Here is a 115,343-nt window from a genome sequence, read left to right on the forward strand (position 1 = left end):
GTGGGTGGACCGAAATGGTCCGATCCGTCCGCGCCGGTGCGCCCCGAGCAGGGCCTGCTGGCGCTGCGCGCGGCGCTGGGCGTGTACGCCAACCTGCGCCCGCTGCAGGTGCATCCGGCGCTGGCCCAGCTGTCGCCGCTGAAGAACGACAAGCTGCGCAACGTCGACGTGCTGTTCGTGCGCGAGCTGACCGGCGGCGCCTACTTCGGCGCGAAGACCCGCACCGCCGACACGGCCACTGACGAGTGCAAATACACCGTGGCCGAAGTCGAGCGCGTCGTGCGCCGCGCCTTCGAGCTGGCGCGCGGCCGCCGCCACAAGGTCACTTCGGTGGACAAGGCCAACGTGCTGGAGACCTCGCGCCTGTGGCGCAGCACCGTGCAGCGCATCGCCGCCGAGTACCCGGACGTCAAGCTGGAACACCAGCTGGTCGACTCGATGGCGATGCTGTTGCTGACGCAGCCGTCGAACTACGACGTCGTCGTTACCGAGAACCTGTTCGGCGACATCCTCACCGACGAGGCGGCTGCGCTGGCCGGCTCGCTGGGTTTGCTGCCGTCCGCCTCGCTGGGCGAAGGCGCGCGCGGCCTGTACGAACCGATCCATGGTTCCGCGCCCGACATCGCCGGCAAGGGCGTCGCCAATCCGGTCGGCGCGATCCTGTCGGCGGCGATGCTGCTGCGCCATTCGCTGGGCCTGGAGGAAGAGGCCGGTGCGGTGGAAGCGGCGATCGAGCACGTGCTGGAGCACGGCCCGCGCAGCCGCGACATCGGCGGCGACGCCGGCACCGCAGCGATCCGCGAAGCGGTGGTGGCGGCGCTGGACGAGCACGTCGCCAACTCAGAGGCCTTTTTCAGCGGTGCCCGCGCGTGCGGCTGAGCCATGCCCCCATGGTTCAGGCCCGCGCGGCCTCCGTGCCGTCTGCTTCTCCCTGCGCGCAGCGGGATATGAGGGCGCCGCTCACTCCGCCCCGGGTGACCGCCACTCCCCGCGCCCTGTCCCGCGTGCCCCTGCGCGCAGGGGGAGCACCTTCTTTCGCCATCGAGAGTTTCAATGCGCAGTGACCTCATCAAGACCGGCGCCGACCGCGCCCCCGCGCGCGCCATGCTGCGCGCCACCGGCCTGGACGACGGCGCCATCGCCAAGCCGCTGGTCGCCGTGGTGCATACCTGGTCCAACGTCAGCCCCTGCAACCTCAACCTGCGCGAGCTGGCCGAGCACGTGGCCGAAGGCATCCGCGCCGCCGGCGGCACGCCGGTCGAGTTCAACACCATCGCCGTCACCGACGGCATCGCCATGGGCACGCCGGGCATGCGCGCCTCGCTGATCAGCCGCGAGGTGATCACCGATTCGATCGAACTGGCGGTGGACGGCCACTGCCTCGACGCCATGGTGGTGCTGTGCGGCTGCGACAAGACCATCCCCGCCGCCGCGATGGCGATGGCGCGGCTGGACATCCCGGCGGTGGCGCTCTACGGCGGCACCATCGCGCACGGCACGCACGACAACCATCCGATCACCATCCAGCAGGTGTTCGAAGCGGTGGGCGCGCACGGCGCGGGCAAGATCGACGACGCCGAGCTGACCGCGGTCGAGCGCGACGCCTGCCCGGGCGCGGGCGCCTGCGGCGGCCAGTTCACCGCCAACACCATGGCCATGGTGCTGACCACGCTGGGCCTGTCGCCGATGGGCTTCAACGACATCCCCGCCACGCATCCGGCCAAGGCCGCCGCTGCGCGCCGCTGCGGCGAGCTGGTGATGGACTGCCTGCGCGAGCAGCGCAAGCCGCGCGCGCTGATCAACCGCACCTCGCTGCGCAATGCCGCGCGCATGGTCGCCGCCACCGCCGGCTCCACCAACGCGGTGCTGCACCTGCTGGCGATCGCGCGCGAAGCCGGCGCGCCGTGGACGCTGGAGGATTTCGAACCCGCATCCAAGCACACGCCGGTGATCGCCGACCTGCTGCCGGGCGGGCGCTATACCGCGGTCGAGATGTTCGGCGCCGGCGGCAGCGCACGTGTAGCGCAGGAACTGATCGCCGCCGGCATGCTGGAGGACGTGCCCACGGTCACCGGCCGCAGCCTGTTCGCCGAGGCCGCGGCGGCGCCGCGCGCGGAGTCGCAGGACGTCATCCTGCCGGTGAGCCAGCCGCTCAAGCCGCGCGGTGGCTATTCCATCCTGTACGGCAACCTCGCGCCCGAGGGCTGCATTCTCAAACTCGCCGGCAAAGGCGCCACGCATTTCGAAGGCACCGCGCGCGTGTTCGAAAGCGAGGAAGAGGCTTTCGCCGCCGTGCAGCAGGGCCGCATCGCCAAGGGCGACGTCATCGTGATCCGCAACGAAGGCCCCGCCGGCGGCCCGGGCATGCGCGAGATGCTCGGCGTCACCGCCGCGCTGATCGGCCGTGGCCTGGGCGACGACGTGGCGCTGATCACCGATGGCCGCTTCTCCGGCGCGACGCACGGCTTCATGGTCGGCCACATGGCGCCCGAAGCGGTGCGCGGCGGCCCGATCGCGCTGCTGCGCGATGGCGACCGCATCCGCATCGATGCGGGCCTGCGCGAGATCGAGACCGATGCCGACCTGGCCGAGCGCCGCAAGCACTGGACGCCACCGGCGCCCAAGGTCACCCACGGCGCGCTGGCCAAGTACGCGCGCCTGGTCGGCTCCGCCTCGGATGGCGCGACCACCAACGCCGGTCTCGCGCCGGCCGCTTCAGACACCACCCCACGACACGTTCACGTCACCGCTACCGAAGGAGTCACCGCATGAGCAGCACCACCTCCAACCCGACGCTGGCCAATGCCCGCATCGCCGTGCTCGGCTACGGCAGCCAGGGCCGCGCGCACGCCCTCAACCTGCGCGACTCCGGCCTGGACGTCGTGGTCGGCCTGCGCAAGGGCGGCCCCTCGTGGGAGAAGGCCCGCGCCGAAGGTTTCAACGTGGCCGAACCGGGCGAAGCCGTGCGCGGCGCCGACCTGGTCGCCGTGCTGACGCCCGACATGGTGCAGCCGACGCTGTACAAGGAAGCGATCGAGCCGAACATCAAGCCCGGCGCCGCCTTGCTGTTCGCGCACGGCTTCAACGTGCACTTCAAGCAGATCGAGCCGCGCAAGGACATCGACGTGATCCTGGTGGCGCCGAAGGGCCCGGGTGCGCTGGTGCGCCGCGAGTATGAGATCGGCCGTGGCGTGCCCAGCATCTGGGCCATCCATCAGGACGTCACCGGCCAGGCCGAAGCGAAGGCCAAGGCCTATGCCGACGGCATCGGCGGCGGCCGCGCGCTGCTGATCAAGACCGACTTCAAGGAAGAGACCGAGACCGATCTGTTCGGCGAGCAGGCCGTGCTGTGCGGCGGCGCCAGCTCGCTGGTGCAGGCCGGCTTCGAGACGCTGGTGGAAGCCGGCTACCAGCCGGAGATCGCCTACTACGAAGTGCTGCACGAGCTGAAGCTGATCGTGGACCTGTTCTACGAAGGCGGCATCGCGCGCATGCTGGAGTTCGTCTCCGAGACCGCGCAGTACGGCGACTACGTGAGCGGCCCGCGCGTGATCGACGCCGGCACCAAGGAACGCATGAAGGACGTGCTGAAGGACATCCAGGACGGCACCTTCGCCCGCAACTGGATCGCCGAGTACCAGGCCGGCCTGCCGAACTACAAGCGCTTCAAGCAGGCGGACCTGGAACATCCGATCGAGCAGGTCGGCGCCAAGCTGCGCGCGCGCATGTCCTGGCTGCAGGCCGGCGCGGCCAAGGCCGCCGCCGAACCGCTGAAGAAAGCCGGCTGATCCACCCGCCCCTCGCCCTGACCGGCGAGGGGCTCTCATTTTCAAGCGAGGAACCGCGACACCATGAACGCCCTCTTGCCGGACATCGCCGCCGTCACGGCCGACGACGCCACCCATCCCCTCAATGCGCTGCGCATGAGCGGCGCGGAGGTGGTGGTGCAGGTACTCGCCGACGAGGGCGTGGACGTGCTGTTCGGCTATTCGGGCGGCGCCATCCTGCCGGTGTACGACGCGGTGTTCCGCTACAACGCCACCCATATCGGCCCCAATGGCGGCGAACCCATGCCGCTGATCGTGCCGGCCAACGAACAGGGCGCCGGCTTCATGGCCGCCGGTTACGCGCGCGCCTCGGGCAAGGTCGGCGTGGCCATCGTCACGTCCGGCCCGGGCGCCACCAACATGGTCACCCCGGTACGCGATTCGATGGCCGACTCGGTGCCGATGGTGGTGATCTGCGGCCAGGTGCCGACCACCGCGATCGGCTCCGATGCGTTCCAGGAAGCGCCGATCAGCAACATCATGAGCGCCTGCGCCAAGCACGTGTTCTTGGTCACCGACGCCGAGAAGCTGGAAGCGACCCTGCGCACGGCCTTCGAGATCGCCCGCAGCGGCCGGCCCGGCCCGGTAGTCGTGGACATCCCCAAGGACGTACAGAACACGCCGCTGCCGTTCCGTGGCGAAGGCCTGCTGCCGATGCCGGGCTACCGCGCACGCTTGCAGCGCCTGGAGCAGTCTTCGCTGGACGACGCCTCGTGCGCCGCCTTCTTCGAAGCGCTGGCGCGATCGGCGCGCCCATTGATCTATGCCGGTGGCGGCGTGATCTCTTCCGGGGCCGCGGACGCGCTGCGCGCCTTCGTCACCGATTACGGCTTGCCGGTCACCACCACGCTGATGGGCCTGGGCGCCTACGACACCACCGAGCCGCTGGCCCTGCACATGCTCGGCATGCACGGTACGGCCTATGCCAATTACGCGGTGGAGGATTGCGATTTCCTGTTCGCGCTGGGCGCGCGCTTCGACGACCGCGTGGCCGGCGTGCCGGATCGTTTCGCGCCGCAGGCGAGGTTTGTCGCCCAGATCGACATCGACCCGGCCGAGATCGGCAAGGTCAAGGCCGTGGATTGGCAGCACACCGGCGACCTCGGCCGCACGCTGGAGCAACTGCGCGCCTGGGGCGAACGCCACGGCTGGCGCGCAAAGCTGGCGGGCCGCTACGCGCCATGGCACGAGCACGTGGCGGCGCTGAAGCGCGACCACGCTTTGAATTACGACCGCGAAAGTCCGCTGATCCAGCCCTATGCGGTGATCGAGGAAATCAACCGCCACACCCACGGCCGCGCGGTGATCAGCACCGGCGTCGGCCAGCACCAGATGTGGGCGGCGCAGTATTTCGACTTTCGCGAACCGCGGCATTGGCTGAGTTCCGGTTCCATGGGCACGATGGGCTTCGGCCTGCCCGCGGCGATCGGCGCGCAGTTCGCACGACGCGACGCGGTGGTGATCGACATCGATGGCGACGCCAGCATCCGCATGAACCTGGGCGAGCTGGAAACCGTCACCACCTACGGCCTGCCGGTGAAGGTCGTGGTGCTCAACAACATCGGCGACGGCATGGTGCGGCAGTGGCAGAAGCTGTTCTTCCGCGGGCGCTTCGCCTCTTCCGACAAGAGCCTGCACCGCAAGGACTTCATCAAGGCCGCGCAGGCCGACGGCTTCGAGTGGGCGCGACGGTTGGAACGCAAGGAAGAGTTGGCATCGACCATCGCCGACTTCCTGGCCCATCCCGGCCCGGCTTTCCTGGAAGTGATGATCGACCCCGACGCGGGCGTTTACCCGATGGTGGGGCCCGGCGCCACCTACGCGCAGATGATCACCGGCGACCACATCGCCTCGCGCCAGGCCGTGAAGGCCGACGGCGCCGCCAGCGACATGTTCTGAGAAACGATATGAAACACACGCTTTCCATCCTGTTGCAGAACGAAGCCGGCGCCCTGGTGCGCGTGGCCGGGCTGTTTTCCGCGCGCGGCTTCAACATCGACTCGCTCACCGTCGCGGCCACGCAGGACCCGGCCGTGTCGCGCCTGACCCTGGTCATGCAGGGTGCGGACAGCGCGGTGGACCAGCTCATCAAGCAGACCCGCAAGCTGGTTGACGTGATCGAAGTGAGCCAAGCCGCCGGCGCGGAAGCGCTGCCGTGAATGCGGTAGCCGCCGGCCGGCCCGTCACCCGCGACGGCGACGAAGGCTGGGAACGCGACCTGCTGCGCCGCACGCTCGGCGCGCGCGTCTACGACGTGGCACGCGAAAGTCCGCTCGAACCTGCGCCGCTGCTGTCGGCCAAGCTCGGCCAGCGCGTGCTGTTCAAGCGCGAGGACCAGCAGCCGGTGTTCTCGTTCAAGCTGCGCGGCGCCTACAACAAGATGGTGGCACTGGATGCCGCGCAACGCGCGCGCGGCGTGATCGCCGCCTCTGCGGGCAACCACGCGCAGGGCGTGGCCCTGGCCGCCGCGAAGCTCGGCCTGCGCGCCACCATCGTGATGCCGGTGACCGCGCCGCAGGTGAAGATCGATGCGGTGCGGCGGCTCGGCGGCGCCTGGGTCGAGGTGGTGCTGGCCGGCGATTCGTACAGCGACGCCCAGGCCGAGGCGGCGCGCCTGCAGGAGACGCACGGCTACACCTTCGTGCATCCATTCGACGACCCGGCGGTGATCGCGGGCCAGGCCACGGTAGGCATGGAAATCCTGCGCCAGCACCCCGGACCGCTGCACGCGATCTTCGTGCCGGTGGGCGGCGGCGGCCTGCTCGCCGGCGTGGCCGCGTACGTCAAGGCGCTGCGGCCCGAGGTGAAGGTGATCGGCGTGCAGACGGTCGACTCGGATGCGATGGCGCGTTCGCTGGAAGCAGGCGAGCGCGTGACGCTCGACGAAGTGGGCCTGTTCGCCGACGGCACGGCGGTGAAGCGCGTGGGCGCGGAGACCTTCGCGCTCTGCCGGCGCCACGTCGACGCCATGGTGCGGGTGGATACAGATGCCATCTGCGCGGCGATTCGCGACGTGTTCCAGGACACGCGCTGCGTGCCCGAGCCCTCAGGCGCGCTGGCTGTCGCGGGCCTGAAGCAGTACGCGGCGGCGCACGGACTGCGCGACGAAACGCTGGTCGCCATCGTGTCCGGCGCGAATCTCAATTTCGATCGCCTGCGCTTCGTCGCCGAGCGCGCCGAGGTGGGCGAACAGCGCGAGGCCGTGTTCGCGGTGACCATCCCAGAGGAACGCGGCAGCTTCCGGCGTTTCTGCGCCGCGCTGGGCCAGCGCGCGATCACCGAGTTCAACTACCGCATCGGCGACGCCGCCAGCGCGCACATCTTCGTCGGCATCCAGATCCGCAGCCGCGACGAGCGCGAGGCCCTCACCGCTTCCTTCGCCGCGGAAGGCTTCGGCGTATTGGACCTCACCGATGACGAACTGGCCAAGCTGCACCTGCGGCACATGATCGGCGGCCGCTCGCCGCTGGCCCGCGACGAGCTGTTGTACCGCTTCGAGTTCCCGGAACGCCCCGGCGCGCTGACCCGCTTCCTGGGCCAGCTGCATCCGGACTGGAACATCAGCCTGTTCCACTACCGCAACCACGGCGCCGACTACGGCCGTATCCTGGTCGGCATCCAGGTGCCGCAGCACGAGCGTGCGCTGTTCGAGACCTTCCTGGCGACGCTGGGCTATCCGCACTGGAACGAGAGCGCGAACGCGGCATACCGCCTTCTGCTCGGCAACTGACGCCGGCCTTGCGCGCAAGCTCCATGTGCACGCGCACAATTGCGTAAGCGCGAACGCACTTCGTCGCGATCGCGTGAAGCATGTCATCGCAGGCGTTGTCTCGCGCCGCGCATTTGATGATCGCGTTCGCGCTTTGGCGATGTTCGCGCTTGACACGATTTTTTTCGCAGAGCAGCTTCGGGCCCGGGAGGCGATCGGCGCGTAAGCGTCGATCGGTCGTTGTTCGCACGACGAAACGGGAGTCACTCATGTCGCAACGCGATGCGTCGCGTCCGCAAGGACGCGTCTGGGGAAGTGCGCGCCGCTGGGGAATGGCCATGCTGGGGATTTCGATGTCGCTCGCCGCATCGGCGCAGGACAACCCGCCGGCCGACCAGCAGAAAGCCAAGACGCTGGAAGGCGTGCAAGTGGTCGGTTCGCGCGCCAAGGACCGCACGGCGGCCGAAACGCCGGCGCCGGTCGACGTGATCGGGCGCGAGCAATTGGAAAGCGCCGGCGTCGTCGAGGTCGGCCAGGCGCTGCAGATGCTGGAGCCGAGCTTCAACTTCTCGCGCACTTTCGTCAGCGACGGCACGGATACCATCCGCCCGGCGACGCTGCGCGGCCTCGGTCCCGACCAGGTGCTGGTGCTGGTCAACGGCAAGCGCCGGCACCAGCAGGCACTCGTCAACGTGCAGCAGACGATCGGACGCGGCTCGGCCGGCACGGACATCAACGCGATTCCCATCTCTGCGATCGAACGTATCGAGGTGCTGCGCGATGGCGCCGCCGCGCAGTACGGCTCGGATGCAATCTCCGGCGTGATCAACATCGTGCTGAAGAAGCAAGTGGGCGAGACCGACGTGTCGCTGACCGGCGGCCAGACCTACAAGGGCGATGGCTTCACCCGCCAGGGCGGCATCAACACGGGATTGCGCCTGGGCAAGGACGGCTATCTCAACCTGACCGCGGAGTATCGCCATCGCGATCCCACTAATCGCGCCGGCCCGGATATGCTGCGCGTGGACCCGCCGCGCGTCACGCAGAAGCTGGGCGACGCGGATACCAAGGACGCTTACTTCTGGCTCAACGGCGGCCTGCCGATCGCGCACGGCGAGCTGTACTGGTTCGGCGGCATCTCGCAGCGCAAGGGCGATTCATTCGGTTTCTTCCGTCCCGCCGGCGACAACCGCACGATTCCCGCGCTGTATCCGAATGGCTTCCTGCCGAACATTGCAACCAACGTGAAGGACGCGTCGCTCGCGGTCGGTTTCCGTGGGCCGCTGGGCGACAAGTGGGACTACGACGTCTCGCTCACCCACGGCCGCAGCCAGTTCGGCTTCGACGAGCGCCATTCGGCCAATGTGAGCTGGTGGTACGAGCCGCGCGATCCGGCCAATCCCGCGGCGGGCATCTACGGCGAGTCGCCGACCTCCGCGGACACCGGCACGCTGCGGCTCAACGAGACGACGTTCAACGCCGACGTGCGCGGTCCGATCGACTGGGGCATCGGCCATGACGCCCTGAACCTCGCCGCCGGTTTCGAGTGGCGCCGCGACAGCTATCAGATCCTGCCGGGCGACCCGGTGTCCTACACCTACGGCCGCAGCAACGATCGCGGCATTCCGATCTACGGCCAGACCGGCGACATCGCCCAGCCGGGCATGCAGGGTTTCCCCGGATTTTCGCCGAGCGAAGCGGTCAACCTGGGCCGCCACAACATCGCCTTTTACGTCGATGCGGAGTCGCAGGTGACGCAGCGGTTGCTGGTCGGCGCCGCCGTGCGCCACGAGCATTACTCGGACTTCGGCGGCACGACCACCGGCAAGGTGTCGCTGCGCTTCGACGCCAACGACAGTTTCGCCGTGCGCGGCACGCTCGCCACGGGCTTCCGTGCGCCGGGCGTGCAGCAGCTGTTCTACAGCCAGCGCTCGACCAACCTGGACCCCAGCGGCACGCTCACCGATACGTTGACGGCGCGGCAGAACAGCGCAGTGACGCGCGCCTTCGGCATCCAGCCGCTGAAGCAGGAGACCTCGCACAGCGGTACCGCGGGCATCGTGTACAAGCCGACCAATGACTTCACGCTGACGGTGGACGTGTTCCGGATCGACATCAAGAACCGCATCATTTTCTCCAGCAATATCGTGCCGGAGAGCATCGGCACCGACGGCAATCCCTGCGCGGCGAGCAATGCGAACTGCCCGATCCGCGCGATCCTCGCACCCTTCGGCGTCGGCCAGGTACTGTTCTTCACCAACGCGATCGATACGCGCACGAAGGGCATCGACGTGGTCGCGGAGAAAGGCTTCCGCTTCGACGATAGCTCCACGCTCGATCTCACCGCGCTGCTCAACTACAACAAGACCGACGTCACCAAGCGCAAGTCGCAGTCGGCCATCCTGCCGCCGGACAAGCTGTTCGACGATACGCAGGTCACGCTGATCGAGCAGGGCCAGCCGCGCGTCCACCATATCCTGCAGGGCATCTACCGCACGGGTCCGTGGGACTTCACCCTGCGCGGCAACTATTTCGGCCCGGTCAGCGGCGAAGGGTTCACCCCCGGCATCAAGCAGACCTGGAGCGGCAAGTGGCTGGCCGACGTGGCGATGGGCTACCGCTTCTCGCGCAACCTGAAACTGACGGTGGGCGCGGACAACGTGTTCGATACCTATCCGAACAAGTGGGATCCGAAGACCGGCGCGCCGTTCCCGCAGCTGGGCTTCACCTATGGATGGGAGACGCTGCCGTTCGGCGTCAACGGTGGCTATTACTACGCACGGCTGGACTTCAAGTTCTGACCGGGGCCGGTGGGTTTGGGGCGAGCCGCAGACGAACCCCAACCTGCCTATGCCGTGGCGTCCAGTTCGAACACGTGGTTGTCGTAGTCGCTGAAGTACAGCGCGCTGTCGCCGCGCGCCATCTGGTACTCGATGCCCAGCACGGCCAGGCGTTCGGCGCAGACGCGCAGTTCGGCCGCATCCACCGCGAAGGAAACGTGGTCGCCGTGCCGCGTGGAAGGCCCCATGCCCTTGACCAGTACGAAGCGGACACCGGCCAACTCCACGTGGGCTTCCTGGTGGTGGCTCCCGTCGCCGGGGCCCGGGTCCACGAGGCGGGCGTCGGGGAAGACGGCGGCGAACAGGCGTGCGGTCTGGTCCGGGTCGTGCACGATCAGGGCGATGTGGCTGATGGCCTTGGGCATGGCGGTTCCTCGCGGCGTCGCCAGAGTATGCGCGCGATGGCGCGAAACGGATGACAAGCCGGTTTCACGGCGCCGGTCACGCCAACCCCGGTATCGCCGCAGGCTAAACTTCGGCGCATGGCCCCATCTTCCCGCAAGCGCCAGCGGCGCGTCCCTTCCACTGGCACGGCGCGTCCGCGGCCCTCCGCTACCGCGCCGGTCCGTCCGGCGGACAGCTCCAACCGCGCGACCCGCGTGCTGGACGTGCTGTTGCAGCGGTTGCCGCCGCACTATCGCGAAAAGGCACGCGACTACCTGGTGTTGACCCGCATGGACCGGCCGATCGGCGCCCTGCTGCTGCTGTGGCCGACCTGGTGGGCGCTGTGGCTGGCGGCGGGCGACTTTCCGCCGGTCAAGCCGCTGGTGATCTTCACGCTCGGCGTCTTCGCCATGCGCGCGGCCGGCTGCGCCATCAACGACTATGCGGACCGCAAGCTGGACCCCCAGGTGGAACGCACCGCCGGCCGGCCGATCGCCGCCGGGCGGGTGACGCCGCGCGAGGCGCTGATCGTGTTCGGCGTGCTGCTGGCGTTTTCCTTCCTGCTGGTGCTGTTCACCAATGCGCTGACCATCAAGCTCTCGTTCGCCGGCGCCGCGCTGGCGGCGATCTATCCCTTTACCAAGCGCTATACCTACATGCCGCAAGTGGTGCTGGGCGCAGCATTCGGCTGGTCGATCCCAATGGCGTTCGCCGCGGTGAGCGGCCATGTGCCGCCGCTGGGCTGGTTGCTGCTGATCGCGAACATCCTGTGGTCGGTGATCTACGACACGCAGTACGCCATGGTGGATCGCGAGGACGACCTCAAGGCCGGCGCCAAGTCCACCGCCATCCTGTTCGGCGACGCGGACCTGCCGATCCTGGGCATTCTGATCGCCACCTTCCTGCTGGCCATGCTGTTCGTCGGCCAGCGGGCCCTGCTGGGCTGGCCATACTGGCTGAGCCTGGCCGGCGCTGCGGGGTTGTTCGGCTGGCAGCTGTGGCGCATCCGCACGCGCGACCGCGCAGCCTGCCTGTGGGCCTTCCGCAACAACAACTGGCTGGGCATGGTGCTGTGGGTGGGGATCGTGCTGGCGCTGGCGGTCAAGTGACGGCCGGCCGCTCCTCGCCGACGAGCCCGTCCCAGGCCTTCATCGCGCAATCGACCACCCCTGCCAGCTGCTTGCGCGACGCTCCGTCGCGCGCCTGCAGCGAAAGCCCGTTCAGTACGGTGCTATAGAAGGCCGCCACGGCGCTCACGTCGGCCGCTCCCGGCACGTCGCCCTCCGCGACACCCTGCTTGAGCCGGCGGCGGATCAGCGCCTGGGTTTCGCTCCGGCGCTCGGCGAGGTCGCGAAACACCGCCTCGTTGTCCGCCGTGCGGTGCGTCGCGCCCAGCACGACCAGGCAGCCGCGGCCGTTGCCGAAGCGCTTGGCCGCCTCGCGCAGCATGGCTTCGATCGCCGCGCGGGCGGTGATGCCGTGCCGGCCCAGTTCGTCCAGCGTGCGGGGGCCGGCAGCGTTCACGTAGAGATCGAGCGCCTCGCGGAACAGCGCTTCCTTGCAGCCGAACGCCGCGTACAGGCTCGGCGCGTTGATGCCCATGGCGGCGGTGAGGTCGCCGATCGAGGCGCCGTCGTAGCCGCGGTCCAGGAACACTTCCATCGCCTGCCGCAGCACCTGGTCGCGGTCGAATTTGCGCGGGCGTCCCCGCTCCTTCGCTGTGGTCGTCATCGGCGCACCTTTCTGTAGCGGTCAATACATAAAGTGCTTGACAGCCCGAGTCAAGACTGCTTCGATTTTATGTATCGACCACTACATAAATGGAGCACGAGCATGGGCAGTCTCGACGGCAAGGTGGCTTTGGTGACCGGCGGTTCGCGCGGCATCGGCGCGGCGGTCGTGCGGCGGCTGGCACGGGACGGCGCCACGGTGGCGTTCACCTACATCAGCTCCCCCGAGCGCGCCGAGGCGCTCGCGCGGGAGCTCGAATCCGCAGGCGGCAAGGCGCGAGCCTACCCGGCGGACAGCGCCGACCCGGCCGCGCTGCGGGCGGCGGTGGACCGCGTGGCCGCGGATTTCGGGCAGATCGACGTGCTGGTCAACAACGCCGGCATCTTCGTCGGCGGCGCGTTCGAGGACGTCTCGCTGGAGGACTACGAACGCACCATGGCTATCAATGTCCGCGCGGTCTTCGTCGCCTCGCAGGCAGCCGCGCGGCACATGGGCGAAGGCGGGCGCATCATCAGCATCGGCAGCAACCTTGCCGACCGGGTGCCTGCGCCGGGCATGACCCTGTATTCGATGAGCAAGTCGGCGCTGTCGGCCTTCACCCGAGGCCTGGCGCGGGACCTGGGCCCGCGCGGCATCACCGTGAACCTGGTGCAGCCCGGCTCGACCGACACCGACATGAATCCCGCCGACGGCGCCCATGCCGAAGAGCAGCGCGCGCGCATGGCGATCAAGCGCTACGGCGACGCGTCCAACATCGCCGGCATGGTGGCCTGGCTCGCCGGCGAGGAAGGCCGCTTCGCCAACGGGACGGCCTTTACGGTGGACGGTGGCGCCAATGCCTGACGACGCTTCTGCCAAGACACCTTCCGCCAAGACGCATCGCCAGACACATGGCAGGACACATGGCACGACCGATCGCCTGCTCGTGCTGGCGGCGGTGTGCCTGGCCGGCCTGGGCATGCCGTTGAGCTTCACCGGTCCGGCCATCGCGCTGCCGGCGATCGGCCGTTCGCTGGGTAGCGATCCGCTGCTGCTGTCATGGGCGGTGAATGCTTTCATCCTTGCATTCGGCGGCAGCGTGATGGCCGCCGGCGCGCTGGCCGACCAGTACGGGCGCAAGCGCGTGTTTGCCATCGGCATCGGGCTGTTCGCCGGCCTTTCGGTGTTGCTGGCGCTGTCGCCGAACCTGTGGTGGCTGGACGTCGCACGCGCCGCGCAGGGCGTGGCGGCAGCGCTCACCATGTCCGCGGGTGCCGCGTCGCTGGCGCAGGAGTTCGAGGGCCCGGCGCGCACGCGCGCCTATAGCCTGTTGGGCACGACGTTCGGCCTGGGCCTGGCCTTCGGCCCGCTGTTATGCGCCTGGCTGGTCGAAGCCTTCGGCTGGCGCGCAGTGTTCCTCTCTACCGCCGCGTTGGGCTCGCTGGTGTTCGTCGTTGGCGTGCCGCGCATGCGGGAGACACGCGATCCCGGCGCGCAAGGGCTCGACCTGCCTGGCAGCCTGAGCTTCACCGCGGCGCTGGTACTGCTCACCTTCGGCATCATCGAGGCGCCGCGGCCGGATAGCGGATTCGCGCCACCCCTGCTCGCCACCGCGGCCATCGCCATGCTGGCACTGTTCGTCTGGGTGGAATGGCGCGCACCGCGGCCGATGCTGGACCTGTCACTGTTCCGCAATCCGCGCTTCCTCGGCGCTCAGGCGCTGCCGCTGGCCACCGCGCTGTGCTACGTGGTGCTGCTGATCTTCCTCCCGCTGCGCTTGGTAGGCGTGGAGGGGCGCGGCGAAGTAGCCTCGGGACTGCTGATGGTGCCGCTGTCCGCGCCGATGCTTGCGGTACCGTTCCTGGGTGCGCTGCTCACGCGCTGGTTCTCGCCGGGCCTGCTCTCCGCTGTGGGCTTGGGCATCGCCAGCGTGGGCCTGCTGTGGCTGCGCGCGGTGGCCGCGCCGGGCGCCGCATGGTCCGCGCTGGCCTGGCCGCTGCTGCTGATCGGCGCCGGCGCGGGGCTGCCATGGGGACTGATGGACGATCTCGCCGTCAGCGTGGTGCCCAAGGAGCGGGCCGGCATGGCGACCGGTTTCTTCACCACCACGCGCGTGGCCGGCGAGGCCATCGCGATGGCCGCGGTGGGCGCCGTGCTCACGGCGTTGATCGAAGGCCGGTTGGCTCAGGTGCCGCACGACCAGGCTGTGGCCGCGGCCTCGAATCTCGCCACCGGCGACATGGCGCATGCCGCACGGGCCGCGCCGGCGATGGCGCACGAGGCGTTGCTGCACGGCTATGCGGTCGCGTTCGGCAGCCTGCTCGGCGGCCTCGCCGTGCTGACCGGCGCGCTGGCGCTGCTGTCGTTCGTTCTGTTGCGCCGCCCGCGTCGCGTGACCTCCGCTTCGCTCGCGCGCGAATCCTGTCCCGCCGCCTGAAAGCCGCCGGCCATGGGGGGCCCGGGACGCCGTGGCCCGCCGCCGATCCGCGGGCAGGCGTCCGGCTGCACGCCGCGTAGACATCGGTTCTGTCATCTAGGCGCCCGTCCTGGCCGCTTAGATGACAGTTTTTGGACGTCTAAACGTTTTCGTCGACGATTCGTCATCTGCGCTGCGCGTCGCTGTCACGCATGGCCCCTAGCCTGCGCTGGTTAAGAGCCTGTGTACGGATCGGAACGCAACGCAGGCAGGGACGCCGCTTGAAGCACGCCGTCGACCGTGGTCCCCACCACCGTCGACGTCCACGTTTTTGGTTCCGTCGCATGGCTCGGTATCTCACTACACCGGGCTTACCACACCGGACTCACTACACCGGAGCGACTCCCTTGCGTACCTCGATGATCAGCCGCGCCATCGGCCTTGCCCTGTTCGGCGGCCTGCTCGGCGCCCTCTCTCCCATGCTTCTCGCCCAGGACGCCGCCGCCTCCACGGACACGGGCAAGTCCGCCGCCGACAAGGCCAAGAACCTCGACGGCATCGTGGTGACCGCACGTTCCGGTGTGGAGACCCGCACCAAGGCCGAAACCAGCTATTCCATCACCACCATCGACGAGGACCGGTTGCGCATGCAGGCGCCGACCTCGGTGACCGAGGCGATGAAGTCCGTGCCGGGCTTCTGGGTCGAAGCCTCCGGCGGCGAGGCCAGCGGCAACATCCGCGCGCGCGGCATCCCGGTGGACGGCTTCGGCTCGGTCAACCTGCTCGAAGATGGCGTGCCGGTGCAGCACGATCCGGCGCTGGGCTATCTGAATGCCGACCAGGCTTTCCGCCTCGACGAGACGATCGAGCGCATCGAAGTGGTGCGCGGCGGCCCGTCGTCGGTGTTCTATTCCAACGCGCCGGCCGGCGCGATCAACTTCATTCCGCGCAAGGTGGGCGACAAGGCCGAAGGCCTGCTCAAGTTCACGGTGGGCGACTATGGCCTCACCCGCGGCGATTTCTGGGCCGGCACGCCGGTCGGCGACGGCTGGAAGCTGGGCGTGGGCGGCTTCTACCGCACCGACAGCGGCATCCGCGATCCGGGCTTCAACGCCAATGATGGCGGGCAGATCCGCCTGAACCTGTCGAAGGATTTCGAGCACGGCAGCTTCAGCGCCGACGTGAAGCACCTGGACGACAAGGTCGCGCTGTACCTGGGCATCCCGATGCGCACCCTCCCCAATGGCGACATCCGCGCGGTGCCGGGCTTCGACGGCAACTACGGCACGCTGGCCGGCCCCGAGACCGAGCACGTGTTGATGAAGATGGGCAACGGCGGCCTCTACAACTTCGACAACAGCGAAGGCACGCACGTCAAGCGCGACCAGGTGACGCTGAAGTTCGACTACGACCTGGGCGCCGGCTGGAAGCTGGCCGAGTCGCTGCGCTACGACGACACGCATACGCAGCGCAACGGCGTATTCCCCAACTCGCTGATGAGCGCGACCAAGTATCTCTCCCAGCAAAAGGTGCCCGCGGGCGCCGCCGGCCTGCAGCTGCGTTACGTGGATAACCCCAACGAGGTGTTCAACAACGCCAACCAGAACGGCAATGGCCTGGTGGTGGTGGGCGGCCTGCGTGGCGTGACCATGCCGGTGAAGGAGTTCATCAACGACACGCGCTTGCTGCGCAAGTTCGACCTCGGCGGCCAGACCCACGACGTCACCCTGGGCTATTACTACGCCCGCTTCGACCAGGACTTCAGCCGCTACTCCTCGGTGGCGCTGCTGGACGCCACCAATAATGCGCGCCTGCTCGACCTGGTGGCGGTGAACGCTGCCGGCCAGCCGGTCTCCACGCTGTCGGACCATGGCATCACGCGCTACGGCTACGAGTGGGAGAACGCCACTGGCACCTCCACCACGAATGCCGTGTATCTCTCCGACGAATGGCAGGTCACCGACGAGCTGCGCATCGACGGCGGCGTGCGCTGGGAACAGGTGAACACCCGGGGCAAGACCGAGACCAAGCAGACGGTGAACCTCGGCACGCCAGCCACCTCGTCGATCATCACCGGCACCGGGCAGTACGTGCCGTGGGACCACACCTTCAACAAACTGGGCTGGACCCTGGGCGCCAACTGGCAGTTCTCCCCACGCTCGGGCGTGTTCGCGCGCTGGACGCCGACGTTCCGCCTGCCGAACCTGAGCACCTACATCACCAACCCCACCGCCACGCCAGTGACCCAGACCATGAAGCTGGGCGAGATCGGCTACAAGTACACCGACCGCCAGCTGGACCTGTACGCCACCGCGTTCTATACGAAGTACAACAACGTCGGCTTCAGCAACTACGTTTTCAGCTCCAACGGCAACACGTCGACGGTGCAGCAGGGCTATGCGGACACCAAGACCAAGGGCCTGGAACTGGAGGGCACCTGGTATCCGGTGGACTGGTTCGACGTGCAGGTGACCGCCACCGTGCAGGACCCGCAGTACAAGGGCCTGCGCTATACCGAACTGGTGTCCGGCGCGCCGGTGCTGCGCGACTACGAGGGCAACCAGCTGATTCGCGTGCCCAAGCAGAGCTACCGCGTGGTGCCGGGCGTGAACCTGCTGGGCGGCAAGCTGCGCCTGCAGATCGCCTACGAGTACGAAGGCCAGCGCTACGTCGACACGGCCAACTCGGTGAAACTGCCGTCGTACGACGTGTGGAGCGCCAGCGCGCGCTATGACATCTCCCAGATGTGCTCGCTGTTCTTCTACGCAGACAACCTCACCAACTCGCTGGGCCTGACCGAAGGCAACCCGCGCGCGGGCGAGCTGGCCAGTGCGGATGCCGGCGCCAATACCTTCATCGCCCGTCCGATCCTGGGCCGTGCCTACCGCGCCGCCATCATGTACCGCTTCTGATCCGGCGGGGCCGGGCACGCGCCCGGCCCCTCTCTTCCGCATGACGAAGCGAATGCTCTTTCCCAGGTTGGCCGCGGCGACGTTGCTGCTAGGGGCCGGTGCCGCCGGCGCCTGCGACCTCGAACGCGCCAGTGCCGGCTGTGACCTGGAGGCGCTCGACCGGAGCCTGCGCCTGAACGATCTGCAGGCCGTGGGCACGCACAACAGCTACAAACAGGCGATGCCGCCGGCCGAACTGGCGGCGCATCGCGCGCGCGATCCGAAGGGCGCCGACGGCATCGACTATGCGCACCCGCCGCTGCCGGCGCAGCTCGACGAGGGAGCGCGCACGATCGAGCTGGACGTCTACTACGACCCGGAGGGCGGCCATTACGCGCACCCGCCGGGCGCATTGCGCAAGGGTTACGCCAACCCGCCGTGGCCGCCGGAGCAGGCGGCGCAGATGCGGCGGCCCGGCTTCAAGGTGATGCACCTGGCGGACATCGATTTCCGCAGCAGCTGCCAGACTTTCGTCGCCTGCCTGCGCCAGATCCGCGACTGGTCCACCGCGCATCCATGGCACGTGCCGATCATGATCCTGATCAACGCCAAAGACGGCGGCGGCGGGCCAGGCGCCGCCACGCCAATGCGCTTCGACGAACGCGCCTTCGATGCGCTGGACGCCGAGGTGCGCTCGGTCTTCGCGCCGGCCAGGCTGATCACGCCTGACAAGGTGCAGGGCAAGCACCACTCGTTACGCGAAGCCGTGCTTGCCGGCGCATGGCCCACCCTGGGCGCGACGCGGGGCAAGGTGTTCTTCGTGCTGGACGAAGACGCGGCCAAGATCGCGCTCTATCGGGGAAACCGCCATTCATTGGAAGGCCGCGTGATGTTCGTCAACACGGACGAGGCCTCGCCGGCCGCCGCGTACCTCACCCTCAATGATCCGGTACGCGAGCTTGATCGCATCCGCCGCGATGTCGCGGCCGGCTTCCTGGTCCGCACCCGCGCCGACGCCGACACGGCCGAAGCGCGACGCGGCGATACATCTCGACGTGACGCCGCTTTCGCCAGCGGCGCGCCATACATCTCCACCGACTACATGCACCCGGACCTGCGTTTCGGTGCCTACCGCGTCCGCCTTCCCGGTGACGCGATCGCACGCTGCAATCCGGTCCGCCGTCCCGAATGCCACTCTCCGCAAGGTTCCGCATCGCCATGAGCGCACGTTTCTTCCGTTCCCTTGCCTTCGCCCTCGCCTGCGCGCTGCTTCCACTCGCGGCCATCCATGCCGCGGATGCCGAGAAACCCGACGTGGTGCTGCACGGCGAGCTGAGCGGCAAGGACAACCAGACCTACCGTCCGCTGCCGTTCGACGTGCCGGCCGGGGTCACGCGCATCACGGTGCAGTTCGACTACACCGGCCGCGAGGAGAAGACCACCGTGGACCTCGGCCTGCTCGGTCCGGACGGTTTCCGCGGGCAGGACGGCTTCCGCGGCTGGAGCGGCGGGACCAAGAAGCTGTTCACCGTTTCAGCGACGGATGCCACGCCGTCCTACCTGCCGGGTGCGATCCGGCCGGGGCGCTGGCAGCTGCTGCTGGGCATTCCGAACATCCGCCCGGAAAGCCACGCCAACTACACCGCGAGCATCTGGTTCGGCCACGCCGGCGACCCGGCGTGGGAACCGGCCGTGCTCCATCCGCCGCTGCGCAAGGAGGCCGGCTGGTACCGCGGCGACCTGCACATGCATACGGCGCACAGCGACGGTGGCTGCAAGAGCCAGAGCGGCGCGCAGCGCGTGCCGTGCCCGCTGTTCTTCACCGTACAGGCGGCGGCGCAACGTGGGCTGGATTTCATCGCTATCACGGACCACAACACGGTGTCGCATGCCAATGCGATGCGCGAGCTGCAGCCTTATTTCGACACGCTGCTCCTGATTCCCGGCCGCGAGATCACCACGTTCACCGGCCACGCCAACCTGTTCGGCACTACCGCGCCGGTGGATTTCCGCGTGGGCAGCAAGGACGTGCCGGACTGGAACGCCCTGCTGAAGGCGATCGCACCGCTGCACGGCGTGATCTCCATCAACCACGCCATCCGCCCGAGCGGCGAGATCTGCATGGGCTGCGGCTGGACGGCCCAGCCGCCCGTCGATATGGCGCAGGTGCAGGCCGTAGAGGCAGTGAATGGCAGCGACGCGGGCACGCAGATTTCCGGCATTCCGTTCTGGGAATCGCAACTCGCGCGCGGCTACCGCCTCACCGCGATCGGCGGCAGCGACAACCACGAAGCGTTCCAGAACGAAGCGCGCATCGGCACCAATCCGACCGGCGTGCCGGCGACGGTGGTTTACGCGCAAGAGTTGTCGATGCCGGCGGTCCTCGATGGCATCCGCGCGGGCCATGTATTCATCGACACCGAGGGCAGCCGCGACCGCGTGCTGGAGCTGAGCGGTGAGGCCGGTGGGGCCAAGGCAATCATGGGCGACGCGTTGCGCGTGCCCGCGGGCGCAACCGCGTCGTTCGACGTCCACGTCGCCCACGCCAAGGGTGCCACGCTGGCGGTGCTGCTCGACGGCCAGCCGTTGACGCCGGCCGTCGACGCGCGGATCGAAGGGGACGACGTGCGTCGCGCGTTCGCCTGGCACAGCGACGGGAAGCCGCACTGGCTGCGCGTGGAAGTGCGCGATGCGGCAGGCAAGCCATTGCTGGTAGGCAACCCGATCTATCTCAACCCGGCGACGGGTTCACGCTAGCGCGCCGGTGCGCGCGCCAGCGCCCACACGTCCACACGTTTTGCGCCGGCCCGCCGGAGTACGCGGGTGCATTCGGCGAGCGTCGCCCCGGTGGTCATGACGTCGTCCAGCAGGACGACGTGGTTCGGCAATGCATCGGTCCGCAGGCGAAAAGCGCCGCGCACGTTGCGGCGGCGCGCGACGCGGTCCAGTTCGGTCTGCGCGGAGGTGCCGCGGATGCGCTCCAGCACGCCCTGGCGCATAGGGACGCCGAGCGCCGCGGCGAGTGGACGGGCCAGTTCCCATGCCTGGTTGTAGCCGCGGTGGCGAAGGCGGCGGCGATGCAGCGGCACGGGCACGATCAGGTCCGGACGGTCCGCGGGCGCCGGTTCGCGCTGCCATAGCTCGGCGAGTACGCGTCCGGCGGCCAGATCCGCACCGAACTTGAAGCGCGTCTCCAGCCGGTCAAGCGGCCAGCCATAGCGGAATGGCGCCCAGGCCGCGTCCCATGGCGGCGGGCGGCGCTGGCACTGGCCGCACAGGGCGGCCCCGACCGGGAGTGGCAGGGCGCAGCGTTCGCAGGCATGGCGGTTGCGCGGCATCTCGCGCGCGCAGGGCGCGCACAGGTCGGCGTCCTCGGCACCGGGCGAGCCGCACAGCAGGCAGCGCCACGGAAACAGCGCTTCGTGCAGACAGACCAGTCCGCGTCGGAAGAAACGTAGCGGCGCATCCATGCGCATGGGCGTGTCCTCAGGTCTTGGCTTTGAACATGGCCGCGTCGAGAATCGACCACAGGTGGATGATCCAGCCCAGCCATACGATCCACAGCACGCCGGCCAGCACGAACATCACGATGGCGATCAGCAGGCGGCCCTGCACGAGCTGGCCGAGTCCGGGGATGAAGAAGCTGCAGATGGCCGCGAGCACGTTGCCCGCACTGCCCTGTCCAGTGCTCATGCGATCGATGCCTCCACGAAGAGTACGGAAATGGTAGCGCAGCCGTACGCAGCCGCATCGTAAACCTCATGATCGTCTTTATAGTTGACAGGAGGCGAAGCCCTGCCAGACTGTCGCCTCCCCTGCCAGAGCCATTCCCCATGACTCAAGCTCTTCGCCACGACTGGACCCGCGACGAGGTCGCTGCGCTGTTCGCGCTGCCGTTCAACGAGCTGCTCCACCGCGCCCACACGGTGCACCGCGAGCACCACGATCCGAACGCGGTGCAGGTCTCCACCCTGCTCTCGATCAAGACCGGCGGCTGCCCCGAGGACTGCGCCTATTGCCCGCAGGCTGCGCGCTACGACACCGGCGTGCAGGCGCAGAAACTGATGAGCGTGGAGGCCGTGGTCGCGCGCGCCCAGGCCGCCAAGGAGGCCGGCGCCAGCCGCTTCTGCATGGGCGCGGCATGGCGCAGCCCGAAGGACCGCGACGTGGCCAAGGTCGCCGAGATCGTCTCGGCGGTGAAGGCGCTGGGTCTTGAGACCTGCGCCACGCTGGGCATGCTGGACGGCGACCAGGCGACGACGCTCAAGCGTGCCGGGCTGGACTACTACAACCACAACCTGGACACCGCGCCGGAGTTCTACGGCGAGATCATCCACACCCGCCAGTACCAGGACCGCCTGGACACACTCGAACACGTGCGCGCGGCCGGCCTGAAGACCTGCTGCGGCGGCATCGTCGGCATGGGCGAGACGCGCGCGCAGCGCGCCGGCCTGCTGCAGACGCTGGCCAATCTGCCGGAGCATCCGCAGTCGGTGCCGATCAACCAGCTGGTGCAGGTGGCGGGCACGCCGCTGGAGGGCACTGAGGCGCTGGATCCGTTCGAGTTCGTGCGCACGATCGCCGTGGCGCGCATCCTGATGCCGGCCTCGATGGTGCGTTTGTCGGCCGGGCGCCAGCAGATGGACGACGCCGTGCAGGCGCTGTGCTTCTTCGCGGGCGCGAATTCGATCTTCTACGGCGAGAAGCTGCTCACTACCGGCAACCCGGACGTCGAGCACGACCGCCGGCTGTTCGAACGTCTGGACCTGCATCCGCTCCAGGTGATCGAGGAAGCCGGCACGGTCCACGCCGACATCCTGGAAGACGCGCCGGCCCATGCGGCGGCGAACGCCGGCAGCTGCGGCTCCGGCTGCGGTTGCGGCATCGCGGCCTGACGATTCCGGGTCCGACCCGCGCCATGTCCCGCCCTTCGCTGATCGCGCGCCTGGCGCAGGCGACGCATGAGCGTGCGCAGGCCGGCCTGCAGCGCCGCCTGCGCACGGTCGATCACGCCGACGGGCCCTGGCTCGACCGCGGCGGGCAGCGCCTGCTGTCCTTCGCGGGTAACGATTACCTGGGCCTGGCCCAGCATCCGCTGGTGATCGCCGCCTTCAAGCGCACGGCCGACGACGAGGGCGTGGGCAGCACCGCCGCGCACCTGATCTGCGGCCACCGCGCCGAGCACGCGGCGCTGGAGGAGGCACTGGCCGAATGGACCGGGCGCGAGCGCGCCCTGCTGTTCTCCACCGGGTACATGGCCAACCTGGGTGCGATGCAGGCGCTGCTGCGCCCTGGCGACGTCTGTGTGCAGGACAAGCTCAATCACGCCTGCCTGCTCGATGGTGCGGCGCTGGCCGGCGCCGAACTGAAGCGCTACCCGCACGGCGACGTCGACGGTGCCGCGCGCCAGCTCGCCAGCCGGACGGAAGCCGGCGCCCTGCTCGCCACCGATGGCGTGTTCAGCATGGATGGCGATCTCGCGCCGCTGCGCGAACTGGCCAAGCTATGCGACCGGGAAGACGCCACGCTGATGGTCGACGACGCGCACGGACTCGGCGTGCTCGGCGAAGACGGCGCCGGCAGCCTGAGCGCGCTCGACCTGGGCCAGCGCGAGGTGCCCGTGCTGATGGCCACGCTGGGTAAGGCGCTGGGGTGCCAGGGCGCATTCGTCGCCGGCCCGGCCAGCCTCATCGAAGGCCTGGTGCAGTCGGCGCGCACCTACGTTTACACCACGGCGATGCCTCCGGCCGTCGCAGCCGCGGCGCTGGCCGCGGTGCGGGTCGCGCGGACGGAAAGCTGGCGGCGCCAGAAACTGTTCGCGCTGATCCGGCGCTTCCGCGACGGCGCGGCCGAACTCGGCCTGCCCTTGATGCCCTCGGACACCGCCATCCAGCCGCTGCTGCTGGGCGACGCCGCGCTCGCCATGGCCGCGGCCGGCGCACTGGAGGAACAGGGTTTCCTGGTCGGCGCCATCCGTCCACCCACTGTCCCGGTGGGCAAGGCGCGGCTGCGGATCACCCTGTCGGCCGCGCACGAGGAAGCGCACGTGGATCGCCTGCTGGACGCCCTGGCCGGCCTGGCGCCGGGCGGCGCTGGCGACCGGGCCGTATAATGGCGGGCTTGCCGCCGTCCCTGCCATGCCGATCGTCAATCTCTCCGCTTACAAGTTCGTCAGCCTGGAAGATCTTCCGGCGCTGCGCGAGCGCGTGCTCGAACGCTGCCTGGCGCTGTCGCTGAAGGGCACCATCCTGCTGGCGCCAGAGGGCATCAACCTGTTCCTGGCCGGCCCGCGCGAGGCGACCGACGCCTTCATGGCCTGGCTGCGCGAGGACGCGCGCTTCGCCGACCTGGCGCCGAAGGAGTCGCTGTCCGACGCTCCGCCCTTCGGCCGCATGCGCGTGCGGCTGAAGAAAGAGATCATCACCATGCGCATGCCGACGATCCGGCCCGAAGGCGGTCGCGCACCATCGGTGACACCGGCCACGCTGCGCCGCTGGCTAGCGCAGGGCCGTGACGACGAAGGCCGGGAAGTGGTGCTGCTGGACACGCGCAACGACTACGAGACCGACGTGGGGCTGTTCGAAGGCGCGGTGGACTATCGCATTCCCAGCTTCACCGCCTTCCCCGCCGCCGTCGCGGCCGACCGCCCGCGCTTCGACGGCAAGACAGTGGTGTCGTACTGCACCGGCGGCATTCGCTGCGAGAAGGCCGCGCTGCACATGCAGGATCTGGGCATCAAGCACGTGTATCAGCTGGAAGGCGGCATCCTGAAGTACTTCGAGGAAACCGACGGCGCGCACTGGCGCGGCACCTGCTTCGTGTTCGACGACCGCGGCGCGGTGGACCGTGGCCTCGCGCCGGCCTCGCCGGAGGTGGACGCGTGAGCCTCCATGTCGAGGTGCGCGGCACCGGACCGGTGCCGGTGGTGATGCTGCACGGCTGGGCCATGCACGGCGGCGTGATGGCGCCGCTGGCCGCGGCCCTGGAAGAGCGCTGCACTGTTTACGTGGTCGACCTGCCGGGCCACGGGCATTCGCGCGATTGCGGCATTCCACTGGAACCTTCCGCGTGCGCCGCGGCCATCGCCGCCGTAACGCCGCCGGCGCTGTGGCTGGGCTGGTCGCTCGGCGGGCTGATCGCGCTGACCGCGGCACTGGAGCGCCCGCATCACGCGCGCAGGCTGGCCATGGTATGCGCCACACCGAAGTTCGTGCGCGACGAAAGCTGGCCGCACGGCAGCGATGGCGCCCTGGTGCACCAGCTGGCCACCGACCTGGAAACCGATTACCACGCCACGCTGGAGCGCTTCCTCGCGCTGGAAGCGATGGGCAGCGCCGATCCGCGCGCCGAGCTGCGCCACCTGCGCGCGCTGGCCTTCGAGCGCGGCGAGCCGGATCTGCGCGTGCTGCAGGAAGGCATCCGCATCCTGGAAGACACCGACCGCCGCGCGGCGCTGCCCGACCTGGCCGTGCCCAGCGTCTGGACCGCCGGCCGGCGCGACCGGCTGGTGCACCCGCAGGCCATGCAGTGGTCTTCCACGCAGTGCGGCGGCGCGTTCGCCGAAATCGAGCGTGCCGGGCACGCGCCGTTCTTCGGCCACGCGGACGCCGTGGCGCAGGCACTGAACCCTTTGCTGGACAGCTGGCGATGAGCGACTTCCACATCGACAAGCGCCAGGTGCGCCGACATTTCGGCCGCGCCGCACGCACGTACGAGCAGCACGATGCGTTGCAGCGCGAAGTGCAGAACGTGTTGCTGGAGCGCCTGGACTTCTACCTGGAAGCGCCGGAGCGCGTGGTCGACGTCGGCGCGGGCACGGGCCGCGGCACTGCGCTGCTGAAGAAGCGCTACGGCAAGGCCCAGGTCATCGCGATGGATCTCGCGTTGCCGATGCTGCGCGCGGCGAAACAGCACGCCAGCTGGCTCAAGCCGTTCCAGCGCGTGTGCGCGGAAGCCACGGCGCTGCCGCTGCCGGACCACAGCGTGGACGTGCTGCATTCCAACCTGTGCTTCCAGTGGATCGACGACCTGCCGGCGCTGTTCGGCGAGTGCGTGCGCGTGCTCAAGCCGGGCGGACTACTGGCGTTCTCCACCTTCGGCCCGGATACGCTCAAGGAATTGCGCGCCGCCTGGGCCAGCGCCGATGGCCAGCCGCATGTAAGCCGCTTCCTGGACATGCACGACCTCGGCGACGCCATGATCGCCGCCGGACTGCGCGATCCGGTGCTGGACGTGGACCGCTACACCCTCACCTACAGCGAGCCACGGCTGCTGCTGAAGGAGCTGCAAGGCCTGGGCGCCACCAATGCCGATGCGGCGCGCGAACGCGGCCTCACCGGCAAGCGGCACTTTCGCCAGATGCTGGAGGCGTATGAAGCGATGCGCGTGGATGGCCGCATTCCGGCGACCTGGGAAGTGGTGACCGCGCATGCCTGGGGCCCCGCGCCTGGCCAGTCGCGCCGCATGAAAGGCGGCGGCGAGATCGCCAGCTTCTCGATCGACAGCTTGCGCGGTTCGCGCCGGCGCTGAGACCCGCCGTCAGTTACTGCGTCGCACGATCCACCAGCGATAACCGATACCGCCGACCAGCATGGCCGGCACGAAATAGAGCGCCTCGCGCAGACCGCCGCCGAGCGCCACCAGCGCGGGGCCCGGACAATAGCCCGCCAGACCCCAGCCGATGCCGAAGATCGCCGCACCCAGCACGAGCCTGGCGTCGATCGTGCGCGAGGTCGGCAGATGGAAGCGTTCGTCCAGCACGGGGCGACTGCGGCGCAGCACCTGTCGGAACGCGATCGCCGTGACGCCCACGGCACCGACCAGCACGAAGAGCAGGGTCGGATCGAATGCGCCCGCCACGTCCAGAAAGCCCAGCACCACGCGCGGATCGCTCATGCGCGACAGAACCAGCCCCAACCCGAACAGCAGCCCGGCCAGCCACGCCGCCGGCAAGCGAAGACTCATGGCGCGCTCCCCAGCACGTGGCGCACGACGTACACCGTGGCGAAAGCCGTCGCCATGAACACGGCTACCGCGACCAGCGACCGCCGCGAGAAGCGGGCCAGGCCGCAGACGCCATGCCCGCTCGTGCATCCACTGCCCATCGCCGTGCCGATGCCGACCAACAGGCCGGCGGCAACCAGCCACGCGCGCGGAAACCCTTCGCGTATGCCGCCGTGTGGCAGTACGTGGAAAGCCAGCGCGCCGGCCGAGAGCAGCCCCAGCACGAAAGCGATTCGCCAGCCACGGCCGGGCAGGCCGCGCTCCGCCGCGCCGAACGCGATGCCGCTGATGCCCGCTATGCGGCCGTTGAGCAACAGCAGCAACGTGCTCGCCCCGCCGATCAATACACCGCCAGCAAGCCCGGAAAGCCATGCATTCACGGCGCGCCTCCGAAACGATTCAGCGGCAGGCGCAGGTAGCGCACGCCGTCGGCTTCCACCGGCGGCAGCCGGCCGGCGCGAATGTTCACCTGCAGCGCGGGAAGTAGCAGCCGCGGCACCGCCAGGGTGGCGTCGCGCGCGGTGCGCATGGCCACGAACGAAGCCTCGCTCGCGCCATCCTTCACATGCACGTTGCCTCCGCGCTGCGCGGCAACGGACGTCAACGGCTCCGGGCCGCGCGTGGCCGGGGGATAGTCGTGGCACAGGTACAGCCGTGTATCCGTCGGCAGGGCGAGGATTTTCTGGATCGAACCGTAAAGGCGCGCGGCGTCGCCACCCGGGAAGTCGCAACGAGCCGTGCCGGTCTCCGGCGCGAAGATCGTGTCGCCGACGAAGGCGGCATCGCCGATCAGGTAGGTAAGGCTGTCGTCAGTGTGGCCCGGCGTCGCCATCACGCGGATTTCCATGGCGCCGGCGTGTAACCGGTCGCCGTCGCGCAACAGCTGGTCGAACTGGCGACCGTCCGCAACGAACTCCTCGCCCAGGCCGAACAGCTTCTTGAAGCGCGCCTGTACCTGGATGATGCCCTCGCCGATGGCGAGTTTCGCGCCGAGCGCATTGCGCAAATGGTCGCCCGCGCTCAGATGGTCGGCGTGCGCGTGGGTTTCCAGCACCCAGTCCACGGTGAGCCGCTGTTCCTGCACGTACGCGACGACGGCGTCGACCGAGGCAGTACCGACGCGCGCGGCAGCCGCGTCGTAGTCCAGTACCGGGTCGATCACGACGGCGGAGCGGCCTTCATGCACCACGTAGGTAAAGGTGTTGGTATCGGCGTGGAAGAACGCCTTGACGTCGTAGCTGGGGCGACCGGAGGACATGGCGGGAATCGGCATAGCAATTTAGATTTTTCTAAATTAGAATCCCCTAAATCCGAAGTCAAGCACGCATATCGCGCCGATGACCTTAAACGCTGACATGACCCGCATGGCCCGCCATGCCGAGGAAGCCGCCGGCCTGCTCAAATCGCTGGCGCACCCGACCCGCTTGATGGTGATGTGCCGGCTGGCCGAAGGGGAGGCTTCCGTATCCGAACTGCAGCAGGTGGCGGAGCTATCGATGTCCGCGCTATCGCAACACCTGGCCGTGCTGCGCGAGGCCTCGCTGGTCGAGACCAGGCGCCAGGCCCAGGCTGTGTATTACTCGCTGCGGCCGAGCGCCGCGCTGGGCGTGATCCAGGCCCTGCACGACGCCTATTGCAAGCCGCGCCGGCGCTGAGGTCAGGCTTTGCGGAAGCAGTCCGCCACGTGGTCGTCGACCATGCCGGTGGCCTGCATGAAGGCGTAGCAGATGGTGGTGCCGACGAAGCGGAAGCCGCGCTTCTTCAGGTCCTTGCTCATGCGGTCCGACTCCGCCGTGCTCGCCGGCACCTGGCCGCGGTCGCGCCAGCGGTTCCTGATCGGCTTGCCATCGACAAATGACCACAGGTGCGCATCCAGGCTGCCCGCTTCATCGATCAGTTTCAACGCCGCCTGCGCATTGCCGCGCGTGGCGGAAAGCTTCAGCCGGTTGCGCACGATGCCGGGATCGAGCATCAGCTTGTCCAGCTCGCGGTCCTTCATCGCCGCCACGCGCGCGATGTCGAAGCCATGGAACACTTGGCGATAGCGCTCACGCTTGACCAGTACCGTGCGCCACGACAAGCCGGCTTGCGCGCCTTCCAGGATCAGGCATTCGAACAGCAGGCGATCGTCGTGCAGCGGCACGCCCCATTCGGTGTCGTGGTAATCGCGTTCGATCTCGCTGCCATCGGCCCAGGCGCAGCGGGTGAGAGGCTTGGCCATGCGTCGTGCTCCCGAAGGGATGCGCAGCATAGCCGGAACGGGGAGCGTCGCGCTCCCCGTTCCTGTTCGCTCAGATCGTGATCGCCTCGCGGCGACGCTGGCGCAGATGGTTCATCACCAGCACCACTACCAGCAGCACCAGCGCCACGGCGAAGATGCTCACGCCGAGGTTGTCGCCGCGCAGACCGTCGGCATAGCCGGCCGGCAGCTGGCCGCCGTTGTCGTCGATGTTCACCGCGGCCATGCCGGTGTAATGCATGCCGCAGACGGCGACGCCCATCACCAGCGCGCTGCCGATCATCTGCGCCATGCCGCGGAGGTTGAAGGCCAGCCACAGGGCAGCGATCGAAGCCGCCACGGCGATCAGCACGGACAGCGCCACGACGTTCATGTCGTAGGTAATGAATGCGCCCATCAGCACCGCCTGCATGCCCAGGTAGTGCATGCCCGCCACGCCGAGCCCCATGCAGACTCCGGCGCCCACCAGCTTGGACCAGTTGAAGCTGCCGCTGCCGGCGATGGCCAGTCCCAGCGAGCAGGCCGCGAAGGCCAGCACGGCCGAGAGCGCGGTGCGCACCAGGTCGTAGGTGACCGGCATGCCCATGTCGCACGCCAGCATCGCGATGAAGTGCATGGCCCAGATGGCGCCCACGCCCATCGCGGCGCCCGCGGCGAAGATCGCGGCCGTACGCTGGCGGCCTTGCGCCAGCGGAATGCCCACCGCCAGTTGCAGCGCGGTGTAGGAACCGAGCACCGAGATCAAATACGAAAGAACGACCAGCAGCCAGTTGTAGCTCTGATGCGCAGCCATGGCACTTCTCCTGATGTCACGTGGAAAGTGAATAAAAGGCCTGCGCGGGCATCCCGTGCCCGCGTTGCCAGCCATGGACCCGGATGCGCTCCGGACCCCCTGTGTTACTCAGTGCGAGATTTCGAGCACGCAGCTGGCCGCGCCGTGGCTGCGACAGAACAGGTTGCGCACGAATACGGTCTGCGGTGCGACGGAGCCCCCCAGCACGCCTTCGAGATAGCCGCTGAAGAAGCGGCAGCCGGAATGGCCTCCCGGCGAGCACAGCGGGCTGTTCTGGATCAGCAGCTGGCCGTCGCGCCAGTCCACCGTGGCCAGTTCCCGCATCGCCGGCACGGCGATGCGCTTGATCGCGTCCACCAGGCTCAGTTTTGCGCCCATGGCGTAATCGCGCTTGTAGACCCATGCGCCGGTGCGGCGCCCCGCGAGCTGCAGCGATGCCTCACGCGCATCCGCCGTGACGGCGTGCTCGAGGTTGCGCAACCAGGGAAAGATCTTCGGATAGTCGCGCGCCAGCTGCGGCAGCGTGCTCTCCACCTGGCCCACATCGGGCCCGGCGCCATGCGGCACTGGCGCGGGTGCGCTGGGCGACGACGGTGCGGGAGCCGGCGCATGGACCGGCGGTGCGGCAGCCTGCATCGGCGCCGGCGCGGCGGCACGGCCTTCCGACAGGCTCCCTTCGAAGCTCAGCACGCGGCTATGGGTGGCTAGCTCTTCTTCGAGCGCAAGCTGCCGCTCCGCCGGGCCACGGATGATCATGGTCAGCCACGTTCCGCGACTGTCCTGAGACAAGCGTTGCCGCAGCAAGGTATAGCCGTTGGCAACCACCACGCGGCCGAGTTCCACCAGCAATCCTTCGCGACGGTCCGAAAGGACCTGCACCTCCAGCTCGATCATTCTGCCCCCTGTGGTCGATGCTGGCCTTCATTGTGAACGGCAACATGAGCCATGCGCGCTGGGCAAAGTGTGAAGCTCCTCTAGAAACGCACATCGCGTGTCGCTTTCAATGGTGGGCTCGGCGTGCGTTGTACACGCAGCCTTCACGCACGCGTCCACTGCGCTTAGCGCGCGCTGAGCTTGCATCTTTCCGACATGCCCGCGATCGTGCGCGCTCCGCGCACATCGCCCATGCCCGCTTCCCGCACATGCCTGCCGAACGCTCTCGACGCGGCGCCGTCGCCGCCATGCTGGTCACGATCCTGATCTGGGCGTACAGCTGGATCGTGATGAAGCAAGTGCTGCAGCACGCCGGGCCGTTCCAGTTTTCCGCTTTGCGCTACACGCTCGGCGCGCTGGTGCTGTTCGGTGCGCTGGCGGCAACGCGACAATCGATGCGGCCGCCGCCGGTGTTGCCCACGGCTCTGATCGGCCTGTGCCAGACGGCGGCTTTCCAGGGCCTGGGCCAATGGGCGCTGGTGGAAGGTGGCGCGGGCCGCGTCGCGCTGTTGGCGTACACCATGCCGTTCTGGGCGGTGCTGTTGGCCTGGGTGGTGCTGCGCGAGAAGCCGACGCCGCGGCATTGGGCGGGACTCGCGCTCGCGGCGGTCGGTCTCGTCTGCATCATCGAACCCTGGCGCGGCCTGGGCGGCGGCGGCAGCACCGTACTGGCGATCGCCGCCGGTGCGGCGTGGGCCATGGGCACAGTGCTGAGCAAGCGCATGTTCCTGCAGCATCGGCCGACGCCGCTCAACCTCACCGCGTGGCAGATGCTGTTCGGCGCGCTCGGGCTCTGCGTGGTGGCGTGGCTGGTGCCGCAACGCCCGATCGAGTGGACCTGGGGCCTGGTGGCCGGGCTGGCCTACAGCGTGGTGCTCGCTTCCAGCGTGGCCTGGGGCCTGTGGCTGCTGGTGCTGCAGCGGCTGCCGACCGCGGTGGCGAGCCTGTCCAGCCTCGGCGTGCCGATCGTCAGCGTGCTGCTGGCCTGGGCCGTATTACACGAGCGTCCATCCACGATGGAAGCGCTCGGCATCGCGTTCGTGCTGGCGGGCTTGCTTGCGGTGACCGGCCTGCGCCTGGGCGGACGGAGAGCGGAAGCCTGACGCGGCGAGGCACGCGCCACGCCACGTGCCCGCTCAGCGCCGCGGATTCACCAAGGCAGCGTGTCCAGATCCACATTGCCGCCACTGAGCACTAGGCCGACGCGGCGACCGGAAAAATGTTCCGGCTGCTTGAGCACTGCCGCCAGCACAGTGGCGCTGGACACTTCGACGACCTGCTTGAGCTCCTGCCACAGCAGCTTCATGGCGGCGATGGCCTCTTCGTCGGTGACCGTGACGATGTGTGTGCGATGCGCGCGCAGCGCGTCGAGGTTCGGCTCGCCGATGAGGGCGCGCAGGCCATCGCAGACCGTGTCCGGATGGAAATCCGCGACGCGCGTGCCGCGCGCCAGCGAGCGTGCGGCGTCGTCGGCGCCCGCGGGCTCGGCGCCGTACATGGCGATGTCCGGATCCAGGCCGTGCGCCGCGATCGCGCAACCGGCGCCGAGGCCGCCGCCGCCGACGGGCGTGATCAGCGCCTGGAGGCCTTCCACCTGGCGCACGAGTTCCAGCACCAGCGTGCCCTGCCCGGCCATGACGCGCGCGTCGGCGTAGGGATGCACCAGCTCGGCGCCCGTCTGCCGCTGCACCTCGGCGGCGGCCGCTTCGCGCGCGGCTTGCGTAGGCGCGCAGCGGTGCAGCACGGCGCCGGCGCGCTCGATGGCTTCCAGCTTGGCGCGCACCGCGCCTTCGGGCACGACGACATGGGCGGGAATGCCGCGCGTGGCGGCGGCCATCGCCAGCGCATTGCCGTGGTTGCCGGAGGAATGAGTGACCACGCCGCGCGCAGCCTGCGCGTCGTCCAGCGACCAGACGGCATTGCAGGCGCCGCGGAACTTGAAGGCGCCGCCACGTTGCAGGTTCTCGCACTTGAAGTGCAGCTCCGCGCCGGCCAGCGCGTCCAGCCGCGCGCTGCGCAGCACCGGCGTCACGGCGGCGTAGGGCGCGATGCGGGCCGCGGCGTCGCGGATGTGTTCGAGGTCGGGCAAGGTGCTCACGGCAGTTCGATCTCCACGCCGCAACGGAAGCGGCGCTCGGTTCCGGGTTCGAGGCGGATCGCGTCGGCGCAGTCCGCACGGTTGAAGGCGTCCGCCCAGCTTTCCATCGGCTCCAGCGCCACCGAGCGCCGCACGTCCCGCGTCACGGTATCGGCGGTGAAGACGAGCATCACGCCCGATTCCTGCCACACGGCGAGGCCCAGGCCGCTGTCCGGATCGCGCAGGCGGGTACGCGCGCGGCCGTCCTCGTCGGTGCGCAGCTGCGCGTAGGCATGGTTGATCTCGTGCGCGCCGATCAGGCGCGGCCGGCGGAAGTCCAGCGCGGGCTCTTCCACCATGGGTACGTGCGCCTGCGCGCCCGGCAGCGGGATGAAGCCGGCGTCGGTGCGCACGATGGTCTCGGCGGGCACCTGCAGTTCCCAGCTGTCGGCCGATGCGTCGCCCAGGCGGAAATAGGGGTGCCACCCGAAGAAGCACGGCGCCGCGCGGTCGCCGACATTGCGCATGCAGGCTTCGAGGGTCAGGCCGCGCTCGTCGAGCAGATAGCTCACGCTCAGGTCGATGGCGAAGGGATAGCCGGGGTGCAGCCCGGGGCGGATCGCGCTGGTGCGGAACTCGGCGCGCGCGCCGAGGGCATCGGCGCCCACGGCGGCCAGTTCGAAATCCACGCCGCGCACGAAACCATGCCGCGCCGCGCGCTGAGCGCCCTCGATGCCGGGTGCGAGATCGTGCGACTGCCCATCGAACACATACCGCGCATCGGCGATGCGGTTGGCGAACGGCACCATGACGGCGAAACGGGAACTGGGACGGCTGTCCAGCTCGGCCGCATCGCGGTAGCCGTCAGCCAGGTCGAGCGTGGTGGCGCCGAGGGTCTGCTCCAGCCCGATCAGCGTGGCGCCGCGCCGCGCGATGCGCGCGCGGCGCCCACGCACGGAGTCTTCCAGCACGGCGATCTGGTGGGGCCCCACTTGACCCTTCTCGGCGCGGTAGGCACCCATCGGCATTGTCCTGGCGGGAAAGTGCCGCATGTTAGCCTGAACTCTCTTTCCTGCCCGCTGCTTTCGCCATGACCGCACGCGACCAGCTTTCCACGCCCCTTATCCGCCTGAGCGAATACCGCGCGCCCGCCTGGCGCGTCGAGCGCATCGAACTGGAGTTCGATCTGGGCATCGACGCCACGGAAGTGTTCTCCCGCCTGCACCTGCGCCGCGACCCCATGCAGGACGCGCCGTTGCGCCTGGATGGCGAGAGGCTGGAGCTGCTGTCCGTGACGCTGGATGGCGAAGCGCTGGATGCCGCCCGCTATCGCCAGTCCAACGAGTCGCTGGAGGTGGATGGCGCGCGGGACGGCAGCGTGCTGGAGACGCGCGTGCGGCTGGCGCCGGCGGCGAATACCGCGCTGGAAGGGCTTTATCTGTCGGGCTCGCGCGACGCCGGCTTCCTGCTCACCCAGTGCGAAGCGGAAGGTTTCCGGCATATCACGTTCTTCCCGGATCGCCCGGACGTGCTGGCGAGCTACACGGTCACGCTGCGCGCGGACAAGGCGCGTTTCCCCGTGCTGCTGGCCGGCGGCAATCCCGACGGCGCGGGCGAGCTGGGGGACGGGCGCCATTGGGCGCGTTTCGTCGACCCGCATCCGAAGCCTAGCTACTTGTTCGCACTGGTGGCCGGAAGGCTGGAGAAGATCGAGCGCGGATACGTGACCGCCGATGGTCGTTCCGTGAGGCTGGTGATGTGGTCGGAAGCGAACGTGATCGACCGCTGCCACTACGCGATGGATGCGCTGGAGCGCTCCATGCGCTGGGACGAGAAGACGTACGGGCGCCAGTACGATCTCGACGTATTCCATGTCGTCGCCACGCACGACTTCAACATGGGCGCGATGGAGAACAAGGGACTGAACATCTTCAACGCCAAGTACCTGCTGGCGGATCCGGATTCCACCACCGACGACGAATACCGCGCGGTGGAAGCCGTGGTGGCGCACGAGTATTTCCATAACTGGAGCGGCAACCGTGTGACCTGCCGCGACTGGTTCCAGCTTTCGCTGAAGGAAGGGCTGACGGTGTTCCGCGAGCAGCAGTTCTCGGCGGACATGAACTCGCGCGCGCTCAAGCGCATCGAGGACGTCGCGCTGCTGCGGCGCGCGCAGTTCCCGGAGGATGCCGGGCCGCTCGCGCATCCCGTGCGTCCTGCGCAGTACAGCGAGATCAACAACTTCTATACCGCCACGGTCTATGAAAAAGGCGCCGAACTGGTGCGCATGATCGCCGGCCGGCTGGGGCAGGAAGGTTTCCGCCGCGGCATGGACTGGTATTTCGCGCGTCACGACGGCCAGGCGGCGACCATCGAGGATTTCCTGACGGCGCTGGGCGAGGCGAACGACACCGACCTCTCGCCCTATCTGGCCTGGTACGTGCAGGCAGGCACGCCGCGGCTGCGCGCCAACGGCCGGTACGATGCCGCGCGGCGGGAGTACGTCCTCACGCTTGCCCAGCACACGCCGCCGACGCCCGGACAGGCGGAGAAGCAGCCACTGCCGATCCCGGTGAAGCTGGCGTTGTTCGCCCGGGATGGTCGGATGCTGCCTTTGCACGTGGACGGCCACCCGCACTCAGGCGACGACGAACTCGTCGTAGTGGTCGACCAAGCCGAGCAGCGGATCGTGTTCCGCGAGGTCGACGCCGAGCCCGTGCCCTCCCTGCTGCGGGGCTTTTCCGCACCGGTGATGCTCGAAGGCCTCGACACGGCGGCCGATCTCGCGCTGCTGCTGCGGCACGACCCCGACGGCTTCAACCGTTGGCAGGCGGGCCAGCAGCTGGCCGTCTGCGCCTATGAGGCGTTGCGCGATCAACGCCAAGCCGAGGCCGTGGATGCCTGGTGCGACGCGCTGGCAGGCTTGTTCGGCGAGGAGGCGGTGGACGCGGCACTGCTGGCGGAGCTGATGACCCCGCCGGGCGAGGTCGAGCTGGCCGAGCGGGAGCAGGCGGCCGATCCCGATCGCATCCATGCTGCGCGCCAGGCACTGCAGAGGCGCCTCGCGGAGCGGATCGGCATCGACGCGCTGATGGCTCGCTATGACATTCTGGCCGGAACAACGAGCGGAGAGCTCGACGCCGAGAGCCAGGCGCGGCGGCGACTGAAGCGCCGCGTGCTGGACTTGCTCGCGCTGCTGGACGCGTCCCGCGCCCAGGTGCTGGCTGCGCGCCAGTACGAGACGTCGCCGGGAATGACTGACCGCCTGGCGGCGCTGTCGGTGCTGGTGCGCACGGATGCCCCCCAAGCCGCGCCGGCGCTGGCGCACTTCCGGACGCGGTACGCCGACAACCCGCTCGCCCTGGACAAATGGTTCAGCGTGCAGACCCAACGCGCTGGCGAACCCGCGCTGACAACGGTACAGGCATTGGAGCGCGACCCCGCGTTCACGCTGCGCAATCCCAACCGGGTCAATGCGCTGTTCGGCGCCTGGGCACGCAACAACCCATCCGGCTTCCATCGCGCCGACGGCGCCGGTTATCGCCTTCTGGCCGAACGCCTTGCCGAACTGGACGCGCTCAACCCGCAGATCGCCGCTCGCCTGGCCACGGTGCTGAATGGCTGGCGGCGCCTGGAGCCCGGGCGTCGTGCGCGGGCGAAGGAAGCGGTCGAGGCGCTGGCGGCTCGAGACGGGTTGTCGCGGAATCTGTCGGAGATCGTGCAGAGCATGCTGCACGACTGAGGGAGGGGCACCGGGCCTTGGGTCGGCTTGGTCGCGGCCGCGGCGTCTTGGCCGGAAAGAATGGCCCGCGGGCGGATCAGACCGCCAGATGGCCCAGTTCGTCCCGCAGCCGGTGCATGCGCGATTCGAGGCGGGGCCGCAGCGTGCGCTGTTCGTCCTCGGCACGCTCCTGGAGGTGATCCATCGCCATCTCGACGCGACCGATCTCCACCAGCAGATCATGGTGGGGGTAGAACTCGTGAAAGTCTTGCTGGCCGTTGCTGGTGTCCATGCCTTGCTCCTCGCGCCTTTCGGCTAGGGAAGCGAAGCAACGGGTGTGCCATTGTGATCCAGATCACCAACTTCTCGGATATTCATCACGAAAAGTCCGGGCATGGATCACGAAATGACGCAGCACGTCAGGTGGTGCCGTGATCCGGCACAAATCTCCGTTTTAGTCACCCCATGTTCACGCTCAAGGGGTAAATATCCATCCCACGACGAGGCGGCAAGCAGCCGTCTGCGCCCACCGCATTTTCGGTTTCTGGCGCCCGGCAACACGGTCATCCTGGATTCCCCCTGTTCCTGAGACCGCCGGGCGCCAGATCTTAATCTGGCCGCGCTTTTCCAAACGGCAAAAAAAACGACGGCGCCCCTAGGGGCGCCGTCTTGCTTCCTCTCCCCGGCACGCGATCGAACCCCTGTCCGTTCGATCTCGGCGCGCGTTTCCGCGACAACGTCTGCCCGGTGAAAGTGCAGGATTGAAAAAGCAGGAACCGTGCCAGTGTCGCGCGTCCAAGCCTTAAATCACTGATCGCGCTACCATATCGCCTTCTTTCGTCCTGCAGCCCCTCCGGGCGGACCTCGATCATGCTTCATCCGACTCACTACGACGTCATCGTGGTCGGCGGCGGCCATGCCGGCACCGAAGCCGCACTCGCCGCCGCGCGCACCGGTGCGCGCACGCTGCTGCTCAGCCACAACATCGAGACGATCGGCCAGATGAGCTGCAACCCGGCCATCGGCGGCATCGGCAAAGGGCACCTGGTCAAGGAAATCGACGCGCTTGGCGGCGCCATGGCCCGGGCCGCCGATCGTGCGGGCATCCAATGGCGCACCTTGAATGCATCCAAGGGCCCCGCCGTGCGCGCCACGCGCTGCCAGGCGGACCGTTCGCTGTATAAGGCGGCGATCCGGCGGATCGTGGAAACCCAACCCGGACTCGAGCTCTTCCAGCAGGCGGTGGACGACCTCGAGCTGGAAGGCGGCCGTGTGGTGGGCGTGGTGACCCAGATGGGCCTGCGCTTCCGCGCGCGTTCGGTCGTGCTCACCGCGGGCACCTTCCTCGCGGGGAAGATCCACATCGGACAGGCCCAGTACGCCGGCGGCCGTGCTGGCGACCCGCCGGCCACGACGCTGGCGCAGCGCCTGCGCGAACTGCCGGTCGCCGCCGACCGCCTTAAGACCGGCACGCCGCCACGCATCGACCTGCGCAGCATCGACTTCACCGGCCTGGAGGAACAGCCGGGCGACGATCCCGAACCGGTGTTTTCCTACCTGGGTTCGCGCGACGAACACCCGCGCCAGGTGAGCTGTTGGATCACCCACACCAGCGAGCGTACGCACGAGGTGATCCGTGGCGCGCTGGACCGCTCGCCCCTGTACACCGGCCAGATCGAGGGAATCGGCCCGCGCTACTGCCCTTCCATCGAGGACAAGGTGGTGCGGTTCGCCGAAAAGTCCTCACACCAAATCTTCATCGAGCCGGAAGGGCTGGAAACGTTCGAGATCTATCCGAATGGTATTTCCACGTCCCTGCCGTACGACGTACAGCTGGCGCTGGTGCGCTCGATCAAGGGCTTCGAGAACGCCCACATCACGCGGCCGGGCTATGCGATCGAGTATGACTATTTCGATCCGCGCGGCCTGCACCCGTGGCTGGAAACCAAGGGTATTCCCGGCCTCTTCTTCGCCGGGCAGATCAACGGCACCACGGGTTACGAGGAAGCCGGCGCGCAGGGGCTGATCGCCGGGCTCAACGCGGCACTGTCCGTGCAGGGCAAGGCGCCGTGGTATCCGCGCCGCGACGAGGCCTACATCGGCGTGCTGATCGACGACCTCACCAGCAACGGCACCATCGAGCCGTACCGCATGTTCACCTCGCGCGCGGAGTACCGCCTGCACCTGCGCGAAGACAATGCCGACCTGCGCCTCACCGAGACCGGCCACGCGCTGGGTGTCGTACCGCAGGAGCGCTTCGATGCGTTGTGCCGCAAGCGCGACGCAGTCGAACACGAAACGCAGCGCCTGCGCGGCCTGTGGGCGGCGCCGAACAACATCCTGGGTGCAGCGGTCGAGCGACACCTCGGCATCGCCGTGAGTCGCGAGACAAACGCGCTGGACCTGCTGCGCCGCCCTGAGCTCGATTACGCCCAGCTCGTTTCAGTGCCGGAACTGGGACCGTCCGTGCCCGACGGCGACGTGGCCGCGCAGGTGGAGGTGCAAGCCAAGTACGCCGGTTATCTCGAACGCCAGCGCGAGGAGATCGAGCGCCAGCGACGCCACGAGCAGACGGCCATCCCCGATGGTTTCGACTACGACAAGGTGCGCGGACTTTCCGCCGAGGTGCTGCTGAAACTCAAGCGCGCGCGACCGGAAACCATCGGCCAGGCATCCCGGATCAGCGGCGTCACGCCGGCGGCGATCTCACTGCTGCTGGTGCACCTGAAGCGGCGCGCCGCCTGAATTCCGAACAGGCATTGGCGATGAAGTCCCCCGCTGGTGCCTGGTCCACCGGAGCCATGGAACCGGTTCCCAGCCGTGGCATCATGCGTGCTCTACTGATGGGAGCGAAGCGATGGAAGTCTGGATTGGCCGGGATGGCGAACGACACGGTCCCTACACCGAAGCGGACGTGCGCGAGTGGCTGCGCACTGGCAGGCTGAGTCCGGGCGACCTTGGCTGGTACCAGGGCATGTCCGACTGGCAGCCGCTGTCCTCGCTGTTCCCCGAGCAGCCGCCGACGCTGGACCGCGCCTACTCGCCGCCCAAGGCCCCGCTACAGACCGCGCCGGACCGCCAGCGCTCGCTGGAGGACTATGCCGGCTTCTGGAAGCGCGTGGCCGCCTACATCATCGACTCCATCGTGCTGTGGATTCCCAATCTGCTGATCAGCCGGATGATGGGCGCCGGTGCGGCCGAGCAGGCTCTGATGCAGAACGCGCAGGGCTCCGATCCGCATGCCGCGCTGGCGGCCTATGCGGCGTTCTACAACGCCATGTTGCCGGCGATCCTGGTCCAGCTCGTGCTTACCTGGCTGTACTTCGCCTTTTGCGAGAGTTCGTCCTGGCAAGCCACCCTCGGCAAGCTCGCGCTCGGGATCCGGGTCGTGGACATGGAAGGCAACCGCATCAGCTTCCTGCGTGCGACGGGCCGGCATTTCGCCAAGCTGCTGAGCGGCTTGATCCTCATGATCGGCTACGTGATGGTGGCGTTCACCCAGCGCAAGCAGGGCCTGCACGACATCATCGCCAGTACGCTGGTGCTGAATGGGCGCGCCAGCGAACTCGGCGCCGTGAAGCCGGAGGCATCGGAAGGACAGGACAAGGGTTCCTTCAACGCCTGACGCAGGCCCTCCGTGGGATGCACCGTCCGGCGTCGTCCTCGCGACGCCCGGACGGCGAATGCGCTGGCGACCGCCGCGCGCTTGTTATCATCCTGAACTCCACCGGCGCGGCTTGCCGCGCCTTTCGTCGTTCCAAGGAATCATCGGCAACTCATGCTCAGCATCGAACAACGCATCGCCCAGGACATCGCCGCCAAACCCGCGCAGGTCACCGCGGCGGTCGAACTGCTGGATGGCGGCGCCACCGTGCCGTTCATCGCGCGCTACCGCAAGGAGGCCACCGGCGGCCTCGACGATACGCAGCTGCGCCTGCTGGAAGAACGCCTGCGCTACCTGCGCGAACTGGAGGACCGGCGTGGCGCGATCCTCGCGAGCATCGAGGAGCAGGGCAAGCTCACCGACCCGCTGAAACAGGAGATTCTGGACGCGGACACCAAGGCGCGCCTTGAAGACCTTTACCTGCCGTACAAGCCCAAGCGCCGCACCAAGGCGCAGATCGCCCGCGAAGCGGGGCTGGAACCGCTCGCCCTTGGCCTGCGCGACGATCCCTCGCAATCGCCCGAGGAATTCGCCAAAGCCTTTGTCGATGCCGAGAAGGGCGTGCCCGACGTGCGCACCGCGCTCGATGGCGCACGCGCCATCCTGATGGAAGCCATCGCGGAAGATGCCCACCTGGTCGGCGAACTCCGCGACTGGTTGTGGGAGAAAGGCCAGATCCGCGCCAAGGTGGTGGAAGGCAAGGAGAACGAAGGCGCGAAGTTCCGCGACTACTTCGATCACCTGGAAGCCATCTCGAAAATTCCCTCGCACCGCCTGCTCGCACTGATGCGCGCGCGCAACGAAGGTGTGATCGAACTGGACCTGGCACCCACCCTCGATGCGGAACAGGGCCATCTCGAAGGCGAGGGTCGTGTCGCCGCCCACGCCGGCATCCACGACCGCGGCCGTCCGGCCGATGCGTGGCTGCGCGAGACGGTGCGCCTGACCTGGCGCGTGAAGTTGCATCTGCACCTGACCCTGGACCTCTTCGGCAAGGTGCGCGAGAACGCCGAGGACGAAGCCATCCGCGTGTTCGGCGACAACCTCAAGGACCTCATGCTCGCCGCGCCGGCCGGCGCCAAGACGGTGATGGGCCTGGATCCAGGCATCCGTACCGGCGTGAAGGTCGCCGTGGTGGATCCGACCGGCAAGCTGCTGGCCACCGATACCGTCTATCCGCATGAGCCGCGCAACCAGTGGGACCAGTCCATCGCGCGGCTGGCGGTGCTTTGCAAGCAGCACGGCGTAAACCTCATCGCCATCGGCAACGGCACCGCTTCACGCGAGACCGACAAGCTGGCTGGCGAGCTGATCAAGAAGCACGCGGACCTGAAGCTGTCGAAAATCGTCGTCAGCGAAGCCGGCGCGTCGGTGTACTCGGCGTCGGAGCTGGCGGCGAAGGAATTCCCGGGCCTGGACGTGAGCCTGCGCGGCGCCGTTTCGATCGCGCGCCGCCTGCAGGATCCGCTGGCCGAACTGGTGAAGATCGAGCCCAAGGCGATTGGCGTGGGCCAGTACCAGCACGACGTGAACCAGGTGAAGCTGGCGCGCGCGCTGGACGCCAAGGTCGAAGACTGCGTGAACGCGGTGGGCGTGGACGTCAATACGGCGTCGGCGGCGCTGCTCTCGCGCGTGGCCGGCCTGACTGCCAGCGTGGCGGAGAACGTGGTCAAGCATCGCGACGCCAACGGCCCGTTCCCGAATCGCGCCGCGCTGCTGAAGGTGCCGCGCCTGGGCGAGAAGGCCTTCGAGCAATGCGCCGGCTTCCTGCGCGTTCCCAATGGGGACAATCCGCTGGATGCAAGCGCCGTGCATCCGGAAGCTTATCCGGTGGTGGAGCGGATCATCGCCCAATACGGCCGCGAGGTGAAAAGCATCATCGGCGACAGCTCCTTCCTGCGCGGTCTCAAGGCCGAGCAGTTCACCGACGAGCGTTTCGGCGTGCCGACGGTGCGCGACATCCTCAAGGAACTGGAAAAGCCCGGTCGCGACCCCCGACCGGAGTTCGTCGCTCCGAGCTTTGCCGAGGGCGTGGAAGACCTGAAAGATTTGCGGCCGGGAATGATCCTTGAAGGGCGCGTGACCAACGTGGCCGCCTTCGGTGCCTTCGTGGACATCGGCGTGCACCAGGACGGATTGGTGCACGTCTCGGCGCTGTCGCACAGCTTCGTCAAGGACCCGCGCGACGCAGTGAAAGCCGGCGATATCGTCAAGGTCAAGGTGATGGAAGTAGACCTTCCGCGCCAGCGCATCGGCCTCTCCATGCGCCTGGACGACGAGCCGGGCCAGGCCCGGGGCGGCAAACCCGGCGGCAACGAAGCGCGCGGCCAGCGTGACGGCCGCGGCCCCCGCCCGGGCGGCGGCGCGCCGAAGCCGGCCCCTGCGCCGGCCAACAGCGCCTTTGCCGATGCTTTGTCGCGGGCGATGAAGCGCTGAAATCAGTGGATTGCGCATGCTGCGCTGCGGTGCGGCGCAGCATGCGCTTACGTATGGGCATGCATTAACGTAACGCGGGAATAACAAAGGCCATCCCGGCTCAAGGAGCGTTACCGCCATGCCCCGCATCCGCCATCTCGCCGGCGCCATCGCCGCCGGCCTGCTGTTCAGCACCGCCGCCGCCGCCACCGATTTCAGCAAGGTCGTCGTGATCGGCGACAGTCTCAGCGACGCCGGCAACATCGCCAAGCTATCGGGTTCGCCAACCCCGCTGCGCTTCACCACCAATCCCGGAACGACCACGGCGGAGAACGTCGCCGCCGCGCTCGGCCTGCCGGTCACGGCCTCGCTCTCGGGCGGCACCGATTTCGCCTTCGGCGGCGCGGGCCTGCAGCACAACTCGCCCGGTACGCCGGCCGGGGTGCCGCTGCTGCCGCAGCAGTTCCAGATGTACCTGGCTGCCAACGGCGGCAGGGCCGACAGCAACGCGCTGTACCAGGTGTGGGGCGGCGCCAACGACATCTTCTATCTGACCGGCACATCGACCAACCCGAACGTGCTCGCCGCCGGCGCGGTCGCCGCCGCCCAGACGGAAGTCGCTCTGCTCGGCCAGCTGCAGGCGTCCGGCGCCAAGTACGTGGTGGTCTATAACCTGCCCGACATCGGCAAGACCCCGTCCGGCATGGCCGGCGGCCCGGCAGCCTCCGCTGGCGCGACGCAGCTTTCGCTCGCCTTCAACGGCGTGCTCAACGCGGGCATCAGCCAGCTGAGCGGCAATGGGCTGAACGTGATCCCGGTGAACACCTTCCAGCTGCTCAACGAGGTGATCGCCAACCCATCCGCCTACGGCTTCACCAACGTGACCACGCCGGCGTGCAATGGCAGCTCGATCCAGTGCGGCCCCGCCGGCTCCGGCCTGCCTTACAGCTACGCTGCCGGTGCCAACAACACCTATCTGTTCGCCGATGGCGTGCATCCGACCACGGCCGCGCACGCCATGCTGGGCCAGTACGTGGTGTCGCTGATCCGCGCGCCGGGCCAGATCTCCATGCTCGGCGAGGCTCCGCTGGCCGCGCAGGCGGCGCAGACGCGCGCCATCCGCAACGAGATGATGGCCGACGCGATGGGCAGCGACACGCGGTTCTTCGCCAATGTCGATTACGCCCACCAGCGCTTCGACGAGCAGAGCAGCTCGCCCAAGACCACCAGCAACAACGTCAACCTCACCGTGGGCGCCGATGTGCGCGCGACCGAGCACGTATCGATGGGTGTCGCGCTGGGCATTGGCCAGCACAACGCGGACTTCGCCGGCGGTGGCGGCTACAAGCTGCAGGACATCAGCGGCTTGGGCTACCTGACCTATCACAATGGCGGCGGCTACGTCGGTGGCTACCTGAACTTCGCGCAGTCGAATTTCTCGGATATCGAACGCCGCATCCAGCTCGGTGCCATGTCGCGCAGCGAAAGCGGCAAGGCCGATGGCAACCGCCTCGGCGGTGGCGTCACTGGCGGTTGGTGGTTCAACTTCAACACACTGCGCACCGGTCCGTTCGCGACCGTCGAGTGGCAGACGGTCAAGGTCAATGGCTATACCGAGAGCGGCGACGACAGCACGGCGATGTGGTTCGAGCGCCAGCAGCGCGATGCGCTGATTTCCACGCTCGGCTGGCGACTGCAGGGCCATTGGCAGGCCGGCGGCATGATGCTGGTGCCTTACGCCGAGGTGGCGTGGAACCACGACAGCAAGGCCGACCCGCGCAGCATTAAGGCCGGCGTGAACAGCATGCCAGGTGAGTTCGCCCTCACCGGCTTCGTTCCCGACAAGACCTGGGGCAGCGCCGATGTGGGCCTGTCCGCGCAATTCAGCGAGAACGTGACGGGCTGGGTGGGTTACAGCGGTCGTTTCGGCGACGACAGCCAGAAGTACAACAGCGTCAACCTCGGTGTGAAAGTCGGCTTCTAAGCCGGCTTTCCGCCCAATAAAAAGCCGTCCGCGCGAGCGGACGGCTTTTTTGTGTTCCGGTGACGGACTGGCTTACTTGTTCTTGCCGCCCGTCGCGAGGCTCAGAATGGCCTGTGCCTGCTTCTGCAGACTAGTCGCGTCGTCATCGCTCAGCGTGTCGGTTTTGCTGCCGGACTGCTGCTGCTTGAGCACCAGGGCGCCATCGCTGTTCCAGCCGGCGCGCTCGGTGGAGCTGGGCTTGGCGTCCTTGCTGGACTTCTTCTGCTGCACCACGACCCACGGCTTGCCGTCCTTGTAGGCATAGTCGGTGGTGGTGAAGCCCTTGTCGCCGTAATCGACTTGCTCGCGGATGAACTTCACTTCGCCTGCTTCGCGGAACACCTGCCAGCCGCGGGAGACCTTGTCCTCGAGCTTCGTGCCGTTGGTGATCTTCATGCCGCCGATCTGCTTCTGCACGGCGCTGAACGCAGCGAGCTCCTTCTCGCCCGGCGTCTGCTCGCCGACGAGCTGGATGGACACCTGGTTGCCGGCGCCCTTGGTCAGCACCGGCGACTGCAGCGGCGCGGTGTAGCGACGATCGCCGTCGGTGAGCACGGCCTGCACGATGTACATGCTGTTGGGGTTCACGTCAGCCGGATTGAACTCCAGCTCGAAGGACTGCGGCAGGCTCGCCACCGGATCGATGGTCTTGCTGGCCAGCGGCGTACCTTCCTGAGATGGGTCGAGCAGCTTGAGCTCGAGCTTGGCCTGCGGAGAGACCTGGGTGCCGGTGTCGCGCAGCGCCACGGTACCGCTGACCGCATTGGCTTTGACCGGTTGCTGGCCGGCCGCGGAAGCCGCTGTCGCGGATTCACCGCCAGCCTGTGCCGCGGGCTGCGACGAATCAGAAGAATTGCAACCGGCGAGAGCCAGCGCTGCTACCGACATCAGCGACCAAACCAACCTGCGCATGTGGAACCTCAATCGATCCAAGGAACGGGGCGCGAATCTCAGGCCGGCGTCGAGTGCCACCGGAAGATTTCGCGGGGGAGGGTCGAAGCATACCGGAAAAAAAAGTGAACGGAAAAGTCAATAGGAGCTTTGCCGTCCATACGGTTCCGGAGGGAGACATCTATCGCAGTACTGGCCTGAACGAGGCCGTTTGGACGTCTATAAAGGACCAGTTAAACCGATCACGTAACCTATTCTTTTGTAATACAAATGGTTGAATGGGCGCCGATCCTTGCGCCAAGGTAAAGAAAAAGGCCGCCGAAAACGGCGGCCTTTTCGCAGTGCTTAGTAAAGACTTACAGCGAGAAGTCGTACTGCACCTGGAAACGCGCATAGCGCGGCGAATTGAAGTATTTCGGCAGCTTGTAGTTGGTGTATTTCGCACCGTTGTTGAGGTTCTCGTACTGCTCGAAAAGGAGCAGCGGCTTGTCGTTGTTGAAGAGGTTGAGGACCGATAGCCGCATGGTCAGGCCCTTCGCCCCCGACGGCAGGTAAGACACGTTCGGGCTGACCGTCCAGGTTCGCGGCGTGCGTCCCTCGCCGCCTTCCGGCGCGATCTGTTGATGGAGTACGACGCCATCGGGGCGCGCAACGCAACATTGGCGGCCATCGGCAGCGAGTAGCGGCCGGCGCTGCCGAACATCTTGAAGCTCAAGTCGCCGAGCACGTCCTAGTAGAAGCTCAGACGCGGCTGCCAGATGTCGTCCTGCTTGACGAAGCTTTGCCCGTTGCCGTTCCTGTTGTCGAAGCTGTCGTTGTGGGATACCGCCATCCATCAATTCCAATCGGCCTTCACAGTACGAGCTCTTGGTCGAGCTACCGTACGCCGTCGCTTCAGTGACGTTGTTGCTGTGCTGGTCGGGCTCGAGCCGCCGTACGTGGTGCCGGTGGCCTTGGTGAACTCGCCGAGCGCAAGCTGATGAGCTTGTCCTTGATCAGCGAACCGCCCAGCCACGCCAAATAGACATTGCCGCTGTTGCTGTTCTTGTCGTAGTTACGATAGACCGTGCCGTTGGCGCGCCTCACCGTCGGCTGAGTCTCGCGAGCGCAGTTCGGCACCATTGTCCAGCTCATGCCGCTTTTCCATTCGTTGGTGTCGCGCTTGATGTAGGCGCCGGTCACGCCGCCGGGGGAGAAACGTGCTGCACGCCATGGCCGCGGGTCTGCACCTCGAGCTGGTCGATCGCCTGGAACGGCAACCGGCCGCACGACAGGTTGTTGTACAGGTTGGTGACGTTGAAGCCGTTAACGTCGTGCCTGTTTTCTGCGACCGACGAGCCGCCGAGCCGGCGCAGGTTGCCGAACACGGCATTGCCCTTCATCACGCCTGGCGCCAGGGCCGCCACATTGACGATGTCGCGGCATGGGCAAACGGATTCGGCTGCGATGCCGTGAACGTGGTGCGCGCTTCGACGGTGCTCACGTCGATCGCGGGAACGGCGTTGGCCGTCACGGTGACGCTGGCCGCCGGTGTCTCGGCAGTGGAAGCGAGCTTCACCTGATCCGTCTGGCCTGCGACCGCGGTGACGCTGGTCGTGCCGACGCCCTGCCGTCCTGCACGAGCTGCACCTCATAGCGGCCGCTGAGCAGCGCGGGTACGCGAAACTTGCCGTCGGCCGGTATGACGACGGTACGGGACGGGCCCGAGTCGAGATTCTTGATCACCTCCGTTTCGCCGGCGGCTTAGGTCGCCGACCCGGTGATGTCGCCTGAAGTGGACTGGGCCAAGGCAGCGCCTGTTCCCAAGCTAAGGCTGGCGGCGACGGCCAAGGCGGCGTAGCGCAGCCGGTATACGGTTGACGTGCGGCCGGAAAGTATTCGGCTTCTCCTCTTAGCGATGTAGGACTGCAAAGGTCAGTCCAAACACGCGGAGGCTTCGACCCACCGCAATCACAATCGCTGCGCCGCGCGAGTACTCCAGATCGGAACTCGTGCGTTTTCCCCATTTCAGAGATCGTTTTTCTTACGGATTTACCGCAAGAAATTACGGAATTAGGCCAAGATTTCACTTGGACCAACATTTCGATAACACGTTTTTTTCATGCGGCGTAAGCGTCTCGAAAGACATTTGAGTAAAAGTCAACTGCCAGACCGCCTAGGAGACCCCCATGGCTACGCAAATAACTACGACGCTGCAAAACGCGGGAACCTTCGCCGACCGCATCAAGGTGCTGATCCAACGCGTGGGCAGCGTGACTGAAATCGCCCGAATGTGCGGCTTTTCCGAAGGCGTCGTGCGTAGCTGGCGGGACGGCAACACCGATCCTTCCCGGGCGCGCTGCGTGACGCTGGCCAAGACGCTGGGGATCTCCCTGGTGTGGCTGGTCGCCGGCGAAGGCTCGATGATTCAGTCTGAGACGATCACTTCCGGGGAAGAGTTCGGTACCGAAACGTCTCTGACCAACCGCCAGCGGACCAAGCTGCGCACCGCCGCCGATACCCTGCACGCCAGCGGAGTGGCGATGGATCCCCACCGCCTGAACACGGCGCTGCGTATCCTCCAGTCGGAACTGGATCTGGCCGAAAGCCAGCTGTCCCTGGCGGACAACGCCGACTTGCTGGCCGACCTTTACGAGATCCTCGGGCCGGGCGGCAATGACGTCGACGCGGCAGCGATGGTGGCGTTCAACCATCGGCTGGCTGATCGCCTGAAGCGCGATCGCCATCTGGCCTGATCCAGGGTCCGGGGTCCCAAAGCAAAACGGCAGCCTCTAAGGCTGCCGTTTTTCATGCCTGGGGTGGGCCACTCACAGCCTGGCGATGTCGGCCACGGCCGCGAACTGTGCGTGCAGCTGCCCCAACAGCGCCAGGCGATTGGCGCGCACGTCGGGGTTCTCGGCATTGACTAGAACGCCATCGAAGAACGCGTCCACAGGCGCTTGCAGCTGAGCCAGGCGCGCCAGAACCGAGGTGTAGTCCCCGTTCGACAATGCGCCGGCCGTGTCCGACCTAGCCGCGTCGAGCGCGCTGGCCAGTTGGCGCTCGACATCCGCCTCGAAGTAGGCGGCGTCTACCGTCGAGCGTATCGGTGCCGCGCCGGCCTCCTCCGCCTGTTTGCGCAGAATGTTGGCCACGCGCTTGTTGGCGGCCGCGAGACTGAGAGCCTCGGGACGGCGGCCGAACTCCGCCACCGCACGTAGTCGTCGGTCGAAGTCGGCGAGGGATGCAGGCGACACAGCCAGCACCGCCTCGAACTGCTCCGAGGTGAAACCCTGCTCCGCGTAATAGCCGCGGAGACGCTCGATGACGAAGTCGTACAGCTCCGCGACCAACACGACGCGGCGCTTGCCCGCTTCGACTGCGGGTGCCTTGCCGTCCTTACCGGGCTTGAGACCTGCGGCGAGAGCTGCCTCGGGGATCAGTTCCAACGCCTCGGCAAAAGTAGCCTTTAGGTCGATGCCGATGCCGCCCTCTACCAGGGTACGCGCCAGGCCGAGCGCAGCGCGGCGCAGCGCGAACGGGTCCTTATTGCCGCTGGGCTTCAGGCCCACGGCGAAGATGCCGGCCAAGGTATCCAAGCGTTCGGCGACTGCCAGCACACGGCCCACGTCGCCGGCGGCGATCGCGTCGCCCGCGAAACGCGGCTGGTAGTAGCTGTCCAGCGCGTCGGCGACTTCGGGGGCTTCGCCATGGTGGCGCGCGTAGTAGCGGCCCATCACGCCTTGCAGCTCGGGGAACTCGCCGACCATGCGGGTCAGCAGATCGCACTTGCTGAGCGCCGCGGCACGCGTCGCCTGGCCGGCATCCACGCCGACGCGGTTGGCGATGATGCGGGCCAGCTCTGCGACACGCACGCTCTTGTCCCACAGGCTGCCGAGCGACTGCTGGTAGGTGACATTCTTGAGCTGGTCCTGATAGGCCGCCAGCGGGGCCTTCAGGTCCTCGTCCCAGAAGAACTTGGCATCGGCGAAACGCGGGCGGATCACGCGCTCGTAGCCCTTGCGGATCTCGGCCGGCTGCTTGCTGTCGATGTTGGCGATGCCGATGAAATGCTCAGTCAACTTGCCCGCGGCGTCGAACACCGGCACGAACTTCTGGTTGGTCTCCATGGTGGTGACCAGCGCCTCCGGCGGGACCGCCAGGAAATCGCGCTCGAAGGTGCAGGCGATCGCCGCCGGCCATTCGGTGAGGTTGGCGATCTCGTCCAGCAGGGCGTCGTGGAGTTGCGGCACGCCGCCGGTTTCCCGGGCGACTCGTGCCACTTCGTCGCGGATGCGCTGGCGGCGCTCGATCGGATCGGCCAGCACTTTGGCGGCGCGCATGGCATCCAGCCAATTGTCCGCGTCGGCGACATGGACGGGGTGGGGGTGCATGAAACGATGGCCACGCGATTTGCGGCCACTCTTCAGGCCGAGTGCCTCGCCATCGACGATATCGGCGCCATGAAGCATGACCAGCCAATGGGCCGGCCGTACGAAGCTGTAATCGTGCCCACCCCAGCGCATCGGCTTGGGAATCGGTAGACCCTTGAGCGCTTCGTCGACGATTTCCGGCAGCAGGGCGGCGAGCGGCTGGCCGGGCTTCACGGCCCGGAACACAAACCACGAGCCCTTGTCGGTCTCCAGCTTCTCCAGCTGCTCGACGGCGACGCCGCAGGATTGCGCGAACCCCTGAAGGGCCTTGCCCGGCTGGCCGTCCGCGTCCAGCGCGGCATTCACCGCCGGGCCGCGGCGTTCGATAGTCTGCTCGGGCTGGGTCGCCGCGACCTGGGGAATGTAGACGGCCAGGCGCCGCGGCGTGGCGTACCCACGGGCCAGATCCAGGCCGGCTTCCACGCCGCGCTTGGCCAGGCCGTCGCAGATGCCGCGCTGGAACGCGGCCGCTAGTTCATCAAGCGCCTTGGGCGGCAGCTCTTCCGTGCCCAGTTCGATCAGCAATGACTTGGCGGCGCTCATGCGGCCTGCTCCTTGGACAGCTTGTGGTTCTTCAGACCCGGGAAGCCGAGCTTCTCGCGCTGCGCAACGTAGGTCTCGGCCACGCTGCGGGCCAGCGTGCGTACGCGCAGGATGTAACGCTGGCGCTCGGTGACGCTGATGGCGCGGCGCGCGTCGAGCAGGTTGAAGGTATGACTGGCCTTCATGACCTGTTCGTAGGCCGGCAGCGGCAGGCCCGCGGCGACCAACTTGTTCGCCTCGCCTTCGCAGACGTCGAACCAGCGCAGCAATTCGGCGACGTTCGCGTGCTCGAAGTTGTAGGTGCTTTGCTCGACCTCGTTCTGGTGGAACACGTCGCCGTAGGTGACCGTGCCGTGCGGGCCTTCGGTCCAGACCAAGTCATAGACGTTGTCCACGTTCTGCAGATACATGGCCAGGCGCTCGAGGCCATAGGTGATTTCGCCCGTCACGGGGCGGCATTCCAGGCCACCGGCCTGCTGGAAGTAGGTGAACTGAGTGACCTCCATGCCGTTCAGCCACACCTCCCAGCCCAGTCCCCAGGCGCCGAGGGTGGGCGACTCCCAGTTATCCTCGACGAAACGCAGGTCGTGGACCAGCGGATCCAGGCCCAACTCCTTGAGCGAGCCGATATAGAGCTCGAGGATGTTGTCGGGGTTGGGCTTCATCACCACCTGGTACTGGTAGTAGTGCTGAAGGCGGTTGGGATTCTCGCCGTAGCGGCCGTCGGTCGGACGGCGGGACGGCTGCACGTAGGCGGCGGACCAGGGCTCCGGACCCAGCGAGCGCAGGAAAGTGGCGGGATGGAACGTGCCGGCGCCGACTTCGGTATCGAGCGGCTGCAGCAACACGCAACCCTGGGCCGCCCAGTAGCGGTTGAGGGTCTGGATCACATCCTGGAAGGTGCGTGCGGACATGGCTTTCCGTGACCTGGAATAAAGCGGGTTAGTATAGCGGCGCACTATGCTTGTCGCCTGATCGCGCACAGAAAACCCAGGGGAATCCAACGCATGGCCGCCTCACCGCAAATCGCGTCCCTGCTAGGCCGGCGCGGCAAGCTCACCCTCGAGGACGTGCTGGCCGCCCTGGTCGTGGACGGCTTCGTGCTTGCCGACGACGCCAAAGAGGTGCGCATGGGTGTGCGCGGTGGCCGCTCGGCGGTCGAGCTTCACCCACTGGTGCTGATCGCCAACGCCAAGTTGCCCAACCAGCGGGACCCGGGACGTCCGCTCAGTCTCGAAGTGCTGACGGAATGGCTGGCCACGCACGCTGGGCTGCCGTACCTCAAGATCGACCCGATGAAGATCAATGTGGCGGCCGTGACCCAGGTCGTCAGCAATGCGTATGCCACGCGTCATCGCATCCTGCCAGTCGCGGCTTCGCCGGGCGAGGTGACCTTCGCCACCTGCGAGCCATTCGACGCGGCGTGGGCGACTGACTTGTCGCACATGATCCGCCGCGACGTGAAGCGCGTGGTTTCCAATCCGCTGGACATCAACCGCTATCTGCTCGAGTTCTATGGCGTGCAGCGATCCATCCAGCTGGCACAGGATGCCAAGGCGAGCGGCTACGACTCGTCGGCCATCCTCAATTTCGAGCAGCTGGTGGAGCTGGGTAAGAGCGGCGAAGTCGGCGCCGACGACAGGCACGTCGTCCACATCGTCGACTGGCTATTGCAGTACGCGTTCGAACAGCGTGCGTCGGATATCCATCTAGAGCCCAGACGCGATGCGGGACAGATGCGCTTCCGTATCGATGGCATCATGCACAAGGTGTTCGAGCTGCCTCCGCCCGTAATGACGGCGGTAACGGCGCGCATCAAGATCCTTTCGCGCATGGACGTGGCCGAGAAGCGGCGCCCTCAGGACGGCCGCATCAAAACCCGTTCGGCCGGCGGGCGCGAAGTCGAACTGCGTATCTCCACCATGCCGACGGCGTTCGGCGAAAAGGTCGTGATGCGTATTTTTGACCCGGACATCGTCGCGAAGGATTTCTCGCAGCTGGGCTTTTCGCCGGAGGAGGACGTCAGCTGGCGAAGCATGGTCGAGCGTCCGCACGGCATCGTGCTGGTGACCGGCCCGACCGGATCGGGCAAGACCACCACGCTCTATTCCACGCTGAAGCATCTGGCCACGCCGGAGCTCAACGTCTGCACCGTCGAAGATCCGATCGAAATGGTGTCGCCGGAGCTGAACCAAATGCAGGTGCAGGCTTCGATCGATTTGGATTTTGCAGCGGGCGTACGCACGCTGCTGCGCCAGGATCCGGACATCATCATGGTCGGCGAAATCCGCGACCTGGAAACCGCGCAGATGGCGGTACAGGCATCGCTTACCGGCCATCTGGTGCTCTCCACGCTGCACACCAATGATGCACCGAGCGCCGTGACACGCCTGCTCGATCTAGGTGTTCCGCATTATCTGATTCAATCCACGCTGACCGGCGTGGTGGCCCAGCGCCTGGTGAGAACCTTGTGCCCGCATTGCAAACAGGCAGCGAGCCAGGATCCCCATGAGTGGACGGCGCTGACCCACGGCTGGTCGGTGCCGCTGCCGGAAACGGTGTACAAGCCAGTGGGTTGCCTGGAATGCCGGAATACCGGCTTTATGGGCCGCACGGGTATCTATGAGATGCTGCTTTTGTCGGCACGGCTCAGGGGGCTCATTTCCGCTCAGCTGGACCTGGGCCGCTTCGGCACGGCTGCCTTGGCTGAAGGCATGCGCCCCTTGCGCATTTCGGCAGCCGCACAGGTGGCTCGCGGGCTGACAACGGTGCAGGAGGTACTCACCGTGCTGCCTCCGATCGAATTGCCGGAAGGGCATTCTCACTAGAAGCGTTATCGCAGTCTCATGAAGCCAGTTCTGATTATCCGTACCGGCCGCGCACCGGATCCGATCCGCGCACGCCATGGCGATTTCCCGCACTGGTTCCGCCTCGGGGCGCAGCTATCGGTCGCGCGTCTGAGGGTTATCGACGTCGCCGCGGGCGAAACGCTGCCCGCACCCGAGGAAGTTGCAGGCGCGCTCATCACTGGATCTGCCGCGATGGTGACAGAGCGAGCGCCTTGGAGTGAACGTACCGCCGGTTGGATCCGGGACGCCATGGACGTGGAATTGCCTCTGTTCGGCGTCTGCTATGGCCATCAGCTGATGGCTCACGCCCTGGGCGGCCGGGTGGATTATTTGCCCGGTGGCAGAGAGATCGGGACGTTGCCGATTCAGGTCTCGCAAGATGCCCGGCATGATCCGGTGGCGTCGGCGCTTCCATCTTCCTTCCGCGCTCATACCACGCATGAACAGAGCGTATTGGAAGTACCTCGGGGCGTTGCGGTGCTCGCGAGTTCCGCGCGCGATCCTCATCACCTTCTGCGCTACGGCAGGAATGCGATGAGCGTGCAATTCCATCCGGAGTTCAATGCGGACGTGATGCGTGCCTACATCCACCGGAAACGGATGGATATGCATCGGGAAGGATTCGATCCGCACCATACATTCCGGCAGGTAGCGCCAACGCCGATCGCGAGGCGGCTGCTACGGCATTTCGCACGGCATCATGGCATTGCGGTCAGCCAATAGCGCTAGCGGCCGTTCCGGGGCGGCATCGGGAACGGCATGACTTTCTGGCCATCGGCCGCGTCGCGTATCGCCAGGGTGCCCCTGCGCTCGACTTCTTCAATACGGACGATCGCCTGCATGGGCAGGTGAAGTACCCGTGTGTCCTTGAACTCTTCGCGCAGCTTTTCCTCGGTGGGGTCTACCACCAATCCCTCGCCTGCCGTCTCGAAGACAAGCTCACCTACCTCGGTGAAGCCCCAGAGTGCGCTCGATGCGACGTGACGGGCGTAGAGCTCGTAACTCTTTCCCAAGTGCAGGAAGGTGACCTTGTAGAGTTTCTTTTGGCGCATGGCCGTATTTTATCCACGCATCCGGCGAAGGACCGCGCTACGGGAAAACAGCGCGAAGATCACGCCGAACAGGAACCCGGCGATGTGCGTCCACCAGACCACCGCGCCATAGCTGGGGCCGGCGTAACTGAAGAGCAGTTGTAGCAACACCCAGATGCCGATCAGCAGAAATGCCGGCACACGCACGAATTCGAGATACAGGCCCAACGGCAGAACCAGCCCTAACCGTTCGCGCGGAAACAAGGCAATGTACGCCCCAAGCACGGCCGAGACAGCGCCACTGCAACCAATGATTGGCGAATGCACGCCTGCGAGCGATAGCGCTCCAACCAGATTGGCAACTACTCCGCCCAGCAGAAACAGCAGCAAGAAGCGCGTTGCGCCCAACGTGCGTTCGGAAGGGAGCCCAAAAATTACGAGGAACAACATGTTGCCAAGGACATGCAACCAGGCAACATGGATGAAAAGCGCGGTCACCAAGCGAAGCAACGACGAATCGTGCAGCTGCGCGAGCACCGGTTCATGGGTGTCAAAGATATTCGCGGGCACCGTTCCCCATTCGAGCAGCAGGGAAAGTCGCTGTCGTGGCGGGAGTATCGCCAAACCGATGAAACTCAGGACGCAGAGCAGGACCAACAGTATGGTCACCCATGGCTGTCGCTGGCGGCGCCTCGTTTCGATTTGGACAAACACGCGGGCGTCCAATGGGTGGCCTGGAGTGAACGAATAATAGGCCAAGCTCGACTTTGGCGATGCAAAAGCGATGGTGCGCGGAAGCCTGCGAAGCTTTCGAGCCCGGAAGATTGCCGATGCCGTCGGGAGGGTGACGCTCGCGCCATGGCTGGGCGGCAGCCCGATGATCGTGCGACGGTGCAGCGGGTGCTGCGGTCGAGGCACTGGAGGTGCTTATGTGCGAAACAGCCGGAGAAGGGCTGAGGAAGAGCCATAAAAAAAACCCTCACCGTGAGGTGAGGGTTTTTCAGGATAAAGCCCCTGGCGATGACCTACTCTTGCATGGCAAGCCACACTACCATCGGCGCAGCTGCGTTTCACTTCCGAGTTCGGGATGGGATCGGGTGGGACCACAGCGCTATCGTCGCCAGGGAAAGGGTGCTGGACAGCGCTAGGGAGCGCCGGTCCGGCAGATGGAGTAAACGAGTGACAAACGTCTTGGATGAACTTTGCGAGATGCTCGCTGAGCTGCGAAGCGTCTTGGGGTTATATGGTCAAGCCGCACGGCTCATTAGTACGCGTAAGCTCAATGCATTGCTGCACTTCCACACCGCGCCTATCAACCACCTAGTCTAGATGGGGCCTTAAGGAGTCTCTAGGACTCGGGAGATCTCATCTTGGGGCGTGCTTCCCGCTTAGATGCTTTCAGCGGTTATCACTTCCGTTCGTAGCTACCGGGCAATGCCATGGGCATGACAACCCGAACACCAGCGGAACGTCCACTCCGGTCCTCTCGTACTAGGAGCAGCCCCCCTCAAATCTCCAACGCCCACGACAGATAGGGACCGAACTGTCTCACGACGTTCTGAACCCAGCTCGCGTACCACTTTAAATGGCGAACAGCCATACCCTTGGGACCGACTACAGCCCCAGGATGTGATGAGCCGACATCGAGGTGCCAAACACCGCCGTCGATATGAACTCTTGGGCGGTATCAGCCTGTTATCCCCGGAGTACCTTTTATCCGTTGAGCGATGGCCCTTCCATACAGAACCACCGGATCACTAAGACCTACTTTCGTACCTGCTTGATCCGTCGATCTCGCAGTCAAGCACGCTTATGCCTTTGCACACAGTGCGCGATGTCCGACCGCGCTGAGCGTACCTTCGTGCTCCTCCGTTACTCTTTGGGAGGAGACCGCCCCAGTCAAACTACCCACCACACACGGTCCCCGATCCGGATTACGGACCTAGGTTAGAACGTCAAGCACTTCAGGGTGGTATTTCAAGGATGGCTCCACCGAAACTAGCGTCTCGGTTTCATAGCCTCCCACCTATCCTACACAGAAGAACTCAACGTTCAGTGTGAAGCTGTAGTAAAGGTTCACGGGGTCTTTCCGTCTTGCCGCGGGAACGCTGCATCTTCACAGCGATTTCAATTTCACTGAGTCTCGGGTGGAGACAGCGCCGCTGTCGTTACGCCATTCGTGCAGGTCGGAACTTACCCGACAAGGAATTTCGCTACCTTAGGACCGTTATAGTTACGGCCGCCGTTTACTGGGGCTTCGATCAAGAGCTTCGCCTTGCGGCTGACCCCATCAATTAACCTTCCAGCACCGGGCAGGCGTCACACCCTATACGTCCACTTTCGTGTTTGCAGAGTGCTGTGTTTTTGATAAACAGTCGCAGCGGCCAGGTTACTGCGACCCTTCTCAGCTCAGCTACGCATGTAGCCACCAAAAAGGGCGCACCTTCTCCCGAAGTTACGGTGCCATTTTGCCTAGTTCCTTCACCCGAGTTCTCTCAAGCGCCTTGGGATTCTCACCCTGCCTACCAGTGTCGGTTTACGGTACGGTTTCTCTGCAGCTGAAGCTTAGTGGCTTTTCCTGGAAGCGTAGTATCAGTCACTTCGCCCAATAGGGCTCGTCTCGGTGCTCGGTGTATGTGATCCCGGATTTGCCAAAGATCACCACCTACCGCCTTTCCCCGGGACAACCAACGCCCGGTAGACCTAACTTTCTCCGTCCCCACATCGCACTGCAGACAAGTGCCGGAATATTAACCGGCTTCCCATCGACTACGCATTTCTGCCTCGCCTTAGGGGCCGACTCACCCTGCGCCGATGAACGTTGCGCGAGGAAACCTTGGGCTTTCGGCGTGCGGGCTTTTCACCCGCATTATCGTTACTCATGTCAGCATTCGCACTTCCGATACCTCCAGCAGGCTTCTCAACCCACCTTCACAGGCTTACGGAACGCTCCTCTACCGCGCACACAAAGTGTGCACCCCGAGCTTCGGTGTAGTGCTTAGCCCCGTTAAATCTTCCGCGCAGGCCGACTCGACCAGTGAGCTATTACGCTTTCTTTAAAGGGTGGCTGCTTCTAAGCCAACCTCCTGGCTGTCTATGCCTTCCCACATCGTTTTCCACTTAGCACTAACTTTGGGACCTTAGCTGCGGGTCTGGGTTGTTTCCCTTTTCACGACGGACGTTAGCACCCGCCGTGTGTCTCCCGTACAGTCTGTCCTGGTATTCGGAGTTTGCCATGGTTTGCTAAGTCGCGATGACCCGCTAGCCATAACAGTGCTCTACCCCCAGGAAGATACATACGAGGCGCTACCTAAATAGCTTTCGAGGAGAACCAGCTATCTCCGAGTTTGTTTAGCCTTTCACTCCTATCCTCAGCTCATCCCCATCTATTGCAACAGATGTGGGTTCGGTCCTCCAGTGCGTGTTACCGCACCTTCAACCTGGCCAAGGATAGATCACTCGGTTTCGGGTCTACTGCCAGAGACTATGCGCCCTATTCAGACTCGGTTTCCCTTCGCCTCCCCTAGACGGTTAAGCTCGCCACTGACAGTAAGTCGCTGACCCATTATACAAAAGGTACGCAGTCACCCTTGCGGGCTTCCACTGCTTGTACGTATACGGTTTCAGGGTCTATTTCACTCCCCTCTCCGGGGTTCTTTTCGCCTTTCCCTCACGGTACTTGTTCGCTATCGGTCGGTCAGGAGTATTTAGCCTTGGAGGATGGTCCCCCCATGTTCAGACAGGGTTTCACGTGCCCCGCCTTACTCAATTTCACACAACGTGCCTTTTCGCCTACGGGGCTATCACCCGCTATGGCCGGCCTTTCCAGACCCTTCGACTAAAACATGCTGTGCTTTTGGGCTAGTCCGCGTTCGCTCGTCGCTACTGACGGAATCTCGGTTGATTTCTTTTCCTCCGGGTACTTAGATATTTCAGTTCCCCGGGTTCGCTTCCAGCACCTATGAATTCAGTACTGGATACTGCCGAAGCAGTGGGTTTCCCCATTCGGACATTGCCGGATCAAAGCTTGTTGCCAGCTCCCCGACACTTTTCGCAGGCTGCCACGTCCTTCATCGCCTCTGACCGCCAAGGCATCCACCGTATACGCTTGGTCGCTTGACCATATAACCCCAAGTCGCCTCAGGGCTAACGCCAAACAACGCGTTCGCTTAATTGCCTCAACGACACATCTCGGTTTGGTTTCAAACCAAGACGCTTGTCACTCGTTTACATTGTCAAAGAACACGAAAGCGGCCACAGTGCCGTCTCGCTTCAAAATCTTTTCGTGTGCGCTACATATCCGCGTGAACTGGTGGAGCCAGTCGGGATCGAACCGACGACCCCCTGCTTGCAAAGCAGGTGCTCTCCCAGCTGAGCTATGGCCCCAAAGTGGTGGGTCTGGGAGGACTCGAACCACCGGCCTCACCCTTATCAGGGGTGCGCTCTAACCACCTGAGCTACAGACCCATAAAGCTATAGGCCCCCACATCGAATGGGATGGGCCAGGCATGTCTTTTACATGCGGATATGCAGGTGTCTTGTGTGGACGTCTTGCGGAGGAGGTTCTGTCGTTCTCGAAAGGAGGTGATCCAGCCGCACCTTCCGATACGGCTACCTTGTTACGACTTCACCCCAGTCATGAACCACTCCGTGGTCGTCGCCCTCCTTGCGGTTAGGCTAACGGCTTCTGGAGCAACTCACTCCCATGGTGTGACGGGCGGTGTGTACAAGGCCCGGGAACGTATTCACCGCAGCATAGCTGATCTGCGATTACTAGCGATTCCGACTTCATGGAGTCGAGTTGCAGACTCCAATCCGGACTGGGATCGGCTTTCTGGGATTGGCTCCACCTCGCGGTATTGCAACCCTCTGTACCGACCATTGTAGTACGTGTGTAGCCCTGGCCGTAAGGGCCATGATGACTTGACGTCATCCCCACCTTCCTCCGGTTTGTCACCGGCAGTCTCCTTAGAGTTCCCACCATTACGTGCTGGCAACTAAGGACAAGGGTTGCGCTCGTTGCGGGACTTAACCCAACATCTCACGACACGAGCTGACGACAGCCATGCAGCACCTGTGTTCTGATTCCCGAAGGCACTCCCGCATCTCTGCAGGATTCCAGACATGTCAAGGCCAGGTAAGGTTCTTCGCGTTGCATCGAATTAAACCACATACTCCACCGCTTGTGCGGGCCCCCGTCAATTCCTTTGAGTTTCAGTCTTGCGACCGTACTCCCCAGGCGGCGAACTTAACGCGTTAGCTTCGACACTGATCTCCGAGTTGAGACCAACATCCAGTTCGCATCGTTTAGGGCGTGGACTACCAGGGTATCTAATCCTGTTTGCTCCCCACGCTTTCGTGCCTCAGCGTCAGTGTTGATCCAGATGGCCGCCTTCGCCACTGATGTTCCTCCCGATCTCTACGCATTTCACCGCTACACCGGGAATTCCACCATCCTCTATCACACTCTAGCTTCCCAGTATCCACTGCCATTCCCAGGTTGAGCCCGGGGATTTCACAGCAGACTTAAGAAACCGCCTACGCACGCTTTACGCCCAGTAATTCCGATTAACGCTTGCACCCTTCGTATTACCGCGGCTGCTGGCACGAAGTTAGCCGGTGCTTATTCCTCAGGTACCGTCAGCCCCACCGGGTATTAGCCGGTAGTATTTCGCTCCTGATAAAAGTGCTTTACAACCCGAAGGCCTTCTTCACACACGCGGCATTGCTGGATCAGGCTTTCGCCCATTGTCCAATATTCCCCACTGCTGCCTCCCGTAGGAGTCTGGGCCGTGTCTCAGTCCCAGTGTGGCTGATCATCCTCTCAGACCAGCTATCGATCGTCGCCTTGGTGAGCCATTACCTCACCAACTAGCTAATCGAACATCGGTCCATCCAACCGCGCGAGGTCCGAAGATCCCCCGCTTTCTCCCGTAGGACGTATGCGGTATTAGCGTAAGTTTCCCTACGTTATCCCCCACGTCTGGGCAGGTCCCGATGCATTACTCACCCGTCCGCCACTCGCCACCCATGGAGCAAGCTCCACTGTGCTGCCGTTCGACTTGCATGTGTTAGGCATGCCGCCAGCGTTCAATCTGAGCCAGGATCAAACTCTTCACTTAAGTTTTCGATCAACCGAAGTCGATCTATCTTTCTGAAGCGTTGTCCTAACCGTAAAACGTCAAGCTTTGAATTGACTCTTAGGTTAGACGCTTGCATTTGTGGACAGTTGTTCCATCCACCGCAAGGCGCCCACACAAGTCACCTGCGCACACTGTCAAAGATCAATCACTTGCGACTCTTTCTTCGAATCGCTCCAGAACATTTCGTCCCGGGTGAGCCGCCCATTCTACATCGTCTTTCCTGTCCGTCAACACCTGCAGCAAAGAATTTTTGCTGCCGTTGTTGCCGTTGCGGGGAAGCCGTCGCGGCGGGGTGGCGAATACTAGGGAGGGCCTACCTGTTTGGCAAGCGATTTCGTGAATTTTTTTGAAGTTTTTTGTAAGCGCTTGTTCTGACAAGCGCAGGGACGAAAAGACCAGCGCGCGATGACCTAGAGGCCACCGCGCGTTGCCGTCAACCGAGCTTGAGCGCCACGCGCGCGAAGTTGCGCTTACCAACCTGGAGCACAGCCTCAAAGCCCGGTCCGAACGTTTGTTGCGGATCCTCCACGACTTCAGAGTCGATACGCACGGCGCGCTCCTTGAGTTTGCGGTTCGCTTCCGAGTTGCTTGCCGTCAGCCCCGCAGCCGTGAGCAGTGCGGGCAAGCGCAACCCCTCGGTCGGCACCGAAATCTCGGTAAGCGGCAGCAGACTCGTGTCGCCCTCACCCCGCACCACCGCATGCCAGCCGGCGATCGCTTGCTCAGCCGCCGCCGCGCCCTGGAACCGGGCGGCGAGCTCGCGCGCCAGGCGCAGCTTGGCGTCGCGCGGGTTCAGTGCACCGCTTTCCACTTCGCGCTTCATACGCGCGATCTCGTCCAGCGATACCTCGAAGCTCAGTAATTCGAACCATCGCCACATCAGTTCGTCGCCGATCTTCATCGTCTTGGTAACGATGTCGATGGCTGGCTCGTTGATGCCAATGTAATTGCCAAGCGACTTGGACATCTTGTGCACGCCATCCAGGCCTTCCAGCAATGGCATGGTCAGCACGATCTGCGGCGGCTGCCCATGGTGCTCCTGCAGCGCGCGCCCCATCAGCAGATTGAACTTCTGGTCCGTGCCGCCCAGCTCGACGTCACACTTGAGCGCGACCGAGTCGTAGCCCTGCACCAGCGGATAGAGAAATTCGTGGATCGCAATTGACTGCTGCACCGCATACCGCTTGGCGAAGTCGTCGCGCTCGAGCATGCGTGCCACCGTGTGCTGCGCCGCCAGGCGAATCATGTCCGCAGCCGTCATTTTGCCGAACCATTCGGAGTTGAAACGAAGTTCGGTCTTTTCGCGGTCAAGCACCTTGAAGACCTGCTCGGCGTACGTCTCGGCATTGGCTAGCACGTCCTCACGCGTAAGTGGCTTGCGAGTGACGTTCTTGCCCGTCGGGTCGCCGATCATGCCGGTGAAGTCGCCAATGAGAAAAATCACCTGATGCCCGAGGTCCTGGAATTGACGCATCTTGTTCAGCAGGACCGTGTGACCAAGGTGCAGATCCGGTGCCGTCGGATCGAAACCCGCCTTGATGCGCAGCGGCCTCCCCTTCTTGAGGCGCTCGACCAGCTCTTCCTGCTTGATAATTTCGTCGGCGCCGCGCGCGATGGTGGCCAGCGCCTGCTCAAGCTCGCTCATGTATTCCTCGGATCCCGGTTATTCGGCGGCCAAAGAAGCGACGGCCGCCACGTCGTGGCGTTAATTGTGCGTTAATCAGAAAACTCGCGCAAACCCTTGATGGGAAAGGCATTGACGCCCTTTGCACAGGGCCGCTATGGTACGCCGCATTACATAAATTTGTACCGCGGGGCACGCAGGGCATGGGAGAGGCAAGAAAGATCGCGCGCACGGCGCGCAAGCAGGCTATCCGTCGAAAGGCGCAGCGCAGGCACTCTCACTTCTACGAACGCTTCTCCCACTGGTCGTTCTGCAATCACAACGAGGCCGAGCCCATCCGTTGGCATCGTGAGCGATGGATGCTTGCCGGCACGGCGCTCCTGCTCACCGCGCTTTCCGGCTTCATCATTCCCGCCTGGGCCAGCGCGATGCGGCCCGACCCCGTTTCTTCCGCCCACGCCTTCCTCCCGCTCGCCCTGCCCAAGGCGCTGCCCACCACGGTCCGGACGCCCACGGTGGAAGACTGGCGCATCGTGCAGGTTCGCCCCGGTCAGACGCTCTCCGACATTTTCCAGGGCCAGGGGCTCAGCCTCGCCGATCTGCAGAATGTGATGGACGAAGCCGGCGACGCAGGGAAGGCACTGCACAACATTCGTCCCGGCCAGGAATTCGACTTCCTTCTCGCCAACGACGGCAGCCTGCGCGGCATCCGCTTCGACAAGGACGAAGCCAGCCGCGTCACGGTACGCTTCGACGGCGACAAGCCCACGGTCGTAGCTCAGGCCCGCGAAGTGGAGCGCCGCGAACACGTCGCACACGGCGCCATCGACAGCTCGCTGTTCGCCGCCGGCGCCAAGGCCGGCATGAGCACGGCGATGGTTCTCAAGCTGGCGGATCTCTTCAAGTACGACATCGACTTCGTGCAGGACCTGCGCGAAGGCGACACCTTCACGGTAATCTACGACGACATCTATCGCGATGGCGGCTACCTGCGCGAAGGCGACATCGTCGCCGCCGAATTCGTCAATCAGGGTCAGCGCTACACGGCCTATCGCTTCAAGAAGGACGACGGCTCCTACGGCTGGTTCAGCGAGGATGGCCGCCCGCTGCAGAAGTCGTTCCTGCGTATTCCCGTCGACTTCACTCGTATCTCTTCGCAGTTCAGCGCCGCACGCATGCACCCGGTGCTGGGCCTGATGCGTGCGCACAAGGGCGTGGACTACGCGGCGCCCACTGGCACACCCATCCACGCAGCCGGCGACGGCGTGATCAAGTACAAGGGATGGATGAACGGTTACGGCAACTTCGTGATCGTCCAGCACAACAGCTCGATCAGCACCGCCTACGGCCACATGTCCAAATTTGCCAACGTGAAAGTGGGCCAGCATGTCAGCCAGGGATCGGTGATCGGTTATGTCGGCATGACGGGCCTGGCCACCGGCCCGCATCTGCATTACGAATTCCGCGTCAATGATGTGCAGCGCGACCCGCAGAAGGTCACACTGCCCAAGCCCGAGCCGCTGCCGGCAGTGCAGCTGGCGAGGTTCAAGTCCCAGGTGGTGCAGCCGCAGCTCGCCCGCCTGAAAACCTTGGACAACAACATCAAGCTGGCCCGCGTGGACGGCTCCAAGCGCAACGACGACTGAGCCAGCACGTGGATGATGCTTCGGCGCTTTATATCGGACTGATCTCAGGAACCAGCGCGGACGGCATCGACGCCGCGCTGGTTCGCTTCGAACGCGACCGACCCCGGCTTCTCGCCGCCCTCACCCATCCCTGGCCCGACGAGCTGCGTACGCGCATCCTGGCGATGGCGCAGGACGAGACGCGGCTCGACCTGGATGCTTACGGCCGCCTCGACGTCGCCATCGGCGAATGCTTCGCCGCCGCGACCTTGCGCTTGCTGGAAGACAGCAGCACAACGTCGGCCGAGGTACGGGCGATCGGCTCGCACGGCCAGACCCTGCGCCACCGCCCCCATGGCGAACACCCTTTCACGCTGCAGGTAGGCGATCCGTCGGTGATCGCCGAGCGTTGCCGCATCGACGTCGTGGCCGATTTCCGTCGCGCGGATGTCGCCGCCGGTGGTCAGGGCGCACCACTGCTGCCGGCGGTACACGCCATGCTGCTCGGGTCACCCGGCCGCACCCGGGTGGTGCTCAACCTTGGCGGCATCGCGAACATCACGGTGCTAGCCGCGGATGGCCGCGTCTTCGGCTTCGACACCGGACCCGCCAACGGCCTGATGGACGCCTGGTGCCTTCGGCATCGCGGCGAGGCATTCGACCGGAATGGGGCGTTCGCGCGCGCTGGCTCGGTCGACAGCGAACTTCTCGCAGCCTTGCTGGCCGACCCGTACTTCGCGCTTCCTCCCCCCAAGAGCACGGGCAGGGAACATTTTCATCTGGCCTGGCTGGAGCAGCAGACACGACTGTCCCTGCTTTCACCCGCCGACGTACAAGCCACCCTGCTGGAACTCTCGGCGCGCAGCGTGGCCGACGCGGTCGACCGCCACGCCCCTGACGCCACGGAAGTCCTGGCCTGCGGCGGCGGCGTGCACAACAGCGCGCTGATGGAACGGCTGGCCACCTTGCTGAAGCCGCGCGCAGTGCGCAGCACGGCCGACGAAGGCGTCGACCCGGATTATCTGGAGGCCATGGCGTTCGCCTGGCTTGCCCGGCAACGCCTGCTGGGGCTCCCGGGTAACCTGCCCGCCGTCACGGGCGCCCGCGGACCGCGCGTCCTGGGCGCGGTCTATCCCGCCTCAGCCTAAGGTTTCGTCGGACAAGGCCAGCTGGGCCGGGGAAAGCTGCGTAGGCCGGGCCAGGGAAAGCGCCTGCACGGCCTCCTGGAACACCGCCTTCTCACGCGCGTCCCACTGGCCGCTGAGCACGGTCAGTTCGCCCGGATCGAGCATGGTTTCCGCGAACACATTGCCTTGCTGCGCCATGCCCAAGCCATGCCGCAGCGCATGGAGCACCACGTCATTGATGGACCACTGACGGTCCTTGGCCAGCGACTTGATGCGCTCGGCCATGAGGGTATCGATATGGCGAATCACGATGTCCGGCACAGGCGCTTCTCCGTTCCACGCATGAGCCCCCTGACCGGCGTCATGGTGTACAGACGCGGGCCTCCTTGCAAGTCGGCCATCCGGGCGAATTCGCGGCATGGTTGGCAATCCCGATGGCCGACCCGGAGAAACTACGCCTAGCCGGGTGCCTCAGCCTCCCTGGCCTGCTCCGTCCTCCGATGGGAAGGCCAGAGATAGGCAAACAGCGCCATAGCCGGGAGCGCAGCGAGCACGGTGATGATGAAATACCCGCCATACCCCGACACGGCCACGATGCCTCCCGCAAAGAAGCCAAGCACCTTGCCCGGCAGGTTCACCAGTGAACTGAGCAGGGCATATTGCGTCGCCGTGTGCTGGCGATTCACCAGCATCGAGAGAAAAGCGACCGTCGGCGGGCCGAGCATGCCCTCGAAGAAGTTCTGCCCGGATATGGCCAGGGTCAGCATCACCAATTGGCCCTGGTGAGCGATCAGGAACAGGTAGAGCAAGTTGCTCACCGCGCCCAGCACGATGCATGCGCCGAGCGTCCGCCATGCGCCCCAGCGGGCCACCGCGGCGCCGCCGGCAAAGGCACCGAGGATGCCGATCCAGGTGCCATAGAGCTTGGTTACGGTGCCGATCTCGGTCTTGGAGAATCCCATGTCCCGATAGAACGGCCCCATGATGCCGCCGATGATCGCCTGCTCCGGGATCTTGAACAGCAGGATGAAAAGCAGCGTCAGCAAGGCGAGATGCAGACCGTAGCGCCGGAAGAAATCGGTAAAGGGCTCAATGATCCCTTCGCGCATTGCCTCCTCCCAGGTCGAAGGCGCCGCGCGGCGCACTTCCGGCTCGCGCATCCTCAGCGTGGTGAGGATCGGCAGCGCCATCGCCGCCGCCATCAGTACATAGATCGGAGCCCATGCCATGTGATCGGCGAGAATCAGCGCCAGCGCGCTGGACACGAGCAACCCGAACCGATAACCCAGCGCATAGGTGGCTACCAGGGCGCCCTGCGCCGAAGGCGGCGCGATCTCGATGCGATAGGCATCGACTGCGATGTCCTGCGTGGCACCCATGAAGGCGACCAGCAGCGTAGCCGCCACGAAGGGCACCAGTTGCTTCGGCGTGAGCATGGCCATCAACAGCAGCCCGACCACCACGCCCAGCTGGGCCAGCAACAGCCAGCCGCGCCGCTGACCCAGCCGGGCGAACAGCGGCAGGCGCCAGTGATCCAGCAAGGGCGCCCACAAGAACTTGAGCGCGTAGGTCATGCCAGCGCTCGCGATCATCGTGATGTCCTTCAGCACGATGCCGTTCTCTTTGAGCCAGAACGACAAGGTGTAGGACACCAGCAGAAACGGCAGGCCCGAGGAAAACCCCAGCAGGCACATCGTCCATGCGGAGGGCTGCGCGAACGCCCGCCAGATGGAAGCCTTGCCTGCCGCTTCCGACCCGGCCTCAGTCGGCATAATCGACCGTATACGGCGCGTGGTCGGAGAACCGCTCGTCGCGATAGATCGAGCACGACTTCAGGCGTTCCCGCAGCGAAGGCGTCACCACCTGGTAGTCGATGCGCCACCCCACGTTGTTCTCGCGCGCCCGCCCACGATTGGACCACCATGTGTATTCCACAGCGTCGGGCTTGATCGCGCGGAAGCTGTCCACCCAGCCGCGCTCCTTGAACAGTAGATCGAGCCACGCGCGCTCTTCGGGCAGGCAGCCGGAATTTTTCTGGTTCGAGGTCCAGTTCTTGATGTCGTTCTTCGTGTGGACGATGTTCCAGTCACCGCAGATCACGTAGTCGCGCCCGCTTTCCAGCCACTGCTGGAAGATCGGGGTGATCCAGTCCATGACCTGAAACTTGAACTGCTGTCGCTCGTCGCCCGAGGAGCCGGAGGGGACGTAAAGCGACACCACGCTCAGGTTGCCGAAACGCGCCTCGATATACCGCCCCTCGTCGTCGAACGGCGCCCAGCCCAGTGATGTCAGCACCTGATCCGGTTCGCGCTTGGCGTAGATCGCCACGCCGCTGTAACCCTTCTTGGTGCTGGCGTCGCGGTAGAAGCAATGATGGCCGTCCGGCCGGAACATGGGATCGCTGAGCTGATCTTCCTGCGCCTTGGTTTCCTGCAGGCAGACCACGTCCGCCTTCTGCTTGCGTAGCCAGTCGAACACGCCCTTGTTGGCGGCCGAGCGGATGCCATTGGCGTTCAGGCTGATGATGCGCATGCGGGTTCCTCGTGTGATGCGCCATCATAGCAATCATGTCCGAACCGCCCGCCATCCGCGTCGCGCCGGTCACCCCAGGGCTCCGACCCGCGGTGCTGGCCCTGCGCGTGCACCCCGATCAATACGCCTTCGTCAGCCCGATCGAGGCTTCGCTGGCCGACGCGGAACTCAGCCACGGCAGTACGCCGATGGCGATCCTGCACGGCGACACGGCCGTGGGTTATTACCGCATCGAACACCACGCCAGCACCATCGCCGAACGCGACTACGCCATGCCCGCGGTGGGCCTGCGCTCATTCTTCATCGGCACCGATTGGCAAGGCCGCGGCTTCGGCGCCCAGGCCATCGCCGCCTTGGTCGGAGACCTGGCGGAACGCCACCCGGAAGCGCGCCTGCTGGTGCTGACGGTGAACTGCCGCAATCTGCCGGCGCTGGCGCTGTACCGCCGTGCCGGCTTCGAGGACAGCGGGGCGCTGTACCATGGCGGCCGCTCCGGGCCGCAGCATCTGATGTGGCTCCGGCTCCCGTAACATTCGCCTGACCGAGACCTCCGCCGTGCACGACTACCAGCGCGACTTCATCGAACTCACCCTGCAGCGCGACGTGCTGCGCTTCGGCGAGTTCACGCTCAAATCCGGCCGCCTGAGCCCCTACTTCTTCAACATGGGCCGCATCGATTCCGGCGCCGCGCTCGCCCGGCTGGGCCGCGCCTACGCGTCGGCCATCGTCAACTCGGGCGTGCAAATCGACATGCTGTTCGGACCCGCCTACAAGGGCATTCCCCTCGCGGCGGCGACTGCCATCGCGCTGGCGGATCAGCACGACCGCGACATCCCCTGGGCCTACAACCGCAAGGAGGCCAAGGACCACGGCGAAGGCGGCGTCCTGGTCGGTGCACCGCTCCAGGGTCGCGTGCTGATCGTGGACGACGTGATGACCGCCGGCACGGCCGTGCGCGAATCGCTGGCGCTGATCCGGGCGCAGGGCGCCACGCCGGCGGGCGTGCTGATCGCGCTGGACCGCCAGGAGCGCGGGCAGGGAACGCGGTCCGCGGCGCAGGAGCTGACCGCCGAATTCGGCATCCCCGTCATCGCCATCACCAGCCTTGCCGACGTCATGGCCTATGCCGGCGAGCGGCCGGATCTGGCGGACGAATACCAACGCCTGCAGGCCTATCGCGAACGCTACGGCGTGGCCGCGTAAGCCATGGCGCATGGAGCGAACGGCGTCACATCCGCGAAGACGCCTTCGCCGGACTATGACCATGCCAAGGCTATACTCCCGCTCTCCAGGGGGAAGTCCATGCGTCGAACCAGCCTCATCCTTGCCGGCCTCGTGGCCGTCGCCTGCGCCCACGCGCAGAACCAGAGCAACAACGGCGTGCGCTACAAGTGGCACGACGGCCAAGGCCTGCCGCACTACAGCGACAGCCTGACCAGCGAAGCGATCAAGTACGGCTACGACGTGGTGAACGATCGTGGCCTGGTCATTCAGCACGTTGGCCGCCAGCTCAACCCGGAAGAGCGGGCCGCCGCCCGCAAGGCCGCCGACGAGCAGGCCGCGCAGCAACGGGCGGCCCAGGAGCAGGCACGCAACGATTCGCAGATGCTGTCTGCCTATCCCAACGAGGCGGACTACAAGGCTTCGCTGCAGCAGGAAATCGACAATATCGATCAGCAAATCCGCACCACGCAGATCAACCTGCACAGCCAGGAAAAAGCGCTGACGGATCTACTCACCCGTGCCGGTGACCTGGAGCGCGCCAAGCAGCCGGTACCGAAGTTTCTGAACGACAGCATCGCCAAGCAGCGCAACGTCGTGGCCGGCCAGCGTACGGCTCTGGACCGCCAGCAAGCGGCCCGCGACGCGGCCAGCACCCGCATGACCCAGCAGCTGCAGCATTACCGCGACTTGAAAGCGGCCCAGGCCAAGGACAAGTAAGCCCTCCCTACCGGGCAAAGAAAAACGCCACGCATAGCGTGGCGTTTTTATGCGCGCGAGGTCGAGACTCAGAAAGGCAGCTTCAGACCCGGCTCCACCGCGTGCAGCTGCTCGCGGAACACCTGCTGGATGCGCTTGAGCGCGGCATCGTTGTCCGCATCGAAACGCAGCACCAGGATCGGCGTGGTATTGGACGGACGCACCAAGCCCCAGCCATCCGGCCAGTCGGCGCGCACGCCGTCGATGGTGGTGAGTGCCGCATCGCCGAAGGTCGCGCTCTGGCGGAACTTCTCGATGAACTTGTAGTGCTCGCCTTCCTTCATCTCGATCTTCAGTTCCGGCGTGGACACGCCCTTGGGGCAGGTCGCGAAGATCTCCTCCGGCGTACGCTCATCCAGGTCGCCGGCGAGGATCTCCAGCAGGCGCGCGCCGGCATAAATGCCGTCGTCGAACCCGTACCAGCGTTCCTTGAAGAAGAAATGGCCGCTCATCTCGCCGGCCAGCTCCGCGCCGGTCTCGCGCATCTTGCTCTTGATCAGCGAGTGGCCCGTGCGCCACATCAGCGGGCTGCCGCCGGCGTCCAGGATCTGGCCCTTGAGATGGCCGGTGCATTTCACGTCATAGATGATGGTCGCGCCCGGCTGGCGCGACAGCACGTCGCGCGCGAACAGCATCAGGGTGCGGTCCGGGAAGATGATCTCGCCTTTCTTGGTGACCACGCCCAGACGGTCGCCGTCACCGTCGAAGGCGACGCCCAGGTCCGCGCCGGTCGCTCGCACGGCCTCGATCAGGTCTTCGAGATTGTGCGGGTCGGACGGATCCGGATGGTGGTTCGGGAAGGTGCCGTCCACGTCGCAGTAGAGCTGAATCACCTCGCAGCCGATGCCCTCGAGCACCTGCGGCGCGACGGCGCCCGGGATGCCGTTGCCGCAGTCGACGACCACCTTCATGCGGCGCCCGGCCTGCACGTCGGAGGTGATGCGCTCGATGTAGTCCGGCACGACGTCGATATGGCGCAGGCTACCCTTGCCGCCGCGCTCGAGCTCGTTCGCGGCGATGCGACGGTACAGATCCTGGATCGCGCCCTCCGAAAGCGTCTCGCCGCCCACGACGATCTTGAAGCCGTTGTAGTCCGGCGGGTTGTGGCTGCCAGTAACGGCCACGCCGCTGCCCGTATTGAAGCGATAGGCGGCGTAGTAGACGACCGGGGTCGGGACGGCGCCGATGTCGATCACATCGATGCCCGCCTGGCGCAAGCCTTCGGCCAGCGCGCCTGCCAGTTCGGGACCGGAGAGGCGACCGTCGCGGCCGACCACGATCTCGTGCAGGCCCTTCTCGCGCATCAGCGTGCCGATGGACTGCCCGAGCAGCCGCGCCACCTCGGCGGTCAGCGATTTGCCGACGATGCCGCGCACGTCATATGCGCGGAAGATGCTCGGGTCCACGGTCACCGGAGCCGGCGCAGGCGGGGCCGGGGGCTTGGCGGGGCGGGCTTCCGGCTTGGCCGGTTCGGGCAGATTGTCGATCAGGTCGGACAAAATCGGTTCCTCGTTTGATGTCTTCTTCTGGCCAGGCAGGTGACCGCGCAGCCACCACAGATAAGCGCCTCCGCCCAAGCCCAGCAGCGTCAGCAACGCGCCAAATAGCACGGACTTTGGCAAGACGATGTAGGCACCGGGCAGCGCCGCCACCACGTTCAGATTGCTGCCGGCCACCGGCTTGCCATGGGCCTCGCTCGACGCGGAGGCGGAACCGTTCGCGAGCAGGCGCCGGTCGCCGCGGTCGTCGCCCTGGCGAAGTTCAAGTCTGCCGCCTTCGGGCGGAACGGCGTTGAAACGTTCCTCGATCGGGGCAAAGGGGAGTTCGAACCAGACCCAGGCGCTGGGACGCTGCCGCGCCCCCATGGGCAATACGAAGGTCAGCCAGCGCTCGCCGCTGGTGCCCTTGGGCAAGGTCTGCGCAAGCGTGTCGCCTTCGGCCGTCTGCGCCGCCATCAGCTGCGCGGCCTTGGCATAGCCGAAGTCTCGGTAGTTGGCGTGCAGTACCTCGTCCAGCGCGCCACTGTAGAACTCGACCGCCCTGGCCTGTGGAAGCTTCCCGCGCACCAGCGTCGCCATCTGGACCGGGTCCGCCTGTACGGCAACGGGATCCAACGTGTCCAGCACCTGCTGCAGGGCATGCCGCTGCCGCGCCAGCTCTTCGCCAAGCGACTGCACCAGCTGGTCCTGTGCGCGGTGCACGCGCTCGATCGCGCTGTCCTCGTCGGCGATCAGCCAGGTCTGCCACGCGCAGAACAGCCCACCCACGACCAGCAGCGTGCCGCCGGCCAGCGGCAAAAGCCGCCGCCAGTCGAATGACCGCTCGCGTAGTCCCCTCGCGAAGTCCATCGCCATGGCCCTGTCCCCTCTGCAGGCTTTCTAGTTGACGCCGGTCGATCCGAAGCCGCCCTCGCCCCTCTGCGAAGGCTTGAATTCCGCCACCACGTTCAAGCGCGCCTGCGCCACCGGCACCAGCAGCAGCTGGGCGATGCGGTCGCCCACGCCGATGGTGTAAGGCTGCGCGCCGCGGTTCCAGCAGGAAATCATCAGCGGACCCTGGTAGTCGGCGTCGATCACGCCTACCAGATTGCCCATCACGAGGCCGTGTTTATGGCCCAGGCCCGAGCGCGGCACGATCAACGCGCACCAGCCCGGATCGCCGATGTGGATGGCCATGCCGCTGGGCACGAGTGCGCTTTCGCCGGGCGCGAGCGTCAGCGGTTCGTCGATGGCCGCGCGCAAATCCATGCCGGCGCTGCCGGCGGTGGCCGCCTGCGGCAGCGGGATGGCATCGCCCAGCCGCGGGTCAAGGATCTTCAGTTCGACGTCGACCATGCCTGGCCGGACCGTCACGAGCGCACCGCCTTGTAGCGCTGCGCGATCTGCGCGACCAGCTGGCTCGCCAGTTCGTCCTTGCCACAGCGCGGCAGCTCGACGGAGCCGCCCGCCCAGTACACGTTCAATGCGTTGTCCGCGGCCTCGAACCCGAGGCCGTCCCCCACCAGGTTCGCGGCGATCATATCCAATCCCTTGCGCTGGAGTTTGTCCTGCGCGTATGCCGCCACATCATGCGTTTCCGCGGCGAATCCGACCAGGAAAGGGTGCACGGTTTGCGCAGCGAGGCTGGCCAGGATGTCCGGATTCTCCGACAGCGCCAGGGTCAGGCCCGCGCCGTCGTGCTTCTTGATCTTCCGGTCAGCCACGCTGGCCGGCCGGTAATCGCCCACGGCGGCTGCGCCGACATAGATGTCCGCACCCGCCGACGCCGCCAGCACCGCGGCATGCATGTCGGCCGCGCTGCGCACGTCCACGCGGCGAGCCACGCCGCGTGGCGTTTCCATATGGACCGGGCCGGCGACCAGGGTCACCTGGGCCCCGGCATCCGCCGCCGCCGCCGCGACGGCAAAACCCATGCGGCCGGAACTGCGGTTGCCGATGAAGCGCACCGGATCGATGTCTTCGTAGGTCGGGCCGGCGCTGACCACCACTTTCAGTCCGCGCAGCGAGCCGTCGCCGAAGGAAGCGACCAGCGCCTCGCGCAGCTCCAGCGGTTCGAGCATGCGGCCGGAACCGATGTCGCCGCAGGCCTGGTCGCCGGAAGCCGGCCCCAGCAGATGCACGCCGCGGCGGCGGAGCGTATCGACGTTCTCCTGCACGGCCGGGTGCGCCCACATCTGCTGATTCATCGCCGGCGCGACGTACAGCGGCGCGGCGCTGGCCAGGCACAGGGTGGTCAGCAGGTCGTTGGCCAGGCCATGGGCCAGGCGGGCGATGAGGTCGGCGCTCGCCGGCGCGATCAGGATGCGCTCGGCCCAGCGCGCCAGCTCGATGTGGCCCATCGCCATTTCCGCCTGCTCGTCCCACAGGCTTACCCGCACGGCCTCGCCGGACAGGGCCTGGAATGTGGTGGCGCTCACGAAATGCGTGGCGCTCTCCGTCATCACCACGCGCACCAGCGCACCCAGGTCGCGCAATCGGCGGACCAGTTCACAGGCTTTGTAGGCGGCGATGCCGCCCGACACGCCGAGCAGGATGCGACGGTTGGCAAGTTGCATGTAGGAACGGCCTGACAAACGGGCGGACGCGTAGCTTACCGGAATCGACTCCGTCCTCTGCTGCACGCGCCGGCATGGGCCGGGCAAGGTAGCGGCATGAGCATCCGCCATTGGCCGGAGGGCGAACGCCCCCGCGAAAAACTCCTGCAACGCGGTACCGAAGCCCTGTCGGACGCCGAACTGCTTGCCGTGCTGCTGGGCACCGGCGTCGCCGGCGCCGACGCGCTCACCCTGGGCCGCCAGCTGCTCACCGCGGCCGGCGGCCTGCATGCCTTGCTGGCCGATCCCGTCCGGACCACGAAGCTCACCGGCATCGGCCCGGCCAAGCGCGCCCGCCTGATCGCCGCGCTGGAGTTGGCGCGCCGCGCCCTGGGCGAGCGGCTGGTCGCCGGCACCTCGCTGCGCAATCCGCGCGACAGCGGCGAATTCCTGCGCGCGCGCCTGCGGCATCTGCCCTACGAGGTCTTCGCCTGCCTCTTCCTCGACAACCGCCATCGCGTGCTGGGCTTCGAGGAACTCTTCCGCGGCACCGTGGACAGCGCCAGCGTGCATCCGCGCGAAGTGGTGCGCGCCTGCCTCAAGCACAACGCGAGCGCCGTCATCCTCGCCCACAACCATCCATCGGGCGTAGCCGAACCCAGCGGCGCGGATCACGCCATCACCCGCAGCCTGCGCGAAGCCCTGCAGCTTATCGAGGTGCGCGTGCTGGACCACCTGATCGTGGGTGCCGACGAGCCCGTCTCGATGGCCGCACTGGGCATGCTGTAATCCGTCCCTGGTTACCCGGGACCCGAAAAAATAACGGCGCGGTGGGGACCGCGCCGTCAGGCCGTTTTTGGGGAGGGTGAGAGTCACGGCTTCTCGCATACCCGTCAGCGGGGAGGGTGCCTGGGGTACGGGCGGCATTGTCGCGGCGCGGCATGACAGGACCGTGACGTCTTGGCGCTATCTTCACGCGCGCCGCACGGCGCGACTTATGCACATTCGCGCCGGAAGGCCGCTTAGCGGTCATTTCATCGACACGCATGAAATTATCGCTTCAAGCCTTTGATTTGGCGTGCAAAATTTCGTGACAGCCGCGTTTCCGCCGCGCAAACACCGAGCACGCCCGCAGGAAGGCTCGCTTTCCCCACAGAGTTATCCACAGGCCTCGCAGACGCGGCGCAGCATGGCGCGCAACCGGCGTGACGCGTCTTGGCGCCCCTCTGAGAGCGGTGGCCCGCTCTGCTAGGATTGCCGGTTCCATCGAAGCCAGACCCAGCCCCGTGAAACAAGCGCTGCGCGAATTGCTGCTGCAGGCCATCCGGTCCCTGCAGAACGACTCCACCCTGCCCGCCGACCTCGACGTCCCGAACTTCGTGATCGAGCGCACGCGCAATCGCGACCACGGCGATTTCGCCAGCAATGCGGCGATGCTGCTGGCCAAGCCGGCGCGCGCCAAGCCGCGCGAACTGGCCGAGAAGCTGGTCGCCGCGCTGCCCCAGAATGCGCAGATCGAGAAGGTCGACATCGCCGGCCCGGGCTTCATCAACTTCTTCCTTGCCCCCGGCGCCTATCACGCCGAACTGCGCCGCATCCTCGCCGAAGGCAGCGCGTATGGCCGCAACGACAGCGGCAAGGGCATCACCGCGGGCGTGGAATTCGTGTCGGCGAACCCCACCGGCCCGCTGCACGTCGGCCACGGCCGCGCCGCGGCGATCGGCGACTGCCTCAGCCGCCTGCTCGACGCCAACGGCTGGGCGGTGAAGCGCGAGTTCTACTACAACGACGCCGGCGTGCAGATCCACAACCTGGCGATCTCGGTGCAGGCCCGCGCGCGCGGCCTCGGCCCCGGCGACACGGGCTGGCCGGAAGACGGCTACCGCGGCGACTACATCGCCGACGTGGCGCGCGCCTACATGGCCGGCGAGTCCGTCGTGGCCGACGGCCATACCGTCACCGGCGCGAAGGACGCCGACAACCTCGAGGCCATCCGCCAGTTCGCCGTGGCTAGCCTGCGCCGCGAGCAGGACCTGGACCTGAAGGCCTTCGGCGTCGGCTTCGACACCTACTTCCTGGAGTCCTCGCTGTACACCGACGGCAAGGTGGAGGAAACCGTGCGCGAACTGGTCGCCCACGGCCACACCTACGAGGAAGGCGGCGCGTTGTGGCTGCGCTCGACCGACTACGGCGACGACAAGGACCGCGTGATGCGCAAGTCCGACGGCACCTATACGTACTTCGTGCCGGACGTGGCCTACCACCGCAGCAAGTGGCAGCGCGGCTACGTGCGCGCCATCACCGAACTGGGTTCGGACCACCACGGCAGCCTGGCGCGCGTGAAGGCCGGCCTGCAGGCGCTGGACTGCGGCATCCCGCAAGGTTGGCCGGAGTACGTGCTGCACCAGATGGTCACGGTGATGCGCGGCGGCGAGGAGGTAAAGATCTCCAAGCGCGCCGGCAGCTACGTCACCCTGCGCGATCTGATCGACGAAGTGGGCAAGGACGCGACGCGCTACTTCCTGATCTCGCGCAAGGCCGATTCCCAGCTGGTGTTCGACATCGACCTGGCCCGCTCGCAGAGCAACGACAATCCGGTCTACTACATCCAGTACGCCCATGCTCGCGTGTGCAGCGTGCTCCGCCAGGCCGGCGAGAAAGGGTTCACCTTCGATCAGCAGAATGGCCTGGCGCATCTGGAGCGCCTGGACAACGAGCACGAACAGATCCTGTTCACCGAACTGTCCAAGTATCCGGAGCAAGTGGAAGCCGCCGCGGCGAACCTCGAACCGCACGTGATCGCCACCTGGCTGCGCGAACTGGCGAACGCTTTCCACACGTACTACAACTCGCACCAGTTCCTGGTCGATGACCAGGATCTGCGCGACGCCCGCCTCGCCCTCGTGGTGGCGACGCAGCAGGTTCTCAGGAACGGTCTGGATTTGCTGGGCCTCAGCGCCCCGGAGAAGATGTAAATGGCAGCACGCAAGGGCAAGGGCCGGCAGGCCGTGCGCAACAACAGCGGCGGGTTTCCGGCCTGGGGCTGGGCCATCATCGGTATCGCGGTCGGCGCCCTGCTGATGTTCGGGATGCGCGGCAAGCTACCGATGGGCGGCCGTACGGGCGACGCGCCGCAGCCCAACCCCCAGGCCACGGCCCAGCACGGCAGCGATGCCGGCGCCGTGGAACCGGCCGGCGCCGAGTCGGCCCCCAAGAAGCCCCAGTTCGACTTCTATTCCGTGCTCTCGGAGAAGGAAGTGCGCATTCCGGACGCCGAGATCAGCGCGCAGGCCCGCGCCGAGCAGCAGAAGCAGGCCGCCGCTCAGCAGGCACAGGCGCAGGCCCAGGCGGCGCAACAGGCCCAGCAGCAGGCCGCCGCCCAGCGTGCCGCCGCGGCGAACGCCCCGGCGGCCGTCACCGAGAACGTCACCGCCGCGCCTGCCGCCACGCCGCCGCCGGCTGCCGGTGGTGGCGGCTACCTGCTGCAGGTGGGCGCCTTCCCGAGCGCGGCGGACGCGGAAAGCCTCAAGGCCAAGCTGGCGCTCCAAGGCTTCGTCGCCAACGTGGCTTCGGTCAATGTCAACGGCCAGACTTACAACCGCGTGCGCCTGGGGCCGTTCAAGTCGGCCACCGAGCTGGAATCGACTAAGCAGCGCCTGACCTCGGCCGGCTTCAACGCCATCGCGCTGAAGGAAGGCCGCTGAGCTTCCGTCGCCCTACGCACGCCGCAAAGAACAAAAGCCGCGCTGACTGCGTGGCTTTTGTTTTTTGGATCTCTCTCGAATCAGTGCTTCCGCTTGAGCCGGATCAGCGCCGAAATATCGTCATCGCCATAGCCCTGGCTCATCAGTTCGGCGTAGTCGGCCAGGGACTTCTCGATCACCGTACGGTCCGTGCCCGCGCCCTTGGCGATCTCGCGCACGATGCCCAGGTCCTTGTGCAGCAACGCCAGCTTGAACCCCACGCTGAACTCGTTGCGCAGCATGGTCGCGCCGCGCTTGTCCAGGAACCAGCTGCCCGCCGCGCCGGCGCCAAGCGTCGGCAGCAGGCGTTCCGGCTCCAGACCCAGCGCCTCGCCCAGGGCCAGTCCCTCGCACACGGCCTGGGCGATGCCCGCGACCAGCACCTGGTTCACCGCCTTGGTGGCCTGGCCCGCACCGACGCCGCCCAGATGCGTCACACGTAGCGCGTAGGCTTCGAGCACCGGGCGTGCACGCTCCAGCACCTGCGCATCGCCGCCAACCATGACCGACAACTTGCCGTTCTTCGCGCCCTCCACACCGCCGGACACCGGCGCGTCGAGGAAATCCACGCCCACCGTGGCCAGCCGCGCTGCCGCACGCTTGGCGGTGTCGGGCGAGACCGTGGAATGATCGATCACGATGGCGCCACGCCGCAGATGCGGCAGCATGGCCTCGATATTGGCCAGCACGTCGGCATCGGCCGTGACGCATAACGCGATGACGTCGCACTGCGCGGCCAGCTCGGCCAGCGGGGGCGCCACGACGCCCAGCTCGCGTGCCAAGGCGTCGGCCTTGGCCTGGGTACGGTTGGCCACCGCATGGAGCAGGCCTTTGGATTTCAGGTGGCCGGCCATCGGCGCGCCCATGGCGCCGAGACCGACGAAAGCTGCCTTGAGGGTCATCGGGGATTTCCAGGAAGAGTGGGAGACGCCCTCGCGGGCGACTGTCCTTATGGTAGCCCTTCCAGGCGCGGTACTCAGGCGCGATGCACGTCGTGGGTGACGAAGGGCTTCGCCGGTGTCGGCGGCTCCAGCCACTGGGGATGCGCCAGCGTGTGCCGCATGTCCGCCAGGCCGCTCTGCCAATGCGTGCGCATGCTGGTCAGGCTGAACTCGTAGTCCTTGTAGTGCCCTTCGTAGGGTTTGTCGCGATAGATCAGATGGACCAGGTTGGTCAGCGCGCCTGAGGCATGCGCCTGCGCCCGCAGGAACGCGGGGTCCTCTCGCCGCTCCGGCGGCACCAGTTCCATCAGGTCGTGCAGCAGCCGCTGGTTCTCCTGGGTCAGCCGCATGTATTCGGTGATCAGGCGGGTGCGGCTGGAGTACTGGATCTCCTTGGCCCGCTCGGTCACGCCCGCAAGATCGCGCGGCAGCTCCCCCACCGCACGCCACAGGTCCACCTGGAAGATGAGCGCGTCGTGGCAGGGCCGCTCCGAAAGCACCTTGTACAGCGGCGTGTTGGAGACCATGCCGCCGTCCCAGTAGAACTCGCCATCGATCTCCACCGCGGGGAACCCCGGCGGCAACGCGCCGGAGGCCATGAAGTGCTCGACCCGCAGCGGCCCCTGCGTGTTGTCGAAATAGGCGAAGTTGCCGGTACGCACGTTGACGGCGCCCACGGACACGCGCATCGAACGGGGGTCGTTGATGCGGTCGAAATCGACCAGCCGCTCCAGCGTGCTGCGCAAGGGCCGAGTGTCGTACCAGCTCACTCCGGCAGGATTGGCCGCGCGCTGGAAGGACAGGAACGGCGGCGGCACGCGCGGCAGGAAAAACCCGGCCTGCCCTTCGAGCAGCGCGCGCCACGCCGCGAATCCGCTGAACCCGTTCTGCAGGGGCAACGGCCAGCCGCTGCTGTCGAACGCCGGCGTGGCCGGCAGGAACGGGGGCTTGCAGATGGTTTCCCAGAACTCGCGCAGCTTCTCCGCGCGATGCCCGACGGGGTTGCCGGCGATAATCGCCGCATTAAGCGCGCCGATCGAAATGCCAGCGATCCAGCGCGGCCGCAGGTCCGCCTCGGCCAGCGCCTCGTACACGCCCGCCTGATAGGCGCCGAGTGCGCCGCCGCCCTGCAACACCAGGGCGAGCGTGCCGTAGCTGCGCGCCACCATCTGCGCGAGCGCGGTGGCTGGCTTGTCGCCTGGCGGCTCGGTACCGGGGCGGGGGCGCGGCGTCATGGCTTACTGCATGTACCAGCCGTGGCTCACCACGATCGACTGCCCGGTGAGCGCCGCCGACGGGAACGCGGCCAGGTACAGCGCCGTCTCGGCGATGTCTTCCACCGTGGTGAAGGTGCCGTCCACCGTGTCCTTGAGCATCACGTTCTTGATCACCTGTTCCTCGGTGATGCCCAGTTCCTTGGCCTGTTCCGGAATCTGCTTTTCCACCAGGGGGGTGCGCACGAAGCCCGGGCAGATCACGTGCGAGCGCACATTGTGGGCTGCGCCTTCCTTCGCCAGCGTGCGCGCCAAGCCGAGCAGGCCGTGCTTGGCGGTGACATAAGCCGACTTGAGCTTGGACGCCTCGTGCGAATGCACCGAGCCCATGTAGATGACGATGCCGCCGCGGTCGCCCTTGTACATGTGCTTGAGCGCGGCCTTGGTGGTGAGGAAGCCGCCGTCGAGATGGATCGCCAGCATCTTCTTCCAGTCGGCAAAGGCGAACTGGTCGATCGGATTGATGATCTGCACGCCGGCGTTAGAGATCAGGATATCCAGCGCGCCGAAAGCCTCGACCGCCTTGTCGGTGCCGGCATTCACCGCAGCCTCGTCGGTGACGTCCATCGCGATGCCGATGGCCTTGCCGCCGGCGGCGTTGATGTCCGCGGCAGCCGCATCGGCGGCCTGCTGGTTGATGTCCGCGATCGCCACGGCGGCGCCATGCTTCGCGTAAAGCTCGGCGATCGCCTTGCCCAGGCCGCTCGCAGCGCCGGTGATCAGCGCGACCTTGCCTTCGAGACTTGCTGCCATAACCACTCCTTCGATGTCGATGGGGACGCGGGGGACGACAAAGGCTCGCACAGCTCGGATGTGGCATCCATGCGACGAATGGACAGCGGAGAGAACCTTCCCTATTCCGTCATTCCGGCATAGACCGAATCCAGTAACGACGTCGCCTGGTTTCCGCCAAGAGCCAATCTAAGGCTTTCGCGAAAACCCCGCACAGTCGTTACTGGATCCCGCCCTTCGCCGGGATGACGATCAGTGCTCGCCTTCCGACAGGTAGGTATAGCCGGTCAAACCGTCGTTCAATGTGACAAACAACTGCTCGGCCTGCGCACCTTCCACGCCGGCGGCCGCGATGCGCTCGCGATAACTGCGGCGCAACGCTTCCAGATCGTAGCCCACATAGTCGAGCATCAGGTCGGTCGTGTCGCCACGGCGGCGATGCGCAAAAACATACGAGTCGCCTTCCACGCGCACGTTCACGGCGTCCGTATCGCCGAACAGGTTGTGGATGTCGCCCAGCGTCTCCTGGTACGCGCCCACCATGAAAATACCCAGGCGATAACTTTCCCCCTCGCGCAGGGCATGCAGCGGCAGGCTCACGTCTACGCCTTCGGCATCGACGTAATGATCGATGCGGCCATCGGAATCGCAGGTGAGGTCGACGATCACGCCGCGGCGAGTGGGCGCTTCGTCCAGGCGGGCGATCGGGGCGATCGGGAAGATCTGCTCGATCGCCCAGATGTCCGGCACCGACTCGAACACCGAGAAGTTGACGAAGTACTTGTCCACCAGCTTCTCGTCCAGCTCGTCCAGTGCCTGGCGGTGCGAGCGCTCGGCCGGCAGCAACCGCAGACGCACCGCGTTGGCGATGGCGTAGTACATCTCGTCCAGGCGCGCGCGGTCCTCCAGCGCCAGCTGGCCCAGCGCGTACAAGGTCTGCCCTTCGGCCAGATGGTGCTGAGCCTCGTGGAACAGCTCCAGCGCAGGGCGGGCGTCCAGCTCCTCGTAAGTCTCGCGCAGGCGGCGCAGCACCGCCGGTTCGTCCTCGCGCGGCGCAGGCATCGCGCCGGCCGGGACTTCTTCCACCTCGGTCACGTTGACCACCATCACCGCGTGATGCGCAGTCATCGCGCGGCCGGCCTCGGTGACGATGTGCGGTGCGGCCAGACCTTCCTCGGCCACGGCCTCGGCCAGCGATTGCACGATGGTCGCGGCGTACTGCTCCATCGAGTAGTTGATCGAATTGTGGCTGCGCGAGCGCGAGCCCTCGTAATCCACACCCAGGCCGCCGCCGACGTCGACAATCTCCAGCGGCACGCCCATGCGGATCAGCTCCACGTAGTAGCGCGTGGCTTCGCGCATGCCCGCGGCGATGTCGCGCACGTTGGAGATCTGCGAACCCATGTGGAAATGCTGCAGCTTCAGGGTGTGCTTGAGGCCCGCCTCGTCCAGGCGGCGCACCAGGGTCAGCACTTGGTTCGGCGACAGGCCGAACTTGCCCTTGTCGCCACCGGTGTTCTGCCACTTGCCGGCGCCGATCGAGGCCAGACGCACGCGCACGCCGAGCAGCGGCTCCACGCCCAGCGCCTTCGCCTCGGCGAACACGTGGTCCAGCTCGGCGAGCTTCTCGATCACGATGTGCACGCGCAGGCCGAGCTTGCGGCCGATCAGCGCCAGCCGCACGTATTCGCGGTCCTTGTAGCCGTTGCACACGACGATGGACCCGGGCCGGGCCATGGCCAGCACGGCCATCAGCTCGGGCTTGGAGCCGGCTTCCAGGCCGAAGCCGTGCTCGCCCGCGGCCACCAGCTCGCCGGCTACGCCACGCTGCTGGTTGACCTTGATCGGATAGACCGCCGTATAGCCGCCCGCATAGTTCCATTCGCCGATGGCTTTGGCGAACGCGCCCTGCAGGCGCGCCAGGCGGTCGGCCAGGATGTCGGGAAAGCGCACCAGCAGCGGCAGGCGCAGGCCTTCGGCGCGGGCGCGCTCGACGATCTCCGGCAGCGACAGGGCCGGGCCGCCGGCGCCGCGCGGGCGCATCACGATGTGGCCGTTGGCATCGACGTCGACGTAGCCGTCGCCCCAGTGCGGGACGGCGTAGGTGTGACGGGCGGCGTCGATGTTCCAGTGCTTCGACATGGACGGTGGTTCCTTCGATTTCGGCGGACGCGCGGGCGCCCGCAGGTCATGTCGTCGCAGCGGCGAGCCTTGACGAAGGGAAAGCCCGCCGGCCGGAAGCCTCGCACGCCGCGGGGCCGGAACGGACTCATCGGTCCCGCGGACGACCGGTCGCGACGGGACGGCCGCCTATTGTAATGGTCGAATGTGACCATGTGCGGCATCCGGGCCCGGTACGGCGGGGCCCGGAGCGGCTACAATTGCGCCTCTTTGCCCACCGTGACGTCAGGAACAGGAACACACGCCATGTCGCAGCCCAGCTGGTTCACCGAGGCCCACCAGGCCTCCGGCTCCTCCATCGGTTATCGCGTGGAGAAGCTGCTTCATGCCGAGAAGACCCCGTTCCAGACCATCGAGATCTACCAGACCACCGACTGGGGCAACCTGATGGTGATCGACGGCTGCGTGATGCTCACCAGCCGCGACAACTTCCTTTACCACGAGATGATGACCCACCCGGCGCTGTTCACCCATGCGCGCGCCAAGCGCGTGGTGATCATCGGCGGCGGCGATTGCGGCACCCTGCGCGAAGTGCTCAAGCACGAGGAAGTGGAGTCGGCCGTGCAGGTGGAGATCGACGAGCGCGTCACGCGCCTGGCCGAGCAGTACTTCCCGGAGCTGTGCGAGGCCAACAACGACCCGCGCGCCGAGCTGCTGTTCATCGACGGCATCAAGTACATGGCCGAAGCCGAGCCGGAATCGCTGGACCTGGTGATCGTCGATTCGACCGATCCGGTCGGCCCGGCCGAAGGCCTGTTCAATGCCGCCTTCTACGCCAGCTGCTACAAGGCCCTGCGCCACGGCGGCATCCTGGTGCAGCAGAGCGAATCGCCGCTGGCGCACATCGAGCTGATCAAGTCCATGCGCGCCGCCATGCGCACGGCCGGCTTCAGCGCGGTGAAGACCCTGCCGTTCCCGCAGCCCTGCTATCCCACCGGCTGGTGGAGCTGCACCATGGTGCGCAAGGGTGGCGACCTGGCCGGCTTCCGCGAGCGCGGCGCGCTCAGCAAGAACTTCCCCACCCGCTACTACAACGCCGAGATCCACAAGGGCGCGCTGGCGATGCCGGAGTTCATGAAGGAAGCGCTGGGCGAGTAAGCGCCTCGCGCGAAACCCGCCTCGCGGCTTCCGCGGGGCGGGTTTTTGCTTTTCAGGGCGACGGAAAGCGTCGCACCCGCTCAGAACAAGGTGGATCTCACCTTCGGCAGCAGCACCAGCACCAGCGTCGCTATCGGCCCCAGCAGCAGCGAGAGCAGGAACCACGCCAGGCCGCTGCGGTTCTTGCCCTGGGCCAGGCCGGCGTTGATCAACGCCAGGGTGCCCCAGCCCACGAACCAGGGCGCTCGCCCGTCGGCCATGATCGCTATCTGATCCACTACGTTTTCTCCTGTGCGCGGCGCGCGAACGCGCCCGAGGCGGCGAAGGGGCCATGCTAGCAAGCGTTGCGCGCCACGCCCGCTCCATACGTTCCGTGGGATCAGGCAGGCTTAATCCGGACTGAGTATGCTGGGCCGCTTCTTTCGGGATGGAGAACAGCATGCGCGGATGGCGCTACCTCGCCCTGGCCATGGCCGGCACCCTCGCGATGGCTCCCGCCTTCGCTGCCAAGCAGACGCCCAAGCCCGGCCCCAAGTCCAGCGAAGCCCGCAAGGCCGAAGATGGCCGCAACGACGCGCTGCTGGCGTTCCAGCGCGACCTGATCAGCGTGCTCGCCCCCCGCGCCGATGCACTGCCCCTGCTGGGCGCTGCCCTGCTCGCCCGGCCGCTGCCCAACCAGCCGAAGTACAACGACTTCCACACGCTCATCGAGCGCGCCGCCAAGGCGGACGACGCCACGCCCGCGGTCACCTGGTTGCGCCTGAGCGATTGCGACGCCAAGGCCGACGCCTGTCCCAACGCCGACGCACTGGGCAAGCTGACCGGGCAGGCGCCCGACAATGCCGCGATATGGCTGCTCAAGCTGGGCCAGGACGCGCACGACGGCCGCAAGGACGCCGCGCGCGAGGATCTGGCCAAGGCCGCCGCCGCCAAGATCTACGACGACTACACCGGCACCAGCCTCAAGGCGCTCGCCGAGAACGTCACGGTACTTCCTCCCCCGCCGGCCACGATCAGCCCGCTCTCCGCCACAGGGGCCACCGGCGTGCAGCTGACGCTGGTGTTCGGCTTGGCGGCGACCCAGCCGCAGCCGGGCCTGCAAGCCACCGCCAGGCTGTGCGAAGGCGCCGGCGACGACGCGGCGCTGAAAGACGACTGCCTCAAGCTCGGCCGCCTGCTGGAATGGGGCTCCAGCCCGCTGGCGCGCTCGCTGGGCCTGCATCTGCGCGAGGTGCTCGCGCCCGATCCGGCCCAGCAGGAAGACGCCAGGCGTGCCCGTCGCAACCTGGTCTGGCAGGTGCAGAACTTCGCCCAGCTGTCCTCCCGCGCCCAGGGCGACGTCGCCCTCGCCCAGCACATGCTCGCCCTCGCCCGCAGCGGCGGTACCGAGATGAGCCTGATGCTGGCCGCGCTGCGCGACTATCAGATTCCCGCGGACGCCCCGGCCGAAGGGGAAAGCGCCAAGGAAAACACGGTATCGGGAACGGGCAACGGCTAAGCCGCGCCCTGCGCGCCATTCCCTGTTCCCTGTTCCCCCATCCCGTGTACCCTTGGCCCACCTCGACAACAGGGGCGGCGCATGCTGACAGTGCTGGTGGCAAGCAGCAAAGGCGGTTGCGGCAAAAGCACGCTGGTGACCCAGCTGGCTTCGCACTGGGCGCAGGACGGGAAGCACACGGCGATCGTGGATGCCGACCGGCAGGGTTCCAGTTTCCGCTGGGCGGCGCGGCGCGCCGAGAACAACGTTCCCGGCGTGCTTGCCGTGGAAGGCGGGCGCAAGGCGCTGGATAAACTTCCCGAGGACACGCAACGCACCCTCGTCGACACGCCGGCCGGTTCGCACGAGCGCGAACTGGAACCCTACCTGGAACAGGCCAGCGTGCTCCTCGTGCCGGTGCTGCCCTCGACCTTCGACCTCGACGCCACGCTCGATTTCCTCCAGCACCTCCAGCAGATCCCGCGCATCAAGCGCGGCAAGCTGCCGGTGGGCCTGGTGGGCAACCGCCTCAAGCCGTGGACCCGCGCCAGCCAGGACGCCATGGAACAGGTCGCCGCCCAGTCGCCCTTCCCGCTGGTCGCGGAACTGCGCGACAGCCAGGCCTACGTGCTGCTGACCGCGCTCGGCAAAGGCATCTTTGACTACGGCTCCGAGCAGGTGCGCGGCCACCAGGAGGACTGGAAACAGCTCCTGCGCTGGATCAAACGCCAGCATTGAGCCAACCTAGCGCGCACTCATTCCTTCGGAGCCATCCATGCGAGAACTCATCCTGTTGCGCCACGCCGAAGCCCAGCCCGCACAGCCTGGCGGAGACGACCTGGGCCGCCGCCTGAGCGGACGTGGCGAGCAGGAAGCCCGCGCGGCGGGCCGGTGGCTCGAGCAATGGCTGAAGAAGCACGGCCAGCAGCGGCCGGGCCGCGTGCTCTGCTCGCCGTCCGAGCGCACCCGCGCAACCGCGGCGCTGGCCCTGGCCGAGGTGCAGGGCGCGCCGGAACCCGAGCTCTGCGAAGACATCTACGAAGCCACCCAAGGCGAGCTGCTCGCCCTGCTCGACGATCACGGCGACGTCGACTCGGTCCTGCTGGTCGGCCACAACCCTGGCATCGAGCGCCTGGTCGCGCTGCTGGCCGAGGGACGCTCCGACGAATACCGCGGCGTGCCGCCCGCCGGCATCGCGGTGTTCCACTCGGACGAGGGCTTCGAACCGGGCCATGCCCGCCTGGAAGCCTTCTGGTCGCCGTGAATCGCAGACGACGACGCTGGCTCGCACAGCGCGTCGCGGCTCCGCTGGTTCTTGCCCTCGCCTCGCCCTCCGCGCTCCACGCCGCCGATTACCGCATCGACCCCGCGCGTTCGCACGCGGAGTTCGGCGTGCGCCTGTTCTGGCTGAGCCAGGTCACCGGCAGCTTCGAACGCATCGAGGGCGAGGTCACCCTGAGCGCGCGCCGCGACGTCGCGGTGGTCGACGCGCACATCGCGGTCGACAGCATCCGCATGGGGTCCGAGCGGTTCCGCCGCTGGGTCATGGCGCCGGAGTTCTTCGACGCGGAGCATTACCCGACGATCCATTTCGTCTCCGAACCGGTGCCGGTCGCCTCGCTGGAGAACGGCGGCGAGCTCTACGGCAGGCTCACGCTGCGCGGCGTCTCGCGCCCGGCCCACTTCGAGTTGCTGCCCTCGCCCTGCCCGCTGGACTCGCCGCGCGAATGCCGCATCGAGGTGCGCGGCGACATCCAGCGCAGCGACTTCGGCATGACCGGGCACCGTACGGCGCTGTCCGACCAGGTCCGCCTGGGCCTGGTCATCGCCATCGACCGCGCCGCGCCATGAACGACCGCTGGCCCGATGCGGCCGGCGCCGCGTCGGCGCGGCCATCGCTCCGTATCATCGCGCCATGACTTCGCGCTGGACGTGCGTCCTACTCCTGCTTCTCGCCTCCGCCCTGCTGCCCGGCTGCACGATGTCGCCGGCGCAGATCCGCCGTGCCGACGCCCTGGTGACGGCGCAGACCGATCATCGGGTCGATTGCGCGACCGCAGACCATTGCGCGCAGCCGTCACCCCTGCTGGATGCCGCCGAAGCCGCCCTCGGCGCGTCCACCGCGGAACATCCCGTCCACATGGTCACGCTGCTCAACGACAGCGAGCCGGCCATGGTGGCGCGCATCAACCTGATCCGCGCGGCGAAACGCTCGATCGACATCCAGACCTACATCTGGGACCAGGACGACGCCGGCCAGCTGGTGCTCGACGAACTGGTGCGCGCCGCACGGCGCGGCGTCAAGGTACGCATCCTGGCGGACCAGCTGTTCTCCTTCAACGACGTGAACTGGCTCACTCGCCTGGCGCGCGCGCACGCCAACCTCGAGATTCGTCTCTACAACCCGACCTTCCGCGAATCGGAAACCTCGCCGCTGGAATTCGCCGCCGGCATCGTGTGCTGCTTCCACACGCTGAACCAGCGCATGCACAACAAGATCCTGCTGGTCGACGACGCCATCGGCATTACCGGCGGACGCAACTACCAGGACCGCTACTTCGACTGGGACAACGACTTCGACTACGTCGACCGCGACGTGATGGTCGGCGGCCCCGCCGCGCGCGAGATGAGCGAAAGCTTCGAGCGGTTCTGGAAGCACAAGCGCTCCGTGCCGTTGCCGCACCTGCGCGACATCTACCGAATGCTGGTCAATTCGCCGCCGGCGCCCTGGCGCGAGCCGGTCTACCTGCACCCCGAGCGCGTCGCGCGCGTGCAGGACGAAGCGGAAGATCCCGATTGGCTGGACGAATACCTGATCGACCCTTCGTTGCGCACCACCTCGCCGGTGGAGTTCTTCAGCGATCTGCCCGCCAAGACCGAACAACCGCGGGAACGCGAGGCACGCGAATTCACCGCCAACGTGATGCGCATGGTGGGCTCGGCCAAGGCGGAAGTGGTGCTGCAGACGCCCTACCTGGTGATGAGCAAGCGCGCCCGGAAGATCTTCGAGCGCCTGCACGGGCAGGAAGAACCGCCGCGGATCGTCGTGTCGACCAATTCTTTGGCGTCCACCGATGCGTTTGCCGTGTACGCGATGTCGTACAAGCACCGCAAGCGCTACCTCACCGAGTACGGCTTCGAAATCTACGAGATGAAACCGCGCGCGCTGGGTCCGGCGCAGGACAACGCCTACGCCAGCGCGGACGATGGCCCCAGCGGCGAGAAACCGGTGAGCAAACGCCGCTTCGTCGGCACCGAGGGTCGCGGTGTATTGCTGGGCCGCGGCGGCAAGCGCAACCGTCCTGCGCCCCTGATCAGTCCCGGCCGGCGCTTCGGCCTGCATGCCAAATCGATCGTGGTGGACGACCGCTTCGCCATGGTCGGCTCGCACAACTTCGACCCGCGCTCGGACCACTACAACACCGAGGCAGGCGTCATCGTGTATGACCGCGCTTTCGCCCAGCAGCTGCGCACCGCGATCATGCGCGAGACCCAGCCGGAGAACGCCTGGGTGATCGCCCCGCGGCAACGCTCGATTCCCCTGCTGTCCGATCTCAACGCGGCCATCGGCGACCTGTCGGCCTCGCTGCCGCTGTTCGACTTCTGGCCGTATCGCTACGCCACCAGCTACGAACTCAAGGAAGGCTGCACGCCGATGCGGCCGAGCGACCCGGATTTCTTCAGCTGCTACCAGCCGGTGGGCGACTTCCCGGAAGTGGCCATCTCGCCCAAGCTCATCTACACGCGGTTGATCACGGCGTTCGGCTCGGGCGCGAACGGCATTCTTTGACGGCCGCCCGCCTCAGACCGGCTTGTCGGCGGTGGCGAAGCGCATCGGCAGGTTGCCGCTGACGCCTTCGGGATGATCGGCCGGTACGGCGAAGCGCCAGCGCTGCACGGTCTGGACCGCTTCCTGGTCCAGCGCCGGATCCCCGCTGGACTGGTCCACCACCGCATGGATCACCCGCCCTTGGCCATCGACTGACAGATGCAGCACGACGCTGCCCTCGCGCACGACCCGGCGACTGAAGAACGACGCCGGCGCCGCCGGCATCTCGATCGGCGTCAGCGTCGTCGTGGCCGGTTCGGCCGGCTCGGCCGATGCCCGCGCCACGTCCACTGGCGGCAGATGGACGGCATGCGACGGCACGCGAGGCTTGACCGCTTGCGCCCGCGGGGCGGGCGACGACACGGCAGCGGCCCGGCTCCGGGCCGCGATCCGGTCCGGACCCGCCCATCCCGCCGTCAACCCGCTGAGCCAGGCAGTGCCCGCCACGCCCACCGCCAGCGCGAGCAGGCTCAAGGCAGTGGTGGTGCGCAAGCGGAACATGGCTCGGGAAAAAGCGCCTCAGCGCTCCAGGATAGCGGTCACGCCCATGCCGCCGGCGGTGCAGATGGAAATCAGGCCGCGGCCCGAACCCTTCTGCTCCAGCAGCTTGGCCAGCGTGGCGACGATACGCGCGCCGGTGGCGGCGAACGGATGCCCCACGGCTAGGCTGGAACCGTGCACGTTGAGCTTCGCCGGATCGATGCTGCCCAGCGGTTTGTCCAGCCCCAGGCGGCTGCGGCAGTACTCCTCGCTTTCCCACGCACGCAGCGTGCACAGTACCTGCGCGGCGAAAGCCTCGTGGATCTCGTAGAAGTCGAAGTCCTGCAGAGTGAGGCCATGGCGCGCGAGCATGCGCGGCACCGCGATCGTCGGCGCCATCAGCAGGCCTTCGCCATGCACGAAGTCCACCGCCGCCACCTCGGCATCGCGGAAATAGGCCTGGACGCTCAGGCCGCGCTTGGCCGCCCAATCCTCGCTGGCCAGCAGCACCGCCGCCGCGCCGTCGGAGAGGCCGGTGGAGTTGCCCGCGGTCAGCGTGCCGTGGCCGGAAATCTTGTCGAACGCCGGCTTGAGCGAACCCAGCTTTTCCATGGTGGTGTCGGGACGCAGGAAGCCGTCGCGCTTGAGGCCGCGGAACGGCACCACGAGGTCCTCGAAGAAACCGGCTTCGTACGCGGCCGCCAGCTTCTGGTGGCTTTCCAGCGCCAGCCGGTCCTGCGCCTCGCGGCCGATGTGCCATTCCTTGGCCATGCGCTCGCAATGGTCGCCCATCGACATGCCGGTGCGCGGCTCGGCCACGCCGGGGAACGCGGGCTTCAATTCCTTCAGGGAGAAGCCGCGGGTGAAGGCGGCCATCTTGTCCTGCCAGCCCTTCGCGCGGTTGATCGCCAGCAGGCGCTTGCGCAAGCGCTCGCCCAGCACGATCGGCACGTCGCTGGTGGTGTCCGAGCCGCCGGCTACGCCGGCCTCGATCTGTCCCGTGGCGATCTTGTTGGCAATGATGATGGCGTTGTCCAGCGAGGTGCCGCAGGCGCGCGCCGTGGTGATGCCGGGCGTGGTGGGCGCAAGTCCGGAGGAAAGCACCGCCTCGCGCGCCAGGTTCCACTCCGAGGAGTGCTTGATCACCGCGCCCATCGCCACTTCGCCCAGCTCCTCGCCGTGCAGGCGGAAGCGCTCGACCAGGGAGCCCAGCACCTTGACCGACATGCCGAAATTGCCGACGTCGGCATAGGCGGTGTTGTTGCGGCAGAAGGGAATGCGGATGCCGCCGATCACACCGACGCGCTTGGGGGTGTTTTCCATGTCCTTGAGGATCCAGCCGGGCTGAGCGTTCAAGGCTAACGCGCCCCGCCAGCGGGCGAAAGCCTGAACGCCGCGAATGCTAGACTTTTGGTTCTTTGCCGTTCGGGTTCGCAAACGTGGAAGCCTCGTCGCTGGTCGCCCTGCCCATCGTGCTCGCGCTGGAGCTGTCGCCGGGCGAGAAACCCGGCCGCCTCACCCTGAGCCGCGACGACGCGGCCGAGCTGGCCGCCTTGGCGGCGGCCGACCTGCACGCGCTGGTGCCGGACGTGGCGCAAGGCCGCCTGGCCATGGCCGGCGCGCTGTTCGACGCGGTGGAGCTGCTGCGCCCGGGCTTCCCCGTGTGGGCCACGCTGGACGAGCTTGCCCGCCGCGTGCCGCGCGGCCATCTCGACAACGTGGTCGCCTTCGGCACCCACGAGGGGCACATGCCGGCGCAGCCGCTGGAACCGGAGGCTGCCTACGCCGACGGCCCGATGCGCCTGCTCCCGCTCAGCCTGCTGGCGCCCGAGGAGCTGGCCGAGGAACTGGCCAGCCGGCTCGAGGTGGAGCTGGTCGGCCGCGGCGAAGCCGGCGCGCGCACCGCCGACTGGCTGATGCGCACGCTGGGCGTGCGTCTGGAGCACGCCCGCTACCTGAGCCGCAACGACCTGCTGGCAATGACCTGCGTGCAGTACGAGCACGTCAATCTCGCCGCGTTGTGGGAGCTGCTCGAATGCGCGCTGCTCACGCCCTACCGCGAGGAATCCACCCTGAGCGCCCGCGGTCTCGCGCTCAGCTATGCCGACGGCAAGGTCCGCGTGCAATCGCCGGCCGATTGGGTCGCCGCGCAGCCTGGCGAACCGGCGCAGCGCGCACACGACCTCGCGGGCATCGTGTTCGAGCTGCGCCAGTACGCGGCGCTGCTGCAGGCGCACGGCCTCGAACTGGACATTAGTTCGGCCGGCGCGCAAGCAACCGAGACCGGCCCGGGCTTTCTGCTGGAAACCTTCGGCGCGCCGGAGCCTGCTTATGGCGAAGCGCAGCTGTACGCCCACGAAGCACCCGGCCTGGGCGTGGTGGCGGTGACGCTGGCCCAGCGCGGCGAGAACGGGCGCGCCCGCGTGCTCGCCCATGGATATCCCCTGCAGCCGCGCGCCCTCGGCCCGCTGGCCGCGACACTGGCCGAACGCTACGCCCTGCCCGCCGAGCTGCACGCGCTGGGCCGCATCCTGCTCGACGATGCCGGCCGGCTCGGCGCGCCCGCGCAGCCGCTGCACTGACAGCGCTGCGCACCGGCAAGGTTCGCGCGCCCCTAGACATTTCCTTCACCTCGCCGCGATCGCCGCCTACTGCCCACCCGCTGCGACTTGGCGCATGATGCGGGCTGGAGCGTCCTACAGGGGTGGCGGACGGACGGTATGGGCATGCAGCGGATCGAACCCGATCGGCGGACCGGGCCGGCAGCGTCCGAGCCCGAATGGACCACGCGCGTAGTACACGGCGCGCCGGCCCTCATCGCCTACATCGATCGCGAGCGCCGCATCCGCTTCGCCAACGCCGCGCACCAATCCTGGCTGGGCATCGAGCCCGAGCGACTGATGGGCCGCCTGGTCGCCGAGGTCCTCGACGAGGCCAGCCTCCAGCGCGCCGGCCACTGCCTGGAACAAGCCCTGCGCGGACACGCCGCGGTCTACGAAGGCGAGATGTTCAGCGGCAACTCGCGCTGCTATGTGCATGGAAGTTTTCAGCCGGACTACGACGCCGACGGCGAGGTATGCGGCGTCTTCACCGTGATCATCGACATCACCGAGCGCCACGCGCTGGAAATGCGGCTGCGCGAGAGCGAGCAACGCTTCTTCGGCGCTTTCCAGCACGCGGCGATCGGCATGGGCCTGGTCGCGCCCGACGGCCGCCTGCTGCGGGTCAACGCCGCGCTGTGCCACATGCTGGGCTATCGCGAGGAAGAACTGCTGCAGCAGAACATCCGCGACATCACCCATCCGGACGACGTGGCCAAGAGCTGGGAGCTGGCTGCCGAGCTGATGGAAGGCAAGCGCGACTCCTATCAATTGGAAAAGCGCTACTTCCACCGCGACGGCCGCGTCGTGCACGTGCTGCTGACCGTCTCGCTGGTGCGGGCGCCCGACGGCACGCCGTTCCACGCCGTGGCGCAGATCCAGGACATCAGCCAGCGCAAGGCCTATGAGGAAGCCCTGTTTCGCGAACGCGAGCTGGCCGAGGTCACCCTGCGCTCCATCGGTGACGCCGTCATCACAACCGACCTGCAGCTGTGCGTGACGTCGCTCAATCCGATCGCCGAGGCGATGACCGGCTGGAGTCAGGCCGAGGCCTTCGGCCGCCCCATCGAGGAGGTCTTCCGGCTGATCGACGGCGACAGCAGCGAGCTGATGCGCAACCCGCTGCGCGAGGCGATCGGCCGCGACACCATCGTCGAACTGCGCGGCAACGCCATGCTGGTGCACCGCAACGGCTTCCGCACGCCGATCGAGGATTCGGCCGCCTCCATCCACGATCACGCCGGCAACGTGATCGGCGGCGTGCTGGTGTTCCACGACGTCAGCGCCACCCGCGCGCTGGTGCTGAAGATGGCGCACATGACCCAGCACGATACCTTGACCGGTCTGCCCAACCGGCATCTGCTGCAGTCGCGCCTGGCACAGGTGATCGCGGCGGCACGGCGCCGGCAGGGTCGCGCGGCGCTGGTGTTCATCAACCTGGACCACTTCAAGCAGATCAACGATTCCCTCGGCCATCAGACCGGCGACCAGCTGCTGCGGCTGTTCGCGGCACACCTGCGCGGCCTGCTCGGTGGCGAGCACATCGTCAGCCGCACGGCGGGCGACGAATTCATGGTGGTGCTGCCGCACGTGGACGGCGCGGCGGAAGCGGCCAAGATCTGCGAGCTGCTGATGCGCCGCTGGCACGACCACCCGCCGGCGGAACTGTCCGAGCTGGCCCTGAGCTTCAGCGCCGGCATCAGCCTTTATCCGGACAACGGGGATGACGCGGAAAGCCTGATCCGCCATGCCGACACGGCGATGTATGAGGCGAAGATGCAGGGGCGCAACAGCTACCGCCTGTTCACGGCCGCGATGTCCGAGCGCCCGGCGGCGCAGATGCGCATCGAGCGCGACCTGCGCCGAGCCATGCGTCGCGGCGAGTTGCAGCTGCACTATCAGCCCAAGGTGGACGCGCTCACCGGCGTGGTCGTCGGCGCGGAAGCGTTGCTGCGTTGGCAGGTGGACGGCCGCGACGTGTATCGGCCCGACCAGTTCGTGCCCGTGGCGGAGGAAAGCGGCCTGATCGGCCCGCTGGGCAAGTGGGCGCTGCAGGAGGCCTGCCGCCAGGCGGCCGCGTGGCACCGCTCCGGACGCAGCGTGTCGATCGCCGTGAACGTCGCACCGCCGCAGTTCCTGCAGCCGGGCTTCCACGACACCCTGCGCGAGCTGCTGCACGAGAGCGAACTACCGCCGGGCCTGATCGAGCTGGAGCTGACCGAGCGCATGGTGATGTCCGGCGGCGATCACAGCCGCGCACTGATGCAGCAGCTCAAGGACCTGGGCGTCAGCCTGGCGCTCGACGATTTCGGTACCGGCTACAGCAGCCTGTCCTATCTCAAGCACTTCCCGATCGACGTGCTGAAGATCCCCCGCGCCTTCGTACGCGACGTGGCGACCGACACCGACAGCGCCGCGATCGCCGACGCCATCATCACCATGGCGCAGAGCCTGGAGATGAGCGTGGTCGCCGAAGGCGTCGAAACCGCGGAGCAGGCCGACTACCTGCGCGATGCCGGCTGCCGGCTGTTGCAGGGATTCCTGTACGGCGCGCCGATGCCCGCAGTGGAGTTCGAGCGCCTGCTGCAGCCCGCGTGACGAGATGCCAGTACCTCGCTCTCCCCATTAGGGAAAGGGCTAGGGTGAGGCACCTTACGTAGCGAAATTCCCAGTCATCAGCGGCGCAGTGGCGATCGCCTCCATACACCCAAACCCTGTCGCCCTCGCCCGCGCTACAACCCCGCCTCATACATGAAGTAATGACAGCGCTCCATGCCGAGCCCGGCATACGTCCGCTGCGCGCGTTCGTTCTCGGTTTCCACGTACAGGCGCACGCCCACCGCCTTCGCGGCGCGCGCCCGTTCGACCACCGCGTCGTACATCGCGCGGAACACGCCGCCGCGGCGGGCATCCTCGACCACGTAGACGCTCTGGATCCAGAAAAAGTCGCCGCAGCGCCAATCGCTCCATTCGTACGTCACCAGCAGGCAGCCCACCGGTGCGCCATCGCGTTCGGCTACGAGGTAGAAGCCGCGCCGCGGCTCGTCGAACACGGCCGCCACGCCGCGCGCCAGCACATCGGCGTCGAGGCGCTTGCGTTCGGTCTCCCAGGCCATGGCCTGGTTCCACGCGGCGATATGGGGAATGTCGCCGCGCTGCGCGGCCCGGACGGCGAGGGTCATGCGGACTCCATAGATCTCAGGAACGAGGCGGCCGCCGCGTGCGCGACGCGCCGAGCTTGCGGGTGAGCGTGTTGCGGCCGACGCCCAGCGCGGCGGCCGCATGCTGGCGATGCCCGCCGTGCGTGGCCAGTGCCGCTTGCATCAGCGTGTGGTCCAGCGCCTCGCGGGCGCGGGCGTGGATGTCGCTTTCGCCGTCGGCCAGCGCTTGCGCCGCCCATTCGCGCAGCGCATCGGTCCAATCGCCGAGGGCCGGCGGGGCCGGCGCGCCGCCGAGATCGGCCGGCAGGATCTCCGCGCCCGGCGCGATCACGGCCAGACGGCGGCACAGGTTCTCCAGCTCGCGCACGTTGCCGGGATAGTCGCGCTGCGCGATCGCCTTGAGCGCGGCCTTGGAAAAGCGCTTCGGCGGCAGCTTGAGTTCGTGCGCGGCCGCGGCGAGGAAATGCCGCGCCAGCAGGGGAATGTCCTCGCGCCGCTGGCGCAGTGCCGGCAGCTCGATGCGCACCACGTCCAGGCGATGCTTGAGGTCCGCGCGGAACAGGCCGTCCGCGACGCGCGCATCCAGGTCCTGATGCGTGGCGGCCACGATGCGCACGTTGCCGCGGATCAGCTCGCGCCCGCCGACCCGATAGAACTCGCCGCCGGCCAGCACGCGCAGCAGGCGCGTCTGCAACGCCAGCGGCATGTCGCCAATCTCGTCGAGGAACAGCGTGCCGCCCTCGGCCTGCTCGAAGCGGCCGGCGTAGCGGCGCGTGGCGCCGGTGAAAGCGCCCGCCTCGTGGCCGAACAGTTCGCTTTCCAGCAGCTCGCTGGGAATGGCCGCGGTGTTGAGCGCGACGAAGGGGCGGCCGCGCCGCGCGCTCTCCTCGTGCAATGCGCGCGCCACCAGCTCCTTGCCGGTACCGGTTTCGCCGGTGATCAGCACATTGAGATCGCTGGCCGCCACCCGGCCGATCAGCCGGAACACCTCGCGCATCGCCGGGCTCTCGCCGAGCAGCGCATGCGTCGGCGCCATCGGCGCAGGAGGCGGCGCGGCGACGGCCGGCACGTCGGCCAGCGCACGCTGCACGGAAGCCACCGCCTGATCGAGATCGAAGGGCTTGGCCAGGTAATCGGCCGCACCCGCGCGATAGGCGGCGGCGGTGGTGGCGACGTCGGTGAACGCGCTCATCACGATCACCGGCCCGATGCCGCGCGCCTTCAGGTCATTGAGCAGCGACAGGCCATCCTCGCCGGGCATGCGCACGTCGGTCAGCAGCAAGGCCGGCCGCGCGTCGCGCAAGGCCTCGCGCACCGACGCGGCTTCCTCGAACTCGCGTACCGCAAGGCCGGCATCGCGCAACGCCTCGGCCAGCACGAAGCGCACGCCGCGGTCGTCGTCGGCGATCCAGATCTCTTCACTCATGCGCGCGCTCCAGGGGCAGGTACAGCGAAAACACCGTCTCGCCCGGCCGGCTGGCGAAACGCAGCTCGCCGCCGTGTTCGCGAGCCATCTCGCGCGCCAGCGCGAGGCCCAGCCCGGTGCCGTCGGCGCGGCCGGACACCAGCGGCTCGAACAAGGTGTCGCGCAAGGCCGCGGGCACGCCCGGGCCGTCGTCGATGACGTCCACCCGCAGTGCCATGCGCAGCACCCGGTCGCCCATGCGCAGGCCGTGCTCCACGCGCGTCCGCAGCGTGAGCGTGCGCGCCCCCGCCTCGATGGCGTTGCGCGCGAGATTGAGCAGCACCTGCTGCAGCCGCTCGGCATCGCCCTTCACGTCCGGCACGCTGGGGTCGTAGTCGTGGCGCAGCTGCGGCGGCTCGGGCTCCGCCTGCAGCAGGCCGCACAGCCATTCCAGCTGCTCGTGGATGTTGACCGGCCCCAGTCGCGGCGCGCCGCCGTGATGCAACAACCGGTTGGCGAGCGAGGCGAGCCGGTCCGCCTCGGCGATCACCAAGCCGGCCAGCGCTTCCAGATCGCCGTCGCCCACGCGGCGCTGCAGCAGCTGCGCGGCGCCGCGCAAGCCCGCCAGCGGATTCTTCATCTCGTGCGCAAAACCGCGCAGCGTGGCCGACAACGGCGATGCGCCGCCGACCGGCTGAGCCAGCACGTGCACTTCCAGCAACAGGCCGCCGTCCACGGGTTGCAATGCCACGTCGGCCGTCCATTCGCGGCCGCGCACCGTCCGCAGGATCACCCCGCGCCACTGCACGACTTCCGCCTCCCGCAGAGCGCGCCCGGCCTGCGCCAGCCAATCCGGTTCCTGCAGCAGCAACTGCAGCGGCTGCCCGACCGCGCTGCGCGGACCCGCGTCCAGCCATTCGGCTAGCGCCGGATTGATCCAGGTGACGCGCAGCTCCCCGTCGACCAGGGCCAGCCCGGTCGACATCTGTTCCGCCAAGGCGCGCCAGGATGCCGTGTCCATTGCACCATCATGGGCAATGCCTTGGATTGGTGCAATGCTGGCGTAAGGCATCAGAAGGGCCCCGGCCTTATCGTCGGCCAGATTTCCTATGCCTGCGTCACAAAAACTGCCCTACTATCACGCGATGAACACCTCTTCTTCACGGTCGGCGGACGAACCGCGCCGCGGCAGCCTGGCGTGCGTCGGCCTGGGCATGACCCTGGGCTCGCACCTCACGCCGCTGGCGCGCAGCCATATCCAGCAGGCGGACGTAGTGTTCGCGGGCCTCTCGGACGGCGTGGTCGAGCTCTGGCTGCAGCGCATGCATCCGGACGTGCGCAGCCTTCAGCCCTACTACCGCGAGGGCAAGTCGCGCATGAAGACCTACCGGGAATGGGTCGAGCTGATGATGGCCGAGGTGCGCGCCGGCAAGCGCGTGTGCGGCGTCTTCTACGGACACCCGGGCATCTTCGCGTGGTCGCCGCACAAGGCGATCGAGGTGGCGCGCGCGGAAGGCTTCGATGCGCACATGGAACCAGGCATTTCCGCGGAGGACTGCCTCTATGCGGACCTGGGGATCGACCCGGGCAGCTTCGGGTGCCAGCACTTCGAGGCGAGCCAGCTGCTGTTCTACGAGCGCAGGATCGACACCGCAGGCTACGTCGTCCTGTGGCAGGTCGGCATCGTCGGCAACCGCTCGCTGGGCCGCTTCGACGCGGGCCCGAAGTACCGCGCGCTGCTGGTGGAACTCCTGAGCCGCGACTATCCGCTCGACCACGAAGTCATCGTTTATCGCGGCGCGACGTTGCCGATCGAGAAGCCACGCATCCGCCGCCTCACGCTCGGCGAACTGGCCGACGCGCCGCTGACCGCCGAAGAGACCGTGCTGCTGCCGCCGGCGCAGCCGCTGAAGCTCAACACGGCCATGCGGCAACGACTCGAAGCGCTGGACAAGGAAAGCGCCCTGGCATGAAGCCGAAACGCCAAGGCGACAAGCTTTTCCGGGCCCACGGCCCAGTGTGACCGGCCGGCGCGGCACAGCCATTCATCGGCGCCGCGGACAGCCAGGACCATGCCGGCGGCAGCGTAGCCGGCATGCGCCAACCAAGTAGTGCCATATCGAAACAGGGGGAAATACGATGGACACCATTGATCTGCTCGAGGCGATCGGAAGCGACGCTTCGCTGCGCCATCTGCCCGGCGATGAGCTGGCCAGGAAACTAGAAGCGTCAGAGGCTTCGGATGCCTTGAAGGCCGCCGCCTCGAACGGCGACCGGTCGCCGCTGAAAGTGGAGCTGGGACGCGAAGTCGAACCGCCGCCGCAATCGACCCAGTTCCCGGCCGAGGAAGAGCCCGAGGAAGAGGACGTTCCCACGATTCCCGACGAGCAAGCGCTGTAATCGGATTCGGCCTCCGACATGACCGAACCGGCGAAGCGCTTGCGGTCATGGCCTGTACGGATAGGCCTTGCCGTGGGCGCGCTCGCGCTATCCGGAAACGCCGCTGCGGTCATCGCCGACCCGGCGGCGTTTCTCGCTCAGGCCGAAGGCCTGCAGCGGAAAGACCATCCGCGCTTCGTCGAAATGCTCAGGCAGATCCAGCATGAAGCGCCGACACTGTCGCCGCGCGAATCCTGGCACCTGCGCTACCTGGACGCCTGGGAAGTCATGTTCCAGGGCGACTACGTGCGCTCGGAGAAGCTGCTGCGAGAGGTGATTGGCCATTCCGGGGACGACATCCTGACGCTCCGCGCGTCCTCGCTGCTCCTCATGAACCTGGGGCTCAATCAGCGCTACGAAGAAGCCTTCGCGCTGGCCAACCAGCTGACCGGCGAACTGCCGCGCATCAAGGACGCCGCGACCCGCTACTCAGTGCTGATGAATCTCTCCCAGGTGCTGGACTATGCGGGCCAGACGGACCTCGCCATCAAGTACGCGCGCATGATGGACGACACCATCCCGCCCGGCGACAACCGCTGCCTGCCGCTGAACCTGCAGATCGCCGCGCTCTACAACGGCAAGCGCCTGACCTCCTCCAGTCCGGAACTGCGGCAGGGCATCGACGCCTGCACCGAGGCGCGGCAGGCGGTCGCCACCAACAGCATCCGGCTCGTGCTCGGCAGCCTCTATCTCGACGAGCACCAGCCCGCCAAGGCCATGGCCCTGCTCGACCAGATCGCGCCGAGCATCCGGTTGAATCGCTACTACCAGCACATGCTGTCGGCGCAGACCGAGCGCGCGCAGGCCCACGCCATGCTCGGCAACGACAGCGAAGCACGCAAAGCCGCGCTCGCCGCTCTCGCCATGGGCCATCCCGGCGAGATCAGCGAATGGCTGATGGTCGCCTACGAAGTGCTGTACCAGATTGAAAAACGGCAAGGCCACAGCGCAGCCGCGCTGGCCTACCACGAACAGTACGCCGCACAGGACAAGGGTTACCTCAACGACGTCAGCGCGCGCACGCTAGCGTACGAAATGGCCCAGCAGCACCTGCACGTGCAGCGGCTCGAAACCGAGGCGCTCAGCAAGCAAAACCGCATCCTGCGATTGCAGCAGGCTTTGAATACCAAGGCCGTCGAGGCCGGCCGGCTTTATATCGCCATGCTACTGCTGGTGATTGTGTCGATCGCACTGTGGCTGTTCCGCATCAAGCGGTCGCAGCTGCGCTTCAAGAGGCTGTCGTGCATCGACGGCCTTACCGGCACCTCCAACCACCAGCATTTCATCGGCGAGGCCGAACGCGCGCTACGGTTGATGGAACGAAAGCAAGGCACGGCCTGCCTGATTTCCATCGACCTGGACCATTTCAAGCAGATCAACGACACCCACGGTCACGCGATGGGCGACGCCGCGCTGAAACGCACGGTGTCGGTATGCAAGCAGCTGCTGCGGCCGAGCGACCTGTTCGGCCGGCTTGGCGGCGAGGAGTTCGGCATCCTGCTGCTCGACCGCACGCGCGAGCAGGGCGCACTCGTCGCCGAACGCCTGCGGCAGGCGATCGAATCGACGCCCGTCATGGACGCCGATTGCACCGTCCCGTTGTCGGCCAGCATCGGCGTCGCCTCGACGGCCGCTTCCGGCTACAGCTTGCAGCGCCTGTGCCGCGACGCGGACGCGGCGCTGTACCGCGCCAAGCGCAGCGGACGCAATCGCGTCGTCGCCGACGGCGACATCGAGGCGAACGCCAGGGTCGCGTGACGTCGCGAAGCAGGCGATTTCATTTAGATCGATCTTTCCAGGGTATTTTTGGCTCCGCACATGTCACGCGTGTGACGCTCGACTATTTCATTTAGACGTCTGGACGCGTCAGCTTCGTGTGGGTTTTTCATCGAAGCGCCATGGAATTTTCACGCGCGCTCGCTAGCTTCGCCGGCTCCCTCGGCCTTTCCCATGGCCGAACGACATCCCCACCGAGCCATCCCGGAGTTGCACCACATGCGTTCCCTACATCCCCTGGCCCGTGCCATCGCGGCGGCCATCGGCAGTCTCGCCCTGGCCGGCACGGCCTTCGCCGGCGACGTTCCTGCTGCGCCCGCCCAGGCGGCGCAGGACGGTACCGCCACGCCAGCGGCTGCCACCACGCTGACCAAGATCACCGTGGCCGCCAACCGCTACGACGCCAGCCAACTGCAGATGGACGCGGTCAACACGGTCAACGTGTTGTCGGCGGATGATCTGAAGTACACCGCCGTACACAACGTGGCCGAGGCACTGGGCCTGTTGCCTGGCGTCAACGTGTTCAACACCGGGCAGTCGTATTTCGGCGGCATCGACGGCGCCTCGCGCGGCGAAGGCATGTTCACCTCGGTGCGCGGCCTCAACGCCGAATACAACGTCAACCTGATCAACGGCGTGAACGTGGCGCAGGGCATGGCCTACAGCCGCGGCGTGCAGCTGAGCTTGCTGCCTCCCTCCGGCCTGCAGACCATCGTGCTCAACAAGACCTCTACCGCTGACATGGACGGCGACGCGATCGGCGGCACCATCGATTTCCGCACGCCCACCGCCTTCGACTTCAGCGCGCCGATGAGCGGCAGCATCACCGCCAGCGGCCGCATGGAAAGCCGCGCGCGCGACTACGGCGACAACGGCCTGGGCGGCGGCCTGGCCGGCGAGTTCCAGACCAAGTTCGGCCAGGAAAAGCAGTTCGGTATCTACGCGAGCGCGTATTATGACAAGCGCAACTACGTGAACAGCGAAGCGGCCGCCGCCTCGTCCGCACTGAACGACGGTGCGTGGGAGTTCGCCCGCACCACCGCCTCCGGCGACAACGCACCTGGCTTCGACCCCGTACGCAACCTGCTCAGCACCGGCATGAACATCGGCACCTCGTCCGGCGACACCAAGCGCTACGGCGGCAACGTCTCGCTGGACTGGAAGGTGGATGACACCCTTACCGCCTACGCGCGTGCCACCTACGGCTACGCCAAGACAGCGCAGAACACCACCTACCTGCAGATCATCCCGGCGAACGTCAAATACATACCGGTGGGCAGCACCGGCTTCTACGAGCCGATGATCGGCCGCATTGCCACCCGTTTCTGGTACGAGACCAACCCGGAGAAGGCCGACCTGGCCACCTTCCAGGTCGGCGGCGACAAGACGCTCGGTGGCTGGACCCTGTCGCCCAGCCTGTTCTACAGCTTTGGCGACAACGACCGTCCGGACCACGTCGAGATCTCCGCGCGCAACGACCAGTACAGCTCCGCCAACTTTCCTTACGGCGCCAGCACGGTCATGAGTTACGGCGCCGACAACCTGCCCTACCCGATGCTGACACCGGCGATGAACGCGCAGCTCAACAGCGTCGCCACGATGTACGCGCGCCGCGCGGGCCAGTTGACCAAGTCGTACAGCGGCCAGGAAAAGGGCGGCCTGAAGTTCGATGCCCGCTACGACTTCGACGACGGCGGCCCGCTACGCTCGGTGCAGATGGGCGTGAAGTACAGCGACGCCCACCGCGAGTTCACCAACCGCGACTGGACCACGGCCAAGTTCACCGACGGCCGCAGCTTCGGCTCGCTGGGCCTGATCGACGGCGGCTACTCGTCGGTATTCCCCGGCGTCTACGACTACAACGTGCCCACCATCGACCAGGGCGCGCTCAAGCGCCTGATCGCCTCGCACGTCACCGACGGCAATCTGGACACCTGCAGCGACCTGTACATCAACAACTGGAACTGCAACACCCAGCGCGCCCGCGAGACGGTGAGCGCTGCCTACGCCATGGCCAACTTCAAGTGGGGCGACCTGGAAGTGATCCCTGGCCTGCGCTTCGAGCACACCGACATCCGCAACACCTTCTGGGTGACGCCGCGCGATGCCGCCGGCAAGGAACAGGTGGGCTACTTCGCGCGCAACTACACCCATTACGACGAACCGCTGCCCAGTCTCTTCGTCAACCACCGCGACGGCGACAACGCGGTGTACCGCGGCTCGATCTGGAGCAGCTACACCCGTCCGGCCTTCGTGCAGCTCGGCGGCGGCTCGCAGGTGAGCATGTCGGCCGATGGCCTGACCACGATCACCGAAGGCAACCCCAACCTCAAGCCGATTAAGTCGCTCAACCTCGACCTTTCCGGCGAGTGGAGCAACCAGCACGGCGGCCACGCGATGGCGGCGCTGTTCTACAAGAAGCTCTCCAACTACATCTACGAATCCGGCAGCAACCCGGTCAACGCGGGCACCGCCGACGCAGGCTCGATCCAGTACGTGCGTCCGCAGAACGGCGGCGACGGCAAGGTGTATGGCGTGGAAGCCGCCGTGCGGCAGAAATTCCAGGACATGCCTGCGCCGTTCGACGGCTTCGGCGTGGGCCTCAATGCCACGCGCCAGTGGACGAGCGTGGACCTCGGCATGGACGGCTTCCGCCACCAGCGCATCCAGAACGCGCCGGAGTTGATGGGCAATGCGGAACTGTTCTACGAAAAGAACGGCTTCTCGGTGAACCTCAGCTACCACTACGCCGGCTCGTACGTCTCCACCTACGACTACTTCGGCCAGAACGCCGCGTGGGACAACCTGTGGATCCGCCCAGTGACGCGCGTGGACCTGCACGCCGGCTACGCCTTCCCGCACGGCTTCCAGGTCGACTTGTCGATCTCCAACCTGACGAAGAATTACACGTACTGGTCGCACGTGGGCCGCAACAGCCTGGCGATCTCCGACGTGGTGGATTCGGGCATGACGACGTTGCTGACGGCGAAGTATTCGTTCTGATGCGTTCGGTGTTCCGCCGTGCCAGGAAGGCGCGGCGAAACGTAGGTCGGGATAGGTACCGACGAATCACAACGATGCCTTGCGATTCGCCTACGGCTACCTCAAACCTACGCTATCGACTCGCCGCCTGGCGCATCCGTTGTACGACGCTAATGAATCGAGACACCACTTGCTCAAATGCGCGTGGCACGCCTCCTGGCCGCCCGAGCGAACGCAGCCGGCTCTGGCCAATTCAGTTCGAAAGCCGTCAGCCTGAGACCACCACGCCTCTGTCGGTGACGATAGTCATAAAGCGGAAATTTACTCCGAATCTGGAGTCCAAACAAAAAATCCGTCTACCCAGTGATCTTGACCCAAGACGTATTCAACAATATTGAAATCATCCGGATAATCCTTGAAGCCCGGCCTCAGCACCGCCCTAGACTTGGCATCCTCTGCATCTGCCATAGTCTCGTACGCTCCTATAACTTTATACTCATCCTCGCCATCTGCATTTTCACGACTATGTTCGAGTATATATACTTTTTTCATTATCCAGCCTCATGGGTCCTTAAAACTTCTATCTCCCCACTTTTTAATCTGAGACCATTCGCCACCAGCACCTTTGTCTGACGCCGACGGCGGCCTTCCATACCTATCTCCGAATAGGCGGTCGGCAAATTCCTTGCCACTTTCACCGACATAAGGACGCTGACCTTTTGCCCAGCTCGGAGCGTCTTTTGACCCTTCTTTGCCGCTCAACTTGGGTACCGGTATTTTTAACGGCTTGGAGCTTACTACGATTGGCCCTCCACAGTAGACCGCCCCATAGCATCCTTGCCTGCCATAAATAGAGTCGTGTACAGAGTTTGCATCTGCGACATACAGCGTCACGGCAAGAGCATAAGGGCCGGCAGCCGCTAATGCACGACCGACGGTCATCCATGCTCCTCTAACAATAATGGGAGTTACGGTCGAATTGGTACCGACAATTACCGGAGCCAATGTAATAGCCCCTGCTGGCTGGCTTTGATTCTGAGGCGACGGAAGTGGCGGTGGCTGCTGATCGCTCTTACCGCCATCATGGCAATCGTCTCCGCTATCCCCATTACCTGCACAATCAGCGCCGTCCGGATCGAAATTTTTTATAGGGTTATTTCCAGCATAGGAAAAACGATTGAAATTATCGACAAACCCCAGAGAATCGACGCTTAAAAAGCGCCCTAATGCAGGGTCATAGTATCGTTCTTGCATATAAACAAGTCCGATCTCCGGTTCGTTCACGTGACCGGCATAGCCAGGCCCAGCAACCAGAGATCCGGATGACTGTGTCCCGTAAGGCTTGTAATCGAATGTAGCGATGATAGTTCCGCTACCATCTGCCTCAGCCAACGACGTTCCCTGCGGATCGGTATAAACGTACGTTACCTTGCCTGCCTGTGCTGTAAGACACGGAAGCAGCATCAATAAGACGATGCATAAGCCCTTCAGTATTCTGGCCAGCATAGTTCCGTCCAGATCACGGGTTGAAATCAGGCCGCCTATCATAGCGACACCGTCCTATACCCACTCCACGGCGAACAACCCGCGCTATTACAAGCACGCACCCGGTACTGGATGGTGTCTCCAGTGATATCCGTAAGTTCACTGAATGTAGTGTTTGGCCCCGTATAGACGATGAAAGTACCGTCGTTTGAGTTGGTTTCTTCCAGGTCGTAGCTGGTAGCACCCGCCACGGTCGACCAGTTCAAGTACACATAGTGCTTGGCCCCACCGCCGCTTAGGCTGTAATCGGGAGCTGTGGGGGTAGCGGGAATGCGTGTGACCACCACATTTGCCGTGCCACTCCAAGGCCCACATCCACCTGCGTTACACGCCTGCACGCGGTACCCATACGTCGCGGTGCCTTTGCCTGACGCACCCCAGCTGGTCGAACCATTGGCCTGTACCAGCGTCCACCCGCCGCCGTTCAACTGCTCCTGCAAGTTGTAGTACGTCGCACCGCCCACGCCCGACCAGCTCACCGTGTAGCTGCCCGAATTATTGCTGGAAGGCGCGCTAATGCCAGGCGCACTGCTTGGCGGAATAGTTACGGTCACTGCGCTGCTAGTCTTGTAACCGCTGCAACCACTGGCATTGCATGCCTGCACATAGAAGACCACGCTGCCCGTGGCGCTCTCGGTCGTCGAAACGCTCGTCGCCGCACCGCTGTATACACCGGTCAACCCGCCGCCGTTGAAGCTCTGCGCCAAGTTGTAGCTGGTAGCCGTGCTGCTAGCCGCCCAACTGATCGCGACCGGGCCATTGCTGGTGGCCGGCACGCTGATGCTCGCAGGCATGGGCGGCGGCAGAAGCACCGTGGTCGTGCCCGTGCTGCTCCATCCACCGCAACCACCGACATTGCAGGCCTGCACGCGGTAGCTGTAACTGCCGTTGCCGCGGCCGCTGGTCGACCAGCTGGTGCCACCATTGGACTGCGCCGTGCTCCAGGTGCCACCCCCATTGGTGCTTTCCTGCAATGTATAGCTGGTCGCCGTACTCACCGCGGTCCAGCTAACCGCGTAGCTGCCGCTGGTACTGTTGCTTGGCACGGACAAGGTTGGTATGCCCGTGGGTGGATGAGTAACCACGAGGGCATTGCTGCCGGCTTTCCAGGCGCTGCAGTTGTAGGCATTGCAGGCTTCCACCCGGTACAGATAGCTGCCATTGGCAAGGCCGCTCAGGGCAGCGGTGGTTGCGGTGCCGTCATACACGTTCGACCAGTTGCTGCCGCCGTCGCTGCTCTGCTGGACCACATAATGGGTAATCTGGCTCACTGAAGCCCAACTCAGCGCGGCGTTGCCATCGGCGCTGGCCGCCGGCACCGCGAGGCTGGTCGGTGCGGGGGGAACCACACCGTACGTGGTGTCCACTTTCACGACCGATGAAGTCACGAAGCCACGTGTGCCATGACTGTTCTTGGCCTGCACCTGATAGGTGTAGTTGCCGCTCGCGGTGCCTGGACGACTGATGGACAGCGCCGTGGTATCAGCGGCGATGGTCACCCATGCGCCACCGTTCAGCGCTTCCTGGACGTCGTAGCTGGTAGCCGACATGGGCGCGGTCCAGCTCACAGTGTAGTTGCCGTTGACGATGCCGCCGGGCACCATGATCGTCGGCGTTGCCGGCGTCACACCCAAGGTGGCGGAGACCGTCCAGCCACTGACGCAGCCGGAAGCGGCACAGGCCTGCACTCTGTAAAGGTAATCTCCACCCTCCTGGTTCAACACTGCCAGGCTGGTACCAGTCAACGTGCCACTGCCGGCCACGTTCCAACTCGCCCCGTTGTCGGCGCTTATCTGCAGGTTGTAGCTGGTGGCGCCCGGCACGGCCGTCCAGTTGACCGTGTAGTTGCCGCCACTGGCGTTGGCGCTGAAGGTGATGCTCGCGGGGTTGCCGAGCTTGAGCGACTCGTTGCGCGCGATCAGCTTCTTGCCCAGGTAGATGTAGTTGGTGGCCTTGGACGCGCTGGCGTCGAAGGCGTACACCAGCTGGCCCGCCTGGGTGTAGAAGTAGTACGTCGCTCCCGCCCCGTTAGCCGGCGTCTTGATCACGCGGCGTCCCGCCGCGTCGTACTGGTAGCTGTCGTAACCGGGGATATCGGTGAGCTGGTTCTTCTGGTCGAAGTTCATCGTCGTGCCATTGCGGCTGTTGACGTTGCCACGGTTGTCGTAGCCCAGCGTGACGACGGCATTAGCGCCCTGGGTAATGCTGGTCAGGCGATTGGTGGCGTCGTAGTTGTAGGTGAACATCTGGCCGCCGCTGACCCGGCTGCGAATGTTGTTGATCGGGTCGTAGCCATAGCTCTCCGTGCCCCACAGGTTGCTGGCCTGGGCGTTGGTCAGACGGTTGAGCGTGTCGTAGCCGAAGGTCTTCGTGCGGGTACCGGCGGCCAGGTCGGTGATGGACGTGATGTTGCCGTTGGCGTCGTAGGCGTAGTCTTCGCTGAGCTTCAGCGCGCCGCCGTTGCCGTAGGTGAAGTTGCTCAACAGCTGACGGGCATTCTTCTGTACGGCATACGAGTCGCCGTTGCCGAACGTGAAGGAGGCGACTTCGCCGTCCGGGTAATAGCTCACGCCGGTGGCATAACCGCCCACCTGGGTCGCACGGCCCAAAGCATCCGGTGCGTAGCTCACTGCTTCGCCATCCGGGTACTGGATGGTGCTGACCGAGCCGTAGGCATCATGGGCATAACCCATGCGCCACAGGTCCTGGCCATCGACCTGCAGCGATTCGCCCGTGAGCTGCCCGAGCTTGTTGCGGAAGCCGGTCCAGAAAGTCACGCCCGAGCTGGCGGTATGGACGTTGCCCAGCGGATCGTAGGAATAGGTCGTGCTCTGCGTCCCTGCCGGCGGCGCCAAGGTCAGCACGCGATTCATGGGATCGTAGCTGCGCGTGGTCTGCGCCGCAGTAGGCACTTGCCCGTACCCGCAATCAGTGCCGGTAATCGCCATGCCCGAAGCGGTCCAGGCAACGTTGTTGGCGTTGTCGTAGGCCGTCACTTCACTGCCACTTTCCGGCTCACTGGTGCGGCACAGACGGTGATAGCTGTCGTAGACCAGCGTCTTGGTGACATCACCGCTTAAACCGTTGGCCGTACCCCACTGATGAATCTGCGTGGGGTTGCCATACTGGTCGCGGATAATGGTCTGGTTGATGCCCTCCGGCGCCTGCACTTGGATTACAGCGTCATAGGTGGGCTGGTCGAAGACCTGGTAGCTGGTCGTGGTGACGTAGTTCTTCGGATCGGTAACCTGCCGGCGGGCCCCCGATAGGTATGTTGTAGTAGCGGTCAGCGTGCCCAGTTCCGAGGTCTGCTGGGTCTGGGTAAGACGGCCGAGCGTGTCGTAGAAACTGGTGGTGCCAGCGGTGATCGCACTGCGGTCCGGCGCGCCGTTGACCGGATAGGACACGAATGTCTTCTGGCCTTTCCAGTCGTAATCGGTGCGCGCACTGATCGCGGTGCTGGTACCGCTAATGGAAGTCGTGCTCAGTACCGGGCGCAACATCGCATCGAAGTAGGTCGTGGTGACGGCGTTGCCCTTAGTCGTCACGCGCCGCCAATGGTTGGCCGGCACCCCTTGTTCGGCTGCGCCGACGAACGCATAGTCGAACGTCTTGGGGTACCACGCCACCTCGTCGCCCAATGGATAGTAGATGCGCTTGATCCGGCCTACCGGGTCATAGGTATAGCTGGTCGTTGCGCCAGCCTGATCCGTGATGCTCGTAATCTGACCGAAGTCATCCACCACCAGACTTTGCGTGGTGCTATCTGGATACCCGATCAGCTGCGGAATACCGCGCTTGTAGTTGCCCAGCGTAGTAGTGTGGGTATTGCCGTCGGTGAAGCTCGCCAATTGGCCCTGAGCGTTGAACGTATAGCTCATTACCGGCTGGCCGAAGCGATAGCGTTGTGACAGCGTGACGTTGCTCAGATCGTATACATACTTATCGATCGTCTCGGTCTGGCCTTTGTAAATGTTGTCCACTTGTGTGGGCAGGCCAAGCACCCAATGCGGCAGATCATTGAGGTAGGCCGTCTGTTCCTCGACCGGATCCTGACTGAAGCTGTTGTACCGCTTGGTCTTGGTGACTTGTGCGAACTCATTGAATGATTCGGCCAGCCACGTATAAGTATCTCCGTCCTGTTGGATGTCCTTCTGTTGCAGTGGCGCCACCTGAGAGGTAATTGCCTCATTGATGCGCTGACCCTGCCAGCTGGTTCCGAACCAGCTTGGCCACGGACCATTCGACTCACTGGCGTATTGGGTGATCTCCGATCGCGCGATTGCGCTGCTCGTGTTCCCGACATACATATCGGTGCGCAGCATCCGGCCTTCGCTGATGTCGAACCAATTGCTAAAGGTATAACGCGTGGCTCTGCCGTCCGGATTGACTACATCGGTCCAGACAGTCGACGGGCAACCATTGACACAATCGTTATCCCAGCTGTCATTGGCTGGCGAGTAGCTGTAATTCCAGCTTTGCGAGGCGGGTAGGCCTGCGCCGCTGAATATCTTGTTGGTGATCGTGTACGAGTACCAGGCACGTGGAACGAGTGCATAGCCGGTCTCATAGTCTCCACCCCAGCAGGACTTCGGCGCGTGCGAGCGACCATGCTTGATCGCTGTCACGGTGAAGGTGCCTGTGAGGCCGGAGGGATGCGTGATGCTGCCGGACCAGGAACTTGGAGCAACCACACCCGGGCTGTTGCAATCACCAAGAATGTTCGGCGTCAAATCAGGCTGATACTTGAGGTTTGCCATGGCAAAACCCCACTCGCTCTGATCAGGCTGAGTCACTCGGGTTAGGGTGGGCTGCCCTGTCGCAGGAAAAGTACCGTAGCTGTATGTCCATGTCCGCGGGGTGCCGCTGGAAGGCTGCGCGGTAACGCTAGCGATCGTGCCGTTGCTGTTGTACTGCAACGAGATTTCGCGTCCATCACTGGCGGTGATACTCGTGAGATTCCCCCCGGTATAGTTGTAGTGCAGCCAGTTGCCAAAGCGGTCCTCGATCTTGGTCACCAGCAGGGCTGCGTATTCGCGGTACAGGTCGTCCGTTTCGCCGTCGGATAGCGGTATCGGCTTAGTGATGATTGGCGCTTGGCTGTAGCCGAAATAGTCGAACGTGTATTTCGTGCCATCCGGCGCAAGCGCGAAGAACGCCTCACGCGTGGAATCGTTGGCCGCCTGCGGCAGGCAACCGATCATCCAGTGCTTCTTGGTGAGCGCGGGAAACACCTGCCCGGGCATTTGCGGTGCGTAGGCGTAGTTCCCTTGAGAGCGCCCAAGAATGTCCTGTGAATCACCTCCGGGCATCACCAGCTGATAGCCATGCCACCATTCATCGGCGCCCCAGTTCTGGCGACTGGTGATACCTCCGGGCTTCATTACGACCGGCGGGATCCCGATGTGCGTGCAGATTGCCAATGGCGAAGGACCATCGACCATCCAGTCCTGCACGTTCTGCTGAGTCGCAGCGATAGTGGTGATACGAGGAAGGTCGAGCTCCCAGTCAGCGAAGGCCCAGTTGGCAAAGCCATCGGTGTCGTCCTTGCCCGTGATACGGAACGACCGCGTCAACTGCAACAGCGGGCCGGTACCGGAAAGGCTGATATCTGTCTGCGAAAACGACAGGCTCCCGTTGTACAGGCCAATGTTCTCGCCAAAAGGGTTTTCGCCGAGAGGTTGGATGTCCTCATCAATCTTGAGGAGCTTCTTGTACTCCAACTCTGGAGAAATATTTTGCTGGGCAGCGAGGCCCGTCGACAGAAGCAAAAGCGCGACCGCAATCCATCCATGGCGCGAAACGCGCCGCTGACGACAAGCCATAATTCCCCCGGTTTGAAAGTCGTGCCCCCGCACGCGCGAAGTCGTAGAGATGGCCCCTTACCCCCATCTCATGCCTTCTCGCCGCCAGAAAATAGAACGGCGGCGTGAAGACAAGTAGCAGAACAAAATATCTTGCACAAGCATCTTGCGAATGTTGCGCTTTCGCACGACTAACTCATTGATCCGATAAGTCGGCTTGTTATGAGCAACGGGTAACTGACAGCTAGACGTAAGATTCTTTGACGTCCGAAGAAGAGCTTGCCTTGCCTTCTATAATCGTGATGGCGATTTTGCCAATGCGGCCGGCGTATCCACATGGAGCCCCACGAGCAACATAAAGTGGTTCGCCATATCCAACAGCATCCACGGCAGCGGCGCGCGGACTCATATGCTCCGGTGTGTTACCGGGACCAGCACGCTATAGACATGCGATCCGTATTAACGGCCATAGCGACCTACTTGACCATATCAAGGACGAGGTCAGGGTAACTGTGGGCCCTGCCTTGTCCCTGGCAGGCGTTAAAGCGTGGAGGCCGAAAGCGTCACGTTGATCGGCGCCCCAACCGTCTCCGACGACGAACCCTCGACCACCACGTACTCGCCCCCACGCACCACCCACCCACGCTTCGCCACGTCGAAGTCCGCCAACAACTTCCGCTCCAACGGAATGCTCACCTCCCGCTTCTCACCCGGCTTGAGGAACACCTTCGCGAAACCCGCGAGACGCTTCGCCTTCGCGCCCGGCACCTGCACATACACCTGTGCCACATCCGCGCCGGCGCGCTTGCCGGTGTTGGCCACGGTTACCGTGGCCGTCACCTTGTCGCCCTTCGCGTCGACCTTGAGCGGGCCGTGCTCGAAGGTGGTGTACGAGAGGCCGTAGCCGAAGGGGAACAGCGGCTGGATGCCTTTCATCTGGTACCAGCGATAGCCGACATTCGCGCCTTCGATCGCATAGTCCACCGTGTCCGGCGGCGTGCCGCCCGCGGCGGCGGGGAGGTCGGGGCGCGGGAGTTGCGCGACGTCGCGCGGCCAGCTGATGGGCAGGCGGCCGGAAGGGTTGACCTTGCCGGAGAGGAGGTTGGCGATGCCCGTGCCGGCGTCGCCGCCGGGGTACCAGACTTCCAGCACGGCGCCCACCTGATTGAGCCAGGGCATGGCGACGGGGCTGCCGTTCTCCAGCACGACGATGGTGTGCGGATTGGCTTTGGCTACCGCGGCGACGAGTGCGTCCTGGCCATCCGGCAGTGACAAGTCCGGCGCGTCGAACGCTTCACCGGCCCACTTCTGCACGAACACCACGGCGACCTTCGACTTCGCCGCGAGCGCCGCGGCGGCGGCGACGTCATCGCCGCTGGCGAACTGCACGTTCGCCTTGGGCGCCATCGCCTGCAATGCCTTCAGCGGCGCATAGGGGTGATACATGATCGGGCCCGGCCAATCGGTCGGCTTCAGGCCCGGCACGGCGTTGCCGCCCTTTGCACTGACGAGCGAGGAACCGCCGCCGGCCAGCACGCCCTTATCCGCGTGCGCGCCGATCACCGCGATGGATTCGAGCTTCGTCGCATCGAGCGGCAACAGGCCGTTCTCGTTGCGCAGAAGCACCGCACCGGCTTCCAGCGTTTCGCGCGCCACGGCGAGGTTGGCTTTCTCGTCAATCGGCGCCTTCTTTGCCGGATGCTCGAACACGCCCGCGGCAAAGAAACTGCGCAGGATGCGCTTGACCATGTCGTCGATGCGCGCCTGCTTCACCTCGCCCTTGGCGAGCGCGGTCTTCAGCGGCGCATCGAAGTAGATCTCCTTGTCGAAGATCTCGCCGGCCGATTCCTGGTCCAGCCCTGCGTTCACCGCTTTCGCCGCGCTGTGTACGCCGCCCCAGTCGGACATCACGAAGCCGGGATACTTCCAGTCGCGCTTGAGCACCTGGTTGAGCAGGTAGTCGTTCTCGCAGGCCCAGTCGCCATTGATCTTGTTGTACGAGCACATCACCGAGCCAGGCTTGCCGCGCTCGATCGCCAGCTCGAAGGCCAGCAGATCGGATTCGCGCATGGCCTGCTCGCCGATCTGTGCGCTGATGGTGGTGCGGCCGGTTTCCTGGTCGTTGAGCGCGTAGTGCTTGATGGTGGAGACGACGTGCTGGCTTTCGATGCCGCGGATGGCTTCGCCGACGATGGTGCCGGCCAGCAGCGGGTCTTCGCCGGCGTATTCGAAGTTGCGGCCGTTGCGCGGTTCGCGCATCAGGTTGATGCCGCCGGCCAGCAGCACGTTGAAGCCTTTCGCATGCGCCTCGCCGCCGATCATGGCGCCGCCGCGGAAGGCGATTTTCGGGTCCCAGCTCGCCGCGGTGACGGGCCCGGCCGGCAGCGGCGTGGCGTAGTCGCCGGGGCGCATGCGGTCGGAGGTGGCCACGCCCAGGCCGGCGTCGCTTTCCTGGATGGCGGGAATGCCGACGCGATCGAGCGCCGGGATGTAGCCGGCCGAACCGATGTAGCCCGGCGGCACCGGCTTGTCTTCCGGCTTGCGCGGGCCGGCGTAGTAGCTGCGGATGAGGTGGAACTTCTCGTCCTGCGTGAGCTGCGCCAGCAGCAGATCGGCGCGCTTGTCGGGCGAGAGCTTCGCATCGCTCCATGGATGCGCCGCCGGCGCCTGCTGGGCCAGCGCTGTGCCCATCCAGGTGGCCAGTCCGAACACGATCGCGCACCGCAGTGCGTTGCCGGCTTTGCGTTTCATCCCTCGTCCCTCCGTCGGAGCTGGCGCGGCCTGTATGGCCTCGCGCCGGTGCAGTCATTGAAAGGGCGGAGTATGCACGGCGGGTGGTGCCGTGTCCGTCGAAGCCCACCGGCGGTGGGCGAAATCATCAAGCGCTCTGGCGGAAATCGTCACTCGCCGGCCTCGCAGCCATCCAGCCACGCTTCGAAAACCGCGCGCGCGGCGCGGGTCAACGCGTCGCCATGTAATGCGGCATCCCGGCGGATGGTGGCGGGATCGATACGATGCGCCGCCAACTCGTGCGCATGGCCGATCAGCCAGCGCTCCAGCCGCGGCGCTTCCACTTCCAGATGGAACTGCAGGCCGAGCGCGTGGCGTCCGAGGGCAAAGGCTTGGTTGGGAAAGCCCGGCGTCTGCGCCAGGCGTTGCGCGCCGGCGGGAATCGCGAACTGATCGCCATGCCAGTGCAGCACCGGCACATCGCCAATCGCCTGGAGTACGGACGCACGCCCGTCGTCAGTGAGCGACAGCGGGCCGAAGCCGATCTCCGCCCGGCCGGTCGGCGCCACCTCGGCGCCGAGCGCCTGCGCCATCAGTTGCGCGCCCAGGCAGATGCCCAGCGTGGGCCGGCGTGCTGCTAGCCGCGCGGCGATGGCGGCCTGTTCCTCGACCAGGAAGGGATAGCGCTCTCTCTCGTAGACACCGATGGGCCCGCCCAGGACCACGAGGAGATCGACCGCGGTGACGTCCGCCGCGCCGATGGCATCGACACCGGCTTCCGCATAACGGACGTCGTAGCCGCGCTCGGCCAGCAGCGGCGCGAGCAGGCCGAGGTCTTCGAAAGCGACGTGGCGGATCGCCAGGGCAGTGCGGGTCATGCGTTCGGCTCCTCTTCCATCGTGAAAACGCCGCGGTGCGCGCGGCATACCTCCGTCACGGTGCGGATCAACGCGCTCCGGCTTACTCCGCCGCGCGCCCGCGCACCGCGCCGGGCGGCCGGCCCACCACGCGCTTGAAGGCGCGGCTGAACGCGGCCAGCGAACCATAGCCCAGCTTGTAAGCCACGGCTTCGATCGGCTCCTGGTCGCGCGCGATCCATTGCGCGGCCAGGCGCATGCGCAGCTCCGTGAGATAGCGCAGCGGCGTCATGCCGGTGACGGCGAGGAAACGTTCGGCGAAGACCGAGCGCGAGCTGCCCATCTGCGCGGCCAGCTCGGCCACGGTCCAGTGGCGTCCGGGGTCGCGATGCAGCGCCACCAGTACCTTGCCCAGGCGCGGATCGCGCAGTGCCTCCACCCAGCCGGTGGCTTCGCCGCAGCCGCATTCCACCCAGCCGCGCACGATGAAGGCGGAGACCACGTCGGCCAGGCGCGCGAGGATGCCGGCCGAGCCGGCGCGCGGCGCGCGCGATTCGCGCTCCATGGCGTCGAGCATCGCGCGCAGTTCCGGATAGCGGTCCAGCAGGGTGTCGACCAGCATGACTTCGGGCATCACCCCGACCAGCGCCTGCATGCCGCCCAGGTCGAACTCCATGCAGCCGCTGAAGATGAGCGCGCCTTCGTCGCCGAGCGGGCAGGACCGGACGGCGTGGACCGTGGGGCAAAGGTCGGTGCCGCGCAGCGCGGCCACGTCCTGGCAGGGCTGCGCGGGCTCCGGCGTCGACCGCAGTTGATGCGTGCCACCGCGCGGCAGCAACGCGGCGGTGCCGGTG

General features: G+C 66.2%; 92 protein-coding genes, 2 tRNA genes and 3 rRNA genes (2 of these 97 cut by a window edge). 49 read left to right on the plus strand and 48 right to left on the minus strand.

The features are described 5' to 3' along the window. From leuB to RKE25_RS00240, 7 genes are all read left to right on the plus strand, one after another. A protein-coding gene (leuB, locus tag RKE25_RS00210) for a 3-isopropylmalate dehydrogenase (RefSeq protein WP_311840266.1) crosses the window boundary here: on the plus strand, positions 1-879 show its 3' portion. 219 nt of this gene lie to the left of the window's left edge; only the last 879 of its 1,098 coding nucleotides appear in the window; its start codon lies beyond the left edge, outside the window; it ends in the stop codon at positions 877-879. A gap of 174 nt (positions 880-1,053) precedes the next feature. Further along, positions 1,054-2,772 carry a dihydroxy-acid dehydratase gene (gene ilvD / locus RKE25_RS00215; RefSeq protein WP_311840267.1) on the plus strand — a complete coding sequence of 573 codons (1,719 nt, stop codon included), beginning with the start codon at positions 1,054-1,056 and terminating at the stop codon, positions 2,770-2,772. After that, positions 2,769-3,788, plus strand: a complete 1,020-nt coding sequence (ilvC, locus tag RKE25_RS00220; protein WP_311840268.1) for a ketol-acid reductoisomerase — start codon at positions 2,769-2,771, stop codon at positions 3,786-3,788. The genes ilvD and ilvC overlap by 4 nt, the downstream gene beginning before the upstream one ends. A 135-nt stretch (positions 3,789-3,923) precedes the next feature. Next, complete coding sequence (gene ilvB / locus RKE25_RS00225; protein WP_311842460.1) at positions 3,924-5,726, plus strand: biosynthetic-type acetolactate synthase large subunit; 1,803 nt, start codon at positions 3,924-3,926, stop codon at positions 5,724-5,726. Positions 5,727-5,734: 8 nt separating this feature from the next. Next, on the plus strand, positions 5,735-5,986 hold the full coding sequence (ilvN, locus tag RKE25_RS00230) for an acetolactate synthase small subunit (RefSeq protein WP_311840269.1): 252 nt from the start codon (positions 5,735-5,737) through the stop codon (positions 5,984-5,986). Further along, the gene (gene ilvA, locus RKE25_RS00235) at positions 5,983-7,557 is read left to right on the plus strand and encodes a threonine ammonia-lyase, biosynthetic (protein ID WP_311840270.1); all 1,575 of its coding nucleotides are present in this window, start codon (positions 5,983-5,985) and stop codon (positions 7,555-7,557) included. Before ilvN ends, ilvA begins: the two co-directional genes overlap by 4 nt. 317 nt (positions 7,558-7,874) lie before the next feature. Next, entirely contained in the window at positions 7,875-10,337 is a 2,463-nt protein-coding gene (locus RKE25_RS00240) for a TonB-dependent receptor (RefSeq protein ID WP_311840271.1), read from the plus strand. A 47-nt stretch (positions 10,338-10,384) separates the two neighbouring features. Here the strand turns inward: RKE25_RS00240 and RKE25_RS00245 are convergent, their stop codons facing one another. Beyond that, positions 10,385-10,741: a hypothetical protein gene (locus RKE25_RS00245; RefSeq protein WP_311840272.1), complete on the minus strand. Its 357-nt coding sequence runs from the start codon at positions 10,739-10,741 to the stop codon at positions 10,385-10,387. A gap of 117 nt (positions 10,742-10,858) precedes the next feature. Between RKE25_RS00245 and ubiA the strand changes: the two genes are divergently transcribed. After that, positions 10,859-11,869: a 4-hydroxybenzoate octaprenyltransferase gene (gene ubiA / locus RKE25_RS00250; RefSeq protein WP_311840273.1), complete on the plus strand. Its 1,011-nt coding sequence runs from the start codon at positions 10,859-10,861 to the stop codon at positions 11,867-11,869. On the opposite strand, the gene RKE25_RS00255 is transcribed toward ubiA, so the two are convergent. Then, positions 11,862-12,491: a TetR/AcrR family transcriptional regulator gene (locus RKE25_RS00255; RefSeq protein ID WP_311840274.1), complete on the minus strand. Its 630-nt coding sequence runs from the start codon at positions 12,489-12,491 to the stop codon at positions 11,862-11,864. The two genes, ubiA and RKE25_RS00255, sit on opposite strands and share 8 nt — an antisense overlap. Positions 12,492-12,593: 102 nt before the next feature. Here RKE25_RS00255 and RKE25_RS00260 point away from each other — a divergent pair, with 102 nt between their 5' ends. The 5 genes from RKE25_RS00260 to RKE25_RS00280 all read left to right on the plus strand — a co-directional run bounded on the left by RKE25_RS00260 (position 12,594) and on the right by RKE25_RS00280 (position 20,534). Beyond that, positions 12,594-13,334, plus strand: coding sequence for a 3-oxoacyl-ACP reductase family protein (locus tag RKE25_RS00260; protein ID WP_311840275.1), 741 nt, complete (start codon positions 12,594-12,596; stop codon positions 13,332-13,334). Beyond that, positions 13,327-14,907, plus strand: coding sequence for an MFS transporter (locus RKE25_RS00265; protein WP_311840276.1), 1,581 nt, complete (start codon positions 13,327-13,329; stop codon positions 14,905-14,907). Before RKE25_RS00260 ends, RKE25_RS00265 begins: the two co-directional genes overlap by 8 nt. A gap of 386 nt (positions 14,908-15,293) precedes the next feature. Beyond that, positions 15,294-17,798, plus strand: coding sequence for a TonB-dependent receptor (locus RKE25_RS00270; protein WP_311840277.1), 2,505 nt, complete (start codon positions 15,294-15,296; stop codon positions 17,796-17,798). 52 nt (positions 17,799-17,850) lie between these two features. Beyond that, positions 17,851-18,999 (plus strand): phosphatidylinositol-specific phospholipase C1-like protein, encoded by a 1,149-nt coding sequence (locus tag RKE25_RS00275; protein ID WP_311840278.1) that lies wholly within the window; start codon positions 17,851-17,853, stop codon positions 18,997-18,999. Next, entirely contained in the window at positions 18,996-20,534 is a 1,539-nt protein-coding gene (locus RKE25_RS00280; protein WP_311840279.1) for a CehA/McbA family metallohydrolase, read from the plus strand. The genes RKE25_RS00275 and RKE25_RS00280 overlap by 4 nt, the downstream gene beginning before the upstream one ends. Here the strand turns inward: RKE25_RS00280 and RKE25_RS00285 are convergent. Both RKE25_RS00285 and RKE25_RS00290 read right to left on the minus strand, forming a co-directional pair. Continuing rightward, complete coding sequence (locus tag RKE25_RS00285) at positions 20,531-21,247, minus strand: ComF family protein (protein ID WP_311842461.1); 717 nt, start codon at positions 21,245-21,247, stop codon at positions 20,531-20,533. The two genes, RKE25_RS00280 and RKE25_RS00285, sit on opposite strands and share 4 nt — an antisense overlap. A 16-nt stretch (positions 21,248-21,263) precedes the next feature. Next, complete coding sequence (locus RKE25_RS00290; protein WP_311840280.1) at positions 21,264-21,470, minus strand: hypothetical protein; 207 nt, start codon at positions 21,468-21,470, stop codon at positions 21,264-21,266. Between the two features lie 140 nt (positions 21,471-21,610). Between RKE25_RS00290 and bioB the strand changes: the two genes are divergently transcribed. Genes bioB through bioC form a run of 5 tightly spaced genes read left to right on the plus strand, consistent with a single transcriptional unit; the run spans position 21,611 to position 26,306 of the window. Then, entirely contained in the window at positions 21,611-22,672 is a 1,062-nt protein-coding gene (gene bioB, locus RKE25_RS00295) for a biotin synthase BioB (RefSeq protein ID WP_311840281.1), read from the plus strand. A 23-nt stretch (positions 22,673-22,695) separates the two neighbouring features. Beyond that, on the plus strand, positions 22,696-23,889 hold the full coding sequence (gene bioF, locus RKE25_RS00300) for an 8-amino-7-oxononanoate synthase (protein WP_311840282.1): 1,194 nt from the start codon (positions 22,696-22,698) through the stop codon (positions 23,887-23,889). Positions 23,890-23,914: 25 nt separating this feature from the next. Beyond that, entirely contained in the window at positions 23,915-24,661 is a 747-nt protein-coding gene (locus tag RKE25_RS00305) for a sulfurtransferase (RefSeq protein ID WP_311840283.1), read from the plus strand. After that, positions 24,658-25,428 carry a pimeloyl-ACP methyl ester esterase BioH gene (gene bioH / locus RKE25_RS00310; RefSeq protein ID WP_311840284.1) on the plus strand — a complete coding sequence of 257 codons (771 nt, stop codon included), beginning with the start codon at positions 24,658-24,660 and terminating at the stop codon, positions 25,426-25,428. The genes RKE25_RS00305 and bioH overlap by 4 nt, the downstream gene beginning before the upstream one ends. Continuing rightward, a complete protein-coding gene (gene bioC / locus RKE25_RS00315) occupies positions 25,425-26,306 on the plus strand; it encodes a malonyl-ACP O-methyltransferase BioC (RefSeq protein ID WP_311840285.1) in 882 nt (293 codons plus the stop codon). The genes bioH and bioC overlap by 4 nt, the downstream gene beginning before the upstream one ends. Before the next feature lie 9 nt (positions 26,307-26,315). Here bioC and RKE25_RS00320 read toward each other — a convergent pair whose 3' ends face one another. The 3 genes from RKE25_RS00320 to RKE25_RS00330 are packed head-to-tail and all read right to left on the minus strand — an operon-like array spanning position 26,316 to position 28,038. Continuing rightward, entirely contained in the window at positions 26,316-26,741 is a 426-nt protein-coding gene (locus RKE25_RS00320; protein ID WP_311840286.1) for a YeeE/YedE family protein, read from the minus strand. Continuing rightward, positions 26,738-27,160: a YeeE/YedE family protein gene (locus RKE25_RS00325; RefSeq protein ID WP_311840287.1), complete on the minus strand. Its 423-nt coding sequence runs from the start codon at positions 27,158-27,160 to the stop codon at positions 26,738-26,740. The genes RKE25_RS00320 and RKE25_RS00325 overlap by 4 nt, the downstream gene beginning before the upstream one ends. Further along, a complete protein-coding gene (locus RKE25_RS00330) occupies positions 27,157-28,038 on the minus strand; it encodes an MBL fold metallo-hydrolase (RefSeq protein ID WP_311840288.1) in 882 nt (293 codons plus the stop codon). Before RKE25_RS00330 ends, RKE25_RS00325 begins: the two co-directional genes overlap by 4 nt. A gap of 79 nt (positions 28,039-28,117) precedes the next feature. Between RKE25_RS00330 and RKE25_RS00335 the strand changes: the two genes are divergently transcribed. Further along, complete coding sequence (locus tag RKE25_RS00335; protein ID WP_311840289.1) at positions 28,118-28,435, plus strand: metalloregulator ArsR/SmtB family transcription factor; 318 nt, start codon at positions 28,118-28,120, stop codon at positions 28,433-28,435. Between the two features lie 2 nt (positions 28,436-28,437). Here the strand turns inward: RKE25_RS00335 and RKE25_RS00340 are convergent, their stop codons facing one another. The 3 genes from RKE25_RS00340 to RKE25_RS00350 form a co-directional block, all read right to left on the minus strand. Continuing rightward, a complete protein-coding gene (locus RKE25_RS00340; protein ID WP_311840290.1) occupies positions 28,438-29,001 on the minus strand; it encodes a DNA-3-methyladenine glycosylase I in 564 nt (187 codons plus the stop codon). A 70-nt stretch (positions 29,002-29,071) separates the two neighbouring features. After that, positions 29,072-29,812: an MHYT domain-containing protein gene (locus tag RKE25_RS00345; protein WP_311840291.1), complete on the minus strand. Its 741-nt coding sequence runs from the start codon at positions 29,810-29,812 to the stop codon at positions 29,072-29,074. A 108-nt stretch (positions 29,813-29,920) separates the two neighbouring features. Further along, the gene (locus RKE25_RS00350; RefSeq protein ID WP_311840292.1) at positions 29,921-30,706 is read right to left on the minus strand and encodes a hypothetical protein; all 786 of its coding nucleotides are present in this window, start codon (positions 30,704-30,706) and stop codon (positions 29,921-29,923) included. 248 nt (positions 30,707-30,954) lie between these two features. Here RKE25_RS00350 and RKE25_RS00355 point away from each other — a divergent pair, with 248 nt between their 5' ends. Then, positions 30,955-31,848 carry a DMT family transporter gene (locus RKE25_RS00355; protein ID WP_311840293.1) on the plus strand — a complete coding sequence of 298 codons (894 nt, stop codon included), beginning with the start codon at positions 30,955-30,957 and terminating at the stop codon, positions 31,846-31,848. A 47-nt stretch (positions 31,849-31,895) separates the two neighbouring features. Here RKE25_RS00355 and RKE25_RS00360 read toward each other — a convergent pair whose 3' ends face one another. Then, positions 31,896-32,843, minus strand: coding sequence for a pyridoxal-phosphate dependent enzyme (locus tag RKE25_RS00360; protein ID WP_311840294.1), 948 nt, complete (start codon positions 32,841-32,843; stop codon positions 31,896-31,898). Next, a complete protein-coding gene (locus tag RKE25_RS00365; RefSeq protein WP_311840295.1) occupies positions 32,840-33,844 on the minus strand; it encodes an aldose epimerase in 1,005 nt (334 codons plus the stop codon). The genes RKE25_RS00360 and RKE25_RS00365 overlap by 4 nt, the downstream gene beginning before the upstream one ends. A 68-nt stretch (positions 33,845-33,912) precedes the next feature. On the opposite strand from RKE25_RS00365, the gene pepN reads away from it, so the two are divergent. Further along, the gene (pepN, locus tag RKE25_RS00370) at positions 33,913-36,564 is read left to right on the plus strand and encodes an aminopeptidase N (protein ID WP_311840296.1); all 2,652 of its coding nucleotides are present in this window, start codon (positions 33,913-33,915) and stop codon (positions 36,562-36,564) included. Positions 36,565-36,640: 76 nt separating this feature from the next. Here pepN and RKE25_RS00375 read toward each other — a convergent pair whose 3' ends face one another. Further along, the gene (locus RKE25_RS00375) at positions 36,641-36,835 is read right to left on the minus strand and encodes a hypothetical protein (protein WP_311840297.1); all 195 of its coding nucleotides are present in this window, start codon (positions 36,833-36,835) and stop codon (positions 36,641-36,643) included. Between the two features lie 578 nt (positions 36,836-37,413). Here RKE25_RS00375 and mnmG point away from each other — a divergent pair. The 4 genes from mnmG (at position 37,414) to RKE25_RS00395 (ending at position 44,606) form a co-directional block, all read left to right on the plus strand. Continuing rightward, on the plus strand, positions 37,414-39,288 hold the full coding sequence (mnmG, locus tag RKE25_RS00380) for a tRNA uridine-5-carboxymethylaminomethyl(34) synthesis enzyme MnmG (RefSeq protein ID WP_311840298.1): 1,875 nt from the start codon (positions 37,414-37,416) through the stop codon (positions 39,286-39,288). A gap of 112 nt (positions 39,289-39,400) precedes the next feature. Next, the gene (locus RKE25_RS00385) at positions 39,401-40,168 is read left to right on the plus strand and encodes an RDD family protein (protein WP_311840299.1); all 768 of its coding nucleotides are present in this window, start codon (positions 39,401-39,403) and stop codon (positions 40,166-40,168) included. 153 nt (positions 40,169-40,321) lie between these two features. Then, positions 40,322-42,643: a Tex family protein gene (locus RKE25_RS00390; RefSeq protein ID WP_311840300.1), complete on the plus strand. Its 2,322-nt coding sequence runs from the start codon at positions 40,322-40,324 to the stop codon at positions 42,641-42,643. Between the two features lie 118 nt (positions 42,644-42,761). After that, positions 42,762-44,606, plus strand: coding sequence for an autotransporter domain-containing protein (locus RKE25_RS00395; protein WP_311840301.1), 1,845 nt, complete (start codon positions 42,762-42,764; stop codon positions 44,604-44,606). Positions 44,607-44,678: 72 nt separating this feature from the next. Here the strand turns inward: RKE25_RS00395 and RKE25_RS00400 are convergent, their stop codons facing one another. The 3 genes from RKE25_RS00400 to RKE25_RS00410 form a co-directional block, all read right to left on the minus strand. Further along, positions 44,679-45,557: a DUF1481 domain-containing protein gene (locus RKE25_RS00400; protein WP_311840302.1), complete on the minus strand. Its 879-nt coding sequence runs from the start codon at positions 45,555-45,557 to the stop codon at positions 44,679-44,681. 335 nt (positions 45,558-45,892) lie between these two features. After that, positions 45,893-46,096 (minus strand): hypothetical protein, encoded by a 204-nt coding sequence (locus RKE25_RS00405; protein ID WP_311840303.1) that lies wholly within the window; start codon positions 46,094-46,096, stop codon positions 45,893-45,895. A 334-nt stretch (positions 46,097-46,430) separates the two neighbouring features. Further along, entirely contained in the window at positions 46,431-46,718 is a 288-nt protein-coding gene (locus RKE25_RS00410) for a hypothetical protein (RefSeq protein ID WP_311840304.1), read from the minus strand. A gap of 17 nt (positions 46,719-46,735) precedes the next feature. Between RKE25_RS00410 and RKE25_RS00415 the strand changes: the two genes are divergently transcribed. Next, on the plus strand, positions 46,736-47,098 hold the full coding sequence (locus RKE25_RS00415; protein ID WP_311840305.1) for a hypothetical protein: 363 nt from the start codon (positions 46,736-46,738) through the stop codon (positions 47,096-47,098). 606 nt (positions 47,099-47,704) lie between these two features. Next, positions 47,705-48,271 carry a helix-turn-helix transcriptional regulator gene (locus RKE25_RS00420; protein ID WP_311840306.1) on the plus strand — a complete coding sequence of 189 codons (567 nt, stop codon included), beginning with the start codon at positions 47,705-47,707 and terminating at the stop codon, positions 48,269-48,271. Between the two features lie 72 nt (positions 48,272-48,343). Here RKE25_RS00420 and glyS read toward each other — a convergent pair whose 3' ends face one another. Both glyS and glyQ read right to left on the minus strand, forming a co-directional pair. Beyond that, positions 48,344-50,491 carry a glycine--tRNA ligase subunit beta gene (gene glyS, locus RKE25_RS00425; RefSeq protein ID WP_311840307.1) on the minus strand — a complete coding sequence of 716 codons (2,148 nt, stop codon included), beginning with the start codon at positions 50,489-50,491 and terminating at the stop codon, positions 48,344-48,346. Continuing rightward, entirely contained in the window at positions 50,488-51,405 is a 918-nt protein-coding gene (gene glyQ / locus RKE25_RS00430; RefSeq protein ID WP_311840308.1) for a glycine--tRNA ligase subunit alpha, read from the minus strand. Before glyQ ends, glyS begins: the two co-directional genes overlap by 4 nt. Before the next feature lie 93 nt (positions 51,406-51,498). Here glyQ and RKE25_RS00435 point away from each other — a divergent pair, with 93 nt between their 5' ends. Then, on the plus strand, positions 51,499-53,319 hold the full coding sequence (locus RKE25_RS00435) for a GspE/PulE family protein (protein ID WP_311840309.1): 1,821 nt from the start codon (positions 51,499-51,501) through the stop codon (positions 53,317-53,319). Positions 53,320-53,337: 18 nt separating this feature from the next. Beyond that, entirely contained in the window at positions 53,338-54,063 is a 726-nt protein-coding gene (locus tag RKE25_RS00440) for a glutamine amidotransferase (protein WP_311840310.1), read from the plus strand. Positions 54,064-54,065: 2 nt separating this feature from the next. On the opposite strand, the gene RKE25_RS00445 is transcribed toward RKE25_RS00440, so the two are convergent. From RKE25_RS00445 to tyrS, 8 genes are all read right to left on the minus strand, one after another. Then, complete coding sequence (locus tag RKE25_RS00445; protein ID WP_311840311.1) at positions 54,066-54,392, minus strand: DUF1820 family protein; 327 nt, start codon at positions 54,390-54,392, stop codon at positions 54,066-54,068. Between the two features lie 9 nt (positions 54,393-54,401). Continuing rightward, positions 54,402-55,040 carry a rhomboid family intramembrane serine protease gene (locus tag RKE25_RS00450; RefSeq protein WP_311840312.1) on the minus strand — a complete coding sequence of 213 codons (639 nt, stop codon included), beginning with the start codon at positions 55,038-55,040 and terminating at the stop codon, positions 54,402-54,404. A gap of 343 nt (positions 55,041-55,383) precedes the next feature. Then, positions 55,384-55,496, minus strand: a 5S ribosomal RNA gene (gene rrf / locus RKE25_RS00455). 118 nt (positions 55,497-55,614) lie between these two features. Then, a 23S ribosomal RNA gene (locus tag RKE25_RS00460) occupies positions 55,615-58,493 on the minus strand. 188 nt (positions 58,494-58,681) lie between these two features. After that, positions 58,682-58,757: transfer RNA gene (locus RKE25_RS00465), tRNA-Ala, on the minus strand. A 4-nt stretch (positions 58,758-58,761) separates the two neighbouring features. Continuing rightward, positions 58,762-58,838 (minus strand) — tRNA-Ile (locus RKE25_RS00470). Positions 58,839-58,948: 110 nt separating this feature from the next. After that, a 16S ribosomal RNA gene (locus RKE25_RS00475) occupies positions 58,949-60,493 on the minus strand. The 16S, 23S and 5S rRNA genes sit together here with 2 tRNA genes alongside, the layout of an rRNA operon. A 454-nt stretch (positions 60,494-60,947) precedes the next feature. Next, complete coding sequence (tyrS, locus tag RKE25_RS00480) at positions 60,948-62,159, minus strand: tyrosine--tRNA ligase (RefSeq protein WP_311840313.1); 1,212 nt, start codon at positions 62,157-62,159, stop codon at positions 60,948-60,950. Between the two features lie 182 nt (positions 62,160-62,341). Here tyrS and RKE25_RS00485 point away from each other — a divergent pair, with 182 nt between their 5' ends. Together RKE25_RS00485 and RKE25_RS00490 are read left to right on the plus strand one after the other, a co-directional pair. Continuing rightward, a complete protein-coding gene (locus RKE25_RS00485; RefSeq protein ID WP_311840314.1) occupies positions 62,342-63,784 on the plus strand; it encodes a peptidoglycan DD-metalloendopeptidase family protein in 1,443 nt (480 codons plus the stop codon). 8 nt (positions 63,785-63,792) lie between these two features. Further along, positions 63,793-64,911 carry an anhydro-N-acetylmuramic acid kinase gene (locus RKE25_RS00490; RefSeq protein ID WP_311840315.1) on the plus strand — a complete coding sequence of 373 codons (1,119 nt, stop codon included), beginning with the start codon at positions 63,793-63,795 and terminating at the stop codon, positions 64,909-64,911. Here RKE25_RS00490 and RKE25_RS00495 read toward each other — a convergent pair. From RKE25_RS00495 to RKE25_RS00505, 3 genes are all read right to left on the minus strand, one after another. After that, positions 64,903-65,211, minus strand: coding sequence for a hypothetical protein (locus RKE25_RS00495; RefSeq protein ID WP_311840316.1), 309 nt, complete (start codon positions 65,209-65,211; stop codon positions 64,903-64,905). The two genes, RKE25_RS00490 and RKE25_RS00495, sit on opposite strands and share 9 nt — an antisense overlap. A gap of 137 nt (positions 65,212-65,348) precedes the next feature. Further along, positions 65,349-66,584, minus strand: coding sequence for an MFS transporter (locus RKE25_RS00500; RefSeq protein ID WP_311842292.1), 1,236 nt, complete (start codon positions 66,582-66,584; stop codon positions 65,349-65,351). A 67-nt stretch (positions 66,585-66,651) separates the two neighbouring features. Beyond that, positions 66,652-67,422, minus strand: coding sequence for an exodeoxyribonuclease III (locus tag RKE25_RS00505; protein ID WP_311840317.1), 771 nt, complete (start codon positions 67,420-67,422; stop codon positions 66,652-66,654). A 35-nt stretch (positions 67,423-67,457) separates the two neighbouring features. On the opposite strand from RKE25_RS00505, the gene RKE25_RS00510 reads away from it, so the two are divergent. The 3 genes from RKE25_RS00510 to RKE25_RS00520 all read left to right on the plus strand — a co-directional run bounded on the left by RKE25_RS00510 (position 67,458) and on the right by RKE25_RS00520 (position 69,363). Further along, complete coding sequence (locus RKE25_RS00510) at positions 67,458-67,952, plus strand: GNAT family N-acetyltransferase (RefSeq protein WP_311840318.1); 495 nt, start codon at positions 67,458-67,460, stop codon at positions 67,950-67,952. 25 nt (positions 67,953-67,977) lie between these two features. After that, positions 67,978-68,625, plus strand: a complete 648-nt coding sequence (gene pyrE, locus RKE25_RS00515; protein ID WP_311840319.1) for an orotate phosphoribosyltransferase — start codon at positions 67,978-67,980, stop codon at positions 68,623-68,625. 99 nt (positions 68,626-68,724) lie between these two features. Next, entirely contained in the window at positions 68,725-69,363 is a 639-nt protein-coding gene (locus RKE25_RS00520; protein WP_311840320.1) for a DUF4124 domain-containing protein, read from the plus strand. A gap of 68 nt (positions 69,364-69,431) precedes the next feature. Here RKE25_RS00520 and RKE25_RS00525 read toward each other — a convergent pair whose 3' ends face one another. Genes RKE25_RS00525 through coaBC form a run of 3 tightly spaced genes read right to left on the minus strand, consistent with a single transcriptional unit; the run spans position 69,432 to position 73,456 of the window. Further along, a complete protein-coding gene (locus RKE25_RS00525) occupies positions 69,432-71,756 on the minus strand; it encodes a phosphomannomutase/phosphoglucomutase (RefSeq protein WP_311840321.1) in 2,325 nt (774 codons plus the stop codon). A 24-nt stretch (positions 71,757-71,780) separates the two neighbouring features. Next, entirely contained in the window at positions 71,781-72,236 is a 456-nt protein-coding gene (gene dut, locus RKE25_RS00530; protein WP_311842293.1) for a dUTP diphosphatase, read from the minus strand. 14 nt (positions 72,237-72,250) lie between these two features. Continuing rightward, positions 72,251-73,456: a bifunctional phosphopantothenoylcysteine decarboxylase/phosphopantothenate--cysteine ligase CoaBC gene (gene coaBC, locus RKE25_RS00535; protein ID WP_311840322.1), complete on the minus strand. Its 1,206-nt coding sequence runs from the start codon at positions 73,454-73,456 to the stop codon at positions 72,251-72,253. A 96-nt stretch (positions 73,457-73,552) separates the two neighbouring features. On the opposite strand from coaBC, the gene radC reads away from it, so the two are divergent. The 3 genes from radC (at position 73,553) to RKE25_RS00550 (ending at position 77,139) form a co-directional block, all read left to right on the plus strand. Continuing rightward, positions 73,553-74,224 (plus strand): DNA repair protein RadC, encoded by a 672-nt coding sequence (gene radC / locus RKE25_RS00540; protein WP_311840323.1) that lies wholly within the window; start codon positions 73,553-73,555, stop codon positions 74,222-74,224. Between the two features lie 497 nt (positions 74,225-74,721). After that, complete coding sequence (argS, locus tag RKE25_RS00545) at positions 74,722-76,410, plus strand: arginine--tRNA ligase (RefSeq protein ID WP_311840324.1); 1,689 nt, start codon at positions 74,722-74,724, stop codon at positions 76,408-76,410. Beyond that, positions 76,411-77,139 carry an SPOR domain-containing protein gene (locus RKE25_RS00550; protein WP_311840325.1) on the plus strand — a complete coding sequence of 243 codons (729 nt, stop codon included), beginning with the start codon at positions 76,411-76,413 and terminating at the stop codon, positions 77,137-77,139. Between the two features lie 80 nt (positions 77,140-77,219). On the opposite strand, the gene RKE25_RS00555 is transcribed toward RKE25_RS00550, so the two are convergent. From RKE25_RS00555 to speA, 4 genes are all read right to left on the minus strand, one after another. Further along, complete coding sequence (locus RKE25_RS00555; RefSeq protein ID WP_311840326.1) at positions 77,220-78,080, minus strand: NAD(P)-dependent oxidoreductase; 861 nt, start codon at positions 78,078-78,080, stop codon at positions 77,220-77,222. A 74-nt stretch (positions 78,081-78,154) separates the two neighbouring features. Continuing rightward, positions 78,155-79,354, minus strand: a complete 1,200-nt coding sequence (locus tag RKE25_RS00560; protein ID WP_311840327.1) for a patatin-like phospholipase family protein — start codon at positions 79,352-79,354, stop codon at positions 78,155-78,157. A gap of 3 nt (positions 79,355-79,357) precedes the next feature. Next, entirely contained in the window at positions 79,358-80,146 is a 789-nt protein-coding gene (locus RKE25_RS00565; RefSeq protein ID WP_311840328.1) for a 3-hydroxybutyrate dehydrogenase, read from the minus strand. A 231-nt stretch (positions 80,147-80,377) separates the two neighbouring features. After that, positions 80,378-82,267 (minus strand): biosynthetic arginine decarboxylase, encoded by a 1,890-nt coding sequence (speA, locus tag RKE25_RS00570; RefSeq protein WP_311840329.1) that lies wholly within the window; start codon positions 82,265-82,267, stop codon positions 80,378-80,380. Positions 82,268-82,552: 285 nt separating this feature from the next. Between speA and speE the strand changes: the two genes are divergently transcribed. Further along, on the plus strand, positions 82,553-83,404 hold the full coding sequence (speE, locus tag RKE25_RS00575) for a polyamine aminopropyltransferase (RefSeq protein ID WP_311840330.1): 852 nt from the start codon (positions 82,553-82,555) through the stop codon (positions 83,402-83,404). Between the two features lie 80 nt (positions 83,405-83,484). Here speE and RKE25_RS00580 read toward each other — a convergent pair whose 3' ends face one another. Then, entirely contained in the window at positions 83,485-83,682 is a 198-nt protein-coding gene (locus tag RKE25_RS00580; RefSeq protein WP_026634609.1) for a hypothetical protein, read from the minus strand. Positions 83,683-83,843: 161 nt separating this feature from the next. Between RKE25_RS00580 and RKE25_RS00585 the strand changes: the two genes are divergently transcribed. From RKE25_RS00585 to RKE25_RS00605, 5 genes are all read left to right on the plus strand, one after another. Then, positions 83,844-84,902: a hypothetical protein gene (locus tag RKE25_RS00585; RefSeq protein WP_311840331.1), complete on the plus strand. Its 1,059-nt coding sequence runs from the start codon at positions 83,844-83,846 to the stop codon at positions 84,900-84,902. 81 nt (positions 84,903-84,983) lie between these two features. Next, positions 84,984-85,619, plus strand: coding sequence for a ParA family protein (locus tag RKE25_RS00590; RefSeq protein WP_311840332.1), 636 nt, complete (start codon positions 84,984-84,986; stop codon positions 85,617-85,619). Positions 85,620-85,656: 37 nt separating this feature from the next. Next, positions 85,657-86,145 carry a histidine phosphatase family protein gene (locus RKE25_RS00595; RefSeq protein WP_311840333.1) on the plus strand — a complete coding sequence of 163 codons (489 nt, stop codon included), beginning with the start codon at positions 85,657-85,659 and terminating at the stop codon, positions 86,143-86,145. Next, positions 86,142-86,732 carry a YceI family protein gene (locus tag RKE25_RS00600; RefSeq protein WP_311840334.1) on the plus strand — a complete coding sequence of 197 codons (591 nt, stop codon included), beginning with the start codon at positions 86,142-86,144 and terminating at the stop codon, positions 86,730-86,732. The genes RKE25_RS00595 and RKE25_RS00600 overlap by 4 nt, the downstream gene beginning before the upstream one ends. 64 nt (positions 86,733-86,796) lie before the next feature. After that, entirely contained in the window at positions 86,797-88,671 is a 1,875-nt protein-coding gene (locus tag RKE25_RS00605; RefSeq protein WP_311840335.1) for a phospholipase D family protein, read from the plus strand. Positions 88,672-88,683: 12 nt separating this feature from the next. Here the strand turns inward: RKE25_RS00605 and RKE25_RS00610 are convergent, their stop codons facing one another. Next, a complete protein-coding gene (locus RKE25_RS00610) occupies positions 88,684-89,211 on the minus strand; it encodes an energy transducer TonB (RefSeq protein WP_311840336.1) in 528 nt (175 codons plus the stop codon). 18 nt (positions 89,212-89,229) lie between these two features. Then, a complete protein-coding gene (locus tag RKE25_RS00615) occupies positions 89,230-90,513 on the minus strand; it encodes an acetyl-CoA C-acetyltransferase (RefSeq protein ID WP_311842294.1) in 1,284 nt (427 codons plus the stop codon). 116 nt (positions 90,514-90,629) lie between these two features. Between RKE25_RS00615 and RKE25_RS00620 the strand changes: the two genes are divergently transcribed. Then, entirely contained in the window at positions 90,630-91,772 is a 1,143-nt protein-coding gene (locus RKE25_RS00620; protein ID WP_311840337.1) for a hypothetical protein, read from the plus strand. Between the two features lie 144 nt (positions 91,773-91,916). Then, positions 91,917-94,388, plus strand: coding sequence for an EAL domain-containing protein (locus RKE25_RS00625; RefSeq protein WP_311840338.1), 2,472 nt, complete (start codon positions 91,917-91,919; stop codon positions 94,386-94,388). A gap of 134 nt (positions 94,389-94,522) precedes the next feature. On the opposite strand, the gene RKE25_RS00630 is transcribed toward RKE25_RS00625, so the two are convergent. The 3 genes from RKE25_RS00630 to RKE25_RS00640 are packed head-to-tail and all read right to left on the minus strand — an operon-like array spanning position 94,523 to position 97,377. After that, a complete protein-coding gene (locus RKE25_RS00630) occupies positions 94,523-94,972 on the minus strand; it encodes a GNAT family N-acetyltransferase (protein WP_311840339.1) in 450 nt (149 codons plus the stop codon). A 16-nt stretch (positions 94,973-94,988) separates the two neighbouring features. Beyond that, the gene (ntrC, locus tag RKE25_RS00635; protein WP_311840340.1) at positions 94,989-96,377 is read right to left on the minus strand and encodes a nitrogen regulation protein NR(I); all 1,389 of its coding nucleotides are present in this window, start codon (positions 96,375-96,377) and stop codon (positions 94,989-94,991) included. After that, the gene (locus RKE25_RS00640; protein WP_311840341.1) at positions 96,370-97,377 is read right to left on the minus strand and encodes an ATP-binding protein; all 1,008 of its coding nucleotides are present in this window, start codon (positions 97,375-97,377) and stop codon (positions 96,370-96,372) included. The genes ntrC and RKE25_RS00640 overlap by 8 nt, the downstream gene beginning before the upstream one ends. A gap of 193 nt (positions 97,378-97,570) precedes the next feature. On the opposite strand from RKE25_RS00640, the gene RKE25_RS00645 reads away from it, so the two are divergent. The 4 genes from RKE25_RS00645 (at position 97,571) to RKE25_RS00660 (ending at position 103,574) form a co-directional block, all read left to right on the plus strand. Further along, positions 97,571-98,329, plus strand: a complete 759-nt coding sequence (locus RKE25_RS00645) for an SAM-dependent methyltransferase (protein WP_311842295.1) — start codon at positions 97,571-97,573, stop codon at positions 98,327-98,329. Positions 98,330-98,495: 166 nt separating this feature from the next. Continuing rightward, positions 98,496-98,756, plus strand: a complete 261-nt coding sequence (locus tag RKE25_RS00650; RefSeq protein ID WP_311840342.1) for a hypothetical protein — start codon at positions 98,496-98,498, stop codon at positions 98,754-98,756. 72 nt (positions 98,757-98,828) lie between these two features. After that, positions 98,829-100,553: a GGDEF domain-containing protein gene (locus tag RKE25_RS00655; protein ID WP_311840343.1), complete on the plus strand. Its 1,725-nt coding sequence runs from the start codon at positions 98,829-98,831 to the stop codon at positions 100,551-100,553. Positions 100,554-100,790: 237 nt separating this feature from the next. Continuing rightward, positions 100,791-103,574: a TonB-dependent receptor gene (locus tag RKE25_RS00660; protein WP_311840344.1), complete on the plus strand. Its 2,784-nt coding sequence runs from the start codon at positions 100,791-100,793 to the stop codon at positions 103,572-103,574. 300 nt (positions 103,575-103,874) lie between these two features. Here the strand turns inward: RKE25_RS00660 and RKE25_RS00665 are convergent, their stop codons facing one another. From RKE25_RS00665 to RKE25_RS00690, 6 genes are all read right to left on the minus strand, one after another. Beyond that, a complete protein-coding gene (locus RKE25_RS00665) occupies positions 103,875-104,105 on the minus strand; it encodes a hypothetical protein (RefSeq protein WP_311840345.1) in 231 nt (76 codons plus the stop codon). A gap of 9 nt (positions 104,106-104,114) precedes the next feature. Beyond that, the gene (locus RKE25_RS00670; RefSeq protein WP_311840346.1) at positions 104,115-105,101 is read right to left on the minus strand and encodes an RHS repeat-associated core domain-containing protein; all 987 of its coding nucleotides are present in this window, start codon (positions 105,099-105,101) and stop codon (positions 104,115-104,117) included. Next, positions 105,098-110,923 carry a hypothetical protein gene (locus tag RKE25_RS00675; RefSeq protein ID WP_311840347.1) on the minus strand — a complete coding sequence of 1,942 codons (5,826 nt, stop codon included), beginning with the start codon at positions 110,921-110,923 and terminating at the stop codon, positions 105,098-105,100. The genes RKE25_RS00670 and RKE25_RS00675 overlap by 4 nt, the downstream gene beginning before the upstream one ends. A 519-nt stretch (positions 110,924-111,442) precedes the next feature. Continuing rightward, positions 111,443-113,653 carry a glycoside hydrolase family 3 C-terminal domain-containing protein gene (locus RKE25_RS00680; protein WP_311840348.1) on the minus strand — a complete coding sequence of 737 codons (2,211 nt, stop codon included), beginning with the start codon at positions 113,651-113,653 and terminating at the stop codon, positions 111,443-111,445. A 149-nt stretch (positions 113,654-113,802) separates the two neighbouring features. Further along, positions 113,803-114,510, minus strand: coding sequence for a glutamine amidotransferase (locus tag RKE25_RS00685; RefSeq protein ID WP_311840349.1), 708 nt, complete (start codon positions 114,508-114,510; stop codon positions 113,803-113,805). A gap of 82 nt (positions 114,511-114,592) precedes the next feature. Further along, positions 114,593-115,343, minus strand: partial view of an AraC family transcriptional regulator gene (locus tag RKE25_RS00690; protein ID WP_311840350.1) — the 3' portion only. It continues 212 nt past the right edge of the window; only the last 751 of its 963 coding nucleotides appear in the window; its start codon lies off the right edge, out of view — the gene reads right to left on this strand; its stop codon occupies positions 114,593-114,595.

The sequence above is a fragment of the Dyella sp. BiH032 genome, from assembly GCF_031954525.1.
Taxonomy (GTDB): Bacteria; Pseudomonadota; Gammaproteobacteria; order Xanthomonadales; family Rhodanobacteraceae; genus Dyella_D.

Excerpts from the sequence above, each read along its gene's own strand:
- ilvC (WP_311840268.1), top strand. The coding sequence starts at position 2,769 with ATGAGCAGCACCACCTCCAACCCGACGCTGGCCAATGCCCGCATCGCC.
- RKE25_RS00280 (WP_311840279.1), top strand. The coding sequence starts at position 18,996 with ATGAGCGCACGTTTCTTCCGTTCCCTTGCCTTCGCCCTCGCCTGCGCG.
- RKE25_RS00285 (WP_311842461.1), bottom strand. The coding sequence starts at position 21,247 with ATGGATGCGCCGCTACGTTTCTTCCGACGCGGACTGGTCTGTCTGCAC.
- RKE25_RS00420 (WP_311840306.1), top strand. The coding sequence starts at position 47,705 with ATGGCTACGCAAATAACTACGACGCTGCAAAACGCGGGAACCTTCGCC.
- RKE25_RS00340 (WP_311840290.1), bottom strand. The coding sequence starts at position 29,001 with ATGGCCAAGCCTCTCACCCGCTGCGCCTGGGCCGATGGCAGCGAGATC.
- RKE25_RS00335 (WP_311840289.1), top strand. The coding sequence starts at position 28,118 with ATGACCTTAAACGCTGACATGACCCGCATGGCCCGCCATGCCGAGGAA.
- RKE25_RS00350 (WP_311840292.1), bottom strand. The coding sequence starts at position 30,706 with ATGATCGAGCTGGAGGTGCAGGTCCTTTCGGACCGTCGCGAAGGATTG.
- RKE25_RS00390 (WP_311840300.1), top strand. The coding sequence starts at position 40,322 with ATGCTCAGCATCGAACAACGCATCGCCCAGGACATCGCCGCCAAACCC.
- RKE25_RS00400 (WP_311840302.1), bottom strand. The coding sequence starts at position 45,557 with ATGCGCAGGTTGGTTTGGTCGCTGATGTCGGTAGCAGCGCTGGCTCTC.
- RKE25_RS00435 (WP_311840309.1), top strand. The coding sequence starts at position 51,499 with ATGGCCGCCTCACCGCAAATCGCGTCCCTGCTAGGCCGGCGCGGCAAG.
- RKE25_RS00550 (WP_311840325.1), top strand. The coding sequence starts at position 76,411 with ATGGCAGCACGCAAGGGCAAGGGCCGGCAGGCCGTGCGCAACAACAGC.
- RKE25_RS00610 (WP_311840336.1), bottom strand. The coding sequence starts at position 89,211 with ATGTTCCGCTTGCGCACCACCACTGCCTTGAGCCTGCTCGCGCTGGCG.
- RKE25_RS00320 (WP_311840286.1), bottom strand. The coding sequence starts at position 26,741 with ATGAGTCTTCGCTTGCCGGCGGCGTGGCTGGCCGGGCTGCTGTTCGGG.
- RKE25_RS00260 (WP_311840275.1), top strand. The coding sequence starts at position 12,594 with ATGGGCAGTCTCGACGGCAAGGTGGCTTTGGTGACCGGCGGTTCGCGC.
- bioB (WP_311840281.1), top strand. The coding sequence starts at position 21,611 with ATGACTCAAGCTCTTCGCCACGACTGGACCCGCGACGAGGTCGCTGCG.
- mnmG (WP_311840298.1), top strand. The coding sequence starts at position 37,414 with ATGCTTCATCCGACTCACTACGACGTCATCGTGGTCGGCGGCGGCCAT.
- dut (WP_311842293.1), bottom strand. The coding sequence starts at position 72,236 with ATGGTCGACGTCGAACTGAAGATCCTTGACCCGCGGCTGGGCGATGCC.
- RKE25_RS00525 (WP_311840321.1), bottom strand. The coding sequence starts at position 71,756 with ATGGCGATGGACTTCGCGAGGGGACTACGCGAGCGGTCATTCGACTGG.
- RKE25_RS00520 (WP_311840320.1), top strand. The coding sequence starts at position 68,725 with ATGCGTCGAACCAGCCTCATCCTTGCCGGCCTCGTGGCCGTCGCCTGC.
- RKE25_RS00275 (WP_311840278.1), top strand. The coding sequence starts at position 17,851 with ATGCTCTTTCCCAGGTTGGCCGCGGCGACGTTGCTGCTAGGGGCCGGT.
- RKE25_RS00625 (WP_311840338.1), top strand. The coding sequence starts at position 91,917 with ATGCAGCGGATCGAACCCGATCGGCGGACCGGGCCGGCAGCGTCCGAG.
- tyrS (WP_311840313.1), bottom strand. The coding sequence starts at position 62,159 with ATGAGCGAGCTTGAGCAGGCGCTGGCCACCATCGCGCGCGGCGCCGAC.
- RKE25_RS00645 (WP_311842295.1), top strand. The coding sequence starts at position 97,571 with ATGACCCTGGGCTCGCACCTCACGCCGCTGGCGCGCAGCCATATCCAG.
- RKE25_RS00605 (WP_311840335.1), top strand. The coding sequence starts at position 86,797 with ATGACTTCGCGCTGGACGTGCGTCCTACTCCTGCTTCTCGCCTCCGCC.
- RKE25_RS00395 (WP_311840301.1), top strand. The coding sequence starts at position 42,762 with ATGCCCCGCATCCGCCATCTCGCCGGCGCCATCGCCGCCGGCCTGCTG.
- RKE25_RS00345 (WP_311840291.1), bottom strand. The coding sequence starts at position 29,812 with ATGGCTGCGCATCAGAGCTACAACTGGCTGCTGGTCGTTCTTTCGTAT.
- RKE25_RS00650 (WP_311840342.1), top strand. The coding sequence starts at position 98,496 with ATGGACACCATTGATCTGCTCGAGGCGATCGGAAGCGACGCTTCGCTG.
- RKE25_RS00595 (WP_311840333.1), top strand. The coding sequence starts at position 85,657 with ATGCGAGAACTCATCCTGTTGCGCCACGCCGAAGCCCAGCCCGCACAG.
- RKE25_RS00640 (WP_311840341.1), bottom strand. The coding sequence starts at position 97,377 with ATGGACACGGCATCCTGGCGCGCCTTGGCGGAACAGATGTCGACCGGG.
- RKE25_RS00505 (WP_311840317.1), bottom strand. The coding sequence starts at position 67,422 with ATGCGCATCATCAGCCTGAACGCCAATGGCATCCGCTCGGCCGCCAAC.
- RKE25_RS00375 (WP_311840297.1), bottom strand. The coding sequence starts at position 36,835 with ATGGACACCAGCAACGGCCAGCAAGACTTTCACGAGTTCTACCCCCAC.
- RKE25_RS00245 (WP_311840272.1), bottom strand. The coding sequence starts at position 10,741 with ATGCCCAAGGCCATCAGCCACATCGCCCTGATCGTGCACGACCCGGAC.
- RKE25_RS00255 (WP_311840274.1), bottom strand. The coding sequence starts at position 12,491 with ATGACGACCACAGCGAAGGAGCGGGGACGCCCGCGCAAATTCGACCGC.
- RKE25_RS00265 (WP_311840276.1), top strand. The coding sequence starts at position 13,327 with ATGCCTGACGACGCTTCTGCCAAGACACCTTCCGCCAAGACGCATCGC.
- RKE25_RS00555 (WP_311840326.1), bottom strand. The coding sequence starts at position 78,080 with ATGACCCTCAAGGCAGCTTTCGTCGGTCTCGGCGCCATGGGCGCGCCG.
- radC (WP_311840323.1), top strand. The coding sequence starts at position 73,553 with ATGAGCATCCGCCATTGGCCGGAGGGCGAACGCCCCCGCGAAAAACTC.
- speA (WP_311840329.1), bottom strand. The coding sequence starts at position 82,267 with ATGTCGAAGCACTGGAACATCGACGCCGCCCGTCACACCTACGCCGTC.
- glyS (WP_311840307.1), bottom strand. The coding sequence starts at position 50,491 with ATGAGCGCCGCCAAGTCATTGCTGATCGAACTGGGCACGGAAGAGCTG.
- RKE25_RS00305 (WP_311840283.1), top strand. The coding sequence starts at position 23,915 with ATGCCGATCGTCAATCTCTCCGCTTACAAGTTCGTCAGCCTGGAAGAT.
- RKE25_RS00680 (WP_311840348.1), bottom strand. The coding sequence starts at position 113,653 with ATGAAACGCAAAGCCGGCAACGCACTGCGGTGCGCGATCGTGTTCGGA.
- pepN (WP_311840296.1), top strand. The coding sequence starts at position 33,913 with ATGACCGCACGCGACCAGCTTTCCACGCCCCTTATCCGCCTGAGCGAA.
- speE (WP_311840330.1), top strand. The coding sequence starts at position 82,553 with ATGTCGCAGCCCAGCTGGTTCACCGAGGCCCACCAGGCCTCCGGCTCC.
- RKE25_RS00560 (WP_311840327.1), bottom strand. The coding sequence starts at position 79,354 with ATGACGCCGCGCCCCCGCCCCGGTACCGAGCCGCCAGGCGACAAGCCA.
- RKE25_RS00660 (WP_311840344.1), top strand. The coding sequence starts at position 100,791 with ATGCGTTCCCTACATCCCCTGGCCCGTGCCATCGCGGCGGCCATCGGC.
- bioF (WP_311840282.1), top strand. The coding sequence starts at position 22,696 with ATGTCCCGCCCTTCGCTGATCGCGCGCCTGGCGCAGGCGACGCATGAG.
- coaBC (WP_311840322.1), bottom strand. The coding sequence starts at position 73,456 with ATGCAACTTGCCAACCGTCGCATCCTGCTCGGCGTGTCGGGCGGCATC.
- bioC (WP_311840285.1), top strand. The coding sequence starts at position 25,425 with ATGAGCGACTTCCACATCGACAAGCGCCAGGTGCGCCGACATTTCGGC.
- RKE25_RS00685 (WP_311840349.1), bottom strand. The coding sequence starts at position 114,510 with ATGACCCGCACTGCCCTGGCGATCCGCCACGTCGCTTTCGAAGACCTC.
- RKE25_RS00240 (WP_311840271.1), top strand. The coding sequence starts at position 7,875 with ATGCTGGGGATTTCGATGTCGCTCGCCGCATCGGCGCAGGACAACCCG.
- RKE25_RS00590 (WP_311840332.1), top strand. The coding sequence starts at position 84,984 with ATGCTGACAGTGCTGGTGGCAAGCAGCAAAGGCGGTTGCGGCAAAAGC.
- RKE25_RS00615 (WP_311842294.1), bottom strand. The coding sequence starts at position 90,513 with ATGGAAAACACCCCCAAGCGCGTCGGTGTGATCGGCGGCATCCGCATT.
- RKE25_RS00330 (WP_311840288.1), bottom strand. The coding sequence starts at position 28,038 with ATGTCCTCCGGTCGCCCCAGCTACGACGTCAAGGCGTTCTTCCACGCC.
- RKE25_RS00585 (WP_311840331.1), top strand. The coding sequence starts at position 83,844 with ATGCGCGGATGGCGCTACCTCGCCCTGGCCATGGCCGGCACCCTCGCG.
- RKE25_RS00510 (WP_311840318.1), top strand. The coding sequence starts at position 67,458 with ATGTCCGAACCGCCCGCCATCCGCGTCGCGCCGGTCACCCCAGGGCTC.
- RKE25_RS00665 (WP_311840345.1), bottom strand. The coding sequence starts at position 104,105 with ATGAAAAAAGTATATATACTCGAACATAGTCGTGAAAATGCAGATGGC.
- ilvD (WP_311840267.1), top strand. The coding sequence starts at position 1,054 with ATGCGCAGTGACCTCATCAAGACCGGCGCCGACCGCGCCCCCGCGCGC.
- RKE25_RS00385 (WP_311840299.1), top strand. The coding sequence starts at position 39,401 with ATGGAAGTCTGGATTGGCCGGGATGGCGAACGACACGGTCCCTACACC.
- ntrC (WP_311840340.1), bottom strand. The coding sequence starts at position 96,377 with ATGAGTGAAGAGATCTGGATCGCCGACGACGACCGCGGCGTGCGCTTC.
- RKE25_RS00365 (WP_311840295.1), bottom strand. The coding sequence starts at position 33,844 with ATGGGTGCCTACCGCGCCGAGAAGGGTCAAGTGGGGCCCCACCAGATC.
- RKE25_RS00445 (WP_311840311.1), bottom strand. The coding sequence starts at position 54,392 with ATGCGCCAAAAGAAACTCTACAAGGTCACCTTCCTGCACTTGGGAAAG.
- RKE25_RS00565 (WP_311840328.1), bottom strand. The coding sequence starts at position 80,146 with ATGGCAGCAAGTCTCGAAGGCAAGGTCGCGCTGATCACCGGCGCTGCG.
- ubiA (WP_311840273.1), top strand. The coding sequence starts at position 10,859 with ATGGCCCCATCTTCCCGCAAGCGCCAGCGGCGCGTCCCTTCCACTGGC.
- RKE25_RS00675 (WP_311840347.1), bottom strand. The coding sequence starts at position 110,923 with ATGGCTTGTCGTCAGCGGCGCGTTTCGCGCCATGGATGGATTGCGGTC.
- ilvN (WP_311840269.1), top strand. The coding sequence starts at position 5,735 with ATGAAACACACGCTTTCCATCCTGTTGCAGAACGAAGCCGGCGCCCTG.
- ilvB (WP_311842460.1), top strand. The coding sequence starts at position 3,924 with ATGAGCGGCGCGGAGGTGGTGGTGCAGGTACTCGCCGACGAGGGCGTG.
- glyQ (WP_311840308.1), bottom strand. The coding sequence starts at position 51,405 with ATGTCCGCACGCACCTTCCAGGATGTGATCCAGACCCTCAACCGCTAC.
- RKE25_RS00355 (WP_311840293.1), top strand. The coding sequence starts at position 30,955 with ATGCCTGCCGAACGCTCTCGACGCGGCGCCGTCGCCGCCATGCTGGTC.
- RKE25_RS00670 (WP_311840346.1), bottom strand. The coding sequence starts at position 105,101 with ATGATAGGCGGCCTGATTTCAACCCGTGATCTGGACGGAACTATGCTG.
- RKE25_RS00440 (WP_311840310.1), top strand. The coding sequence starts at position 53,338 with ATGAAGCCAGTTCTGATTATCCGTACCGGCCGCGCACCGGATCCGATC.
- RKE25_RS00500 (WP_311842292.1), bottom strand. The coding sequence starts at position 66,584 with ATGTGCCTGCTGGGGTTTTCCTCGGGCCTGCCGTTTCTGCTGGTGTCC.
- RKE25_RS00485 (WP_311840314.1), top strand. The coding sequence starts at position 62,342 with ATGGGAGAGGCAAGAAAGATCGCGCGCACGGCGCGCAAGCAGGCTATC.
- RKE25_RS00290 (WP_311840280.1), bottom strand. The coding sequence starts at position 21,470 with ATGAGCACTGGACAGGGCAGTGCGGGCAACGTGCTCGCGGCCATCTGC.
- RKE25_RS00630 (WP_311840339.1), bottom strand. The coding sequence starts at position 94,972 with ATGACCCTCGCCGTCCGGGCCGCGCAGCGCGGCGACATTCCCCATATC.